The sequence below is a fragment of the Micromonospora nigra genome, assembly GCF_900091585.1.
GTDB classification, from domain to species: Bacteria; Actinomycetota; Actinomycetes; order Mycobacteriales; family Micromonosporaceae; genus Micromonospora; species Micromonospora nigra.
Map to the genome: position 1 here is coordinate 3,116,832 of NZ_FMHT01000003.1, position 113,041 is coordinate 3,229,872.

Sequence of the window (113,041 nt, forward strand, 5' to 3'; positions counted from 1 at the left end):
CCTGCAGGCCGGCGTGCTCAAGGGCGAGGTCAAGGACGTCCTGCTGCTCGACGTGACCCCGCTGAGCCTGGGCATCGAGACCAAGGGCGGCATCTTCACCAAGCTCATCGAGCGCAACACCACGATCCCGACGAAGCGGTCCGAGGTGTTCACGACCGCCGACGACAACCAGCCGTCCGTGCTGATCCAGGTGTTCCAGGGCGAGCGCGAGATCGCCGCGTACAACAAGAAGCTCGGCACCTTCGAGCTGACCGGCCTGCCGCCCGCGCCGCGGGGCGTGCCGCAGATCGAGGTCACCTTCGACATCGACGCCAACGGCATCGTGAACGTCCACGCGAAGGACCTCGGCACCGGCAAGGAACAGAAGATGACGATCACCGGCGGCTCCTCGCTGCCGAAGGACGACATCGAGCGGATGCGCCGTGACGCCGAGGAGCACGCGGAGGAGGACAAGCGCCGCCGCGACGAGGCCGAGACCCGCAACGTGGCCGAGGCCCTGCAGTGGCAGACCGAGAAGTTCCTCGCCGAGAACGGCGACAAGCTGCCGGCGGAGAACCGCGAGAAGCTCAACGAGGCGCTCGGTGAGCTGCGCGGCGCACTCGGCGGCAGCGACATCGAGAAGGTCAAGTCGGCGCACGAGCGGCTGGCGCAGGTCTCCCAGGAGGCCGGTTCCCTGCTGTACGCCCAGCAGGCCGAGCAGGGCCAGCCGGGCGGCGAGGCCGGGCCGGGTGCCGGCGCGACCGGTGGCGCCCAGGCCGGCGGTTCGCAGGCCGGTGGCGACGACGTGGTCGACGCGGAGATCGTGGACGAGGACAAGGACAAGAAGTGACACCCTTGCTCCGCACCCGAACTCACGGCAGAGGGATGAGGTAGCCGCATGACGGAGAAGCCACGAGCCGCCGACCTGGACACCACCGGGACGACGCCGGGTGGCTCCGCGTCCGCCGAGCCGGCCACCGGCGACGGGCCGCGGGTCGTCATCCGCAACAACCGCAAGATCGGCCAGGACGACGAGCCGACGGCGACCGCCGCTGACGCCGGGACCGACGTCCCGGCCGAGGGGCTGGTCGAGGAGGCCGAGGTCGTGGTCGACGAGATCGAGGTCGAGACCACCGCGCTCGACGAACCGGCCCCGGGCGGGCCGCCGGTGGTGGACGCGCCGGCGCAGCCGGCGGACGGCCAGCCGGGCGGCTCGTCGCTGGGCGCCGAGTTGGAGGCGCTGCGGGCCGACCTGGAGGAACGCACCCGGGACCTGCAACGGGTGTCGGCGGAGTACGCCAACTACCGCAAGCGGGTCGACCGCGACCGGGGCCTGGTCACCGAGCAGGCGACCGGTTCGGTGCTCGCCGCGCTGCTGCCGATCCTCGACGATCTCGACCGGGCCCGGGAGCACGGCGACCTGGTCGGCCCGTTCGGCAGCGTCGCCGAACAGCTCACCAGCGCGCTCGGCAAGTTCGGGCTCACCCCGTTCGGTGAGCAGGGCGACCCGTTCGACCCGACCCGGCACGAGGCGGTGGCGCACCAGACGTCCGCCGACGTCAGTGAGCCGACCTGCGTACAGGTGATGCGGCGCGGCTACCAGGTCGGCGAGCGGCTGCTGCGGCCCGCGCTGGTCGCGGTCGCCGACCCCGAGTAGTGCAGGACAGCGGCCGGCCCGTCCCGCCCGTCGGATCACGACGGGCGGGACGGCCGGTTCGGCGCGGTGGGGAGGAGGTGGACAGGTGAGCTCGAAGGACTGGGTCGAGAAGGACTACTACGGGGTCCTGGGCGTGGCGAAGACCGCCACCGCCGAGGAGGTCAAGAAGGCGTACCGGAAGGTGGCCCGGGAATCGCACCCGGACCACAACCCCGGCGACCGGAAGGCCGAGGAGCGCTTCAAGGCGGCCTCCGAGGCGTACGCGGTGCTCGGCGACGACACCAAACGCCGCCAGTACGACGAGATGCGCTCGCTGTTCGGCTCGGGCGCGTTCCGCCGCGGTGCTCGCGGCGCGGGGCAGCCCGGGGGCGTGCCGTTCGACGTCTCCGACCTGTTCGGCGGGGGGACGCCGGGCGGGGCGGGCACCGGTGGCCGGTTCGCCGGTGGTGGTTTCTCGGATCTGTTCAGTTCGATCTTCACGGGCGGGGCGGGCGGTGGCGGGGCACCCCGGGGCCCGGGCCGCGGGCGCGACGTCGAGACCGAGGTCGCCCTCGACTTCGACGACGCCGTCCGGGGCGTGACGCTGCCCCTGACCCTGCGCGCCCCCGGGATGTGCGAGACCTGCCACGGCAACGGCGCGAAGCCGGGCACCCAGCCACGGGCCTGCCCGGTCTGCCAGGGGGCGGGAGTCACCACCCGTAACCAGGGGTCGTTCAGCTTCTCCGAGCCGTGCCGCAGCTGCCAGGGAGTGGGCACGGTGGTCGACGACAAGTGCCCCGAGTGTCACGGTACGGGCGGGGTCACCAAGACCCGGACGCTCAATGTCCGCTTCCCCGCCGGGGTCGCCGACGGCCAGCGGATCCGGCTGGCCGGCCGGGGTGAGCCCGGCGAGCGCGGCGGTCCGGCGGGTGACCTGTTCGTGCACGTCAAGGTGCGGCCCGACGACCTGTTCGGGCGGTCGGGTGACGACCTGACCCTGACCGTGCCGATCACGTTCGCCGAGGCGGTGCTCGGCACCGACCTGCGGGTACCCACGCTCGACGGCGCGGTGACCCTGCGGGTGCCGCCGGGTACGCCCAGCGGACGGATCCTGCGGGCCCGGGGCAAGGGCGTGAGCCGCCGGGACGGGCAGGCGGGCGACCTGCTGGTGACCCTCGACGTGGTGGTGCCCGCGCGGGTGTCCGACGAGGCACGGGCGACGCTGGAGACCTTCGCCGCGCAGACCCCGCCGGCGGCCAGGGAACATCTCGACGCGCGGGTGCGTCGATCCGGTTGATGCGTGGACGGGTGCGGAGGTGAGTGGGATGTCGGACGGGTTCGTCGGCTCGGAGGACGCTGCCTACGAGGCCAAGGTGCTGATGATCTCGGTCGCGGCGCGAATGGCGGGAATGCACCCGCAGACCCTGCGCCAGTACGACCGGCTCGGTCTGGTGCAGGCCGGCCGGGCGGCCGGGGGTGGGCGCCGGTACAGCGTCCGGGACGTGGTGCTGCTGCGCGAGGTGCAGCGGCTCAGTCAGGACGACGGGGTCAACCTCGCCGGCATCAAGCGGATCATCGGCCTGGAGCAGTTGCTGGAGCAGGCGCAGCAACGGGTGGCCCGGCTGGAGGCGGAACTGGATGCCGCGTACCGGCGGATCGCCGAACTGGAGTCGCTGGCCCGCTTTCCGGGCCGCGACCTGGTGCCCACCAACCGCACCTCGACGGCGTTGGTGGTGTGGCGTCCCCGCCGGGGCCCGGAGCAGCGCTGACCGCCTCCTGATCCGCCGTGTCGCGGCCACCTGTTCCGGCCCGGCGGGTGTGGGGTGAGCCGGGGCACGGTGCGTACTCGGCCTTCTCACCTTTCCCGTTCGGAAGCGCGGCACCCGGCCCCTTCGGTAACCTCTGGATCGGGTACATCGGCTCAATCCGGACTTCCGAACTGGCGGGGGGAGCCATGGCGGGATCGGAGCAGGAGGTGGCCCGGCAGACGGAGGACCGGCTCGGGAAGGTGGCTGAGGACGTCCGGGTGAGGTTCGACGAGATCACCGAACGCTTCTCGGGCGCGATCCGGAACGGCGGGTTCGACCGGGTCGATCACGGTGTCGACCGGGAGCGGGCCGGGACCGTGCGCCGCGATCAGGGTGGATCGGATCGCTGACGCTCCGCCGACGTGCGGGCCGGGACCCACGGGGGGTCCCGGCCCGTTCGCGCCCCGCTCCGATGCGTTGATCATGAAGTTGCCGCCCCCGAGCGCGTGAATCCGGTCATCACCTGATCAACCTGGGCCAGGCCGGGGGTGGGTGGGGAGTGGGTCAGGCGATCTTGCGGTTCTCGCGGACCAGGCCGCCCTCGCACCACTCCCGGTAGACGAAGAGTTCCGGGCGGGCTAGCAGGACCCGGCTGTTGTGTGCCCACGTACGCATCAGGGCGTCGCCATCCCGCTCGGCGTGCTCGACCAGCTTGCGGAAACGACGCTTGGGGTGGGCGCGGAAGTTCGTCCGGATGCCGTCGGCGGCGTAGATGTAGAGGCAGTGCAGCGCGAACCGGCGGGCCGGGCAGCTCGGATCCATCGCCAGGTCGAACAGGGTGGTCACCAGCCGGTCCCCGGCGACCAGCAGGTCCCAGTCGGGAGGCATCGACGTCAGGGGCACCGAATCCGGCTGGTAGGCCCACGCCCGCAACTCCGCCGGGGACGGATCGACGGGGTTGGCGAAGCCGTGGAACGTCGACTCCTGCACGCTCACCGGCCAACCTTCCGCTCGCTCTGCTCGCGGTGTCCACCACCCCGCGAGTCCTGGCTGCTGGGGCGACACCGTAACTCGGCATCGGCGAGCGGCGGTAGACCCTGCGAGGAGCAATTCGGTATCCATCGGCCGTGGCGCCCGCACGCTGGGCCCGACCCCACGCCGGCGCGGGGTCGGGCCGGCGCAACGCGGGCCCGGCGCAGGGTCGGCCGGGCCCGCGTTGCTCAGTCCGGCACCGTCGCGGGTCGCGTGCGTTGGACCGCTGCCCGCCGCCGTAGCCACTGCTTGAACCAGCCGAAGTCGGGCAAGCGGGCCACCATCGGGCCGGTGACCACGGTGATCAGCACGTACGCGGTGGCGAGCGCCGCCAGTTGCGGTTCGACGCTGCCGGCGGCGACCGCCAACCCGGCGATGACGATGCTGAACTCCCCGCGGGGCACCAGCGTCAGCCCGGCCCGCCATCGGCCGGGTTCGGCGATGCCGGCCCGGCGGGCGGCCAGGTAACCGGTCAGGGTCTTCGTGCTCATGGTCACGATCGCCAGCGCGAGTGCCGGCAGCAGCACCGGCGGGATGTCCCGAGGGTCGGTGACCAGGCCGAAGAAGACGAAGAACACCGCCGCGAAGAGATCCCGCAGCGGGGTGAGCAGTTGGGTGGCGTGATGCGCCACGGGACCCGACAGGGCGATGCCGACGAGGAACGCGCCGACGGCGGCGGACACCTGGAGCTTCGCGGCGATGCCGGCGACCAGCAGGGTCATCCCGAGTACGCCGAGCAGCAGCGCCTCGGGGTCGTCCGCGGACATCGCCTTGGAGATGCCCCTGCTGTAGCGGATGGCGACCACCAGGACGACCACCACGGTCAGCACCGCCACGCCGAGTGAGACGCCGCCCTTGACCAGCCCGACCCCGGCCAGCAGCGCGGTCACCAGTGGCAGGTAGAACGCCATCGCCAGGTCTTCGATCACCAGGATCGACAGGATCACCGGGGTCTCCCGGTTACCGAGCCGACCAAGGTCGCCCAGCATCTTGGCGATGACACCCGAGGACGAGATCCAGGTGATGCCGCCGAGTACGGCGGCGGCCACCCAGCCCCAGCCGAGCAGCAGTGCGAACGCGGCCCCCGGCAGGGCGTTGAGCAGCGCGTCGATCAGCCCTGCCGGGGCGGAGGCGCGCAGGTTGCCGACGAGCTCGTTGGCCGAGTATTCGAGGCCGAGCATCACCAGCAGCAGGATCACGCCGATCTCGGCGCCGACGGCGAAGAACTCTTCGCTGGCGGTCAGCTCCAGCACGCCGCCGTGCCCGAAGGCGAGGCCGGCGAGGAGGTAGAGCGGGATCGGCGACAGGCCGATGCGGCGGCTGAGCCGTCCGAGCAGGCCGAGGAGGAACAGCAGCGCGCCGACCTCGACGAGCAGGGTCGTGGTTTCGTGCATCCGCGCCTCAGCCGTCCGGGTCGCCGTCGGCGAGGATGGCGGTCACCCCGTCGAGGCCCTGCCGGGTCCCGACGACGACCACCACGTCACCGGCCACGAAACGGAAGGTCGGTTCCGGTGAGACGATCACCTCTCCGGAGCGCAGCACCGCCACGATGGAGGCGCCGGTGCGGGTGCGAGCCCTGGTGTCGCCGAGCCGACGGCCCACGTACGTCGAGCCGGCCGGGATCGCGATCTGCTCGGTGAGCAGCCCGGCGGCCTGTTCCCGCAGCCCGGAGAGCTGACCCAGCATCAGCGACGCGCCGAGGATGTCGGCCAGCGCTTCTGCCTCGTCGTCGGTCAGCGGGATGTCGTGCTGGCAGGAGTCGGGATCGTCCGGGTCGTACAGGACGAGGTCACGGCGACCGTTGCGGTGGGAGACCACCCCCAGGCGGCGGCCGGATTCCGTCATCATGTCGTGACGTACGCCGATTCCCGGTAATGAAGTCTGCTCGACACGTACTCGCACCGGCCCAGGCTACCCCCGGCCCGGCAGGGCATGATCGCGCGTCGGACGGTCGGGGTCTGCCACGGTCCGGGCAGAGGGGTGAGCTGGATCACAGTATTCGAGTTGAGTGGAATAGACTCAACTCTGGTGGTGTCGGTACCAGTGGACACGCCGATTCCGGGGGAGCCCATGAACACGGAACGCCTCACCACCAAGAGCCGCGAGACCATCACCGGTGCCGTCGCCCTGGCGAACCAGCGCGGGCACGCCACCGTCGAGCCCTGGCACCTGCTGCTGGCACTGCTGGACACCGACGGCTCGACCGCCGCCGGCCTGCTGCGCGCCGCCGGAGCCGATCCCGGCGAGCTGCGTCGGGCCGCCCAACGCGCTGTCGACGCGCTGCCCGCCGCCCGCGGCTCCAGCATCGCCGAGCCCACCCTGGCCCGCGAGTTCGTCAACGCCATCGGCGCGGCCGAGCAGATCGCCCGGCCGCTGGGCGACGAGTACACCTCCACCGAGCACCTGCTCGCCGGCCTGGCCCGGGTCGGCGGCGCGGTGTCGAACGCGCTCAAGGCCGCCGGGGCCACCGAGGAGACCCTGGTCGCGGCCTTCCCGACCGTACGCGGCGGTGACCGTCGGGTCACCACCGCCGACCCCGAGCAGACCTACCAGGCCCTGGCGAAGTACGGCGTCGACCTCACCGCCAGCGCCCGGGACGGCAAGATCGACCCGGTGATCGGCCGGGACTCCGAGATCCGCCGGGTGATCCAGGTGCTGTCCCGGCGTACCAAGAACAACCCGGTGTTGATCGGCGAGCCCGGTGTCGGCAAGACCGCCATCGTCGAGGGCCTCGCCCAGCGCATCGTCGCCGGTGACGTACCCGAGTCGCTGCGGGACAAGAAGCTCGTCTCGCTCGACCTCGGCGCGATGGTGGCCGGCGCGTCCTACCGGGGCCAGTTCGAGGAGCGGCTGAAGTCGGTCCTGGAGGAGATCAAGAACTCGGACGGCCAGGTCATCACCTTCCTCGACGAGCTGCACACCGTGGTCGGCGCGGGCAAGGGCGAGGGCTCGATGGACGCCGGCAACATGCTCAAGCCGATGCTGGCCCGCGGCGAGCTGCGGATGGTCGGCGCGACCACGCTGGACGAGTACCGCGAGCACATCGAGAAGGATCCGGCCCTGGAGCGCCGCTTCCAGCCGGTGCTGGTCGGGGAGCCGACCATCGAGGACACCATCGGCATCCTGCGCGGGCTCAAGGAACGCTACGAGGTGCACCACGGCGTGCGGATCACCGACGCCGCGCTGGTGGCGGCCGCCGCCCTGTCCGACCGCTACATCACCGACCGGTTCCTGCCCGACAAGGCCATCGACCTGGTCGACGAGTCCGCGTCCCGGCTCCGGATGGAGATCGACTCGCGTCCGGTCGAGGTGGACGAGATCGAGCGGGCCGTTCGGCGGCTGGAGATCGAGGAGATGGCGCTGGCCAAGGAGCCGGACGCCGCCTCCGCCGAGCGCCTGGAACGGCTGCGCAAGGAGCTGGCCGACAAGCGGGAGCAGCTCACCGCGCTGTCCGAGCGCTGGCAGCTGGAGAAGAGCCACATCACCAGGCTGTCCACCGCCAAGGAGGAACTGGAGCGGCTCGGCGGCGAGGCCGAGCGCGCCGAGCGCGACGGCGAGCTGGAACGGGCCGCCGAGCTGCGCTACGGCCGGATCCCCGCTCTCCAGGCCGACCTGAGGCAGGCCGAGGAGGAACTGGCCGGGCTCCAGGCCGACGGCGCGATGCTGAAGGAGGAGGTCGGCGCGGACGACATCGCCGCCGTCGTCGCCTCCTGGACGGGCATCCCCGCCGGCCGGCTGCTGGAGGGCGAGACCGCCAAGCTGCTGCGGATGGAGGAGTCCCTGCGGGAGCGGGTGGTGGGCCAGGCCGAGGCGGTGGGTGCGGTCTCCGACGCGGTGCGCCGCGCCCGGGCCGGCGTCGCCGACCCGGACCGCCCCACCGGCAGCTTCCTCTTCCTCGGGCCCACCGGAGTGGGTAAGACCGAGCTGGCGAAGGCGCTCGCCGAGTTCCTCTTCGACGACGAACGCGCCATGGTCCGCATCGACATGAGCGAGTACGGGGAGAAGCACTCCGTGGCCCGCCTGGTCGGTGCCCCGCCCGGCTACGTCGGGTACGAGGAGGGCGGCCAGCTCACCGAGGCGGTGCGCCGCCGGCCGTACTCGGTGATCCTGCTCGACGAGGTGGAGAAGGCCCACCCGGACGTCTTCGACATCCTGCTCCAGGTGCTCGACGACGGCCGGCTCACCGACGGTCAGGGCCGGACGGTGGACTTCCGCAACGCCATCCTGATCCTCACCTCGAACCTGGGGTCGTCGGTGATCGGCGATCTGACGCTGGCCGAGGAGCAGCGCCGGGAGGGTGTGCTCGCGGTGGTCCGGTCGCACTTCAAGCCGGAGTTCCTCAACCGCCTCGACGACATCGTGGTCTTCGCGGCCCTGCTGGGCGAGGATCTGCGCGCCATCGTCGACATTCAGCTCGACCGGATGCGCCGGCGGTTGGCGGACCGCCGACTCGGCCTCGAGATCACCGACGAGGCCCGCACCTGGCTGGCCGAGCACGGCTACGACCCGATCTACGGGGCCCGTCCGCTGCGCCGCCTGGTGCAGTCGGCCATCGGCGACCAGCTCGCCAGGGCCCTGCTCGCCGGGCAGATCCGCGACGGCGACACGGTGCGGGTGGACCTCGCGGACACCAAGGAGACCCTGTCGGTGACGCGGGCCTGACCCCTCGCCCCGGACCGGTCGGGAGGTTCGCGCGGCGACCCCGGCGTGAACCTCCCGATCGACTTCGGTGGGGTGGCGGGTTGAGGGGGTAGGAAGAGGGGATGGACGACGTCAGTGCGGACATCCGGGAACTATCGGCGGCCGACACGGTGGCGTTCGGTGGGGTGGGCATCGCCGGCACGCTGCTGCCGGTGACCGAGGCGTACCGCCGGGTGGCGGTCGCCGCCGACCGCGACCCCGCCGGGGTACGCGACCAGCTCGACCGCCTGCTCGCCGCCGGCTCCCCCGCCGGCCGGGTGTACGCGGCCACGCTGCTGGAGCGTCTCGACCCGGCCGCCGGACGATCCGCCTGGGCGGCGCTGCGGGACGACCCGGCAGAGGTCGGCACCTTCACCGGCTGCGTGATGGACCGCACCACGCTGGCCGAGTACGCGGCCCGCCGCCCCGACGACGCCTGACGATCCCTCCGCCCGCCGAGCGCATCCGATCGGGTCTGCCGCCCGTTGCACCGGCCCCGAACCTTCCGAGCCATGACCGCCCCCGCCGACTCCCCCGCGGCTGCCGAATCCTCCACTGCTGTCGACCCGCCGGCGCGCCCACCCCGGCCCGTCACCGTCACCATCGCCTTCTGGTGTCAGGTCGCCGCCGTCGTGGTGCTGCTGGGCCTGTGCGCGCTGCCCCGCCCCGGCCGTCCACCTGCCGGGTGTCCCGAGTGGGCCCGCCCCGGCAGCCTCGGCCGACCCGGTGGCCTCGCCGTCGGCCCCGGCTGAGCCGCCCACCTCCAGTGGGAACTGCGCGTGATCGGGATATGACCGATAGGCATCGAGTTTGCCCAGGTGCGCCGGGTTGTTACCGTCTCCGCCGACGTACCTGGGGAGGTGGTCGGCGTGAACGGACAGGTGGCGTACCTGCTGGCGGCGCTGGGGTGTCTGGTCGGGGTGGCGGGCGTGGTGGTCGCCGTGGTGGCCCTCCGCCGGTCCCGACGCCGGCCGGACCGCCCGGCAGCACCGGCCGATCCGCTGCGTGACCGCGACGCCGACGCCCTGCGGGGCGACCCGCGCCGCCTGAAGCCCGGCGACATCGTCGAGATCCGCCAGGTGTCCTACGCGGTGCGCGGCTCGGTGCGCCTCGTGGAGGGCGGCTGGAGCTGGGCGGAGCACCTGCTCGACGACGCGGGCGGGGTGCGCCGCTGGCTGTCCGTCGAGGAGGACCCGGAGCTGGAGCTGGTGCTCTGGGCGGCCGAGCCCGGGGCGACGGTCACCCCCGGTGCGCCCACGATCGAGTTCGCCGGCCGGCGGTACAACTGGGACGAATCCGGCCAGGCCCGCTACACCGCCACCGGCACCACCGGCCTCGACCCGGCGGGCAGCATGCGCTACCACGACTACCAGGCGCCCGGCGGCGGGCGGCTGTCCTTCGAGGCGTACGGGGAGGCGGGCTGGGAGGTCGCCGTGGGCGAGAAGCTGCTCCGCTCCGAGGTGATGATCTACCCACGGGCGGCGGACGCCTGATGCTGGTCACCCTCGACACCCCGTACGTGGACACGAACGCCGCCGACCTGAGCCTGGCTCTCGACGACGTCGAGCGGCCCGCCCTGCACGTGCTCGACCTGGCCCTGCCCGGCGGGGTCGGGCTGCGGCTGCGCCTGCTCGGTGCGTCGCACCAGGTGGTGCTGCGGGCCCCCGGCCGGGCGCTCACCGAGACGGTGGCCTGCCTGCCCGGCCGTCCGCCCGCGCTGCCCGACGCGCTGCACGACGAGAACGCCGGCTACCGGTTCACCGCCACCGTGCTGCGCCCCGAGGGCAGTGGTCTCACCGACCGGGTCGCCGCGCTGCGGGCCGACCTGACCGACGACCCGTACGCCCTGGTGGGGGTCTTCCCCGGCGACGTCGACGCGGTGACCGCGCTGGCGGTCCGCCCCGACCCACCCGCCGGTGGGCTCGCATGGCGCACCTGGCACGCGTACCCCCAGACCAACGAGCTGGTCCTGACCGAGACGGTGGTGACACTGCGATGACGTACCGACGCTGGTTCGTGGTGGGAGGGGCGTTCGCCGTCATCGGCGCGCTCGTCGCCGCCTTCGCCTTCTCCTACGGCAACTTCTCCCCGCGCGGTTTCGTCGAGGACCGCTACGCCCGTGCCGCGTCCCACGACCTGGGCGGCGACGCGGTGGCCTACACCTCGACACGCTCGCCGAGCCAGGTGGCCGAGGAGGTCACGGACGCCTGGCAGCCGGCCGACCAGTACGTCGACGGCAGCGGCGTCTACCTGCGCTACGACGACGACTCGGTGGTGATCCTGCCCCTCGCCGCAGGTTCGCTGATCCTGCTGGAGCGGATGCAGACCGCCTACCCGCGCTATCACTCCGTGGTGGGCAACCACTGGGGCTGGGGGCGCGGCAACACCGTCCGGGGCGGCGGCCCCGGCAGCGGCAAGTAGACCCCCCACCTCTCCCGTCCGGGAACGAACTCGCTGGAGCACCCTGTGCATAACCTCGTCACCGACCTGCTGGTCACCCTCGCCTACGGGGTGGTCGGCGTGCTGCTGATGGGCATCGGCTACGTCCTGGTGGACGTGGCGACGCCCGGCCGGCTCAACGAGCTGATCTGGAACGAGCGCAACCGCAACGCGGCGCTGCTGCTCGCCTCGAACCTGGCCGGCGTCGGCATCATCGTCGTCGCCGCGATCGTCGCCAGCGAGGACGACTTCGCCATCGGCCTGGTGGGTGCCGGGGCGTACGGCGTGCTCGGGCTGGTCATCATGGCGGCGGCGTTCCTGCTGCTGGACGCGGCCACCCCGGGTCGACTGGGGGAGATCCTGGTCGACCCGCAGCCGCACCCGGCGGTGTGGGTCTCCGCCGTCGTCCACCTCGCCACCGGCGCGATCATCGCCGCCGCGATCAGCTGATGTCGACGGCGAAGCGACCGGCCACGGCCCGGCCGGACAAGCCCGCGAAGGCGACCGGCTGGGTCGTCGGCCTCAGCATCGGCGCGGTCGTCCTGGCCATCCTCATCGGAGTGCTGGCCGGCGACGACAACGACAGCACGTTCGTGCCGCCACCCACCGCCACCGAACGCGCCGACACCGTGCCGATCCTCGCGCGGGCCGCCCAGTCGCAGGGCCTCTGCTACGGCTGGCGGCTCGTCGACCGGGGCGGCCTGGACGCGCTCAGCGTCGGCTCCAACCTCGGTGACGGTGTGCCGGTCACGGACAACCCGGGGTGCCCCCGGTGGATCCAGGTGGTCGCCGAGATCCGCTACACCTCGGAGAGCAGCGAACTCGAAGACAGCGTCCTGGTCGACGTCGAGGGGTCCACCGACATCGACGCCATCGCCCTGATCAGGGTCGAGAACGGGTTGGAACGGTTCGGGCTCACCGAGGAGGCGTTCCTCGACGATCCGGGCTGGGCGATCACCCGCGCGGCCGTCAGCCTGCCGCTGCTGTACGCCGAGACCGGCGCGGTCGAGCCGGCGCCGGCCGTCACCGCCACCCCGACCGCCAGCGTCGCCCCGCTGCCCGACACCTCCTCCGACCTGTGGCGCGACCGCTGGGGCTATCTGGTGGGCGCGGTGGTCCTGCTGCTGATCACCGTGCTGCTGGTCACCGTGGGCCTGGTGCAGCGCCGCCGGCAGCGCGCCGCCGCCGGCACCCGACCGCGGGGGCCGGCCGCCCGCGCCGGCGGGCCGGAGCGTACCCCGGAGCGACGGTGACCACCGACGCGCCGGTCCGGCCGGGCTGGCGGTTGGCCCGCGCGGCCGTCCTCGCGGCCGTGTTCGTCTGCGCGGCCTGCGGGCTGGTCTACGAGCTGGCCCTGGTCGCGCTGGGCAGCTACCTGATCGGTGACACGGTCGGGCAGGCGTCGATCGTGCTCGGCGTGATGGTCTTCGCGATGGGTGTCGGGGCGCTGGCCGCGAAGCCGTTGCAGCGGTGGGCCACCGTCGCGTTCGCGGCCGTCGAACTGCTGCTGGCGCTGCTCGGCGGCCTGTCGGTGCTCCTGCTCTACGCGGCGTTCGCCTGGCTCGACCTGTACGGCCCGTCGCTGGTCGCGATGGCCTTCACCCTGGGGTTGCTGATCGGCGCGGAGATCCCGCTGCTGATGGTGCTGCTGCAACAGATCCGGGAGCAGGCCGCCGGCAGCGCGGTCGCCGACCTGTTCGCCGCCGACTACGTGGGTGCCCTGCTCGGCGGCCTGGCCTTCCCGTTCCTGCTGCTGCCGGCCTTCGGCCAGCTCAAGGGGGCACTGGTGGTGGGGGCGGTGAACGCCGTCGCCGGGGTCGCGCTGGTGTTCACCGTCTTCCGCCGGGAGGTGGGCCGGCGGGCGCGGGTCGGGATCGGTGCCGGCACCGTCGTGGTCGCCCTCTGCCTCGGGTACGCGTGGGTGACCGCCCGCGATTTCGAGCTGACCGCCCGGCAGCAGCTCTACCGCGACCCGGTGGTGCACGCCGAGCGCAGCCGCTACCAGGAGATCGTGCTGACCCGGTCGATGCCCGAGCCGGGGCGTTCCCGCACCGACCTGCGGCTGTTCCTCAACGGCGACCTCCAGTTCAGCTCCGTCGACGAGTACCGCTACCACGAGGCCCTGGTGCATCCGGTGCTGGCCGGTCCACGCCGTGAGGTGCTGGTGCTCGGCGCGGGCGACGGGCTCGCCGTCCGGGAACTGCTGCGCTACCCGGACGTCCGCCGGATCACGGTGGTCGACCTGGACCCGGCGGTGGTCGCGTTGGCGCGCACGGAACCGCAGCTGCGCCGGCTCAACGACGGGGCCTTCGACGATCCCCGGGTGCGGGTGGTGCACGCCGACGCGTTCGGTTGGCTGCGGACGGCCCCGGACCGGTTCGACGCGGTGGTGGCGGACCTGCCCGACCCGGACGAGACGGCCACCGCCAAGCTGTACACGGTCGAGTTCTACGCGCTGGTCCGCTCGGTGCTCGCTCCCGGCGCGCGGCTGGTGGTGCAGGCCGGGTCGCCGTACTTCGCGCCCCGGTCGTTCTGGTCGATCGAGGCGTCGCTGCGGGCGGCCGGGTTCGCCACCACGCCGTACCACGTGGACGTGCCGTCCTTCGGCGACTGGGGTTTCCTGCTCGCCGCGCCCGGTGCCGCCCCGCCGTTGCGGCTGCCGGGGGACGCCCCGGCGCTGCGCTTCCTCGACGCCGCGACGCTCGCCGCGGCCGGCGCCTTCCCCGCCGACCGGCGGCGCGTGGACGTGCCGGCCTCCACTTTGCTGCAACCCCGGGTGCTCGAGTACGCCCGTGAGGAGTGGCGCGGCTATTGAACGTCCAGCGTCATACCCTGCCCGAGTGGCCGGTTGCGGATACGGTGTGTGCGCGATCCACGGAAGGAGAATCGTGACCGAACCGCAGAACCCGCCCGGGCGTACGCGTCCGAGCGTCGTCACCGTTTCCAGCTACCTGCTCATCTTCTACGCCGTCCTCCAGGTGATCAGCCTGATCGTCGGGCTGACCACGCTGGGCGCGATCCAGGACGTCTACCGGGACGCCTACCGGGGCACCGATGCCGAGGGCACGGAGGGCTTCGTCGCCGCCGTGACCATCGGCGCCAGCGTGATCGGCCTGCTCTTCGCGGTCGGCTTCGTCGTCCTCGCCGTGCTCAACAACCGCGGCAAGAACGTCTCCCGGATCATCACGTGGATCGTCGGCGGCATCGCGCTGTGCTGCGGCGGCCTGGGGCTGCTGGGCACCGCGCTGGGCGGCGCCATGAGTGGCCCGACCACCGGCGACATGCCCAGCCAGGAGGAGATCAACCGCCGCCTCGACGAGGCGCTGCCCGGCTGGTACGGCCCGGTGAGCACGATCATCGGGGTGCTGGGGCTGATCGCGCTCGTCACGGCGCTGATCCTGCTGGCGCTGCCGAAGGCGAACGAGTTCTTCCGCAAGCCGCAGCCCGCCTGGGAGCCGCCGCTGCCGGGCGGCTCCTACCCGGCGGCGCCCGGCTATCCGGCGACCCCGGGCTACCCGGCCACCCCCGGCTATCCGCCGTCGGGTCCGGAGGCGACCCCGGGCTACCCGCCGGTCCCCGGCCAGTCCGGCCCGTCGGGCGGCTCGGACCCGCAGACCCCGCCCGCACCGCCCGGTGGCGACTCGGCCGCCGGTGGTCCGGACCGGCCGGGCGAGCAGCCCCCGCCGGCGGACCGGCCCGGTCCGCCGCCACCGCCGGTGAGTTAACGACGCTTGCGACGGTCCCTCCGAGTAGGTTGCAACCCGAACGCCTACCGGAGGGATCCGTCGTGTCGTACCCCGATCAGGCACCGGCCCGCCGCCCCGCCGTGGTCACCGCGGCCACGGTGGTGCTGGTGCTGATGGCCGTCGGCGCGCTGGCGTACGCGGTCACCGGCCTGCTCATCGTGGGCGGCACCGTCCGGGAGTTCCGGGCGGCTGCCGCGTCCACCTCGGCGGGCCCGGCCGAGATCGACGCGGTGGTCCTTCTGCTGTGGCTGGTCGCGGCGTTGTCCGCGGGGCTCAGCGTGGCGGTCGCGCCGCTGCTCGGCGGCCTCGCCCTGGGTCTGCGGCGGGGTCGGCCCGGCGCCCGGGTCGCCACCTGGGTGGTCTGCGGCGTGGGCCTGCTCTGCGGGTGCTGCGGGGTGGGGGCGCTGACCGCCGAGCGGGCCGTGCCGCTGCGGCTGGGTGCCGACGCGCGGACCACCGCCGAGCTGTACGCGTTGATCCCGGACGCGCACCCGGGCTGGTGGTTGCCGCTCAACGCCGGAGTTTCGGTCGCCCAGCTGCTCGGCTACCTTGTGGTGGCCGTGCTACTGGCACTACCGGCGGCCGGTGCCTGGTTCCGCCGCCCCGTCGCCGTGACGCCCCCGCCGCACTCCCCTCCGACACCCGGGGCGCCGCCCCCGCCCGCACCCTGGTGAGGCTCCCGTGACCAGCGACCAGTCGACCGGCGAGCGCCGGGCCCTCATCACCGGCGCCACCGCCGGGATCGGTGCCGCGTTCGCCCGCCGGCTCGCCGCCGACGGGTGGGACCTGATCCTGGTGGCCCGGGACGCGATGCGCCTGACCGGGTTCGCCGAGGAGTTGACCGCCGCCCACGGCCGACGGGTCGAGACCCTTCCCGCCGATCTGTCCACCGACGACGGCTGCGCGACGGTGGAACGGCGGCTCGCCGCCGAACCGGCCGTCGGCCTGCTGGTCAACAACGCCGGCATCAGCCTGAACACGCCCTTCCTGCGGTCCACGGCCGCCGACGAGGCCCGGTTGCTGCGGCTCAACGTGCACGCGGTGATGCGGCTGACCCTCGCGGCCCTGCGTACGATGGTCGAGCGGCACGATGGGGCAGTGATTAATGTCTCTTCGGTTGCAGGTTTCGGCCCGGTCATGCCCGGTTCCACCTACTCGGCCAGCAAGGCGTGGGTGACGAACTTCAGCGAGTCCGTCGGGCTCTCCGCGCGCCCGTTCGGGGTGCGGGTGATGGCGCTGTGCCCCGGCTACACCCGCACCGAGTTCCACCAGCGGGCCGGCATCGACATGTCCAGAACGCCGCGCTGGTTGTGGCTGCGGGCCGAGGATGTGGTCGACGAGGCCCTGCGTGACCTGCGGAAAGACCGGGCCGTCAGTGTTCCGGGATGGAAGTACAAGCTGGCCGTGGCGGCCCTGCGACACTCACCCCGCCGGCTGGTGCGGGTCGTCACCGGCGACACCCGTGGTCGGGTCTCCCGCGACCGCGACTGACCGGCGCGGCCCCGCCAGAGTGTGGCCACCGGTCGCCATCCGGTCCCTTCGATGGGCCCGACGATCGCGCAGCGTAGTCGGACATCGCCACCCATCGGTCGCCCGGAGGGTTGACCAACGGTGGCCCGCACACGCGGTCCACAGACTTGCGCAGTACCCTCTACCCCCATGGGGGACCACGACGACCTGCGAAAATTCATCTCCGACCTGGCGGTGGTCCACGGCCGGGTGGTGCTCTCCTCCGGGCGTGAAGCGGACTGGTACGTCGATCTGCGCCGCGTCACGCTCCATCACCGCGCTGCGCCGTTGGTCGGCCGGGTGCTGCGTGATCTGACCGCCGACTGGGAGTACGACGCGGTGGGCGGGCTGACCCTGGGGGCCGATCCCGTCGCGGGCGCGATGCTGCACGCCGCGGCGGAGTCCGACCGTCCACTGGACGCCTTCGTGGTCCGTAAGGCGGGCAAGGCGCACGGGCTGCAACGCCGGATCGAGGGGCCGGACGTGGCGGGGCGCCGGGTGCTGGCGGTGGAGGACACCTCCACCACCGGCGGAAGTGTACTGACCGCTGTCGAAGCCCTTCGCGAGGCCGGGGCTGAGATCGTGGGAGTTGCGGTTATTGTTGATCGAGGTGCCGGCGACGCGGTGCGAGCCGCCGGACTGCCTTATCGGGCGGCCTATACGTTGGCTGACCTCGGCCTTGTGGCCTAAAAGTCTGCCGATTCGGATCTGCTCATATGCAGGCGGATCGATGCTGCTGGTGGAAGGATGGAAAACGTGGGAACTGCGTTGGCTGAAATGACCATGCCTCAGATCTCGCCGCTTGCCGGCGAGCCGATCGAACGTGCCGACGCCGAGCGGCTTGCGGGGGTCCTCAAGGCCCTCGCGGACCCCGCTCGGCTGCGGCTGCTCAGCCTGATCCAGTCGGCTCCGGAGGGAGAGGCGTGCGTGTGCGACCTGACCGCGCCCCTCGGCCTCTCGCAGCCGACGGTCAGTCACCACCTGCGCATCCTGACCGAAGCCGGTCTGCTGGAGCGCGAGAAGCGTGGTGTCTGGGCGTACTACCGGCTGGTGCCGTCCGCGATCGCGACGATCGCGGATCTGCTCACGCCGCCGCGTAAGCGGGCCACCAAGAAGGCCCGCTGAGCTGAGTCGATCGTCCGGTGCCGCCCCTGACCGGGGCGGCACCGGACGGCCGGTCGGACCGACCGCCGGGCGGCGGCCGGTCCGGAGTCGGGTCAGCGGACCCGGGGCGTCTCGTACGACTCCTCGGTGAGGTCCCGCGCGGCCCGGCGCAGCCGACGCCGCTCAGCGACGATCATCACCGCCACCACGGCGACCCCGAGCAGGAACAACGCGACCACCGGGAGCACGTTGCCGCCCGGGGCGTACATGTCGCGGTCCTCCGACTGCCACGGCCACAACGCCCGCAGGCTGCCCAGGATCACCCCGGCCATCACCGCGAGCGTCATCCGCCGATGCTGCTCGAGCAGCCACTGGAGCAGCTTGACGAACAGCGCCAGGCCGATGACCATGCCCGTCGCGAAGACCGCGAGGTAGCCGAGGTCCCGGTCGTTGACCGCGTTGATCGTCGGCTCGTACAGGCCCAACGTGAGCAGCAGGAACGACCCGGACACCCCGGGCAGCACCAGGGCACAGACCGCGACCGCGGCGGCCACCAGCACCACCAGCGGATGCGGGGTGATCGACGCCTGCGGAAGACCGGTCAGGACGAAGGCTGCCACCCCGGCGACCACCAGGGCGGCCACCTCGGCGCCCCGCCACGGCGTCCCGACCATCGACACCGGCACCAGCACCGAGGCGAGCACCAGGCCGAGGAACAGGCCGCGGGTCTGCTCCGGATAGTCCTCCAGCAGTGGCTCCAGCAGCTTTGCCGCGATCAGCAGACCCGGCAGCATGCCGATCAGCAACGGGACCACCACATCCCAGTGCACCTGGCGCAGCTGTTGCCCGGCCCGCGTCCAGCCCCGTCTGCGTGGGACGTCGGAGACCGCGTACCGCACCGTGTTCACCAGATGGCCGGCGGACGCGATGACCCGCTCGTACACCCCGGTGACCAGCGCGATCGTGCCCCCGCTGACCCCCGGAACCGCCTCGGCCACGCCGATCGCGGCCCCACGGAAGACGTGGCCTACCCGTTCGCCCAATGCCATGAAGAAGTCCCGTTCGTGAATCGCTCGACCTGGCGGCCACTGTGGCGCCCGCCACGGTCAGGCTACCGCCCGTACCGCTGCCGCCGACGAGTCACAGCCGGGGATCGACCGGCTCCGACTCGCAGGCCAGGATCGCGAAGACCAGCTCGTGGCGGCGCCACAGCGGAGCGCCCGCCACCAGCGCGTCCAACGCGGCCAGGCCCAGCGCGTGCTCGCGCAGCGCCAAACCCCGCTTGCGACCCAGCGACCGTCGGCGCAGCGCCGCCAACTGCTCCGGCTCGGTGTACCCCGGACCGTAGATGATCCGCAGGTACTCACGACCCCGGCACTTGACGCCCGGCTGGAGCAGCGAGCCACGCCCGCCGCGTGCGGCCGGCCCCGCGTACGGCTTGACGACCATGCCCTCGCCACCGTCGGCGGTCAGCGCCAGCCACCAGTCCGTGGCGGCCCGCACCGCGTCGGAGTCGGACAGGTCCACCACCCGCCGCCGGGTGGGCGTGAAGAACCCCGGGTCGGCCGCGCAGAGCCGGTCGGCCAGGGCCAGGTGCCAGCCGTGGTCCCGGTCTGCGTAGCCGGCCCGAGCCCCGGCCAGCACCGCGAACGGCGCGAGGGTCACCCCGTCCAGCCCGTCGGTCGGCCGCACGTACGCCCGGTACGCCTCCGTGTACGCGACCACGTCGTCCCGGCGGCGGGCCGTCCGGTCGCGGAGCGCGGCCACGTCCAGCCCACGGGCGGCGGCAGCGTCCAACGCCGCCAGTGCCGCCGGCAGGGCCGCCCGGCCGGCGGCACCCACCCCCGCGTACTGCTCCCGGATCAGCCCTTCCGCCTTCGCCGACCAGGGCAACAGCTCGCAGTCCAGCAGCAGCCAGTCGGTGTCCAGCTCCGCCCAGAGCCCCGCCGTGCCCACGGCGGCACGCACCCGGTCCAGCAGCGCCGTGTCCCGCGGCTCCCCGAAGAAAGGCCGGCCGGTGCGGGTGTGCACCACGCCGCCACCCGGCCCGAACGGCCCGCCGTCGGGCTCCCGGCACACCAGCACCACCGCCCGCGAACCCATGTGCTTCTCCTCGCAGACCACCCGGTCGACCCCGGCGGCCCGGTAGTCGCCGAACGCCTCCGCCGGGTGCTCCAGGTAACCCGGAACGCTCGACGTCGAGCAGGGCGCCATGGTCGGCGGCAGCCACACCAGCCGGCGCGGGTCGACCGCGAACCGGCTCATCACCTCCAGCGCGGCGGCGGCGTTCTCCGCCGGCACGGTCAACGACCCGTACGGGTGTTCCACGTGCCGTCGGCCCGCCACGTCGGTCAGTTCCAGCACCTCGTCCGGACGTGCCGGGGCGGCGGTCAGCGGCCGGACCGGGGCGTACCACTCCCGCTCCGCCGGCACCGCCACCAGCTCCCGCTCCGGGTAGCGCAGCGCGGTGAGCCGGCCGCCGAACACGCAGCCGGTGTCGATGCAGATGGTGTTGTTCACCCACTCGGGATGCGGCGTCGGCGTGTGGCCGTACACGACCATGGCCGACCCCCGGTAGTCCCGTGCCCACGGGTAGCGCACCGGCAGCCCGTACTCGTCGGTCTCGCCGGTGGTCTCCCCCCACAGCGCGAACGAGCGGACCCGGCCGGACGCCCGCCCGTGGTACGCCTCCTTCAGCCCCGCGTGCGCGACCACCAGCCGGCCACCGTCGAGCACGTAGTGGCTGACCAGACCGTCCACGAAGGTCGCCACCCCGGCGGCGAAGCCCTCCGGTTCCGCCGCGAGCTGCTCCATCGTCTCGGCGAGCCCGTGGGTGAGGCGCACGTCCCGGCCGCGCAGCTTGCGCAGCAGCTTCTGCTCGTGGTTGCCGGGCACACAGAGCGCGTGACCGGCCGCCACCATGCCCATCACCAGCCGCAGCACACCGGGGGAGTCCGGGCCGCGGTCCACCAGGTCACCCACGAACACGGCGGTACGCCCCGCCGGGTGGGTCGCGTCCACCGGCCGGCCCGCGTCGTCGCGGCGCAGCTCCCAACCCAGCCGGATCAGCAGTGCTTCCAGCTCGGCGCGGCAGCCGTGCACGTCGCCCACGATGTCGAACGGCCCGGTCAGCTCCCGGCGGTCGTTGAACAGCTTCTCGTAGCGCACCTGCGCGGCGTCGATCTCGTCGACGCCGCGCAGCACGTGCACCTTGCGGAAGCCCTCCCGGGCCAGCAGCCCGTACGCGCGCCGAAGGTCGCGCTGCATGCGGGTGAGCACCGGTCGGCCGAAGGTACGGTCGGGGCGGCCCTGCGTACGCTCCCAGGCCAACGCCTCCGGCACGTCCAGCACCACGGCGACGGGCAGCACGTCGTGCTCGCGGGCGACCCGCACCAGCGCGGCCCGGGCGTGCGGCTGGAGATTCGTGGCGTCCACGACGGTGAGCAGGCCGCGACGCAGCCGGATGGCGGCGACGTGGTGCAGCGCGTCGAAGGCGTCCGACGAGGCCGACTGGTCGTTCTCGTCGTCGGCCACCATGGCGCGGAAGGTGTCCGAGGACAGCACCTGACTGGGCGCGAAGTGCCGGCGGGCGAAGGTGGACTTGCCGGAGCCGGAGACCCCCACCAGCGCCACCAGTGCCAGCTCGGGGATGTCGAGGGCGGTCACCGGCTCTCCTCCTTCCGGGTGAACACGGCGAGCTGGGTCGGCGTACCGACCTCGGGGTCGTCGTCGCCGACGCCCCGCCGCACGACGGTGTAGCCGTACGTCCCGGCGACCCGGGCCGTCCACTCGGCGAACTCGGCGCGGGACCACTCGAAGCGGTGGTCCGGATGCCGGAACCCTCCCGCCGGCAGGCCCTCGTAGCGCACGTTGTACTCCACGTTCGGGGTGGTCACCACGACCGTGACCGGCCGGGCGTGACCGAACACGGCGTCCTCCAACGCCGGTAGGCGCGGCGGGTCGACGTGCTCGACCACCTCCATCAGCACGGCGGCGTCGTAGCCCCGCAGCCGGTCGTCCCGGTAGGTCAGCGCCGACTGCCACAGGCTGATCCGGTCGCGCTGTCGCTGCGGCAGCCGGTCCAGGCGCAGCCGACGGGCCGCGACATCGAGTACGTGAGGTGCCACGTCGGTGCCGACGACCTCGGTGAACCGGCGGTCGCCGACCAGCGTCGCCAGCAGCGCACCCCCACCGCAGCCCAGGTCCAACACCCGGGTGGCCCCCGCCTCCACCAGTGCGGCGTGCACCGCCTCCCGGCGGAGCGCGGCCAGCGGCGGCCGGGGTGCGACCACGTCCCTGTCGTCGACGTTCTCCTCGACGGGCGGCTCGTCGGTGGGCTGCTGGGCGGCCAGGCGGGCCAGCGCGTCGCCCGCCAGGGCACGTCGGTGGGCCAGGTAACGGCGGGCGATCAACCCGCGTTCCGGGTGCTCGGCCAGCCAGCCGGCACCCGCCCGCAGCAGCTTGTCCACCTCGTCGGGAGCCACCCAGTAGTGCTTCGCGTCGTCCAGGACGGGCAGCAGCACGTACAGGTGGTTGAGCGCGTCGGCGACCCGCCGCGTGCCGGTCAGGGTCAGGTCGACGTACCGGCTGTCGCCCCACTCCGGGTAACGCTCGTCGAGCGGGATCGGCGTGGCGGTCACCGCCCAGCCGAGCGGGGTGAACAGCCGGGTCGCCACGTCCGCGCCGCCCCGGCAGCGCAGCACCGGCACCCGTACCTCCAGCGGAACGGCGGTGGCGGCCAGTTCCGGCCGGTCCCGGGACTCGCCGCGCAGCGCCGAGCGGTACACCCGCGACAGCGCCGACGCGAGGAGGCTGGATGCCGCGTAGGGGCGGTCGTTGACGTACCGCCCCAGGGTGAAGCCCTCCGGGGCCGACGCCCGCCCGCCCCGCCCCCGCGCGGCGGCCAGCTTCAGCGGGTCGACGTCCAGCAGCAGGGCGGCGGTGCAGCGCTGCTCGCCGGCCTCCGGGTAGAACACGTGCGCGGTGCCGACCGGCACGTCGAAGGCGTGCACCCGGTCGGGATGCTTGACCAGCAGGTGCCCGAGGTCGGTCGCGGGCTGGTGCGTGGTGGTGAGGGTGAGCAGCACCCGCCCATGGTGGCAGCTCTGTCGATCTTGCGTCGTCCCGTTTTCGGTTGCCCCCGCGGGCCCCGTTGATCAGGATCACCCGCTCGGCCGCCCTCGCCGTGGTGGGTCGTCAGCGGTAGTCGTCCTCGTCGGCGGTGACCACCCGCGCCTGCTCCATCGCGTCCCAGTCGTCGACCTCCAGGCCGCGGTGCGGCTCGACGTCGCCCTCGGCCGGTTCGACCGTCGCGGCCTGCTCGACCGCGTCGGGCGCCGATGCCTCCAGGTCGCGTTCCTCCGGGGCGAGGTGGTCGCTCGGGGTGAAGTCCTCGTCGGGCTGACCCATACCAGTTTCTCCCGGGATCTCGACGGACGTTTCCCCACACACCGTACGGGCTGCCCTCGTTCGCCGCTCGGCACGGGGACAACCCGATCCGGCCGAATCGGCCCACCGGGTCGGACGCCCGGTGCCAGGATGGGGCGGTGGGTGTGGTCGCGGTGCGCACTCCACGGGTCGGTTGTGGCCGGGTGGCCCCGCTGCGGGATACTGCCCGCGGAGGACAGCGCGGTCCGGCGCACCATGGACGACAGCGGCCAGCACGGCCGACAGCGGTAAGTAAGGAGCGCATCACATGCCCATCGCTTCCCCCGAGGTCTACGCGGAGATGCTGGACCGCGCCAAGGCCGGCCGGTTCGCGTACCCCGCGATCAACGTGACGTCCTCGCAGACCCTGAACGCGGCACTGAAGGGCTTCGCCGACGCGGAGAGCGACGGCATCATCCAGGTTTCCACCGGCGGCGCGGAGTACCTCTCGGGCCCCTCCGTGAAGGACATGGTCACCGGTGCGGTGGCGTTCGCCGCCTACGCCCACGAGGTCGCCAAGAAGTACCCGGTCAACATCGCACTGCACACCGACCACTGCCCGAAGGACAAGCTGGACAAGTTCGTCCGGCCCCTGATGCAGATCTCCAAGGAGCGGGTGGCCGCCGGCCAGGAGCCGCTGTTCCAGTCGCACATGTGGGACGGCTCGGCCGTGCCGGTGGCGGAGAACCTGGAGATCGCCGCCGAGCTGCTCGACCGGGCCGCCGAGGCCAAGATCGTCCTGGAGATCGAGGTCGGCGTCGTCGGTGGCGAGGAGGACGGCGTCGAGAACGCCATCAACGACAAGCTCTACACCACCGTCGAGGACGGCCTGGCGATGGTCGAGGCCCTCGGTCTGGGCGAGAAGGGCCGCTACATGGCGGCGCTGACCTTCGGCAACGTGCACGGCGTCTACAAGCCGGGCAACGTCAAGCTGCGTCCGGAGATCCTCAACCAGATCCAGGAGGCGGTGGGCGCCAAGTACGGCAAGGAGAAGCCGCTCAGCCTGGTGTTCCACGGTGGGTCCGGCTCGCTGCTGTCGGAGATCCGCGAGGCGCTCGACTACGGCGTCGTGAAGATGAACATCGACACCGACACCCAGTACACCTTCTCCCGGCCCGTCGCGGACCACATGTTCCGCAACTACGACGGCGTCCTGAAGGTCGACGGCGAGGTCGGCAACAAGAAGATGTACGACCCGCGGGTCTGGGGCAAGGCCGCCGAGGCCGGCATGGCCACCCGGGTCGCCGAGGCCTGCGAGCACCTGCGCTCCAGCGGCACCCGGATGAAGTGACGCGCTGACGCGTACCGCCGACGGCCGGTCCCACACCTCGGGGCCGGCCGTCGGCGTGTGCTAGACCCCGATGAGCAGCCGGGCCGCCTCGTACGCGTCGTCGGTCAGGTGCACGGTGCCCGACAGGTCGCCGAACGGCGAGGCCGCCAGCAACGGGCGCAGCAACGTCTCCACCGGCAGCTCCCGCGTCCAGTACGCGCGATCCAGGAACACGTACGCGCCGCTGGCCCCGTCGGTGCCGTAGTACGTCTTCGTGGCTGCCTGGAACACCTCCTGCACGGTGCCGGCCCGGCCCGGCGCGAACACGATCCCGCCCCGGGCCAGCCGCAGGATGGTGTCCTCCCGGATGGCGTTGGAGAAGTACTTCGCGATCCGGCCGGCGAACAGGTTGGCCGGCTCGTGACCGTAGAGCCAGGTGGGGATCGCCAGCCCACCGCAGCGGGCCCAGTCCAGTTCCCCGACCGCCAGGCTGGCGCTGTCGGCGCGCGACGCCGCAGCCGGGTCCGTGCCGTTCGGCGGTGGCGCGACGGTCGGGCCGCACCGTTCCCGTACCCGCAGCGCCACCGCCGTGTAGCGGTCGTGGTCGGTGAAGTCGGGCGCGGTGCCGAGCAGGTCGATCGCCTCGGACAGTGCCTCGTCCGGCCGCAGCGCCAGGTACGCCCCCAGGTTCGCGGCCTCCATCACGCCGGGACCGCCGCCGGTGACCACCAGCCGGTCGGCCCGCGCCAGCTCCCGGCCCAGCACGGCGGCCATCCGGTACGGCGCGCTGCCGCGCGGCACCGCGTGTCCGCCCATCACGCCCACCACCGACTGCGGCCCGTGGGTGGCCAGCCAGGCCCGGGTGGCGTCGCCCAGGGCGTTGTCCACCCCGTGGTCGTGCAACCGCTGGCCGAGCGCCTCCCGCACCTCCGGCAGCGCCCCGCCGTGGGCGCGGAAGTGCGCGTACACCCGGGTGTCGTACATGCCGGCGAAGCCGCCCTCGGCGAAGCCGGCGGCCAGTTCCTCCGGCGTGTAGAGGTGGGTGGGCTGGGTCGGGTACGGCAGCTCGGAGAAGGGCGGCACCACGTCGGCGCGTCGCCGGACCAGGTCGGCACCGACCTCCCGGGTGGCGAACCGGCAGCCCACGAAGAGCGCGTCGGTCACGTCGACCCCGGTGAGGTCGGGTACGGGGTCGAGATCGAGTCGCAGGCCCTGCACGGTCAGCCCGGCCAGGCTGCCGGTCGCCAGCTGCCGGTCGAAGTCGGCGCGGGTCTCGATCTCGGTGCGGGTGTGCGGCTCGATGATGTCCGCGGGTGGTGGGGTCGGCACCTGGCCATCCTGCCCGGCCAGGTCAACCGCCACACCTCACCCACCCGGCGACTGCACCCGCACCGTGCCACCCGCTCCCTCCCCGCCGACGCGCCAGCCGGCGCGGACGGCACCGGCGGCCGTGGGAGTGACCAACTCCCCAGCCGTTCGGCCAGGCGGCTCGCCGGACCCCCTCGCGTGTCGCCCCGCGAAGCGGGTTGAATGGGACGATGCAGAACCTGTTGCCTGAGCCTCCCGCCACACTCCTACCTGCCCACGACGAAGCCGACGCCGCTCTGGGCGCGGCCGAGCGGGCCGGCAGCGACGAGAAGTTCGCCGACGTGGCGGCCCGCTTCCCGACCTACAGCGCGGGGTGGGCGGCGCTGGCGGCCCGGGCGTTCGCCGCGAGCCAGGTCGTCCCGGCGTACGCGTTCGCCCGCACCGGCTACCACCGGGGCCTCGACCAGCTGCGCCGCAGCGGCTGGAAGGGGCACGGTCCGGTGCCCTGGTCGCACGAGCCGAACCGGGGCTTCCTGCGCTGCCTCTACCTGCTGTCCCGGGCTGCCGACGCCATCGGCGAGGCCGACGAGGCGGCCCGCTGCGCGCAGTTCCTCCGCGACTGTGATCCCGCCGCCGCAGACGCGCTCGCCAGCAACTGACCAGCACACCGGCGTCGGCCGGCACACGGACCGCCCGGGGCGTCGTCGCCGGGCGGTCCGCGTGTCGGGCCCCCGTCCGGTGGCGCAGTCCGTGTCGTCCGCGCCAGGCGGTCCGTGTGCCGTACCCCGGTCCGGGGGTCGTGCAGCCCGTCCCGTCCGCCGGCCCGGTCACCAGGCCGGCGGACGTGCGCCTACAGGCCCTCCGCCACCGAAGCGGCGATCTTCAGCCAGGCGTCCCGGGTCGCGGCGGAGAGCTGGTTGTAGCGAATCGGCTCGCCCGTGTCGATCAGCCGCTCGTAGGGCGCGAGCAGCACCGCCCGGGTGCGGGCCGCGAAGTGCTCCTGGATCGCGGGCAGGTCGATCTCCTTGCGGGACGGTGGCATGGAGACCACGGTGACCGCCTGCCGGACGAGCCGCTGCCGCCCGCTCTGCTCCAGGTGGTCGAGCATCCGGGCGGCCGTCTCGGCGGAGTCGTTACGGGCCGACATGGTGACCACCAGCTGGTCGGTGGCGTCCATCGCGGCCTGCCAGTTCTGCGCCCGGACGTTGTTCCCGGTGTCCACGAAGATGAGCTTGTAGAAGCGGCTGACCACCTCGCGGATCTCGCCGAACGCCGACGCGGTCAACATCTCGCCGCCGGTGGCCGACTCGTCCGAGGCGAGCACGTCGAACATGCCCTCGCCCTGTGAACGTACGTACTGGGACAGGTCGCCGACCCGTCCGTGCGCGCCATGGAACTGCCCCAGGTCGCGCAGCAGATCCCGCACCGTACGCGAGTGGAAGTCCTGCTGGGCCCGCATGCCCAGGGTGCCCTGGGTCTCGTTGTTGTCCCAGGCCAGCACGTACCCGCCGCGCTTCTGCCCGAAGGTCATCGCGAGCAGCAGGATCGCCACCGTCTTGCCGGCCCCGCCCTTCGGGTTGACGACGGTGACCTGGCGCAGCCCGCCGAAGTTGCGGCGTACCGTCTCGATGTCCCGCTTGAGCTCCTGCTCGTGCCGGCCGGGCGCGAGCTTCACCAGCCCGGTCTTGTTGACCATCGCGCGGACGCCCATCGTGGCGACCGGGTCGGCGGGGCGAACCTGCCGGCGGCGGGCGAAGTCCTCGGCCGTCGGCGCCGCGCCGGCGTCCGGGTTCCAGGCCGGCTCCGGGTAGGCGGGTGCGGGTGGCCGGGCCGTCTCGTTCGGCGGGTACCCCGGCGGCGGCGCACCACCCGCCGCCCCCTGCTGCCACGGCATCGGGTGGCCCCAGGCGGGCTGGGGCGGGAACGGACCGGGCGGCGCCGGCGTGGGCTGCTGCCCCGGCACGGACGCGGATCCGTAGGCCGGGCCGGGCGGCGGTGTCGCCGGCGTGCCGGGCTGGCCGGGCGACCCTGCGACGGGCGTGCCGGGCTGGCCGGGCGACGGCGCGACGGGTGTGCCGGACGTTGCGGCGGCGGGCGTGCCCGGCGGTCCGGGCGACGGGGGCAGGGGCGCGCCCGACAGGCCGGACCGGGGCGGGTCGGGTGTGGTCAAGCCGACCTGCGGGTCGGGTGCCGTGGGAAGGTACGTCGCCGGGGCGGCCCACGTCGGGGCTGGCGGGACGTCGGCGCTGCGCGGGGCAGCGGTTTCCGGGGCCGTACGCTGCGGCGGCTGCGCCCACGGCGACTGCGGCGCGCGAGGCGCGGACCCGTCGCCGATCCGATCGTCGTCGTTGCCGGACGGCCCGGCGTCCGGCGATCCGCTGCCGACTCCCGGCACCGTGCTCCCGCCCGCCAGAACAGGGCTGTCGGCCGGGTTCCCGGCGGTCGGCACCGGGTTCCCGGCCGTCGGGCCTGTGGGCCGGGCCGGGGCGGCGGCGTCCCGGTCGGGCTCCGCTTCCGTCGTACCGCCGCTGGCGGCGGCCGGGTCGGTCGCGGAGACGACCTCTCCGGCCGGAGTCAGGGCGGTCGGCTGGTCGAGGGTGAACGGCAGATCGAGGTCGACGGGGGCGGGGGCGGGGGCGGGCGGCACCGGGCCGACCGACGCCGACGGTACCGGCGGACCTCCGTGCACAGCCGTGCCCCCGAAGGGTTGCCCGCCGTGTCGAGCGGCCGGGCTGCCGTAGGGGTACGGGCCGGGCGCGTCCGGGCCTGGCCCGTCGGCCGGTGGCGGCACCGTGCCGCGACCCACGTGTCCGGCGGCCCAGCCGCTGGCCGGCGGCTCGTCCGTCAGCGACGGATAGTCGACGGGGGACGGCGGCACGGCCGGCGGGTGCTGGCCGGTCCCCGGCGGCACGGCGGGCGGTCCGGGCACGCTCGGCGGCGGGGCACCCCAGGCGGGAGCGTCGAAGCCCGGTCCGGCTTCGATCTGGTCGGGCGGCCAGAGTGGTTCGATGTCCCGTTCCGGTACCCCATGCTGGCCGGCCGTGTGGGACCGGTCGGCGTTCTCGTCCACCACGGATCCTCCCCATTCCTCCTGCCGAGGATAGGCCCCCCGGCCGAACCGGTCAGGGCACCGAGCGGCCCCCGCCGGGTCAGCTCGTCCAGACCGCCCAGGCGCCCGGTTCGGTCCACCAGGACCGCTTGCGGGTCAGCTCACCCTCGACCCCGTCGTCCAGGTAGGGCAGCTTCCCGGCGTCCCTGGGCAGCACCGACACGGCCCGACCCCGGGCCCGCCGCACCTCCAGGCGTACCCGCCGCCGGCCCAGCGGCGACCGCGTGACGACCGGCAGGGCCACCGCCACCTCGACCCTGCCGTCGGTCGGGTCGGGATCGGCGAGCAGCGTCACGTCGTCCAGTCGGGCGTACCCCGCGGCGTTGCCGATGGCGCAGGCCAGCAGCGGGTCGTCCCCGTTGGACAGCACGACGTCGTCCACCTCGACCCGGCCCCGCCAGTGCAGAGGCCGGCCGTCGTCGTCGGCCGCGCCGAGCAGCGCCCCGTCGAGGGTCACCGAGCCGCCGTCGTTGCGCAGCAGGTCCAGCCGGCGGGGGGTGCCGTCGAGCACGGCCGCCGCCACCGCCGCCGGGTCACGTGGCAGCCCGAGCTGCGCCGCCAGGTCACGCTGCGTGTCACCACGGGCGGGATCCAGCGGGAGTACGCCCACCGGCGGCAGGTCGGGCACCGTCCGGTTGTCCGCCAGGTCTGCCGGGCGGCGACTCGGCGGTGGGGCGTACCGCCGGACCAGCCGGCGCAGGACGGCGCGCAACTGCGCGTCGGTGGCCACCGCCACCACGAGGCGGGTCTTGGAGTCGGGGTCCGGCCAGGTCAGGCCGTCGGGTCGGGGCGGAGCGTCGAGTCGGGCCAGCACCTCGTCGATCTGGGCGTCGGAACGGGCGGTCACCGTCTTTACCCGCGCCCCCCGGGCGGTCAGCGCGTCCGCGCAGGTCAGCACGGGTACGCGCGGGGTCTCGCAGCGCTCGTCGGCGGCTTGGGTCCCGGGGGCGGTTCCGCCGCAGCAGGCCCCGGCACTGCCGCAACCCCCACCGGGGGCGTCCCGCTCCGAGCCGAGGGTGAGCAGCACCACGTCGTACACGGGTAGGAGCCTCCTGCCTCTCGACGCGACCCCTGCCGGCCACGCCGTTACTACTTGTTAGCCTGACACCCCGGGCTCGCCGACCGGTCGCCACCTGGCACCCGAGCCTTCTGGAGGCGAAGAAGATGCCAGCGATCGTGCTCATCGGCGCTCAGTGGGGCGACGAGGGCAAGGGCAAGGTTACCGACCAGCTCGGTGAGCGGGTCGACTACGTCGTGCGCTACTCCGGCGGCAACAACGCCGGGCACACGGTGATCACGCCGGACGGGCAGAAGTACGCGCTGCACCTGATGCCCTCGGGGGCGCTGTCACCCAGCGCGATGATCGTCATCGGGAACGGTGTGGTCGTCGACCCGAAGGTGCTGCTCGCCGAGATCGACGGGCTCGCCGAGCGGGGCGTGGACGTGTCCCGGCTGCGCATCTCCGGCGACGCGCACCTGATCATGCCGCACCACCGGGCGCTGGACCGGGTGGTCGAGCGGTACCTGGGCAGCGCGCGGATCGGCACCACCGGCCGGGGCATCGGCCCCGCGTACGGCGACAAGGTCGCCCGGATGGGCATCCGGGTGCAGGACCTGCTCGACCCGGGCATCCTGCGCAAGAAGCTGGAACTCGCACTGCGCGAGAAGAACCAGCTGCTGTTCAAGATCTACAACCGTAAGGCGATCGACGTCGACGCCACCATCGAGGAGTACCTGGCGTACGCCGAGCGGCTCAAGCCGTACATCGCCGAGACGCGGGTGATGCTCTGGGACGCGCTCGACCGTGGCGAGACGGTGCTGCTGGAGGGTGCCCAGGCCACCATGCTCGACATGGACCACGGCACGTACCCCTTCGTCACCTCGTCGAACCCGACGGCCGGCGGGGCGTGCGTGGGCGCGGGCATCCCGCCGACCGCGATCAGCAGGGTGATCGCGGTCAGCAAGGCGTACACCACGCGGGTGGGTTCCGGCCCGTTCCCCACGGAGCTGTTCGACGACAACGGCCAGCACCTGCGCAAGATCGGCCACGAGTACGGCACCACCACCGGCCGGGAGCGCCGCTGCGGCTGGTTCGACGCGGTGGTGGCCCGGTACGCCTGCCGCCTCAACGGTGTCACGGACCTGGTGATCACCAAGCTGGACGTGCTGACCGGCCTGCCGAAGGTGCCGATCTGCGTCGGCTACGAGATCAACGGCGAGCGGTTCGACGAGATGCCGATGACGCAGACCGACTTCCACCACGCCACGCCGATCTACGAGGAGCACGACGGCTGGTGGGAGGACATCACGAAGGCCAGGAGCGACGAGGACCTCCCGGACAACGCCCGTCGCTACATCGCCCGCGTCGAGGAACTCTGCGGCACCCGCGTCAGCGTGGTCGGCGTCGGCCCGGGCCGCGAGGAGAACGTCACCCGCCACCCCCTCCTCCCCTGACCCGTCCCACCCGGGGCGCGGTGGGAACGGGTGGAGGGTGGGAGGTCGCGTAGGATGCCGGGTCGTGCGGGTTCTTCTGGTGGGTGGTGGGGGGCGGGAGCATGCGCTCGCGCTCGGGCTGGCTGACGATCCGGGTGTGGAGGCGCTGGTCGCTGCTCCCGGGAACCCTGGCATCGCCGCCGTGGCCGAGCTGCGCGACGTGGACGCCGGTGACCCGGCCGCCGTCGCCGCGTTGGCCGTCGAGGTGCAGGCCGACCTGGTGGTGATCGGGCCGGAGGCGCCGCTGGTCGCGGGTGCCGCCGACGCCGTGCGTGCCAAGGGGATCGCCGCGTTCGGTCCGTCCGCCGAGGCCGCCCGGCTGGAGGGTTCGAAGACGTTCGCCAAGGACGTGATGACCGCCGCCGGGGTGCCCACGGCACGCGCGTACACGTGCACCGACGAGGCGGGCACGGCGAAGGCGCTGGACGAGTTCGGCCCGCCGTACGTGGTGAAGAACGACGGCCTCGCCGCCGGTAAGGGCGTCGTCGTGACCGACGACCGCGCTGCCGCGCTGCGGCACGCCGCCGACTGCGGGCGGGTGGTGGTCGAGGAGTACCTCGCCGGCCCCGAGGTCTCCCTGTTCGTGGTCACCGACGGCGAGGCGGCGCTGCCGCTGCTGCCCGCCCAGGACTTCAAGCGGATCGGCGACGGCGACACCGGCCCGAACACCGGCGGCATGGGGGCGTACGCCCCGCTGCCGTGGGCCCCGCCCGGTCTGGTCGACGACGTCATGCGGGACGTGGTGCACCCGACGTTGGCCGAGATGCGCCGCCGGGGCACCCCGTTCGCCGGCCTGCTCTACGTCGGGCTGGCGATCACCGCCGCCGGGCCCCGGGTGATCGAGTTCAACGCGCGCTTCGGCGACCCGGAAACGCAGGTGGTGCTCGCCCTGCTGGAGACGCCCCTGGCCGGCCTGCTGCACGCCGCCGCCACGGGCACGTTGGCCGACCACCCGCCGCTGCGCTGGCGTACGGGTGCCGCCGTGACCGTCGTGGTGGCCGCCGAGGGTTACCCGGCGACGCCGCGCACCGGCGACGTGATCACCGGCGCCGACCGTCCTGGGGTCGTCCACGCGGGCACCGCTCGCCGGGCCGCCGACGGCGCGTTGCTGTCGGCGGGCGGCCGGGTCCTCTGCGGTACGGCCGCCGGCCCCGACCTGGCCGCCGCGCGTGACGCCGCCTACGAGGTGGTACGCGGCATCGGGCTGGCCGGCTCGCAGCACCGCACCGACATCGCCGCCGCCGCCGTCGACGGACGCGTCTCCCTGCCGAACTGAACCCCCGCGCGGCCCCGTCGAGGCCGCCGCCTGCCCAGCCGGCCGGGACGATCCGACTGCCCCGGCCCACGGGCTACCTGGTGGCGTAGCCGTCATTCGCCGGCTTGCGGCGCGCGCCCGTCGACGTCCGGTCCCCGGGCCGTGAACACCGGCCGAGGGCGGCCGTCGTACGGCGTTGACAGGTCGTGTCACGATCATCGTGCCGCTGGACCGCCACGTCCGGCGATCGGGGGGAGGCACGGTGAGCGGTTTCGTCGGCGCGGCACTCAGCTTCCCCACCGTCCTGTTCGGCTTCCTCCTGGTGGTCGTCGTCGGCTACTGGCTGTTCGTGCTGACCGGTGTCCTGGATCTCGGCGACGACCTCGACGTCGACGGCGTGTCCGGCAACCTGCTCGCCGGGCTCGGACTCGGCGGTGTGCCCGCGGCGGTCGCGTTCTCGCTGCTCGTCGCGGTGGCCTGGTTCGTCAGCCTGGCCGGCGGCGCACTGCTCGACGAGCTGGGGCTGGGGCCGGCCGCCCGGATAGTCGGGTCGGTCGGGCTGCTGGTGGCCGCCGCGCTCGCGGCGTGGGTGGTGACCCGGCTGGTCGCGATTCCGCTGGGTCGCCTGTTCCCGGACGGCTCGGAGGCCAGCCGGCACGGATTCGTGGGCCGGCTCTGCGTGGTCCGCACCGGCACGGTGACCGCCGACTTCGGCCAGGCCGAGGTGACCGCCGACGACGGCTCGTCGGCGGTCGTGCAGGTGCGCCAGCCGGGCGACGAGCGGATGCCCGCCGGCAGTTCCGCACTGATCTACGACTACGACGCCCAGGGCGAGTTCTTCTGGGTCATGCCCGCCGACCCCGCCCTCGATCCGCTCCGAAAACGGTCCGATCCCGGCCGGTAGGGCCGCTCCTCCCCCCGTTCCGTACCTGTGAGGCCGCTCCCGGCCCCCGCCCCCGTAGCCGCGTGGACGCCACCGGCGGCCCACCTCGACACCCGGCTCGGTCGGCCGTTCCTGCCGCCGGCCAGCTTCCCGCTGCCCCGAACTCTCGAGAGGAGGAGCGCGAGCGCCCCGAGCGGCGACCCGCGCGCCCCACCATGGATGTCGTCACCACCGGAATCGGCGTACTGCTCGCCGTCGTCCTCCTCGTACTGCTCGGCGTGGTGTTCCTGGTCAGCCGCCTGTTCCGCAAGGTCGAACAGGGCAAGGCGCTGATCATCTCCAAGGTGCGTCGGGTGGACGTCACCTTCACCGGCGCGGTCGTGCTGCCCGTGCTGCACAAGGCCGAGACCATGGACATCTCGGTGAAGACGATCGACATCGAGCGGACCGGCAACGAGGGTCTGATCTGCCGGGACAACATCCGGGCGGACATCCGGATCACCTTCTTCGTGCGGGTCAACAAGACCACCGAGGACGTCATCAAGGTCGCGCAGGCGATCGGCACGGCGCGGGCCAGCGATCGGGAGACGTTGCAGGAACTGTTCAACGCGAAGTTCTCCGAGGCGCTGAAGACGGTCGGCAAGCAACTCGACTTCGTGGACCTCTACACCAAGCGGGACGAGTTCCGCGACCAGATCATCCGGGTGATCGGCACCGACCTCAACGGCTACAGCCTGGAGGACGCGGCGATCGACTTCCTGGAGCAGACGCCGATGTCGCAGCTGGACGCGGCGAACATCCTCGACGCCCAGGGCATCCGGAAGATCACCGAGCTGACCGCGATCGAGCACGTGCGGACCAACGAGTTCCGGCGCGGCGAGGAGAAGGAGATCACCCGGCAGAACGTCGACGCCCGGGAGGCCATCCTGGAGCTGGAGCGCCGGCAGGCGGACGCGGAGGCCAAGCAGCGCCGCGAGATCGAGACCGTGCGGGCCCGCGAGGAGGCGGAGATCACCCGGGTACGCGCCGAGGAGCGGCTGCGCGCCGAGGCGGCGAACATCCGCACCGACGAGCAGCTCGGCGTGCAGCACGAGAACCGGGCCCGGGAGATCGCGGTCGCCGAGAAGAACCGCGAGCGGGTCATCGCCATCGAGACCGAGCGGATCGAGAAGGACCGTCTGCTGGAGGTCATCGGCCGGGAGCGGGAGACCGAGCTCAGCACGATCGCCAAGGACAAGGAGGTCGAGGCGGAGAAGCGGGCCATCGCCGAGGTGGTCCGGGAGCGGATCGCGGTGGAGAAGACCGTGGCCGAGCAGGAGGAGAACATCAAGCGTCTCCGGGTCGTCGAGGAGGCGGAGCGGACCCGCCAGGCCGTGGTGATCCAGGCCGAGGCCGAAGCGCAGGAAAGCCTTGTCAAGGGCATCAAGGCCGCCGAGGCGGCCGAGGCGGCGGCGAAGTTCAAGGCCCGCGAGGAACTGGTGCTGGCCGAGGCCCGGCAGCAGGCCGCCGAGTTGGACACCCGGGCGAAGATCCGGCTGGCCGAGGGGGTTCAGGCGGAGACGGCTGCCGCCGGCCTGGCCGACGTGCAGGTCCGCGAGCGCAGCGCCGAGGCGATCGAGAAGGTGGGACGCGCGGAGGTCACCGTCGAGCGGGAGAAGGCGCTGCTGGTGGCCGAGGCCGTCCGCGAGAAGCTGAAGGGCGAGGCGGAGGGCCTCACCGAGAAGGCCGCCGCGATGGCCGCGCTGGACGACGCGACGCGGGAGCACGAGGAGTACCGTCTGCGGCTGGAACTGGAGAAGGACGTGCGGCTCGCCGGCCTGGACACCCAGCGGCAGGTCGCCGAGGCGCAGGCGAAGCTGGTCGGCACCGGCCTTGAGAAGGCCAACATCGACATCGTCGGCGGCGACAGCGTCTTCTTCGACCGGCTGCTCAGCTCGATCTCGTTCGGCAAGAGCATCGACGGGTTCGTGGCCCACTCCGACGTGGCGAAGAACCTGGCGCGGCCCTGGCTGGACGGCTCCGCCAGCTTCACCGACGACCTCGCCCGGATGGTCGGTGCGCTGGACAGCGCCGACGTGCAGAACCTGACCCTGTCGGCGTTCCTGGCCCAGCAGATGCGTTCCGGCGGCGCCGACCGGGGCAGGCTCCAGGAGTTGCTGGACGCCGCGAAGCGTCTGGGTGTGGCGGAGACCCCGGTCGCCGCCCTGACCGGCGTCCGGCAGCGTGCCGGTGAGTGAGTTGGCGACCGGCCCCGCCACGGGCGGCGCGACCGGCCCTGCGGGGGCGGTACCGTCCGCGGAACCGGCAGCGGCGGCAGGGGGGATGGACGCGGGCAGCTACGAGGTGCTGCGGGGCCGGCTCGCCGCGCAGGCCGCCGAGCTGGCCCGCCGCGCGGAGGCGCTCAACGCCCGCCGGTTGGAGGTGTTCGGCAGCACCGAGCTGCGTCTGCTCAGCACCGAGCGGATCCGTACGGAACACAACTGCGTCCCCCGGGACGTCGTCTCCGTCGGCGGGCTGATTCTGTTCGGCTACAACGTCTTCATCGGGCTCAAGCCGGAGACGACCATCGACGACGTCTTCTCGCTGCACCGGTTCACCCGGCAGCGCGCCGGTCACGGGAGCGCCGGCCACGGGGACGGCGATCACGGGGACGGCGGCCACCAGCACGGCGGCCACCAGCACGGCGGCGTCAGCGGTGACGTGTTCCGGTTCGACGCCGCCGGCCACGACGAGCTGCCCGGCCTGCTACGCGACCCGCAGTTCGTCCGCGACTTCGCCGAGCTGTACCGCTACTACCGGCAGACCCGGCTGCTGCAACTGCGCCGGGTCGACGGCCGGCTGCTGGCGGTGTTCCAGACCGGGCCGCGCACCGGGGACATCCGGGTGCTGCGGTGGCGGGTCGGGGTCGACGGCATGCCCGAGTACCTGGACAGCCGGGGCGAACGGGACCACGTCTTCCCGCCGACGCACGACTTCGAGTGGACGGAGACCACCCGCGAGGACCACGTCCCCGGTCGACACCCGCACATCTCCGTCGCCGGCGAGGTGTTCGTGGAGACGGTCGGCGGCTCGCTGACCGTCAAGGTGGAGAACAACACCGAGTCCGGGGAGGGCATCTACAGCGAGCCGGTCGACGAGCCGTTGCAGAGCCTCGCCGACGCCGACGTGCACTGGGCCCGCGTCGGCCCGCTGATCCTGATCCGGCTGCGGCCGTACAAGGAGGAGGCCTGGCGGCACCTCGTCTTCAACGCGCTCACCCGGGAGGTCGTACGGCTCGACGGGATCGGGGCGGCCTGCCAGCGGCTCCCCGACGACCACGGCATCATCTTCCCCGGCGGCTACCACCTGGCCACCGGCGTCACCCGCACCTTCGACACCGAGGTCGCCGACCTGGAGTTCGAGCGGGTGGTCCGGTCGCCGAACGGGGAGGACGTGCTGTACGTCTTCCACGCCCGCGCCGAGGGTCGGTCGTTGCTGCTGCCGTACAACGCGATCCGCAAGGAGGTGGCCGCGCCGATCCCGTGCCACGGCTTCTCCCTGTTCGACGACGGCACACTCGTCGTGTTCCGGGCGACGTCGGAGGAGCCCACCCGGGTCCACCCGATGCAGATCTGGCGTACGCCGTTCGTGTCCGACGCGTACGCGGCGGCGCAGCCGGCCGGCACCGGCCCGCTGGAGCGGGTGGGCAACGCCGACCTGGTACGCGGCATCTCGGACTGTCTCTCGGTCGTCCGCACGGTCGACGGCACCACGCCGACGACCGGCGTCTACGAGGCGTTGATCGCCGCCTGTGCCCGCATCGGCGACCACCACCACTGGCTGGGCGAGGCGGAACTGGGTGACCTGCTGGCACCGGTGTCGGAGCTGCGCCGCACGGCCACCGCCGTGCTCGACGAGTACGAGAAGGTGCGCACCCTCACCGAGCAGGCGCGAGCCGCGGTCGACGAGAGCGACGAGCGGATCGCGTCCCTGGCCCGCCGGGCCCGGGGGAGGCGCCGCTGAGCGCCGACGACTGGGTGGCGCAGCTCGCCGGGCTGCGTCAGGCGCGCGGCCACCTGGAGACCCTGCGGGAGCTGCGGTACGTCGACCACGGCCGGATCGACGAGCTGGCCGCGAAGCTGGACGGGGAGCTGGCGGCGGCGGGCCGGCGGGCGGTGGGGTTCCTGGGCCGCGACGACGCGTTCGACGGCTACCGGCAGCAGGTGGACCGGCTCGCCGAGCAGGCCGCCGCGATCGGCACGGTGGCCGAGGCGGCCCCCGTCCGCGATGAGCTGGCCGGCCGGGCGGAGGGCCTGCAGACCATCACCGACGTGGTGGGCGGGTTGGACATCGCCGACGCGACGGTACGCACGGGCATCCTGGGCCGGGTCGGCGAGGTGCTCGGCGCGGTCAACCGGGCGCGGGCCGTGCTGGACAACCGTCGCCGGGAGCTGTTCGCGGCGGAGGGACGGGCCGGCTTCGCCGCCGAGTTCGCCCTGCTGGGCCAGGCGGTGACGGGGGCGCTGGCGGCGGCGGACACCGCCGAGCGCTGCGACGAACAGCTCGGCCGGCTGCTGCTGCGGGTGGAGGACCTGGAATCCCGGTTCGGGGAGTTCGACGACTTCCTCGCCGAGCTGAGCACCCGGCGTACCGACATCTACGAGGCGTTCTCGTCGCGCAAGCAGGCGCTGCTGGACGAGCGGGCCCGCCGGGCCGACCGGCTGGTGTCGTCGGCCGAGCGGATCCTGGCCAGCGTGCAGCGACGGGCCGGCACCCTCGGCTCCCTCGACGAGATCAACACATACTTCGCGGCCGATCCGATGGTGGGCCGGCTCCGGTCGGTCGTCGCGGAGCTGCGTACCCTCGGCGACCCGGTGCGGGCCGAGGAACTGGACGGCCGGGTCCGCGCCGCCCGCCAGGAGGCCGGGCGCGGCCTGCGCGACCGCCTCGACCTGTACGCCGACGGCGGCGAGACGATCCGGTTGGGCCGGCACCGGTTCGCCGTCAACACCCAGCCGCTGGACGTGACGGTGGTGCCGCACGACGGGCTGCTGTCGTTCGCGGTGACCGGCACCGACTACCGTGCCCCGATCCGCGACGAGCGGTTCCAGGGCACCCGCCGGTTCGCAGACCGACACCTCGTCTCCGAGTCGCCGCAGGTGTACCGGGCCGAACACTTGGCCACCTCGATCCTGGCCGCCGCCGAGGCCGGCCGGGACGGGCTCACCCTGGACGCCCTGCACGCCGCCGCGGTGGACGCCGACGGGCTGCGCGAGCTGGTCCGCCGGGTCGCCGAGACGCGCTACGACGAGGGGTACGAGCGGGGCGTGCACGACCACGACGCCGCCGCGATCCTGGGTACGCTGCTGCGCCTGCACGCCGGTGCGGACCTGCTGCGCTACCCGCCGGACGCGCGGGCCGCCGCTCAGCTGTGGTGGCGGTACGGCACCGACGAGCCGGCCAGGACGGGCTGGACGGCACGGGCCGCCTCGCTGGCGCGGGCCCGGGAGCGCTTCGGCCGCCCGGCTCCGGCGCGTACCCCCGGGGAGCCGGGCGGCGACGCGACGCCGGCGGCCGGCGACGGGCCCGGCGGGGACGCGATCGACCGGCTCTGCGCGGAGCTGGCCGGCGCGGTCGGCGGTTTCCTGCGGGACGCCGGCCTGCCGGGGCCGGCCGACTCGGCCGGTGAGTACCTGTTCGAGGAGCTGTCCCGCGCGCCCGTCCGGTTCGTCACCGGGGCCGGGGCGCGGGCTCTGCTGGACCGCTTCCGCCGGGCCCTCGGCGGCGCGCAGTCCCGGTCGGCGCGGGAGTTCGACGACGACCTGCGGGCCCTCGACGGCGACCTGACCAGCCGGTACCAGGTGGTGGAGGCGTGGCTGACCGCGTTCCTGGCCACCGACGACGCCGGCCTGTCCGGGTACGACCTGCCGGAGGCGGTGGCGGTCGAGCTGTGCGGGTCGGAACCGCCCCGGGTGGAGTCGACCGCGACGATGACGGGGACCGTCGGCGACCTGCTGGGCGCGCACCCCCGAATCGACGGGTCGGCGCTGACCCTGCGGCTGGACGAGACGCTGGCCCGCACCCGGCGCTTCCGCACGGTGTGGGTGCCCGCCTACCGCGACTTCCAGCGGCGGCGCAACGCCCTGGTGGACGCCGAACGGGAGCGGCTGCGGCTCGACGAGTACCGCCCGAAGGTGATGAGCGCCTTCGTCCGCAACCGGCTGCTCGACGAGGTGTACCTGCCGCTGATCGGCGACAACCTGGCCCGGCAGCTCGGCGCGACCGGCGACGGCAAGCGGGTCGACCAGTCCGGCCTGCTGCTGCTGATCTCGCCGCCCGGCTACGGCAAGACCACCCTGATGGAGTACGTGGCCAGCCGGCTCGGCCTGGTGTTCGTGAAGGTGAACGGGCCGGCCCTGGGCAGCGGGGTGACTTCGCTGGATCCGGCGGAGGCGCCCGACGCCACGGCCCGGCAGGAGGTCGAGAAGATCTCCTTCGCGTTGGAGCTGGGCAGCAACGTGCTGCTCTACCTCGACGACATCCAGCACACCAACCCGGAGCTGTTGCAGAAGTTCATCTCGCTGTGCGACGGGCAGCGGCGCATGGAGGGCGTGTGGGAGGGCCGCACCCGCACGTACGACCTGCGGGGCAAGCGGTTCGCGGTGTGCATGGCCGGCAACCCGTACACCGAGTCGGGGCAGCGGTTCCGCATCCCCGACATGCTCGCCAACCGGGCCGACGTGTGGAACCTCGGCGACGTGCTGTCCGGGCGGGAGGAGGTGTTCGCGCTGAGCTACCTGGAGAACGCGCTCACCGCGAACCCCGTGCTGGCCCCGCTCGCGGGGCGGGACCGGGCCGATGTGGAGCTGCTGGTGCGGATGGCCCGCGGCGACGACTCCGTACGGGCCGACCAGCTGTCGCACCCGTACTCGCCGGTGGAGCTGGAACAGATCGTCGCGGTGCTGCGCAAGCTGCTGCGGGTGCAGGAGGTGGTGCTGGCCAACAACCAGGCGTACATCGCCTCGGCGGCGCAGTCCGACGACGCGCGTACCGAACCGCCGTTCCAGCTCCAGGGGTCGTACCGGAACATGAACAAGCTGGCCGAGCGGGTCGTCCCGGTGCTCACCGACGACGAGTTGGAAGCGGTGATCGACGACCACTACCTGGGGGAGGCGCAGACCCTGGCGGCGGGCGCGGAGGCGAACCTGCTGAAGCTCGCCGAGCTGCGCGGCCGGCTCACCCCCGACCAGGCCCGCCGCTGGGCCGAGGTGAAGGCGGCCTTCCAGCGCACGCGGGCGCTGGGCGGGGCGTCCGACGACCCGGTGGACCGCGCGGTGGGCGCGCTGGGGCTGCTGGCCGACCGGGTCGGCGGGGTGGAGGCCGCCATCGGCCGCGCCGTCGGTCAGCCGTAGTAGCGGCGCAACTCGCGGGCCAGGACCTTGCCGGTGGCGTTGCGCGGCAGGTACTTCACGAACACGACGTCGCGGGGCACGGAGAAGCGGGCGAGGTAGTGGCGGACGTACTCGCGGACCGCGTCCGGATCGAGCGTCTCACCCGGGTGCAGCGCTAGGAAGGCGGCAAGCCGCTGGCCGTACTGCTCGTCGGGCACCCCGATGACGGCGGCCTCGCGTACCTGGGGGAGCTGGGCGAGGAGCTGTTCCACCTCGGACGGGAAGACGTTCTCTCCGCCGGAGACGATCATGTCGTCGGCACGGCCGTCGACGAACAGCAGCCCGTCGGCGTTGACCCGTCCCAGGTCGCCGGTGTCGAGCAGGCCGTCGTGGCGTTCCCGATCGATCCCGGAGGTGTAACCCTCGAAGAGCATCTCGTTGCCAACGAGGATCCGTCCGACCCGGCCGGCGGGTACGGGCTGGCCGGCGTCATCGAGGATGGCCAGCCGGGTGCCGTGCGGCGGGCGGCCGGCGGTGGTGGGTGCCTGCCGCAGGTCGGCGGGGCAGGCGATCGAGGCCCAGGAGACCTCCGTGGAGCCGTACAGGTTGTAGAGGACGTCGCCGTACGCGTTCATGAAGGCCGGCGCGAGGCCGCCGGGCAGCGCCGAGCCGCTGACCGCGACGACCTTCAGCGCCGGCCGGGGCTGCGGCGGCGGCACCTCCATCAGCCGTTGCACCATCACGGGTACGGCGAACAGCGCGTTGCAGCGGTGCTCGACCAGGGCGGCCAGCGTGGCGGCCGGGTCGAAGCGCCGGTGCAGCACGATGGTGGCGCGCAGGGCGAAACAGACCTGGAGCGCGGCGTAGCCCCAGGTGTGGAAGAGGGGCGCGGCGATCATCACCCGGTCCCGCACGTGCAGGGGGATCCGGTCGATGATGGACACCAGGGGACCGAAGCCGTTGGGGGTGGGCCGGCGGGCCCCCTTCGGTGCCCCGGTGGTGCCGGAGGTGAGCACGATGATCCGGCCGTCCCGGCCGGGCGGTCGCAGGTCGCCGGGCAGGGCGTTGGCCAGCAGCTCCTCCCGGGCCCGCTCGTCGAGGCGGGGTAGGGCACCCGCCAGCCCGAGGGCCATCTCGGCGAACTCGTCGTCGTGCACCAGCACCCGCAGTGCCTGCTCCTCGGCCACGGCGGCCAGTTGGGCGGGGGACAGCCCGGTGTTGACCAGCACCGCGTCCGCGCCGAGCAGGGTGGCGGCGACGATCGTCTCGATCAGCCCGGAGTGGTTGCGGCACAGCATCCCGATCCGGTTGCCGGCCTGTACGCCGTACGCGGTGCGCAGCGCGCGGGCCAACCCTTCGGCCCGCCTGAGCAGCGTGCCGTACGTCAGCTCGGTGCCGTGCTCGTCGACGACAGCAGTCCGGTCCGGGTCGCGGGCGGCGGCCTGGCGCAGCTCACCGGCGAGACTCCAACCCCAGGTGCGCAGCGCGGCGAGCTGGGAGGCGACCCGGATGGGACGGCCGGGGGCGAGCAGCCCACGGCGGGTCAGCGTGGCGACGACGAACGGCAGGTCCATGCCGCAAGGGCCTCCTTCTGCCGGGGTGAGGGCCCCGACCTGTGCCGGCCACGTTCCGTGGTGGCCGAGGTCAGCGGATCTGCATCCCGGAGATCGCCCGGGAGATGACCAGCCGCTGGATCTCGGAGGTGCCCTCGAAGATGGTGTAGATCTTCGCGTCCCGGTACCAACGCTCGACCGGGTGGTCGCGCAGGAAGCCCGCCCCGCCGAGCAGTTGCACCGCCTTCCCGGTGACCGAGACGGCCACCTCACCGGCCTTCAGCTTCGACATCGACCCTTCGCCCGCCGTGAACGGCCGGTTGTTGCGGCCCATCCAGGAGGCCCGCCAGACCAGCAGCCGGGCGGCGTCGATCTCGGTTCGCATGTCGGCGAGGGCGAACGCGACGGCCTGGTTCTCGATGATGGGCCGTCCGAACTGGACGCGACTCTTCGCGTAGTCGAGCGCGTACTCGTAGGCGGCCCGGGCCACGCCGAGCGCCTGGGCGCCGACGGTGGGGCGGGACAGCTCGAAGGTACGCATCGCGGCCTGGCCGGAGGCGCGTTGCCCGGAGCGGGCCCGGTCGAGCCGTTCCCGCAGGGCGTCCCGGCCGCCGAGCAGGCAGTGGCCGGGCACGCGGACGTCGTCGAGGAAGACGTCGGCGGTGTGCGAGGCGCGCAGGCCGAGCTTGCGCAGCTTTCGGGTGGCGGTCAGGCCGGCGGTTCCCGGCGGCACGACGAAGGCCGCCTGCCCCCGCGAGCCGAGGTCGGGCTCGACCGAGGCGGTGACGACGTGCACGCCGGCGATCCCGCCGTTGGTGGCGTACGCCTTCTGGCCGCTCAGCACCCACTCGTCGGTGGCCTCGTCGTAGACGGCGCGGGTGCGCATGGCCCCGACGTCGGAACCGGCCTCGGGTTCGCTGGTGCAGAACGCGGCGACGGCCGGTTCGTCGACCGTGCCGAAGCACTGGGGCACCCACTCGACGAGCTGGTCGGGGGTGCCGGCGCCGTAGATGGCGGCCACCGCGAGGGAGGTGCCGAAGATCGACAGGCCGATGCCTGCGTCACCCCAGAAGAGTTCCTCGCTGGCGATCGGCAGGGACAGGCCGGTGGGGTCGGCCCAGCAGGTGGCGAGGAACTCGAAGCCGTACAGGCCGACCTTCGCCGCCTCCTGGACGATCGGCCAGGGGGTCTCCTCCCGGGCGTCCCACTCGGCCGCGGCCGGGCGCACGACGTCGGCGGCGAAGCCGTGCACCCAGTCGCGCAGATCCCGCTGTTCCTCGTTCAGGTCGAGCGAGAACTCAGCCACGTCAGGCCTTGGGGATGTCGAAAAGGTTGGCGATGTTGGCGGCCAGGCCCAGGTCGCCCTTGGCCTTCAGCTTGCCGGTCATGAACATCATCACGGGGTTGGCGCCACCGGAGACGATCTTCAGGAACTCCACCGGGCCCATGGTGAGGCTCAGCTTGGGGTCGTGCTGCGGGGTCTCGTTGACGGTGCAGGTGCCGTCGGCGATGACCACCTCGTAGGTGTCGGTGCCACCGTCGGGGCGGCCGGTGATGTTCCAGTGGATCACCGCGTTGGTGGAGCCGGCCCGGTCGGCGCGGAACAGCTGCGGCATCCGGCCGAAGACCTCGCTGAGGATCTTGCCGCGCAGGTCGCCGGACATCACCTCGGCGATCTTGTCGTCGGGGGTGGACTTGACCAGCTGGGCGAACTCCTTCGGGCCGACGTTGGCGAAGTTGGCCGGGTCGAAGTCAGTCATGTTGCACCTTCCGCGGGATTGGCTACTCGTGCGTAACCCTACGCACCAGTAGGTATGCTCGCAAGGTGTCCTCCGCCCCCTCGTTCAAGCGCCTCCCCCGCGCCGTACGCGAGCAGCAGATGCTCGACGCGGCGGTCCGGGTCTTCTCCCGCCGCGGGTACCACGCCGCGAGCATGGACGAGATCGCCGAGGACGCGGGCATCTCCAAGCCCATGGTCTACGCGTACCTGGGCCCCAAGGAGGAACTCTTCGTCGCCTGCCTGCATCGTGAGGGCACCCGGATGATGGAGGCCATCGCGGGGGCCGCTGCCCCGGGCCTGCCCGCCGACGAGCGGCTCTGGCGAGGGCTGCGCGCCTTCTTCGGCGTCGTCGGGGCACACCGGGACGGCTGGGCGGTGCTGTACCGGCAGGCCCGGGGCGAGCAGCCGTTCGCGGGGGAACTCGCCGGCATGCGCGCCCGCATCGTCGAGGTGGTCGCCGGCATGCTCGACCACGCCCTGCGCGCCGAGGGGCGCGAGGTGGGCGAGACGGAGCTGGAGGTCGTCGCGTACGCCCTGGTGGGCGCGACCGAGTCGCTGGCCGACTGGCTCGCCGACCACCCCGAGGCCGACCCGGAGAAGACCGCGACCCGGATGATGAACGCGGCCTGGCTCGGTGCCGGCCAACTCCTCCACGGTGCCACCTGGCGCCCCACGACCCCCTGACGGTAGCTGCGACGGACCGGGTGGACCGTCACCTCCCGGCTCCGGGTCAGGGGTCGTGTCAGAGCGACCCACGCGACGCGGTGGGCAACCCACGTGACGGCGCGAGCAGGGGGCCGAGCGTGATCTTGTCGGCGGCCGTCGGGCCGTGGGAGGTGAGCGCCACCGGGGCACCCAGCGCCTCCGCCACCGCCGTCGGCCAGTCGGCCGGGGCCTCGTCGTACACCGGGTGGGCCCGGAGCAGACGGGCGGTCAGCGCCGCCTGCCGGTCCAGATCGCCGGGCGGGCTTGGCTCCAACCGGCCGAAGTCCGCGTAGCGGCGGCAGATGCGCAGGTCGAGCCCTCGGTCGATCAGGTCGAGGTGGGTCAGCGCGAGCCCGTCGACCCCGCCGGCCGCCGCCAGGGCGTACGCGTGGGCCACCGCGTCGAAGTGGCCGAACCGGAACCGGCCCTGCCACGGGTTCGTGGGATTGTGCGGGTCGGCCAGCGGCAGCGTCCCGTCCTCGGTGACCAGCGGCCCCGGCCCGTGTCGCGTGGTGACGGTGCGCAGCACCCCCAACCGGGTCGCCGAACCGGCCTGCCCGGCCTCGGCCAGCAACGACTCCGCGTTGGCGAACGTGGTGGTGCTCCACGTCGTGTACGGGTGGAAGCCGTGCCACTCGTCCAGCAGCACCCCCTGGGCGCCCTCGAAGACGCACGGCCCGGCCCGCAGCGCCCTCGCCAGCCAGGACCGGTCGACGACCGCCACCCGGTCGGCGAAGGCCGCGAACGCCGGCAGGCAGTCCTCGACCGGTGGGGCGTCCAACGGGCCGAGTTCGGCGGTGAGTCGGTCCCGCAGCACGGTCAGCCGCCGGCGCAGCAGCATCGGGCTGCGGCAGTCCGCCACGCGGGGCGCCTCGTCGGGGTGGGCGAGCCCGTACGCGACGGTCTCCCCCACCCCCAGCCCGCAGGAGCCGTGCCGGTCGGCTCCCCGGGCCAGCTCCCGCGCCCGGTTGGCGGCCCGGTGGTACGGGGTGGCCAGCAGCGCCTCCCCGTCCACGGTCAGCCGGTCCAAGGCGTCGGTCACCCCGACGGCGGCGAGGTGGTCGGCCTCGGCGGCCAGCGCCAGCGGGTCCACCACGACGTGCCGGGACAGGTGCGTCCGCACGCCGGGGTGGAAGCTGCCGGCACCGAACTGGGCGAAGGTGTGGTGGCGTCCGTCGCGCAGGACGACGGTGTGTGCCGCCTGCGCGCCCCCGTTGAACCGGACCACCGTGTGCACGGGACGGGTGGCGCAGAGCCAGTCCACGACGGTGCCCTTGCCCGCGTCGCCGTACCCGAGGTCGACCACGACCGTGTGCGGCCCGCGCGGCCCCCTCGCCGCCGGAGCGCACACAGCCTGGCCCGCCGCCGTGCCGGTCACAGCCGCACGACTCCGCTGCCGCCGCTGCCGGTGCGCCCGGCCGGCAGTTCGGCGACCTCGGCCCGATCCGCCCCGCCGAGGCGGGCCAGGGCCTTCGACACCGTGCCGGTGGCCGTCGAGCCGGCACGGTCCAGGTCCCGCAGGCCCGCGTCCAGGTCGATGGCCTGCTCGCCGAGGCCGACGGTGAGCGCGATCGTCTCGCACACCGCGTCGAGGTCGTCCAGCTCCAGGGTGTTCTGGCCGAGCAGGCCGCGCCAGAAGTCCAGCACCTTCCGGTTGCCCGAGTAGTGGCTGCCGGCGGGCAGCAGGTAGTACGTGTCCCAGCGGCGGGTCACTTCGTCGACCACCTGCCGCAGCGGCACGTCCTCGCGCGGACCGTCACCGATCAGCCGGGCCACCTCGGCGGCCTTCACCCGGGGGTAGGCCAGCTCGTCGCCGATGATGAACAGGTAGCCGCGCCGGCCCCGCTTCTCCCAGCTGTCGGTGACCGTACGGCGGGCCATGAAGTACATCGCCAGCTCGTAGGACTCCATCATCTGGCCGCCCCCGCCGCCCTCCAGGACGATCCGGCCGAGGTCCTCGTCCATCCGGTTGTCGGATTCGAACTGGCCCACCTGCAACGGCACCCGGTCGCAGGTGGCGTCGCCGATCGCCCCGAACATGACCTGCGGGTCGCGGGCGTACCCCTGGCGCAGCAGCAGCCCGAGCAGTTGCGGCAGCTTCGCCTGGAGGGTGCGGGGCACGTGCCCCATCGAGCCGGTCACGTCGAACAGCACGGCGACGGGCGTGGACTGCGGGTGCTCGGCGGAGTCCCGGCTCTCCCGCACCGCGCCGCGCGGATCGAGCGCCGGGTGCACGACCCGTGCCCCGCTGTCGCTGTACGAGAAGGCACTGGCCCCGGTCGCCCGGCGGTACCGGTCGGCGGCGTCGTACACGTCGGTGGACCACATTCCGCTGCCCATGGCAGCCTCCTTACGGGTTGAGGGTGAAGGGTCGGAAGGTGCGCGGCCCGTAGAGCCGGTGCAGCACCTCGTCGAGTTCGCGCAGCAGCCGCCAGGCGTCGTCGGGGCGGGCGCGCAGGAACCGTTGCCGGCAGCCCTGGGCGAAGGTGAGCAGTTCGCGCGGGGCGTGGCGGCCCATCAGCCAGGTCATGCACCGGGTGGCCAGGAAGATGTCGGTGCCCGGCCCGCAGGGGTGGCGGTCGGGGACCTCCGGCGGGTACCAGTCCTCGTGACCGGGCACCATCGCCGGGACGAGGCCGCCGGGCTCGGCGGAGAAGCACCAGTCGACCAGTACCACCCCGTGCGCGTCGGGTTCGACCAGCACGTGCGGCGGCAGCACCGCGCCGTGCACCACACCCGCCCGGTGGGCCAGGCCGAGCGCGACCAGCAGTCGCCGCCACATCCACGCCACGTCGCGGGGGTCCAGACCGTCCGGGTACGCGCGCTTCACCTCGACCAGGCTGCGCAGACCGGGCGCGGTGGCGAGCACGGTGATCCGCCGGTGCGCCCCGGTGGTGGTGTCCCGGTGCGCGAAGCTGTCGACCAGTCGGGGCACGTACGGCAGCCAGCGGGGGTCGCCCCGCTCGGCGAGGGTGCGCAGGGCCCGCTCCTCGCGGGCCATCAGGTCGTTGTCGTGCGGGTCGCGGGGCAGCTTGAGCAGGCGGTCCGCGCCGACGTCGTACAGGTCGGCGAGGTCGCCCGAGTACGCGGGCCGGCCGCAGCGGTAGCCGCGCAGCACGGTGATCCCGCGGGACCGCCATCGGGTGGTGACCCGGACGAAGGCGTCGGAGGCATCGGCGCGGGTCTGCGGGTCGGCCCGGCCGAGCCGGTCGGGGTGCAGGGCGGCGACCAGTTCCCGGTAGCGGCGTTCCGGCGCGTCGCCGCCGAACAGTTCGTCGTCGTCGCGGGCGGCGGCGACCAGGCGGACGGCCTCCTCGGTTCTCATCGCGCGGTCTCCTCACGGGCGGGGCGCAGCAGCGCCGGGTGCAGCAGCCGGGCGTCGCCGGCCCGGTAGAGCCGGGCCCGCGGGCCGCCCCGGGCCCCGCCGCGCTCGGTGCTGGTGCCGGTGCCCTCGACGAAGCCCGGCACGGAGAGCACCTTGCGGTGGAAGTTGCCGGCGTGCACCGGGTGGCCCCAGACCGTCTCGTAGACGGCCCGCAGGTCGCCGATGGTGAACTCGGTGGCCAGGAATCGGGTGGCCAGCGGCGTGTATTCCAGCTTGGAGCGGGCCCGCTCCAGGGCGTCGTCGACGATCCGGCCGTGGTCGAAGGCGAGCGGCCGGGCGGTCAGCCCGGCGACGGGCACCCAGGCCGCCTCGGCGGCGTCGGTGCCGGCGGCGGGGTCGGGCAGGTCGGGGGCGAAGGCGAGATGGGCGACGGAGACGACGCGCATCCGGGGGTCGCGGTCCGGAGCGCCGTAGCTGGCCAGCTGCTCCAGGTGGACGCGGCGCAGCCGCTCACCGCCGAGGCCGGTCTCCTCGGCCAGCTCGCGTCGGGCGGCGTCGGTCAGGTCCTCGTCGGGGCGGACGAAGCCGCCGGGCAGCGCCCAGTGGCCCGCGTACGGCTGTTCGGCGCGGCGGATCAGCAGCAGGTGCAGAGAGGCGTCGCGGATGGTCAGGGCGACCACGTCCACGGTGACCGCGACGGCGGGGTAGGCGCGCGGGTCGTAGTCGGCGAGGAAGTCCTGCTCGTTCACGCTCCATCACCCTCACTCTGAGAACATCTCCATCTGAGAACAACCTAGCGCGAAAGAGAGGGCCGGGCAAGTGCCCGGCCCCCGAATCAGCGGACGGTGCCCACCACGTGTGGTCGTCCGCGCAGGTCGTGCAGGGCGAAGTCCCAGTGCGCTCCGTCCGCCGTGGCGCTGAACGCCGCCGTGGTCGGCAGCGGCACCGGCAGCTTGAACGCCACCTCGACCGTGTACGCCTCCGGCAACCGGCTCTCCAGCGCCGCCAGGCAGCGGGCCTTGCTCCACATGCCGTGCGCGATCGGCCGGGGGAAACCCAGCAGGCGGGCACCCAGCCGGGAGGTGTGGATCGGGTTGTGGTCGCCCGACACCCGCGCGTAGTCCGTACCGACGCGGGGGGCGACCCGCCAGTGCGCCGAGGCGGCCGGCGGCCCGGCTCCCTCGCGCGCCTCGCGCCGCCCCCCGTCGCCGGGGGTGCGCTCCCTGCCCAGGTACGTGGACACGCCGCGCCACACCTCCGCACCACCGACCGTGCCGACCAGCACCACGTCGACCTGCCGGCCGCGCTCGTGCGGGCGCAGGTTCTCCGCCCAGGTGGTGAAGGCGACCGTCTCGTCGGCGGTGACCGGCCGACGCACGGTGATCCGGTTGCCCACGTGCACCACGCCGGTCAGCGCGATCGGGAACTCCGGGGCGGTCATCAGCCGCAGCGACAGTGGGAAGCCCACCACGTGCAGGTAGGTGGCCGGTAGCCGGTCGGTCAGGCGGAACCCGCACACCCGGTCGTAGTCGGCCAGGTGCTCCCGGTCCACGGTCACCCCGTCCACGGCCAGCTCGACCGCCGGCACGTCCGCCGCCCGCCGCCCGCCCACCAGCGGCAGCGCGTTCAGCAGGGCACGCCGGTACAGCGGCCCGGCCGCCGGCAGCCGGGGCAGCGCGATCCGGGCCCGGCCGTCCGCGCCACCGCTGGCGTACGCGGACAGGTCGTGGGTCTCCTCCAGCTCCCTGCCGCCGGCACGTGCCGCCGCCAGCAGGTCGGACGACAACACCTCCGTGGGGCCCTCGATCAGCTCGTGGACCGACAGGTCCTCCGTGGGTTCCTCCCGCCGTGCCATCACGCCCCCAGCAGGCTCTGGCCGCAGACCCGGACCACGTTGCCGCTGACCGCGCCGGACGCCGGCCACGCCAGCCAGCCGATGGTCTCGGCCACATCCACCGGCAGGCCGCCCTGGGAGAGGCTGTTCATCCGGCGTCCCGCCTCGCGCAGCACCAGCGGGACCCGGGCGGTCAACCGGGTCTCGATGAAGCCCGGGGCGACCCCGTTCACGCTGATCCCGCGTTCGGCCAGCACCGGCGCCAGGGACTCGACCAGACCGACCACCCCGGCCTTGCTGGTGGCGTAGTTGGTCTGCCCCCGGTTCCCGGCGATCCCGGCGATCGAGGAGACCGTCACGATCCGGCCGCCCGCCGGGATCAGCTCCCGTTCCAGCAGCACGTCGGTGATCCGCTCCTGGCTGGACAGATTGATGTCCAGCACGGAGTCCCAGCGGTCGGCGTCCATCCGGCCGAGGGTCTTGTCCCGGGTGATGCCGGCGTTGTGCACCACCACGTCGACCCGGCCGTGCCGGGCGGCCAGGTGCTCGGCGAGCCGGGTGGGGGCGTCCGGGGCGGTCAGGTCGAGCTGCACGGCGGTGCCGCCGATCTCGTTGGCCACCGCCGCCAGCTCGTCCCCGGCCGACGGGATGTCCAGTGCCACCACCTGCGCGCCGTCACGGGCCAGCACCCGCGCCAGCGCCGCACCGATGCCCCGGGCCGCGCCGGTGACCAGCACCACCTGCCCGTCGAGCGGCCGGTCCCAGTCCGCCGGGGCCGTCGCCTGCCCGGCCCCCACGCGGATCACCTGACCCGAGACGTACGCGGACCGGCCCGACAGCAGGAACCGCAGCGTCGCCTCCAGGCCGGTCAGCGTGCCCGCGTCCCCGGTCTTCGTGACGTACACCAGCTGCGCGGTGATGCCCCGGCCGAACTCCTTGCCGACGCTGCGGACGAAGCCCTCCAGCGCCCGCTGGGCGGTGGCCTCGCGCGGGGTGGCGCACTCGGCGGGCGGGGTGCCGAGCACCACCACCCGCCCGCTGGGCTGCACCGCGCGGGCCTGCGGGTGGAAGAAGTCGTAGAGCTGACGCAGCCCGGCCGAGTCCGTGATGCCGGTAGCGTCGTAGACGAGGGCGGCGCTGGCCGGCGTCCGCCCGGTGGCCGGATCGGCGACGGCGGTGGCCGGGTCGCGCAGCGCGACCCCGGCGGCGGCCAGGATCCTCCCGACCGGCTCGGCGAGGCGGCCACCGTCGGCCGCGCCGGTCAGGACGAGCCCGGGGACGAGTGGATCGCCGGGGGTGTGCCGGCGCAGTCGTGGCGGGTCGGGCAGCCCGAGCCGCTTGACCAGCGCGCGGCCGGCCCCCGATTGGACGAAGCTCGCGTACCTGTCGGTCATGGGCGTAGCCTACTGGCGAGTAAGGTGCGGGCAACACCAGAGGAGGCGGATCGTGCAGAACATTCGGCGGGTCGGGGTCATCGGCGGCAACCGCATTCCCTTCGCCCGGTCCAACTCCCGCTACGCGAACGCCTCCAACGCCGACATGCTGGGCGCGGCGCTCGACGGCCTGGTGGCCCGCTACGGGCTGGCCGGTCAGCGGGTCGGTGAGGTCGTCGCCGGGGCGGTGCTCAAGCACGCGAAGGACTTCAACCTCACCCGCGAGGTGGTGCTCGGCTCGAAGCTCGACCCGCACACAACCGCGTACGACATCCAGCAGGCCTGCGGCACCGGCCTGGAGGCCGCCATCCTCGTCGCCAACAAGATCGCCCTCGGGCAGATCGACGTCGGTATCGCCGGTGGCGTCGACACCACCTCCGACGCCCCGCTCGCCGTCAACGAGGACCTGCGCCGCACCCTGCTCAAGCTCAACTCCGCCCGCACCCTCGGCGAGCGCCTCAGGATCGCCGCGAAGCTGCGCCCCACCCAGCCGTTCAGGCCGGAGGTCCCGCGCAACGCCGAACCGCGCACCGGGCTGTCCATGGGTGAGCACGCCGCCCGCACCGCGCTGCGCTGGAACGTCGACCGGCAGGCCCAGGACGAGCTGGCCCTGCGCTCGCACCAGCGGCTCGCCGCCGCGTACGACAAGGGGTTCTTCGACGACCTGACGACCCCCTACCTGGGGTTGACCCGCGACCAGAACTTGCGCCCCGACACCACCCTGGAGAAGCTCGGTTCGCTGCGGCCCGTCTTCGGTGCCAAGGGCCCCGACGCCGACCGGGCCACCATGACCGCCGGCAACTCCTCCCCGCTGACCGACGGTGCCTCCACGGTGCTGCTCGCCAGCGAGGAGTGGGCGCGCGAACACCACCTGCCCGTGCTGGCCTGGTTCACCTGGTGTGAGACCGCCGCCGTCGACTTCGTGCACGGTGACGAGGGGCTGCTGATGGCCCCCGCGTACGCGGTGCCCCGGATGCTGGCCCGCGCCGGGCTGACGCTCCAGGACTTCGACTACTACGAGATCCACGAGGCGTTCGCCTCGCAGGTGCTCGCCACCCTCGCCGCCTGGGAGTCGCCCGAGTTCTGCAAGGACCGGCTGGGCCTGGACGCCCCGCTCGGCGGCATCGACCGGGAGAAGCTCAACGTCAACGGCTCGTCGCTGGCCGCCGGCCACCCGTTCGCGGCGACCGGCGGGCGGATCGTGGCGACGCTGGCGAAGCTGCTCGCGGAGAAGGGCAGCGGACGCGGGCTGATCTCCATCTGCGCAGCCGGCGGCCAGGGCGTGACCGCGATCCTGGAACGCTGACGTCCCTGCGGTCGGCGACGACCACCAGCGGGGCCGGGCGGCCGGCCGTACCCGCCGTACCCCGCCGGGAGGCTCGACGGCGGTGCCGGACAATGGCGGGGTGACGACGATCCCGAACGTGCTCGCGAACCGCTACGCCTCACCCGAACTGGTCGCCCTCTGGTCGCCGGAGGAGAAGGTCCGCATGGAGCGGCGGCTGTGGCTCGCCGTCCTGCGGGCCCAGCGGGATCTCGGCGTGGCCGTGCCGGACGGCGTGGTCGAGGCGTACGAGCAGGTGCTCGACCAGGTCGACCTGGCCTCGATCGCGCAGCGGGAGCGGGTCACCCGGCACGACGTGAAGGCGCGGATCGAGGAGTTCAGCGCCCTCGCCGGGCACGAGCACGTGCACAAGGGCATGACCTCGCGGGATCTCACCGAGAACGTCGAGCAGCTCCAGGTGCGCCGCTCGCTGGAGCTGATCCGCGACCGGGTGGTGGCCGCGCTGGCCCGGCTGGCCTGGCACGCGCACGAGTACTCGGGCGTGGTGATGACGGGCCGGTCCCACAACGTCGCGGCGCAGGCCACCACGTTGGGCAAGCGCTTCGCGTCGGCCGCCGAGGAACTGCTGATCGCGTACGAGCGGCTGGAGGAGCTGATCGCCTGGTATCCGCTACGGGGGATCAAGGGCCCGGTCGGCACCGCCGCCGACCAGCTCGACCTGTTCGACGGCGACGCCGACCGGGTGGCCGAGCTGGAACGGCGGGTCGCCGGGCATCTCGGGTTCAGCCGGGTGCTGGACAGCGTCGGGCAGGTCTACCCGCGCTCGATCGACCTGGCCGTGATCTCCGCGCTGGCCCAGGTGGCCGCCGCGCCGTCGTCGCTGGCCACCACGATCCGGCTGATGGTCGGCCAGGAGCTGGCGACGGAGGGCTTCAAGCCGGGCCAGGTGGGCTCCAGCGCGATGCCGCACAAGATGAACACCCGCTCGTCGGAGCGGGTCAACGGCTTCGCCGTGATCATCCGGGGTTACCTGTCGATGGTCGGCGAGCTGGCCGGTGACCAGTGGAACGAGGGGGACGTGTCCTGCTCGGTGGTCCGCCGGGTGGCCCTGCCGGACGCGTTCTTCGCCGCCGACGGGCTGTTCCAGACCTTCCTCACCGTGCTCGACGAGTTCGGGGCGTACCCGGCGGTGATCAACCGCGAGCTGGAGCGCTTCCTGCCGTTCCTGGCCACCACCAAGATCCTGGTCGCGGCGGTGCGCCGGGGCGTCGGCCGGGAGGTCGCCCACGAGGTGATCAAGGAGCACGCGGTGGCCGTGGCACTGGCCATGCGTGAGAAGGGCACCCCGGACAACGACCTGTTCGACCGGCTCGCGGCCGACGACCGCCTGGGCCTGTCCCGCGCGGAGATCGACGCCCTGGTCGCCGACCGGGCCGCCTTCGTCGGCGCCGCCCCCGCCCAGATCCAGAGCGTCACCCGCCGCATCACCAGGGTGGTCGAGTCCCACCCCACGGCGGCCACCTACGCCCCACCCCCCATCCTCTGATCCGCCCCCGCCATCGACCCGGTGGGGATCGGTGCGGTGGGGGGGCGAGAGGCGATCAGCCTGACGGGTCGGGGGTGGGGGTCTCGGCGGCCGAGGAGAGGGTGGGGGCGCTGGGGGGTTCGGCGATGCCGCCCGGGGAGTCGGCCAACGCCGCGTCGTGGGCCGTCCCCGCCGCCACCAGGGGCTGGTCGGAGGGCATGACGTCGGGCATCTTGGGCACCACGATCACCGCCGTGCCGTAGGCGCAGATCTCCATCCACATCTCGCCGCAGTCCCGGCTGTCGAAGCGCATCCCCACCACCGCGTTCGCGCCGAGCCGGCGGGCCTCCTCACCGAGCCGGGCCACCGAGTCGGTACGCCAGCGGGTCAGGTTGTCCGGCGCCATTGGGTCGTACGCGCCGCCGCGCAGGTTCTTGACCCCCTCGCGGTACGGGTTGCGGGTCCTGGCCATCGAGGAGACCACCTCGCCGAGGATCTGGCGGATCTCGTAGCCGGGAAGTTGATCCGTCGTCACGACCAGCACGGTTCCGATGCTGTCAGCCGATCCTGCGCCACATCGGGGGGCCTGTTCACCTGATCGGATGCTGCAAAACGGCGCGGCGCGGACGGCGGGCGCATTGCCCACCATCCGCGCCGCCGAGGGCGCTAACCGTCAGACGCCGGCCACGGACCTGATCCAGGCCCGGTTGTACGCGACGCTGCCGTAGTTCTGGATGCTCTGGCCGTCGGCGGTGGAGGCGACACCGACCTGCTGGCCGTTGTAGAACTGCGGGCCGCCCGAGTCGCCCCGCCACGCGTTGCCGTTGATCCGGCTGCTGCGGATGGCCTGGCCGCCGTACGCGTCGCTGACGTTGGTGCTGGTCACCCGCACGGAAGCGGTCTTGAGCTGGGTGGAGGCGGAGCAACCGCTGTAGCAGGTCATGCCCCAGCCGTAGATCGAGTTGGTCGACCCGACCGGCGGGTTGGTGCTGGCGAGGGAGACGTAGGAGGTGCTGACCGGGCTGGACAGGCGCATGAGGGCCAGGTCGTAGCGGCCGTAGGTGGCGCTCACGGTGCGGGTCACGCCGCCGGAGGAGCGGTAGACGCTGCCGATCCGAACCGACATCGAACCGCCGAGGCAGTGCCGCGCGGTGAGGACCCACTGCGACGAGATGACCGAGCCGGAGCAGGTGAACGACCCGTTGCTGAACACCGCCGCCGCCCAGGGGGCGGAGGAGACGGTGCCGCCGCCGATGATGTACGGCGTGGCGGTGGGGGAGGCGACCGCGCCGGAGCTGGCGCCGAGCACGCCGGCCAGCGTGGCCGCGAACACCGCGACCAGGGATCGGATGCGCATCGTGAGGCTCCTTGGGGGCTGGACCCGGGTTCGCCGGGTCGACCTGCGACGGCGGCCTGGGGGTGACCGCCGTTCGCGACGCCATAAATCGACGTCTGACGATGTACCGTAGGGGTCCGTGCGGTGTTTCACAAGAGTTGGATAGAAACAATCCGATGTAACAGTTGGATTTCGCGTGACCCGCCCCGCCGGGTCCGACACTCCGGCCCCGACAACGAACGCGCATCGGGATCGCAACGAACCCGCATCGGTCCCGTCCGCTGCGGACAGGTAACGCCGATCACTGCCCCGACGCCCTCCGGCCGGTGCGTCCCGGGCGGTATCTGCCAGGTAGGCTGGCTGCGCTCGCCCGTTGTGGGTCGGCACCCAACTGCGTACACAGTCAGGAGTGCCCAGTGCCTCGCGTCGTCGTCGACGTCATGCTCAAGCCCGAGATCCTCGATCCTCAGGGCCAGGCCGTCGCAAACGCGCTGCCCCGGCTCGGCGTCAACGACGTCGCCTCGGTACGGATCGGCAGGCGAATCGAGATCGACTTCACCGGTGAACCGGACCTCGACCGGGCCCGGGAGATCGCCGACAAGCTGCTCGCCAACCCGGTCATCGAGGACTTCACCGTCCACCTGGTCGAGGCCGACGAGCCCGCGGACGCCCGGTCGTGACCGCGCGGGTCGGTGTGGTGACGTTCCCCGGCTCGCTCGACGACGGGGACGCGGCCCGGGCCGTCCGGATCGCCGGGGCGGAGCCGGTCCGCCTCTGGCACGGCGACCCCCAGCTGCACGGGGTGGACGCCGTCGTCCTGCCCGGCGGCTTCTCCTACGGCGACTACCTGCGCTGTGGGGCCATCGCCCGGTTCGCCCCGGTGATGGAGACGATCGTCGACGCCGCCCAGGGTGGCCTGCCGGTGCTCGGCATCTGCAACGGCTTCCAGATCCTCTGCGAGGCCCACCTGCTGCCCGGGGCGCTCACCCGCAACCAGCACCTGCACTTCCGCAACCGCGACCAGATCCTGCGCATCGAGTCCACCGGCACCGCCTGGACGAACGCCTTCCAGCCCGGCCAGGAGGTGCTGATCCCGGTCAAGAACGGCGAGGGCTGCTACGTGGCCGACAGCGCGACGCTGGACGCGTTGGAGGCGGAGGGCCGGGTCGTCGCCCGCTACCTCGGCGGCAACCCCAACGGTTCGCAGCGCGACATCGCCGCGATCACCAACCCCGCCGGCAACGTGGTCGGCATCATGCCGCATCCCGAGCACGCGGTGGAGGCGCTCACCGGCCCCTCCCTCGACGGCCTCGGCTTCTTCACCTCGGTGCTCAAGCACCTGGTGGGGGCGCCGGCGTGACCGTGCGCGGCGGGATCATCGGTAGGCTCACCCGCCCGCTGGGCGGCGAGCGCAGCGAGGAGAGTTCATGACCACCCACCCGGACGAGGTACGGGAGACCCCGGGGGCCTTCCCGGCCGCTGGAGTGCAGCCTGCGCAGTCGCGTCCGGCTCCCGTCGCGCCGCACGCCGCCGCCCCGGCCCGGCCCGCCGAGCCGGCGTCCGACTGGGCCGAGGACGTGGACACCGTGCCGCGTGCCGCCGGCACGGCCGGAGAGCTCCAGCCGTACGCCGAGCTGGGCCTGCGCGACGACGAGTACGAGCGGATCCGGCACGTGCTGGGCCGCCGCCCCACCCAGTCCGAGCTGGCCATGTACTCGATCATGTGGAGCGAGCACTGCTCCTACAAGTCGAGCAAGGTGCACCTGCGCCAGTTCAGCGAGAAGGCCCCGCCCAGCGACCGGATGCTGGCCGGCATCGGCGAGAACGCCGGCGTCGTGCAGGTCTCCGACGAACTGGCGGTCACCTTCAAGGTCGAGTCGCACAACCACCCGAGCTTCGTCGAGCCCTACCAGGGCGCGGCGACCGGTGTCGGCGGCATCGTCCGCGACATCCTCGCCATGGGTGCCCGCCCGGTCGCGGTGATGGACCCGCTGCGCTTCGGCGCGGCCGACCACCCCGACACCGCCCGGGTGCTGCCCGGAGTCGTCGCCGGGGTCGGCGGGTACGGCAACTGCCTCGGCCTGCCCAACATCGGCGGCGAGGTCGTCTTCGACCCCTGCTACCAGGGAAACCCGCTGGTCAACGCGCTGTGCCTCGGTGTGCTGCCGGTCGACCGGCTACAGAAGAAGGACGCGACCGGCCCCGGCAACGTCGTGGTGCTGATGGGTGCCAAGACCGGCCGGGACGGCATCGGCGGCGTGTCGGTGCTCGCCAGCGCCACCTTCGACGAGGGCAGCGAACAGCGCCGCCCGTCCGTGCAGGTGGGTGACCCGTTCACCGAGAAGCTGCTGATCGAGGCCTGCCTGGAGCTGTACGACGCCGAACTGGTCGTCGGCATCCAGGATCTGGGCGGTGCCGGGCTGACCTGCGCGCTGACCGAGACCGCGGCCTCGGCCGGCACCGGCATGCGGGTGTGGCTGGAGCGGGTGCCGCTGCGCGAGCCCTCCATGGAGCCGCACGAGATCCTGGCCAGCGAGTCGCAGGAGCGGATGCTGCTGGTGGTCGAGCCGGAGAAGCTCGACGCCGTGTTGAAGACCTGCGAGAAGTGGGGCGTGCTCGCCACCGCGATCGGGGAGGTCACCCCGCCCGCCGAGGACGGCCAGCCGGGCCGACTGACGATCACCTGGCGGGACCACCTGGTCGTCGACGTGCCCCCGGGTTCGCTGGTCGACGACGGCCCGGTCTACGCCCGTCCGATGCGCGAGCCGGCCGACCTCATCCTGCTCCAGGCCGACCGGGCCGAGACGCTGCCCCGGCCCAGCGACCCGGATGCGCTGCGGGAGACCCTGCTGCGCATGATCGCCTCGCCGAACCTCTGCGACAGGGCCTGGGTCACCGAGCAGTACGACCGTTACGTCCTGGGCAACACCGTGCTGGCCCAGCCCGAGGACTCGGGCGTGATCCGGATCGACGAGCGGACCGGGCTCGGCGTGGCGCTGTCCGTGGACGGCAACGGCCGGTACGCCCGGCTCGACCCCTACCAGGGTGCGAAGCTGGCGCTGGCCGAGGCGTACCGGAACGTGGCGGTGACCGGCGCGAAGCCGATCGCCGTCACCAACTGCCTCAACTTCGGCTCGCCGGAGGACCCGGGCGTGATGTGGCAGTTCGCCGAGGCCGTGCGTGGCCTGGCCGACGGCTGCCTGGAACTGGGCATCCCGGTGACCGGCGGCAACGTCAGCTTCTACAACCAGACCGGCGCGGCGGCGATCCACCCGACCCCGGTGGTCGGGGTGCTCGGTCTGCTCGACAACGTGGCCGAGCGGGTGCCGATGGGCTTCGTGCCCCGCGCCAACGGCGACCACGACCAGATCTTCCTGCTCGGCGAGACCCACGTGGAGCTGTCCGGCTCGGAGTGGGCGTGGGTCACCCACGAACACCTCGGCGGTGTACCCCCGCAGGTGGACCTGGACCGCGAGCGTCAGCTGGCGGAGCTGCTGGCCGACGCGGCCCGCGTCGGGCACCTCAGCTCCGCCCACGACCTCTCCGACGGCGGTCTGGCGCAGGGCCTGGTGGAGGCGTGCCTGCGTCGCGGCGTCGGCGCCCGGATCGCCGTGCCCGAGCGCTTCGAGGGCGGCTCCATGCCGTTCGTCTACCTGTTCAGCGAGTCGGCCGGGCGTGCGGTCGTCTCGGTGCCGCGTGGGCACGAGAAGGCGTTCACCGCCCTCTGCACCCAGCACGGCGTGCCGTGGGAGCCGATCGGGGTCACCGACCCGACCGGCGGTGCCCTGGACGTGCACGGCCAGTTCCGGCTCGGGCTGGACGAGCTGAGGGCCGCTCACACGGCCACCCTGCCGGCTCTGTTCGGCGGTGCCGGGCTGGCCGAGGTGCCGGCGCCGGCCGCCGGGGTCGCGGGTGCCGTCGAGGCGGTTCCGCTGCCCGCCGACGCCCCGGCCACCGAGGTCGACCCGGCGATCGGGTCCGAGCCGATCGCCACGGCCGGCCCACAGCCCCGCACCGGTGCGGTCGAGCGGGAGGCCGACGCCGACGTCCCGCCGACGGCTGCCCCGGTGGGCACCGCGCCGGCCGGCGACGCGATTCGGGCCGGTGCGGCACCTGCTGCGTCGACTGTCGACGACGGCCGGTCCGACCCGGCCGGCGACCACGGACCGTCGGGCGCTCCCGGTGACCGTGCCGCGCCGCCGGTGCGCCCCACCGGTCGGCCTGCGCCGTCGACCGACGACACCGCCGGGCACCGGCACCCCGAGCCCGGTGCCACCGAGCACCACTCGGCGCCTGACGAGCGCTGAGGCAATGGCCGAGGCCGTTCACGGCCAACCCGGTGCCGGGGCACGGTTCGACTGGGGACTGGCCGGGGCGGCGGAACTCGGTCGGGTGTGCGCGGCGTTGGTGGTGGTGGACGTACTTTCGTTCACCACCGCCGTCGAGGTGGCGGTGGGGCGCGGCATGCGGGTCCATCCCTTCCCCTGGGGCGGGCAGGCTGCCGCCTACGCCCGGCGGGTCGGCGCGGTCGTCGCGGTCGGTCGCCGTCAGGCCGACACCGGCCATCCGTGGTCGCTGTCACCGGCGGCGCTGGGCACCGCGCCCGTCGCCACCGATCTGGTGCTGCCGTCGCCGAACGGCTCGGCCATCAGCGCCGCCGCCAGCGCCACGGGGCGTCCGGTGGTCGCGGCCAACCTGCGCAACGCTCGCGCCGTCGGGCGCTGGCTGCTCCGCCAGGGGTACGGCTCGACGACCGCCCCGATCGGGGTGGTCGCCGCCGGTGAACGGTGGCCCGACGGGTCGCTGCGCCCCTGCGTGGAGGACCAGCTCGGGGCGGCGTGCGTGCTGGACGCCGTGTCCGACTCACCCGGTGGCCTCTCCGTGGAGGCGGCGGTGGCGCTCGCCGCACTGGCCAGCACGCCGGACGTACCGGCGGCGGTGCGTGGGGGCGTCTCCGGTCGGGAACTGATCGAGGACGGCTTCGCCGGGGACGTCGAGATCGCGGTACGCGTCGGCACCTCCGAAGTGGTGCCGCTGCTGCGCCGGGGCGTGTTCACCCCGGCCTGACGCCGCTCGGCTGGTTGACGCACCGCCCCGGCGACCCACGCCGGCCTGACACCATCCCCGCGGGTTCACGCCGGCGCCTGACGGCGCGATCCGATGCTGGGCGGGGACAGTGGTGCGGGGCCGGGAGACAGGGCGGAGTGCCCGGGAGCTGCCGTGCGGGCCGCCCGAGTCGGGTGGCCCGCACGTGTGGTGCCGGGACGGGGCGGCCCCGTCGGTTGGTCAGTCGTCCAGCCAGTCGAGGCGGCGACCGCCGCGTTCCGGGGGCGGTCCGTCGGGCCGGCCGCGACCGGGCTGCGCCGGGTCGCCGTAGTAGCCGCCCTGGTCGTAGGTGGTGGGTTGGTCGTAGCTGCCGGGCTGCTGGCCGCCGTACCCGCTCTGGCCGTAGCCGCCCTGGTCGTAGCTGTCGTATCCGCCGCGCTGTGCCGGTGGCTGCTGACCGTATCCGCCGGCCTGCGGGCCGTCCTGGCCGTAGCCGCCGTGCTGTGGCTGCTGGCCGTAGCCGGCGGACTGGCCGGTCTGCTGGCCGTAGCCGCCGCCCTGGTCGTATCCGCCCTGGTCGTATCCGCCGGGCTGGGCGGCGTATCCGCGCTGGTCGTATCCGCCGGTCGGCTCGGCACCCCGGCCGTAGCCAGCGGGATCCTGCTGACCGTAGTCCTGGCCCTTGCCGGGCTCGTAGACGCCGGTGGCGTACGGGTCGGCGGGCGGCGGGAAGCGCGTCTCCTCCCCGCTGTACCGGCCGGTCGGCTCGTCGTAGCGGTCGCCGTAGCCGGGACCGCCGGCGGGGACGGGCGGATAGTCGGTGCCGCCGCCCGGCGCGCCGTAGTCCCGGCCGGCGTAGCCGCTGCCCGGGGACGGCGCGGTGCCGTAGCCGCCGGCCGGAGCGGATCCGCTGCCGTAGCCGCCGCCGGACGCGGGGGCCGTGCCGTAGCCACTGCCGGACGCGGGGGCCGTGCCGTAGCCGCTGCCGGAGGAAGGAGCGTTGCCGTAGCCGCTGCCGGAGGAAGGAGCGTTGCCGTAGCCGCTGCCGGAGGAGGGCGCGTTGCCGTAGCCCGGCGTGCCGTACCCGCCCTGGTCCTCGCCGTAGCCGCCCCAGCCCGTACCCCCGGACGCGCCGTAGGGCTGCGGCGGGGCGCCGTACGGGTCGGGCGGCACGTCGTCGATCACGGGGCGGTGCATCATCGTCGGGGCGTTGCTGAGGGCGGCGCCCCCGGCGACCATCGTCGGATCCGGCCCGGCGCCGCCGACCCGGTTCACCACGCGGGTCTGGTCGTCGGCCCCGCGGATCGCTCCCCGGGCGGCCGGCGCGGCACCCGCGCCGGTCGCGGTGGCGTCCGCGTCCTCCTCGTCGGTCTCGCGGCGCTTCATCCACAGCAGAACGATGGTGCCGACGCCGATCGCGACGAAGAGCCCGCCGAGCAGGATCAACAACCAGTTGCCGAAGCCGCCCGAATCCTCGTTGGCGGCCGGTGCCGCCGCGACCTCTGTCGGCTCGACGATCTCGTCGAGGGGCTCCTCGGTCGGCTCGACGGTCGGCACGGCCGACTCGCTGGCCGACGGGGTGGGGCTCGGGGTGGCCTCGGTCTTGATGGCAAGGGAGATCCGCCGGTTGGTGACGCTCTGGCCGGCGCTGGCGTTGAAGCTCACTGCGGCGAGGATGTCGTCCTTGCTCGCGCCGAGGTCGATGCGGCCCGGTGCGATGGGGTTCTCCGTGCTGCCGGTGAACCGGAAGTTGCCGCTGCCGTCGGTGGTGGTGTCGCGCTGCCGGCCGGCGCTGTCCTTCAGTAGGACGTACGCGTTCGGCACGCCCTCGCCCTCCTGGGTGACCACCCGGCCGGAGATCGACTTGACCGTCTGCGCCCGGGTGGGCTCCGGCGCGGCGCGGCCCTTGACGGTCAGCGAGAAGTTGGCGGTGTCGTTGCCAGATTTCGCCTCGACCTGGACGGTGACGTTGGCCGTCGCGTCGCCCGCGTTGTCGTTCGCCCTGATCGTCAGCTCGACCGACTTCGGTTGATCGGAGTCGAAGGTGATCTGACCGCAACCGCCGCAGCTCACGCCGGACGGCAGGCCGCTGAGACTGACCTTCGCGTTCTCGTCGTTGTCACGGGGAGTGACCTGTACGGTCACAGTGGCGTCGCTGCCGGCGTTGACGGTGACCGAGCCGGGCGAGACGGTGACGTCGGCGGCGTGGGCAGGTGTCGCGGGGACGGCGAGCAGGGCGCCGACAACCAGCGCCACGACCACACCGGCCCGCTGCTGCCAGGCACGTCGGTGTGTTGACACGTCCACCGCCTTCCGGACTGACTTCCTCGGCCGGCGGGCGCCGGGCCGGGATCATCACGGTACGAATACGCCGTCGGCAACTATGCCTTGTCGGGCCGGATCGGCGCGACCCAGGGCCAGCGTGATAGGCCGTGTCGGCGGGCCGTATCGTCCCGTCGTGTCCTCTCCGCACATAAAGTCCGCCGCCGTCGCGGCGACGTTGTCGGCGCTCGACGAGGGGCGTACGCCCGAACGGCCGGTGTTCCGGGAGGCGGTCCGTACGTTGTTGGCCGCCCTCGTGGAGCGCGCCCCCGGCCGATCGGTGGAGGTGCGCGTCCCACCCTACGGTGCAGTTCAGTGCGTCGCGGGTCCGCGACACACCCGCGGCACGCCACCGAACGTGATCGAGATGGATCCATCGACCTGGGTGGCGCTGGCCGTCGGTCGCGTCGACTGGGTGGCGGCGGTGACGGAGGGTCGCGTGCGGGTGAGTGGCGCGCGGGCGGACCTGGCGCCGTACCTGCCGCTCTGAGAAGGAGCGACGTGGATCACATCAGCACCGAACGTGGCGAGATGCTCACTATCCGTATAGACCACTGTTCGCGTACACTGTCAGGCGACGACAGCGGTCCCGGTGGACCGGCGCGGAGCAGCTCTCCTGACTCCGCCGGACGGGTCCAGACCAGCAAGAGGGAGCGGCAGGTGCCCCGAGGCGACGGCCGGCTGAGCCACGACCTTGATCCCCAACGACCCGGCCCCCAGGACGCCTGTGGCGTCTTCGGTGTCTGGGCGCCGGGCGAGGAGGTCGCCAACCTGACCTACTTCGGTCTCTACGCGTTGCAGCACCGGGGGCAGGAGGCGGCGGGCATCGCGGTCAGCGATGGCTCGGGAGTGGTCGTCTACAAGGACCTGGGCCTGGTCGCCCAGGTGTTCGACGAGCCGACCCTGGCCAGTCTGCGTGGGCATCTGGCGATCGGGCACGCGCGGTACTCGACCACCGGCGGCTCGACCTGGGAGAACGCCCAGCCGACCATCCGGGCCACGAGTGCCGGCACGACGATCGCGCTGGCCCACAACGGCAACCTGGTCAACACCTCCGAGCTCCAGCGTGAGGTTGCCGAGCGTGGCCTGGTGGCCGACGGCGCGACCAACGACACCTCGCTGGTCACGATGCTGCTGGCCAGCCGCCCCGACCTCTCGGTCGAGGCCGCCGCGCTGGAGGTGCTGCCCCAGTTGCGCGGCGCGTTCAGCTTCGTCTTCATGGACGAGTCGACCCTCTACGCGGCCCGCGACCCGCACGGCGTGCGCCCGCTGGTGCTCGGTCGGCTGGAGCGCGGCTGGGTGGTGGCCAGTGAGACCGCCGCGCTGGACATCGTGGGGGCGAGCGTGGTCCGCGAGGTCGAGCCGGGCGAGCTGATCGCCATCGACTCCGACGGCCTGCGCTCCGCCCGGTTCGCGGCCCCCGAGCCCAAGGGCTGCCTCTTCGAGTACGTCTACATCGCCCGCCCGGACGCCACCATCGCCGGCCGCAACGTGCACTCCGCCCGGGTGCAGATCGGCCGCCAGCTGGCCAAGGAACACCCCGTGGAGGCCGACCTGGTCATCCCGGTGCCCGAGTCCGGCACGCCGGCCGCGATCGGGTACGCCGAGGAGTCCGGCATCACCTACGGCCAGGGCCTGATGAAGAACCCGTACGTCGGGCGCACCTTCATCCAGCCGTCGCAGACCCTGCGTCAGCTCGGCATCCGGCTGAAGCTCAATCCGCTGCGGGAGAACGTCCGCGGCAAGCGTCTCATCGTGGTGGACGACTCGATCGTGCGCGGCAACACCCAGCGGGCGATCGTGCGGATGCTGCGCGAGGCCGGCGCGCTGGAGGTGCACGTACGCATCTCGTCGCCGCCGGTCAACTGGCCCTGCTTCTACGGCATCGACTTCGCCACCCGGGCGGAGCTGCTGGCCAACGGCCTCGACACCGACGGCATCCGCCGCTCGATCGGGGCCGACACCCTGGGCTACGTCTCGTTGCCCGGGCTGATCGCCGCGACGGAGCAGCCGAAGACCCGGTTGTGCCGCGCGTGTTTCGACGGTGAATACCCGATCGAGCTGCCGGCTGGCAACCTGATCGGCAAGCACGTGCTCGAAGGGGTGGGCCGGCGGGTCGCCGCCACCGACACCGCCGAGCAGACCATCCCTCCGCTCGTCGCCACTCCGGGCGGCGCGACCGCGCACCGCCCGTAGCACCGCCCGGAGCCGCCCGGCCCTCCCGGTGCGGTCCCGTGAACCACAAAGGGGAGAACCGTGACGCACGTGTCCGAGCGCAGCGGCGCAGGAAGCAGTCCGTCGGGTGCCGGCGGCGATCGCCAGCCCTGGACAGCCGGCACCGGCCGTACGACGCGCAAACGCTCGGTCTCGTACGCCGACGCCGGGGTGTCGATCGAGGCGGGCGACCGCGCGGTCGAACTGCTCAAGTCCAAGGTGCGGGAGACCCGACGCCCGGAGGTGATGGGCGACCTTGGTGGCTTCGCCGGCCTGTTCCGGCTGGACACGAAGAAGTACAAGAACCCGATCCTGGCCTCGTCCACCGACGGGGTGGGCACCAAGCTGGTGATCGCCCAGCAGATGGACATCCACGACACGGTGGGCATCGACCTGGTCGCGATGGTCGTCGACGACCTGGTGGCCTGCGGCGCGGAGCCACTGTTCCTGCTCGACTACATCGCGACCGGCGAGGTCGTGCCGGACAAGGTCGCCGAGATCGGCGCGGGCATCGCCGACGGCTGCCGGTACGCCGGTTGCGCGCTGCTCGGCGGTGAGACGGCCGAGCACCCGGGCGTGCTGCGTCCGGACGAGTACGACATCTCCGCCACCGGCGTGGGCGTGGTGGAGGAGAGCGACATCCTGAGCCCGGAGCGGGTCGAGGTGGGTGACGTCGTCATCGCGATGCGCTCCTCGGGCCTGCACTCCAACGGCTACTCGCTGGTGCGGCACGTGCTGCTGGGCGCGGGCCGGATGCGGCTGGACGTGGTGATCGACGACTTCGGTCGGCAGCGCACCCTCGGCGAGGAGCTGCTCACCCCGACGAAGATCTACGCGCAGGACTGCCTGAAGCTGATCGCCGAGGCCGAGGTGCGGGCGCTGGCCCACGTGACCGGCGGCGGCATCCCCGGCAACCTGGTGCGGATCCTGCCCGAGCACGTCGACGCGGTGGTCAACCGGTCCACCTGGAAGCCCCAGCCGATCTTCGACCTGATCCAGTCCAAGGGGCGGATCGAGGATCCGGAGATGGAGGCGACGTTCAACATGGGCGTCGGCATGTTCGCGATCGTCTCGGCCGAGGACGCCGACCGCGCCCTGGCCACCCTCACCGGTCGGGGCGTGGAGGCCTGGCAGGCGGGCGAGATCATCGAGGGCACCGGCACCGTGCAGATGGTCGGCCAGCACACCCGCGGATGATCACACTCCGCTGATCATCCGGGCACCTGATCAGGGCTTCACCCGAGTAGCCATCGCGGCCTAGCCTGAAGGGCACCCTCTCACGCTGTCGGATGCCCGCGTCCGGTCAACCCGACAGCCCTTCAGCCGCTGAGGAGGGCGATGGCTGCTCGGGGACGGTCGATGCGCGGGATGCGGGGCCTGGCCACCGTCCCGTCGTACGTCGTCATGCAGCCGACGACCCTCTGCAACCTCGACTGCGCGTACTGCTACCTGCCGTTTCGGGCGGTGGACCGGCGGATGCCGGTGGCGGTGGCAGAGGCGGTGGCCGCCTCGGTGAACCCGTGGGCGGCCGACGGCCGGTTCTCCGTGGTGTGGCACGGCGGGGAGCCGCTCACGGCTGGCCGGGAGCATCTGGCCGCCCTGATGGCACCCTTCGCGCCACAGGTGGAGCACCACGTCCAGACCAACGCGACGTTGATCGACGACGCCTGGTGTGCGTTCTTCGCCAACCGCGGGATGCGGGTGAGCATCAGTGTGGACGGGCCACGGGAGCGGAACGGGGACCGGGTCACCCGGGCCGGGAGGCCGGCGTACGACCGGATCGTGCGGGGGGTGGCGGCCCTGCGCCGGCACGGCCTGCCCTTCTCGGCCCTCGCCGTGGTGGGCGACCCGGCTCCGGGCCGGGCGGTGGAACTGTACGACTACTTCCTCGATCTCGGCTGCGACGTGCTCGGCGTCAACATCGAGGAGACCGAGGGGGTCAACACCCGGGACAACGCCCACGACGCGGCGACGGTGACGGCCTTCTGGGCCGAGCTGGTGGCGGCCTGGCGCCGCAACCCGCGCATCCACCTGCGCGAGGTGGAGTGGTCGCTGCGGTACGCGGCCGCCGTGCTGGACGACACAGCGGATGGGCTGCTTCCGGGCCGGCTGGACCCGATCCCCACGGTTGCCCACGACGGGGCGGTGGTGGTGCTGTCGCCGGAGCTGGCGGGCTTCACCGACCCCCGGTACGGCGACTTCTCCAGCGGGAACGTGCTGGCCACCCCGCTGCGCACGATTCTCGCCGGGGCGGCGGGGACGGGTTGGGTGGGCGAGTTCGTGGCCGGCGTGGAGGCGTGCCGGACGACGTGCCCGTACTTCGGTTTCTGCGGCGGTGGCCACGCGGCCAACCGGTACTTCGAACTGGGGCGCTTCGACGTCACGGAGACCGAGCACTGCCGCAACAGCAAGATCCGCCTACTGGAGGGAGTGTTGGAGCATGCCCGAAACCACCAGGCACCGGGAATGTGAGCGTGCGGGGGCAGCCACCCCGGACGGGGTTGCCGACCGGGTGCGGGAGGCCGCCGTCGGGCTGACCGCCCTGCTCCACGACGCCGAGGCGGCGCGACGGCTGCGAACGGAGGTGACGGATCGCGACGGGCCCGGCGCGGTCTGCGCCTGGAACCACTTCGAGAACATCCCGACGTTCTACAACTGGAACAACCGGCCGCGGTGAGCGGTGGCCGGTTCCGGGCTGCCGCTCTCAGGGCCTGCCGTCACCGCCGGATCGTCCTCCGGTCACGGCAGGCCCTGATCGTCGGGTGGTACGCCGCTGCCGAGTGAGCACATGCGTGAGCACGCGGACTGCCGCGTGCTCAGCTGCGACGGATGGTCAGCGGGTCGGACGAGCCCACGGATCCGGGTCGTCGTCCGCGTGATCCTCATCATCGTCGTCGACATACTCTTTGTAGTCGTCGTCGAAGTTGTGCTCAGACTTACCAGCACCCGCCAGTTCGCGCTGCAAGGCGGTGAGGTCGGTGTTCGGGGAGTGGTACTTCAACTCCCGGGCCACCTTCGTCTGCTTGGCCTTAGCACGGCCGCGCCCCATGGCTCGACCCCCTCGCACAGAATGCGGGGCAGCCCGAAGGCGGGCCCCGATGACGTCAGGCATCTCTCGTGGCTCTTACGGTACATGGGGATGCCACCGTTCGGCACCTCGGGTTACCGACGACCGGCCCTGCGCGTCGCGGTGGTCCGGCCGTCACACAGTGTACCCGGTAAGGGGCGGAGTCGTTGACGCTCATGACACCGGACAAACGACCACGAAAGCGGCTCCAGGGGCCCGGCCGGCCCGACCACGACCCGGGTGTCTGGCGAGGCCGGCACCGGGGGCGGCGCGGACCCGGCCGCCCCCGGTCGTCGCTCAGCGCAGGTGGATCGTGCGGAGCCGGCCGACCTCGGCCATCCGTCGCTCGGCCAACCGGTCGGCCGCGACCGCCGGGGGTACGCCCTCGGCGTCCGCCAGCCGCAGGATCTCCCGCGTGGTGTCGTAGATCCGGGTCGCCCGCAGCTTCGCGCGCTCGAAGTTGAAGCCGTCGATCTCGTCGGCGACCTGGATCACGCCGCCCGCGTTGACCACGTAGTCGGGGGCGTAGAGGATGCCGCGGTCGGCCAGCAGCTTCTCGATGCCCGCGTGCGCGAGCTGGTTGTTCGCGGCCCCCGCCACCACCCTGGCCCGCAGCACCGGCACCGTCTCGTCGTTGAGCGCGCCGCCCAGCGCGCAGGGGGCGTACACGTCGAGGTCGGCGGCGACCAGCGCGGCGGCGTCGTCGACGAGGGTGACCTGCGGGTGGTTGGTGCGGGCCCAGTCCACGGCCCGCTGGCTGACGTCGGCGGCCACCACCTCGGCACCGTCGTCCAGCAGGTGCCCGACCAGGTACTTGCCGACCTTGCCCAGGCCGGCGACGCCGACCCGCCGGCCGGCCAGCGTCGGCGAGCCCCAGACGTGCTCCGCGGCGGCCCGCATGCCCTGGAAGACCCCCCAGGCGGTGAGGATCGAGGAGTCGCCGGCCCCGCCGTGCTCCACGCTGCGGCCGGTCACGAACCGCGTCTCGCGGGCGATCACGTCCATGTCCGCCACGTAGGTGCCGACGTCGCAGGCGGTGTAGTAGCGCCCGCCGAGGGATTCCACGAACCGGCCGTACGCGCGCAGCAGCGCCTCGCTCTTGACCTGCTCCGGGTCGCCCCAGATGACCGCCTTGCCGCCGCCGAGGTCCAGCCCGGCCAGGGCGTTCTTGTACGCCATCCCGCGGGACAGGTCGAGCACGTCGGCGAGGGCGGCCTCCTCGCTGGCGTACGGGTAGAACCGGGTGCCACCGAGCGCGGGCCCGAGCGCGGTGGAGTGGATCCCGATGATCGCCCTGAGGCCGGTCTGCGTGTCCTGGCAGAACACGACCTGCTCGTGACCGGTGGACCCCGGGTCGTCGGTGCTGGCGAATACGCCCATGACTGCTCCTGTGTCGGCAGGCGCCCTTGTGGGGCGCGGACCTGGTGGACGCCGGCGGGGATGCTGCCGGTGTGGCCATGAGCCTAATATCGGGCGGCGTCGTCGCGCCCCTTGCGACAGCGCCGGGGGGCGCTCGGCTTGCGCTTCGTGGGAGGATCGCGCGGTGCCGTCGCTTTTCGCTTCTTACCTGCGCGTCTACGAGCCGCTGACCGCCTTCGACCGCGACCGCCAGTCGTACTGGCGGCGGTACGTGGAGCAGGGGCGGGCCGTGGCACCCGTGGAGGGCCCCGGCCGGCAGCGCACGGCGGTCATCGAGGCGCTCGGCGCGGGCTGGACCCGGCTGCCCGACCTGCCCGACGAGGCGTACGTGCTGGAGACGGACGAGACCCTGCTGGTCTGCCCGTGGAACCTGCGTATCCGGGTCGCCGAGGCGGCGCTGAGCGCCCGCGACGGGGTGCCGCCGGTGCTCGCCGACGCCTTCGTCCCGCCGGTGCTCGCCGGGCAGGCCAGGGCGGTGGTGGACGACTGGCGCAGCGGGGCCCGGGTGCTGGAGCACGGGGTTCCCCGGGTGCACGAGCAGATCGCCACCTGGGGCGTGCCGCTGCGGTGGTTCGTGCTGTTCGACGCCGAGGAACGGCAGCACGTGACAGCACCGCAGCGCCGGTCACTGCGCTTCCAGGCGGAGATCTCGAAGGCGCGTCGACGGTCGTCGCGGGCGCTGTCGGTGTTGCGCAAGTCGGTCGGCGAGGCGCCGATCACCGAGGCCGTCGAGGAGGCCGCCCGCTGGTTGGAGGAGTTCCACCCGCGCTCGGTGGTGGAGCTGGACTACGGCGGTCTGGTGGACCTGCTGTCCGACGAGACGCTCGCCGAGGACGACTCGCCGGAGCTGGTCGCCTCCGGGCTGGCCGGACTGTCCCGGGGCGAGGCCGAGGAGGCGTCTTCGGCGTACGACAAGCTGGTCGCGCGGTGGCGCGCGGTGCAGCTCCTGGAGCGGTGCAACTGATACCGGTTTGTCCCGGGAAAGTGCCCCCAAGGCGAGGGAGCCTCGTAGTTGACTCATCACGAACCGTGATCATGAGTCCGAATAAGGGGCATTCTGGGGTGTAAAAGTCGTATAAATCGGGCATGGTTCATCCGTCCGTCTAGGGACGTTCGGCCGTTCGGCCCATGTCGGACATCGGGGACTAGCCGGACCATGGGAGACGCGTCGGCCGGCGGGACCCCGGCCGATGTCTATACATGTGGAGGAGTGACCGATGGCATCGCGAACGCATGAACCAGAGCCGCTGCTTACACCGGCCGAGGTGGCGTCGATGTTCCGCGTCGACCCGAAGACGGTGACCCGCTGGGCCAAGGCTGGCAAGCTCAGCGCCATCCGCACCCTGGGTGGGCACCGCCGGTACCGCGAGTCTGAGGTCAGAGCCCTGCTACAGGGGCAGATCCCCCAGCAGCGCCAGGGGGACTGACCGGTCGGGCGAGACAAGACAGGATCTCACGAAGGGCGACGGACCTGGTCCGCCGCCCTTCGTCGTGTCTCAGTCGGCGACGGTCACCCGGATGCCGACGGTGCCGCCCTCGCCCCGGCGCAGCCGGCTGGCGAGCAGGCTCAGCCGGCCGATCAGCCGGTACTTCTGCTTGAGCAGGTCACGGATCCGCCGGGTGTGGGCCGGGTCGCACAGGCTCGCGTGCCCCGGCACCGCCGGCCCGTGCGGGCGACCCCGCACGTCGCACGGGGCCACGGTCACCTCACCGCTGCGCCGGATGCGTTTCACCTTGCCGGAGTCCGCCACCGTCCACACCGCCAGCGCGTCACCGTCCCGCACCGCCCACACCGGGGTCGGCACGGCGCGGCCGTCCTTGCGGAACGTGGTGAGCAGGACGTACTTCTCCGCCGCGAGGCGGTCCAGAGTCGTCACGCCGCCAGGATACGGCGGGTGCGACGCGCTGAGCGGGGGGATAGCGTGAGCCCGTGACGGGGCGACCACGGATCGGTGACGTGTACGGGGAACTGCTGCGCGACGCGTTCGCCACGGCCACCGGGATCGGCCCCCGGCCACTCGCGGGCGGCCGGCTGCCGCGCCCGGTCATCGAGATCATCGAGCGCGACGACGGGCTGGTCCACGGGGCTCCCGCCGCGCACTACCTGGACGGGCCGGAACACTGGCAGCCGTACGACCACCGGGCGGTGGACCGGGTGCGGGGCGCCACCCTGGACGTCGGCACCGGGGCCGGGCGCGTCGCGCTGCTGCTCCAGGAGCGGGGCGTACCGGTGACCGGGCTCGACACCTCGGCCGGCGCGCTCGACGTGTGCCGGCGTCGGGGCGTACGGGACCTGGTCTGCGGGACCGTCGACACGCACGCCGCCGACGGGCGGCGGTACGACACCTTCCTGCTGCTCGGCAACAACCTCGGCCTGTTCGAGGGACGGGAACGGGCCCCCGCGTTCCTCGCCGCGCTCGCCGCCCTGGCCCGCCCCGGCGCGCAGGTCATCGCCCAGGGTACGAACCCCTACGGCACCCGGGATCCGCTGCACACCGGCTACCACGAACTCAACCGCCGGCGGGGCCGCCTCGGCGGGCAGTTGCGGCTGCGACTGCGCTACCGCGACCTGGCCACCGGATGGTTCGACTACCTGGTCTGCTCGCCCGACGAACTGGCGGAACTGGTCCGGGGCTCGGCCTGGGAGCTGTCCGACGTGGACGTCGCCGACGCCCCCTACTACCTGGCCACCCTGCGCCTGGCCGGCGGGCCGGCGGCTGCGGTGGCGGACACCCGCTGACCGACACCCCCACGGCGGAGACCCGCTGACCGGCCCTCCCGGCCCGCCCCGGGGCCGCCACGTCGCCGGGGCCGGGCGGGACGATGCGGCCCTCAGACCCGCACGGTCGGGGGGAGTTCCTCGGGCGGCAGGCCGCCGTCACCGTCGACCACCTCGTCGGGCGTGCCGTCCTCGTCGATGTCGACCATCGTGATGTCGACCTTGCCGTCCCCGTCGGTGTCGAACTGGAACAGGTCCGCCTTGCCGTCGCCGTCGGTGTCGACCACCCACACGTCGGTCTTCCCGTCGTTGTTGGTGTCGGCGCGCAGCAGCTCCACGCGCTCGTCGCCGCGGGTCTCCACGGTCTCCTCGGTGCCCACGCCGTCCACGGTCTCCGGTGCCTGGCTCATCTGTCCGTCCTTCCCTCGGTTGCGGCCGTCTGTACCCGCTCCCGCTCGCCCCCACGCATCAGGGCCGGACCGATGCTGCATAGGGTCGCACCATGACTGAGCGGAGCGGACCGACCGGACGGCCCGACGCGGCGGAGACCCCGCGCGTCGCCGACGGCGGCATCAGCGAGCGGTTCGTGGTCGTCGGGGCCGGCACGATGGGCCTCGGCATCGCGTACGTGGCGGCCGGAGCCGGATACGCGGTGGACCTGGTCGAGGTGGACCGGGACCGGGGCGCGGCGGCCCTGGACAGGTTGACCGAACTCGGGCACAAGGCGGTGCGCAGGGGCAACCTGACCGCACAGGAGGCCGCCGCGAACCGGGAGCGGATCACCCTGCGCGGCACGCTGACCGAGGTCGCCGAGGGGCCGGACGTCGTCGTGGAGGCCGTACCGGAGCGGCTGGAGCTGAAGCGGACGGTGCTGCGCGCCGCCGAGGCGCTGCGCCCGGCGCTGCTGGGCAGCAACACCTCCAGCATCGCGATCGGCGAGCTGGCCGCCGGGCTGGACCACCCGCAACGGTTCTGCGGGCTGCACTTCTTCAACCCCGTCTGGACGATGGCGCTGCTGGAGGTGGTGGTCGGCGCGGCCACCGCCCCGGAGACCGCCGACGCCGCCGTGACGCTCGCCGGCCGGCTGGGCAAGGACCCCGTCGTCGTACGCGACATGCCCGGCTTCGCCACCTCACGCCTCGGGGTGACCCTCGGGCTGGAGGCGATCCGGATGGTCGCCGACGGGGTGGCCTCACCGGCCGACATCGACAAGGCCATGACGCTCGGCTACCGGCACCCCGTCGGGCCGCTGGAGCTGACCGACCTCGTCGGCCTGGACGTGCGCCTCGACATCGCCCGCACCCTCCAGGCCGCGTACGGGGACCGGTTCGCGCCGCCCCCGCTGCTGGAGGAGATGGTCGCCGCCGGGCGGCTGGGCCGCAAGACCGGCCACGGCTTCTACCGCTGGGAGAACGGCGTCAAGGTGACGGAGGTGGGTCGGTGAGCGGGGGGCTGCGGGTCGACGACCTGCCCGACCGGCTGGTGGTCACCCTGGACCGGCCGGAGAAGCGCAACGCCATCGACGCCGACCTGATCGGCGCGTTGCACGAGGTGTGTGCCGAACTGGAGGCCCGGCCCCGGCTGCTGCTGCTCACCGGCGGCGTCGAGGGCATCTTCGCCGGCGGGGCGGACATCGCCCAGCTGCGGGAACGCGGGCGACTCGACGCCCTCGCGGCGATCAACCAGGCGGCGTTCGCCCGGATCCGGGCGCTGCCGATGCCGACCGTCGCGGCCGTCGACGGGCCGGCGCTGGGCGGCGGCGCCGAGCTGGCGTACGCGTGTGACCTGCGGGTGTGCACGGCGCGGGCGGTGTTCGGCCAGCCCGAGGTGCGGCTGGGCATCCTGGCCGGGGCCGGCGCGACACACCGGCTGCCGGTGCTGGTCGGTGAGGCCCGCGCCAAGGAGCTGCTGTTCACCGGCCGGCGGGTGGACGCCGAGGAGGCGCTGCGGATCGGCCTGGTCAACCGGGTGGTGGCCGAGCCGGCGGAACTGCTGCCGGTCGCCCACCAGCTGCTCGACGAGATCGCGAAGGGCTCGGCCCTGGCGGTGCGGCTGACCAAACTGGCCGTGGACGCGCCGCCGGCCGCCCACCCGCACCTCGACCTGGTGAGCCAGGCGGTGCTCTTCGAGGACGAGGAGAAGCACCGCCGGATGACCGAGTTCCTGGACCGCCGCCGCGCCCGCTGACGCCACCCGGCCCGCCGGCCCGCCGCCCGACCGCCGCCCGATCGCCGCCCGGCTCGGCGCGGTGGCCGCGTCCGGTGGCCGCGTCCGGCGGCTCGGACGACGACGGCCGCACCGGCGTACCGGTGCGGCCGTCGGGTCGCCGACGTCAGCGCGTCACTGCCGGATCTGCACCCCGGCGTCGGCGAGCGCCCGGATCACCGCGGCGGACTCGCTGAAGCCGATGATCAGAACGGCTTCCGCGCCGAAGTCCTTGATCTGCTTCGCGCCGTCGGTGAAGTTCACCGGGTTGGCCTTGGCGTCCTCCGGCGGGTCGTAGGTCAGCAACTTCACCCGGTCGGCACCGAGGCCGGCCCGCTCCAGTTCGGTGCGGACCGTGTTCTGCAGCCCCTCGCCGTAGGAGTCCCGGCGGGCGACGATCGCGACCTTCTGCGGGCCGTCGCGGAGGATGACGTCGGCCAGCGCCCGGCCCTGGAGGCTGTCCGGCGGGGAGGTACGGAAGTAGAGCCCGTCGTCGTCCAGCTCGGTGAGGCTCGCGTCGGTGTTCGACGGCGAGAACAGGACCAGGCCCGCACTGACCACGTCGGGCAGCACGGCGCGGGAGATGCCCGAGGCGCCGGCGCCGATGATGACGTGGACACCGGCCTGGACGTGTTCCGCCACGGTGGCCTTGGCGACCGCCGGGTTGGTGCCGTCGTCGCCGTCGATCCACTTGACCGGCTCGCCCAGCACGCCGCCGGCCGCGTTGATCTCCTTGATCGCCAACGCCGCCCCGGCACCCAGCGGGGGGTAGGCCAGCGCCAGGTCACCGGTCTTGGGCAGCAACCCGCCCAGGACCAGCGGACCGTCGGCCCCCGCGGCACCGGGCTTCGGCTTCGGTGGGGCCTTGGTGCTGGCCGCCGACTCGTCACCGGCACCCACGAACTCCGTCTTGGCGTCGTTGAGCTGTTGACCGTCGAAGTGCAGGGTGGCGTAGCTGGCGGTGGCCGGTTCGCCGGCGTCGGTGAACCCGGCCCGGGTCATCGAGACGCTGCGGTACTCCACGTCCCGGCCCGAACGGGCCGCCGCCAGGCAGTCCTTCGCGTTCTCACAGCGCACCCCCCGGTTGGTCACGCCGACGATCTGCCGGGCGATGGCCGCCGGGTCGGTGGTGCCGGCCAGCTCGGCGGCGAGCGCGCTGATCAGCACGGCGTCGTACGCCTCGGCGGAGTAGAGGAAGTCGGTCAGCTGCGGGTTCACCGTCCGGAGCCGGTTCTTGAAGGCGTCGGGCAGCGGGGTGAGCGGGGTGGTGCCCTTCATGCCATCGACCAGCCCGGCACGGTCCCCCAGCTCCGCTGGGTACGTGTTGAGCATGTTGCCGTCCGTGCCGTAGAGGCGTACCGGCGTGGTTACCGGCTCCTCTGGCTGGTCCGTTCCGCAAGCGCTGGTGGCGAGCAGGAACGTGGCACAGGCGGCCGTGATGACCGTCCGCGCCCCGCGTGACATGTGCATGGTCGTCCTTCCTCCGGCGAAGGTCCGCTGCGCACATTAGCGTGCCGGCGCGGCCGGCGGGACCGTGGAGCCCGCTTAATCCGCAGGTCGCCCACCTAATCACTCTGAGTGACGGTCGGGTCGGTCCCGTGGACGGCTTGACGGGAGCCCGTACCGTGCGTTGAGTGACCGACTCGCCACAGCAGATGCTCGACGACGCCGCTGACGTGCTCCGCTCGGCGCTGGCCGGCGACGCGGACGCGGTCGTGGGTGCCTTCGACGCGGTGGTGGACCGCGCCGGCCTCAACGGCGCGTACGAGGTGGCGTGGTGCCTGGCGGCGACCATGGTCGGGGACGGGGCTCCCCGGGGGGCGTGCGCACTCGACTTCCCCGACATCGACCTCGCCGGATACGATGCTCGCTGGGTGGCTCGTTTCGTCAGCGCGTACGCCAACGCCGACATCGACACCGGCGAGGCGCTGTTCGGTGCCGCGGCGGCCGACGGGCTGCTGCCGGACTGCCTGCTGACCCTGGCCGGGTCGACCGTGGCCACGCTGCGCCACCGCGCCGGCTGACCGCGCGGCGCCCGTCCGGGGGGCGGGCGCCGCGCGGTCGCTCAGAACGCGTGGTAGGCGACCAGGGGCTCGTACTCGTAGCGGAGCGTCTCGAAGCGGACCCGGAAGTTGACCCCGTCGCGGACGTTGGTCGCCACCGTCATCCAGCCGGAGCGGGCCGGCAGGTAGGTCAGGTAGTTGCACCGGCTGGTCACGTCCGTGAAGATCACGCACGCCTCGACACCGTACGGGCTGGCGTTGCGGACGTTGATGTCCCGACAGCGGCTCGTCGTGCGGTACGGACCGGCGTCCCCGCCCCATCCACCGGTGGCGAAGTAGCTGCGCTTCGCCCCGCCGTAGCAGGTGGCCAGGGTCACGTTCGCGCCCAGGTTGGCCCCGGTGCGGGCGGCTCCGGCGGTGCCCTCGGTGTGGGTTGCTGCGGGGGCGGCCCCGGCGGGAGCGGCCTGGGCGGGAGCACCGAGGGCGAGCACGGTCAGTGCCGCCGTGGCGGCCAACAGGCGAGCGGACACGCGTACCTCCAACATCAGCTGACCGTCCGTCAGGGACGGTGCGCGAATCGTGATGATGATACGCATCAATGAAAAGTGTCGGCTTCCGGGGCGGACCGGACGGCGTGCCAGGCTTGGCGACATGTCCGAGGCGATGCTCAGCAAGGTGCGCAAGCTCCTGGCCAAGGCCGAGGACCCGGCCTGCACCCCCGAGGAGTCGGCGGCGTTCACCGCCAAGGCCACCGAGCTGATCGCCCGCTACGGCGTGGACCGGGCGCTGCTGGCCGCCCGCGACCCCGCCAGCGACCCGGTCACCGACCGCATCGTCGACATCCGCGCCCCGTACGCCCGGGACAAGGCCGGCCTGCTCGCCGCAGTCGCGGACCCGCTGCGCTGTCGGTGTGTACGCCGTCGGCACGGGGACGGTTTCGCGATGCACCTGTTCGGCTTCGCCAGCGACCTGGACCGGGTCGACCTGCTCTGGACCTCGCTGCTGGTTCAGGCCGCGCACGGGCTCGCCGGTGCGCGGGTGCCGCCGGGCGAGCACCCGGCTGCCTTCCGGCGATCCTGGCTGGCCGGATTCGCGCAGGTCGTCGGCTCCCGGGTGCGGGCCGCCGAGGAGACCGCCGTCGCCGAGTCCGGTGCGCCCGCCATGGCCCTGGTGCTCGTCGACCGCTCCGACCGGGTGCAACACCGGCTCGCCGAGACGTATCCGACGGTGCGGACGGCACCGCGCCGCCGGCTCGCCGGCGGTGGCTTCGCCTCCGGGGCGGCGGCGGGACACCGGGCCGACCTGGGTGGGCGTGCCGGCGTACCCGGGCCCGGTGGTCCCGCTCTGCCCCGGTGACCCCCTCGGATCAGCGCGGCGGAGCCAGCGGGCCGTGCACGACCGCGGCGGCGTAACGGGAGAGCAGTTCGTGCCAGCCCGCGGTCAGCGCCTCGCGGTAGCCCTCGGCGGCGGCCCCGTGCCGGTCGAAGTGGCGGTGGGCGACCTCCACCCGGGTGCCTGAGCCCTCCGGACCGAACAACACCTCGACCTCGCTGGCTCGGGCCGGGTCGGGCACCGGCACGCGGTCCGGCCCGATCTGCCAGGTGAAGACCAGTCGCCGGGGCGGATCCCAGGTGAGCACGCGACCCCAGTCGGCGCGGAAGCCGTGCGGGCCGATCTCGTAGAGCATCCCCCCGGCCCGTGGCTCCATCCCCAGCTCGGCGAGCAGGTTCGGCCCGGACCACGTGTATTCCGTCACCCACCAGTCGGTCAACTCCCCGGTGAACACCGAGAACGCCCGGTCCGTGGGGACGGGAACCAGGAACGTGCTGCGGAGGGCGAACCGATCGAGATCCTGTCGGATGTCGATCGGATCGGCCATGCCCTGTCCCATAGGCCCGGACCATACCGGCTGGTGCCCCGGTGCGCAGCTTCCCCGGGTGCTCCACCCGTCCCGCCCTGTCCGGTCCGGCCCGTCCTGTCCCGGCCCGCGCCCGCCATGGCCGAGGGTCCGACGCCGGCCTGCCCCGGCCCGCCCGGCCCCGCGCCCGCCCTGTCCCGGCCCGGCCTGTCTCCTTCGCGTCGGCCCGGTCCGGTGGATGGTCCGCCCCGGAGCGGGTAAGCGCGCCGGACGGTCCCGGGGCCGACCGGGCGGCGGATCATGGAGCGGAGCCGATGAGCGAGAACCCACGCCAGGAGCCGGATCACGAGCCGGATCACGAGCCGGATCGGACGGCGGTCGCTCCGGCGGAACCGGACGTCCTGCTGGATATCCCGGACGTCTCGGTCGACTCGATCCGCCTGGCGGTGGATGGTCTGGACGCCGACGTCTCGCTGCGGGCGCGGCTGGCGAACCTGCTCCAGCTCGACGCCGGCATCCGCGTCCATCTGCAGGGGGTCGAGCTGGACGTCGCGGGGGTGCATGCCGAGGCGCTGTTGAAGGTGCGGCTGGAGAAGCTGGTGACGATCCTGGACCGCGCCCTGACCACCCTCGACCGTAACCCGCAGATCATCGATGCCCTCGCCGGTACGGCGACCGCCGCCACCGACGACGTCAACCGCGCGGCCGGGCAGGTCGTGGCCGAAGGCCGCCCCGTACGCCGGTCGGCGCGTCGGCCCGAGATGGTCGACGTGCGGGTGACGGCGGCGACCGGCGAGCCACTCGGCACTCAACCGGGCGGGGCCGGCGGTCCGCGCGGAGCCGGCGGTCCGCGCGGCGGCAGTGGCCCGGCCCGCAGTGGTCCGGGCGGCAGTGGCCCGGCCGGCAGTGGTCAGGCCGGCGGCGGTCGTGGTGGCGGCAGTGTTCAGGGTGGCGAACCAGGGGTGCGGGGTGGCGGGTCCGGAGGGCCGGTGGGGTCGGGTGACGGGGGTGGCGGTGCCACCGACGACCTCGGCCAGCAGGTGGGCGCGATCGGTGCGGTGGCCGACCGCCCACGGCCTGAGCGTGACGCCGGCCACCGGACCGAGCCGGAGGGGGCGGGGGAGCCGGCGGCGGTCCCACCACCGGCGGGGGCCCGGTCCGGGGCGGCGAGCGCCGTGCATCTGGCCGAACAGGCGGGGGAGACGCTGCGGCAGGCCGGACGCAGCGTGTGGGAGGCCATCCAGGACGGGGTGGCGGCCCACCGGCCCACCGGCCGGTAGCTCAGCTTCCGGGCGCGCAGGGGCGCGTACAGAGGCGCGTACAGAAAAATCCTCATCCGCGTCTCCGCAGATGAGGATTTCTGTAGCCCGGCGAAAGGCTATGTGGCCAGGGGCGGGGTCGAACCGCCGACCTTCCGATTTTCAGTCGGACGCTCGTACCAACTGAGCTACCTGGCCGTGGTGCTCGGCTCATGCTACCGCACGGGCCGATACGCAGAACGCCGCGCGTTGAGGGCGCGGCGTCAGCGCTTGCGGTCCTGACGGGACTTGAACCCGCGACCTCCGCCTTGACAGGGCGGCGAGCACTCCAACTGCTCCACAGGACCTAGCTGGTGTTGCCTCCGACCGGGGTCGGATCGTGCCCCCAACGGGATTCGAACCCGTGCTACCGCCTTGAAAGGGCGACGTCCTGGGCCGCTAGACGATGAGGGCGGCCCCGCCATCATTGCACACTCGCAACTTCAAGCGGACTTGCTCCCATCCGGCCCCGCCGGAGGCTTGGAAAGCATACGTGATGGCCCGCTGGTCGGCCAAACCGGGATGGCCCGAGCCGCAGCCTGCGAAGAAGACCCAGGTCAGCCCGGTCAGCGAAGCTGGGCGACGCCGTAGCGCCCCGACAGGTCGGCGATCAGCCGGCGGCAGGCGGCGAGCGTGGCGGCCCGGTTGCCGCCGCCGTCGTGCAGCAGCACGATGGCCCCCGGGCGGGCCGCCCTGTGCACCCGCTTCTCGATCGCGGGAGCGGTGGGCCTGGCCCAGTCCCGGGGGTCGACGGTCCAGTGCAGCGAGCGCATGCCGAGCTGTTTGGCCACGGCGACCACCTCCGGAGTCCAGCGACCACCCGGCTGGCGGTAGAACGGCACCTTCGCGTCGGGCACGGCCGCCCGGATCGCCCGGTCGGTGCGGACGAGGTCGGCCCGGATCTGCGCGGCCGGCCGACGGGCGAGGTCCAGATCGTGGTTCCAACTGTGGTTGCACAACTGGTGGCCCTCCCGGACGATCCGCCGGACCAGTTCGGGGTGGCGGCGAACCTGGGTGCCCACCACGCAGAAGGTGGCCGACACCTTGGCCGCCCGCAGCCGGTCCAGCACCTTGGGGGTCCACGCCGGGTCGGGTCCGTCGTCGAAGGTCAGCGCCACCGCGCGTACCCCGGTGGTGCGTTTGAGACCCGCCGGCAGCTTCGCGGGCAGCGCCCGCAGCGGGGGTTTGGGCCGGACGACGCGGGTCGGCTTCGGAGCCGGGGGCGGCGGCGCGGGCGACAACGTGGCCGACGGGGCGGGGGCGACCGTGGTGTCGGGTCGGCCACCGCCGCAGCCGGTCACGACGAGCAGCAGACCGAGTAGGTGGGCGAGCAGGGCGCGAGAACGCATCGTTCGCTCCCGAGAGGGGTATCGGGGCAGGCGGACGGCCTGACGCTAGCTCACCGACCGGCGACCGGTCAGTCCGGCGTCGCCTGGTCCAGCGAGTCGCGGACGGCGACCGCGAGCGACACCGCCTCGGCCAGGTCGACCGGGCGCACCACTCCGGCGGGCAGCAGGTCGGCCCGCCAACCCGGCCCGGCGGCGAGCACCAGCAGGGGCCGGCGGGGTGCGGCGAACAGGGCGGTGAGCTGCGCCGGGTCGGCGGTGGCCCGGGTGTGTGACCACACCACGACGGCGGCCGGCCCGGTCCGGCGGATCGCCTCGATCAGGGCCGCCACGGGCACCCGGGCACCGAGCATCCGGTAGGCGACCCCGGCCTCGGCGAGCGCGGCGGCCAGCGCCTCCAGGGGCAGGCTGTGCTGCTCCTCGTCGGCGCAGGAGAGCAGGATCCGCGGTGACCCCGTGGCCGGGTGGCTCCGGGCGACGGTCGCGAACGCCTCCGAGACGCAGCGGGACACCAGGTGCTCGACCTCGATCAGCCCGGCGGTGGCGGCGTGCCGTTCACCGATGCCGGCGAGCACGGGGCGCAGCAGCCCGTCCCATGTCGTGACGACCCCGTCGGCGGCCAGGGCGCGGGCGATGGCGTCGCTGATCGCCACCGAGTCGAGCCGCATCGCGGCGCGGGCCAACCCCCGCGCCGCCGGCCCGGCCCGGCCCACCGGGATGGTCGTGCCCCCGCCGTCGCGGGCCGCGGCGACGCGCGTCCGGGCGGTCGACGCGGCCTCCACCGGCACCGCGTCGGGTGCCTGCCGGGCCCACCGCGCAGCCTCCGCGGGGCTGACCCCCTCGGCGGTGAGCCGCCGCATGATCTCCAGGCGGGCCAGGTCGGCCGGGGTGTAGCGCCGGTGGTGACCGGGGACATGTTCGCTCGGACCGAGCCCGTACCGCTGGTGCCAGGTGCGCAGCGTCGTCACGGCGACGCCCAGCCGCCGGGCCACGACGCCCGCGCTCAGCGCCTCATCGGCCACCTGGCCGCTCCGACGCGTCATCGGCCGGCAGCCCGGACGGGTTCACGGCCGGTTCGAGGCGGCCGGCCGGTGGCCCCGAGGGGCGCAGCAGCCGGTTCACCACCCCGCCCAGCCAGGGCGCGTACGCGCAGGGCTCGGCGTCGAGGTCGGCTTCGAGGACCGTCGGGTCCACCCAGCGCAGCTCGGCCACCTCGTCCGGGTCCGGGCGCAGTGCCGCGTCCGGCCGGAAGTCGCCCCGCAGGACGTGGTCGTACTCGAACTCGACCCGGCCGGTGGTCGGGTCCTCGGCGTAGTAGATGTACACCCCGATCTCGGTCAGCTCGACCGGCCCGGCCCCCAGTTCCTCGCCCAGGCGACGGTTGGCGGCCTCGGTCAGGGACTCCCCGGGCAGCGGATGCCCGCAGCACGAGTTGGCCCAGCGCAGCGGGAAGCGGGTCTTGGTGGCTGCCCGGCGTTGCAGCAGCACCCGGCCGGCCTGGTCGACCAGGAGCACCGAGAACGCGCGGTGCAGTTGACCGGGTGGTTGGTGTGCGGCGGCGACGGTCGCCTCGCCGTGGGCCCGGCCGGTGTCGTCGACCAGCTCGACCAGGTGCCCTTCCCGGGTGGTCACCTGCCGTCTCCCGTGATCCGGTTCGCCGCCAGCCTGCCCGAGATGAGCACCATCGGGACGCCGACGCCGGGCTGGGTGCCCGAGCCGACGAAGACCACGTTCGACAGGGAACGGTGCAGATTCGACGGGCGGAACGGGCCGGTCTGGAAGAGGCTGTGCGCGGACGCGAAGGGGGTGCCCGCCGCCATGCCCTGCTCGGCCCACTCGGCGGGGGTGACGGCACGCAGCACCTCGACGCCCGCGCCGAACCCGACGTAGCCGCGCTCCTCCAGGGTCGCGATGAGTTGGTCGCCATAGCGGGCGGTGAGGTCGCCTCGCCACTCGAACGGCGCGCGTTCGAGGTTCGGCACCGGGGCGAGCACGTAGTAGGTGTGCTTGCCGGCCGGTGCCACCGACGGGTCGGTCCGGCTGGGGTTGGTCACCAGCAGCGACGGGTCGGTCATCAGCTCACCGCGCCGGATGACCTCATCGAACGTCCCCTTCCACGACCGTCCGAAGTGGATGTTGTGGTGCGCGATCCTGCCATATCCCTGCGACGACCCGACGTGCAGGACCACGCAGGACGGCGAGTAGGTCAGCCTGCGCTGGCGGGACGGGGGCAGCAGGTCGCGGTAGGCGACCGGTAGGTCCGGGTTGAGCACCACCACGTCCGCCGGGACGAACTCGCCGTCGGCGGTCACCACGCCGGTGGCCCGTCCGCCCGACGTCTCGACCCGGTCGACGGTGGTGCCGTACCGGATCTGCACGCCGTGCTTCTCGGCCGCGCCGGCCATGCCCCGGGAGACGGCGTGGATGCCGCCGCGCGGGAAGTACACCCCGGCCACCGAGTCGAGGTACGCGATGACCGCGTAGATGGCCAGCGCGTCGTGCGGGGCGAGGCCGGCGTACATGGCCTGGAAGGAGAAGATCCGCTGGGTACGCGGATCACGGAAGAACTGGTTGATCTTGGTTTGCAGTCGGCGGAAGGCGCCGTTGGCCAGCAACTTGAGCAGGTTGCCGGTGAGCAGGTCGGTCGGCGCGTCCAGGTTGCGTTCGATGAAGTCGGCCCGTTCCAGCTGCCACAGATTGCGGGCGAAGTCGACGAACCGCAGGTAGCCGTCGGCCTCCCGGGGGCCGCAGACGCGCGAGATCTCCGCCGCCATCCGGGTGGTGTCGGTGAACACGTCCAGCGTCGAGCCGTCCGGGTAGTAGGCCCGGTAGGCCGGGTCGAGGGGGGTCAGGTCCAGCCAGTCGTGCAGTTCCTCGCCGACCGCGCCCAACGCCTCGGCGATGAGGTCGGGCATGGTGAGCACGGTCGGGCCGGTGTCGAACTCGTACCCGTCCACGCCGAGCCGGCCGGCCCGGCCGCCCGGCACGGGTTCGCGCTCCAGCACCGTCACCTGCCGGCCGCTGCCGGCCAGGTGCAGCGCGCAGGCGAGCCCGCCCAGCCCGGCCCCGACGACGACCACCCGGTCGGTACGCCCGTCAACGGTCCGCACGGCGACCACCTTCCTTCACAGAGTTGCCCATCATGAACGCCGGTGGGTGGCGGCGGTCGCGAGCCCCGTCAGCGCGGTGCGCGCGGTCTCGTCGATGGCGGCCGAGTCGAGGGCGGTCAGCGCCTCGGCCACCCGCTCGTCGATCATGCGTTCCACCCGGGCGACCGCCCCGGTGTCGGCCACCAGCTCGGCCAGCCGGGTGATCTCCCGGTCACCGACGTCCGCGCCGGCGCGGTCCAGCGCCCGTCGCTGCCCGGGGCGGGCCAGCTGCCGGGCCAGCATGAGCAGGGCGGTGGGCTTGCCCGTACGCAGGTCGTCGCCGGCCGGTTTGCCGGTGGTCGCCGGGTCGCCGTAGACGCCGAGCAGGTCGTCGCAGAGCTGGAACGCCTCGCCGACGGCCAGGCCGTAGCGGGTGTACGCGGCGATCAGCGGCGCGTCGGCGGCGACGCCGGCCAGGCAGGCCCCGAAAAGCAGCGGACGCTGCACGGTGTAGCTGGCCGTCTTGTAGCGGGCCACCCGCAGCGCCCGGTCGACGGACCAGGTGGCCGGATCGTTCTCGCCGAGCACGTCCAGGTACTGCCCGGCGACGGTCTCGACCCGCATCTGGTCGTAGCAGCGTCGCACGTCGAGCAGTCGGGCCGGGGGCACGGCGGCGTGCGCGAGCAGCCGGTCGGCCCAGACCATGCACAGGTCGCCGATGAGCACGGCGACGGTCTCGCCGAACCGGCCGGAGTCGCCGCGGTGGCCGGCGGCGGCGTGCTGGGCGGCCACCGCCACGTGGGCGGTGGGCCTGCCCCGCCGGGTGGCGGAGGCGTCCATCACGTCGTCGTGCACGAGCGCGAAGGTGTGCAGCAGTTCCAGGGCGGCCAGCGCCGGCAGCACGGGGGTGACCGGTTCGGCCCTGCCGACGACCCCGTGCCAGCCCCAGTAGGCGAACGTTGGCCGTACCCGTTTGCCGCCCGCCAGGACGCAGTCGCGTGCCGTCGCGGCGAATCCGCCCATGGCTGCGTCGATCTCGGTCATCGAGTCGACCTCGCTGGCGAGGAAGCCCGCCAGGGTGTCGTCGACCGCCGTGACCAGATCCTTCGTGTACGCGGCCAGGACCGCGCGGACCGGATCGTCGCCTTCGGCCGGCCCCGCCGATGCCACCCGGAGCGCATCACCCGCAACTGCGTCGTTGGCCATGCGGCCGAGCGTACCCTAGGGTTACGAGTTGCGTCGATTGGTGCGTCGATTAACCGAGGAGGGCCGGGTGGACACAGATCTCACCGCTGCCTACGACCGTTGCCGTGAGCTGCACAGACGCCACGGCCGCACCTACTATCTCGCCACCCGCCTCCTGCCCGCATGGAAACGGCGGCATGTGCACGCTTTGTATGGCTTCACCCGGTACGCCGACGAGATCGTCGACCGCACCGAGGAGCTGCCGCCCGCCGAGCGCGCAGCGCGGCTCGACGACTGGGGCGGCCGCTTCGTCGCCGGCCTGCACGGTGCTCCGGTCGACGACCCGCTGCTGCCGGCCGTGCTGCACACCATCGCCGTCTTCGACCTCGACCGGGACGACTTCGCGTCGTTCCTGAAGAGCATGGCGATGGACCTGACGGTCACGTCGTACCGCTCCTACGATCACCTGCTCGACTACATGGAGGGCTCGGCGGCCGTCATCGGCACGATGATGCTGCCCATCCTTGGCAGCTCCGACCCCGCCGCCGCCCGCGAACCGGCCCGCCAGCTCGGTTTCGCCTTCCAACTCACCAACTTCATCCGCGACGTGGCCGAGGACCTCGACCGGGGGCGGACGTACCTGCCGGACGAGGACCTGGCCCGGTTCGGGGTCACCCGCGACGACCTGCTCGCCGCCCGCGCCGCCGGACGCACCACCGAACCGATCCGTGACCTGATCCGGTACGAGGTGACCCGCGCCCAGGAGCACTACCTGGCCGCCGCCCCCGGCATCACGCTGCTCGCCCCCGCCTCCCAGGCGTGCATGCGTACCGCCTACGCGCTGTACGGCGGCATCCTCGACGAGGTGGCCGCGCAGGACTACGACGTCTTCGTCGACCGGGCGCTGGTGCCGCAGCGCCGCCGGATGGCGGTTGCCGCCCGCGCCCTGCTCACCCCCGCCGGCACGCCGGTGACCCTGCCCGGGCCTTCGGTGCCTCCGCCCGGGCCGTCGGTGCGGTGACCGCCCGTACCGCGATCGTGCTGTTCACCCGCGACCTGCGGGTGCACGACCACCCGGCGCTGGCGACCAGCTGCGCCGCCTTCGACCGGGTGGTGCCCCTGTACGTGCTGGATCCCGCGCTGGCCGGGCTGTCGCCCAACCGCACCCGGTTCCTGCACCAGAGCCTCGCCGCGCTCCGCGACGCCCTGCGCGGGCGCGGCGGCGACCTCGTCGTCCGGCACGGCGACCCGGTGGCCGAGACGATCCGGCTCGCCGCCGAGGTGCACGCCACCGGGGTCGCCCTGTCCGCCGACGTCAGCCGGTACGCGCGCCGCCGCGAACAGCGGCTGCGCGACGAGTGCGCCCGACACCGGCTGCACCTGCGGACGTTCCCCGGGCTGACCGTGGTCGAGCCGGGGGCGCTCAAGCCCGGTGGCGGGGACCACTACCGGGTGTTCAGCCCCTACCACCGGGCCTGGGCGCGGCAGGCGTGGCGCGACGAACTGGCCCCGCCGTGCCGGGTCACCCTGCCGACCGGGGTGGTTGCCGGCCGGCTGCCCGCCCTGCCGCCGGGAGAGTCGCCCGACGCCGTCCCCGGCGGTGAGGACCAGGCGCGGCGGCGGCTCACCGCCTGGCTGCCGGCGCAGCCGCGCTACGCCGACCGGCACGACGACATGGCCGGTGACGAGACCTCCCGGCTCAGCCCGTACCTGCGGTTCGGCTGCCTGTCCCCGCTGAGCGTGGCGAACCGCGTCGACGACCGGGCCTCGCCCTTCGTCCGGCAGCTCTGCTGGCGGGACTTCTACTACCAGGTCACCGACGCCTTCCCCGGGATCTCCACCGACGCGTACCGGCGCGGGGCCACCGAGAACTGGCGGTACGACGAGGACGCCCTCGCCGCCTGGGCGCAGGGGCGCACCGGGGTGCCCGTCGTGGACGCCGGCATGCGGCAGCTACGCCACCAGGGCTGGATGCACAACCGGGCCAGACTGATCACCGCCGGCCACCTGACCAAGTCGCTCGGGCTCGACTGGCGGGCCGGGGTGCGGGTGTTCTCCCACTGGCTGCTGGACGGGGACGTGGCGAACAACTCCGGCAACTGGCAGTGGGTGGCCGGCACCGGCAACGACACGAAGCCGTACCGGGGCTTCAACCCCGTACGCCAGGCGGAACGCTACGACCCCGACGGCGCTTACGTCCGCCGCTGGGTGCCGGAGCTGGCCGCGATCGCCGGCCCGGCCGTCCACCAGCCCTGGCGGCTGCCCACCCCGCCCGACGGCTACCCGCCGCCGCTGGAACCGCCCGGCCCCACGCCCACCTGGCTGCGCTGACACCGACCGGGTGCCTGGCTGCGCTGACCCGGACCGGGCGGCGGGTCGTCGGGCGGCCCCTGGGCGATCGTGGCCCGGTGCCGGGAGCGACAGGGCGGAGCCGTGCCCGGTTCAGTCAGCGGGGGCCCCGTGCCGGCCGGCACCCGCCGCGAAGCGGGCCGCGCCGGGCATCGCGTCCGTGGCGAGGGCGACCAGGCCGAACTCCAGTTCGACGGCCATCGCCTGCGGCTCCGGCAGGCCGGCCGTGGCGCGCACCGCCGCCCGGTCGGTGCGCAGGCAGGTCTGCGGGTGCCGGGCGATCTCGGCGGCGAGCCGCTCGGCCGCCGTCCTCGCCCCACCCGGCGCGACCAACCGGTTGACCAGCCCCATCGCGTACGCCTCGTCGGCCGCCACGGGCCGGCCGGTGAGGATCAGGTCCATCGCCCGGCTCTCCCCGATCAGCCGGGGCAGCCGGACGGTGCCCCCGTCGATCAGCGGCACCCCCCAGCGTCGACAGAACACTCCGAGCGTGGCGTCGGACTCGGCCACCCGCAGGTCGCACCAGAGCGCCAGTTCGAGCCCGCCGGCCACCGCGTGACCGGAGATGGCCGCGACCACCGGCTTGCCGAGGGCCATCCGGGTGGGGCCCATCGGCCCGTCCCCCTCGGTCTCCACCCGGTTGCCGCTGGGTGTGCCGATGGCCTTCAGGTCGGCACCGGAACAGAACGTGCCGCCAGCCCCCCAGAGCACGGCCACCGCCGCGTCGGGGTCGGCGTCGAAGGCGCGGAACGCGTCCGCGAGGGCGCGTGCGGTGGGACCGTCGACGGCGTTGCGCGCCGCCGGCCGGTCCAGGATGACGGTGGTCACCGGCCCGTCGCGTTCCACCCGTACGCCCACCCGCCCAGCATGCCGCACGTCCCGCCCGGCAGCCAGCGACGAGCGGGCCGGCGCTAGCATCGCCGACGGCACATCATGTGAGGTGCCCCGCGCGAGCGGGGAGAATCGGGAAGCCGGTGCGAATCCGGCACGGGCCCGCCGCGGTGACCGGGGAGCCACCGTCCACGCGCGCAGCGCAGCCACTGGCCCAGCGGCCGGGAAGGCGGACGGCCAGGCGTCGATCCGGGAGTCCGAAGACCGGCCTCGCGTCAGGTGCCCACGCCTGCGGCGTGGGCCGAGCGCAGCGGGAGCCTGCCATGGACCTGTACGACGCCATCCACACCCGCCGGGACGTACGCGCCCAGTTCACCGGTGCGCCGGTGCCCGAGGAGACCCTGCACCGGATCCTGGCGGCGGCACACGCCGCGCCGAGCGTCGGCCACTCCCAGCCGTGGGACTTCGTGGTCGTCCGGGACCCGGAGACCCGGCGGCGGTTCCACGAGCACGTGCACACCGAGCGGGACGTCTTCGCGGCCACCCTGGACGGCGAGGCCGCCGACCGGTTCACCCGCATCAAGATCGACGGGGTGCTGGAGTCGACCCTGTCGGTCGTGGTCACCTACGACGCCGCGCGCGGCGGACCCGCCGTGCTCGGCCGGCACGCCATCGCCGACGCCGGGCTCTACTCGGCCTGCCTCGCCATCCAGAACCTGTGGCTGGCCGCCACCGCCGAGGGACTCGGCGTCGGCTGGGTGTCCTTCTACCGCGAGGCCTGGCTCGCCGGGCTGCTCGGGATCCCCGCCGGCATCCGCCCGGTGGCCTGGCTCTGCCTCGGCCCGGTCAGCCACCTGGAAGCCGTGCCCGACCTCGTCCGGCACGGCTGGCGGCGCACCCGCCCACTCGCCGAGGCCATCCACGAAGGTCGCTGGCAGTCTGGTCGCTGACCGTCCCGGAGCGCAATTCATCCTCCGCGACCGGTTTGTGACCTGGAACGTCGGGAAGTCGGTACGGGTGCGAGCACTGATGAGGAAGATCGAGCAGGCATCCGGGCTGGACCGGTTCGGTGACCGGTTGCAGAAGGTCGTGCAGGGCACGCTGCGGGGGCAGCGGGTCCGCGACCTGCTGCACGGCGTGTGGTTGGGGCACCCCCTGCACCCGGCGATGGTGCAGGTGCCCGCGGGCGCGTGGATCAGCACCGCCGTGCTGGACCTGTTGCCCGGCCAGCGGCGGGCGGCCACCACGCTCACCGCGGTCGGCACCCTGAGCGCCCTGCCCACGGCGGTGGCCGGCCTCAACGACTGGGCCGCCCTATCCCGTGAGCAGCGCCGGATCGGCCTGGTGCACGCCGCCTCCAACACGGTCGGGCTGGCCCTCTACGCGGGCTCGCTGGCCGCCCGGCTCTCCGGTCGGCACAACCTCGGCCGTACCCTCGGCTGGTTCGGCCTCGGCGCGGCCGGCGCGGGCGCCTACCTGGGCGGCCACCTGGCCTACAAGCAGGGCGCGCAGGTCAACGTGAGTGTCTCCGAGCTGCACCGGATCAGCGACGGCTGGCACTCCGTGGTCGACGTGATCGACCTGCCGCAGCGGGAACTGATCACCCGCAGGGTCGACGACGTCTCGCTGATCCTCTACCGCCAGGGCGACGAGGTGACCGCGATGCTGGAGCGCTGCCCGCACCAGAGTGGACCACTGGGCCAGGGCGAGGTACGCGAGATCGACGGCCACGCCTGCGTGGTCTGCCCCTGGCACGGCAGCGCGTTCCGGCTCGCCGACGGCGAGGTCGTGCACGGCCCGTCCCCGAACGACCAGCAGATCCTGCCCACCCGGATCATCGGTGGTGTCGTGGAGGCCCGCCTGCCCTGACCGCGGGCTCGGGGGCCTCAGTCGCGGCGGTGCCTGCCCGCGGGCAGCTCGCGGTGCTGCTGTGCCCGCACCTGCGTGGTCGGGGCCACCGCCGCCGTGGGTCGCCGACGCAGGCCCAGCACCGCGCCGATCTGCGCGCCGACGATGCTGGCCACCGCGAGGACGGCGGAGACCGCCAGCGGCCGGTTCACCCGGTCCGGCTCTCCGGCCCGGGCCGCCCCGACCGTCACCAGCGGGTGATCCCCGGCCGGACGCTGCGCCGGAGGCTCGTCGGGGTGGGGGGCGGACTCTCCCGGTCGCACCTCGGTCGGCGCTTCCTGCGCGCCGTCGTGGTTCTCCGGCACGTCGCGGGTCGCGTCGTCCCGCGGGGTGGCCTGCTCGGGCGCCGGCCGGGGTTCGGCCCGGGTGACCAGGCGACCGGTGGCGTGCCGGCGGGCACCCTGGTCGTCGGCCTCGGCGGGCAGCGCGAGCAGCTGGCCGGGTCGGATCCGGTCGGGGTCGTCGAGGCGGTTCATCGCGGCCAACTGCCGGTAGTCGTCGAAGTCGTCGAGGTAGCGGTCGGCGATCTCGCCCAGGTAGTCGCCCCGGGCCACCCGGTAGACGGGGGCGTCGGAGGCCGGCGGCGTGGCTGCCATCGCCACCGCCGGTCCGGCAGTCAGCGGTCCGGCAGCAACCGGTCCGACCGCCGCCGGGGGCGCGGCCATCGCCGGTCCGGCCACCGCCGGGGGCGCGGCCATCGCCGGGGCGTACCCCGGGGTGGTGGCCAGTGTCGCGGCGCTCGCCGCGACCGGGCTCGCCGCCAGGATCAGCGCCACCGACCCGACCAGCGCGGCGGCGGCCCGCTGCTGGCGGCCCATCCCCGGCAACCGGGGCGCGGGACGGCGCACCACCTGTGCACCCAGCTCGACCAGCACGGACAGCGCGAAGGTGGCCCAACCGAACCAGCCCGCCAACGCCAGCGCGCGGAGGAACAACTGCCCGTCGTCCCGGCTGGTGAGGGTGGAACCGGCCTCGGCGAGGGTGGGCACATGGTCGGGCAGCGGGTTCCCGGCCAGGGCGAGAAGGGCCACCGGCCCGCCGACGAGCAGGGCGGCGAGCACGACGAGCGCGCCCAGCCCGGTGAGGACGTGTCCGGTCCGGCGTAGCGGGGACCGACCCGAAGCGGCCATGGCTACCTTCCCTCCCTAGGGTGCCCCGGTCAGCGGCCGCGCGGTCGCCTCCCCGGAGACGGTGACGGTGTCGTCGAAGCCGAACAGGCCGAGCACGGCCCGGTGGTAGGTGACGGTCACCCGCACCTGGATCAGGGTTTCGCCGTCCACCACGGGGAAGCTCACCGAGTGGCCGGTGGCCCCGGCGGCGGCGAGATACCCGGCGACGGCGCGGCGGGCCTGGGCCTGGTCGATGCGCGTGGGTCCGCCCTCGATGGCCGTGGCCCGGTCGATGGCCTGCCCGCCGGCACGGGCCGCCTCGGCGGCCAGGTTGTCGGCCCGCTGGAGCGAACGCAGCTGGCCCGCGCCGTCGAACGACATGCCGATCACCGCGAGGACGCCGAACAGCGCCACGGCGAGGAAGATGCTCACCCGCCCTCCGTCGCCGGCCGGCGGAGTCGGCGGGTGCGGCAGGCACGGCCGTGCCCGCCCCCCGTAGCCGGCCGGCGGGGACGGCGTGGCGGCCGGGGCACTCCGGCGATAGGTGGTCACCCTCTGCTCCGGTAGCGGTCCAGGGGCGAGGTGAAGCTCGCCGTGATCCGGTTCCCGGTGGGCATTCCCGGCACCGCCGACAGCCGCAGGTCCCGGAAGGACACGGTGCAGGTGATCCGTACGGTGACCGAGGCGTCCTGCCCGACGGGGCTGCGGAACGCCTCACCGAGGGAGGTTGCCCGTCCGGCCACCGTGCCGCTGAACCTCACCTGGGGCTGGTTGGTGCAGGCCAGTCCCCGCCAGTCGAGCTGCCGGCGGGCCGCGTCCCGGGCGTCGACCTGCGCGGTGCGGGCGTCCCGGGAGATCGACGCCGCGCGGGCCGCGTCGTGCGCGGCGGCCTCGATCGCCTCGGTGGCCACGGCCGTACGGCCGGCGATGCCCGCCAGCACCATCATCGCCACGAAGGCGGGCGCCAGCACGGCCACCTCGATCGACACGGAGCCCCGGCTCACGGCGTGGTCCACCGTTCCACCGTCCCGTGCGCCGTCTGCCGCACCGGGAAGCTGACCCCGGGAACGACCGACAGGGACCGGCCGGTGACCGTGCAGGTCACCTCGGTCGCCTCGGCCGCGGTGCTCGTGCAGCTCGGCCCCGGATTGTCCCAACCCACCAGCCAGTCGCCGGCCGCACGCAGGAACTGGTCGGCGCGGGCCGCGCCGGCCCCCTCCGGCGCCTGGTGCAGACGTTGGGCGTTCACCGCGCTCTGCGCGGCGTTCAGCGCCGTGGACCGGGCGACGAACCACGCCGCGACCTGGATCGAGCCGAACAGCAGCACCAGGATCGCGGGCAGCGTCACCGCCAGCTCGACCGGGTTGCCGCCCCGATCCCCGCGCCACGCGGCGAGCCGGGTGCCACGCGGGGCGGCGGATCGGGTGCCACGCGGGGCTGTGGATCGGGTGCCACGCGGCGCGGTGGGCAGGGTGCGACGCCGGACGGCCTCGACCGTCCGGCGTCGCGCGGTAGCTGCCCGGCGCACGGATCAGGGCGCCGTCGGGTCTTGGTGCGTCGGGATGTTGCCCATCCAGTCGTTGGCCGCGCCGAGGGCGGCGGCGGTGACCGCCATCGCCACGGCCACCAGACCGAAGATGATCACCGCCGTGGGTACGGGGCTGTCGCCACGGTCGCCGTGCGTACGCAGCTCCGCCAAGCGCGCACGTGCGGCGACGTGCAGGTAGGTGAGGACGGACATGGCTTCTCCTTCACATCGGGGGTCGGTCACAGTCGGGCCAGGAACGGATAGATCGCGAAGCCGAGCAGGACGAAGACCAGCAGCGCCCCCGGGATGTCGAGGCGGCTGGTCACCCCCTCGGCCCGGGCCAGGTTGTCGGTGCGGATCTGGTCGCGCAGCGAGTCGGCGCGGCTGCGCAGGCTCTCGTGCACCTGCGCGCCCTCGCTGCCGGAGGACCGCATGATCGCGCCCACGTCGCCCAGTTCGGGGATGCCGATGCGGTCCGACAGGTCGCGCAGCTCGTCCCACGGCGAGTGCATCTGCATCTGGGCGATCCGCAGCGCCTCGGAGATGCGGTCGAAGACCCAGCCGTCGCAGATCGCCGCCGCCCGTTCCAGCGACTGCACCGGCCCGTGCGCGGCGGACATCTGCAACGCCACCAGGTCCAGGTAGGTGCAGACGGCCTGGCGGAACTCGTCGCGCGCCGCGTCCGCCCGGGTCAGCACCGCCCGGTGCGCCACCAGCGCGCAGAGCAGCGCCAGCCCGAGGCTGCCGAGCACGGGCACGACCAGCGGCAGGGAGACACCGACCGCGAACAGGGTGACGCCGAGCAGCGTCGGCGCGGCGAGGCCGACCAGCGCGGACAGCAGCAGCGACAGCGCGTACTGCTCGGGGGTCCGGTCGAGGAGGGCGAGCTGCCGGTGCGGTGGGCGCAGCCAGCGGGCCAGCCCGGCCAGCCAGTCCAACCGGCGGTCGGCGGGGGCGATCCGGGCGGTGCCGGCAGGCTGGTGCAGCCGGCGCAGCGCCGGCCCGAGCGCGGGGGTGGCCGGCACCAGCTCCCGGACGATCAGGAACACGCCCCACCCGACGGCGGCGCCGCCGCACACGGCGAGGGTCAGCTGCCAGTTCACGCCACCACCTCCCGAGGGTCGGGCGACGGCAGGAACCGGGCCGGGCGGGGCGGCTGGCTCATCGAGCGCACCCAGGCCAGCAGGCCCACGAACGCGGCACCGAGCACCGCCATCACGACCTGCCCGAACGGTGTGTCGTACGGGCGGACGTACTCGGTGTTCAGCAGCCCGTACGCGATGGTGGCCAGGGTCATCCCGGTCAGGAACCGGACGGCGAAGCGGGGCTGGGTGCGCTTGGCCTCGATCTCCCGCCGGGTCGCCACCTCGGCCGCCGCCGCCGAGGCGATGGAGCCGAGCACGTCGCCGAGGCGTTCGCCCCGGTCGGTCAGGTGCAGGATCAGCGCGGCCACCACCTGGTCGCAGACCGGGTCGCCGATCTCGTCGGCGAAGGCCAGCAGGGCGGAGCGGGCCAGCCAGCCGGCCTGGAGGCGGGCGGCGAGCAGGCGTACCTCCTCCTGGATCTCCTCCGGGGCGGTGGTGACCGTGCCGGTGATCGCCTGCTGGAGACCCTGCCCGGTCGCGGAGACGTCCTTGAGCCGGCGGGTCCACTCGCCGACGGCCTCGATCCGGGCGATGGCCCGCTGCTCGGCCCGGCCCACGGAGAACAACCACGGGGTGCCGGGCACCGCCACCGCCACCAGCAGGCCCACCACCGGCAGGCCGGTGACCAGGAAGGCCAGCGCGCCGGCGACCAGCGCGCCGACCAGCAGCGTCTGGTGGGCGCGCTGCTCGCGGGGCGTGGTGCCGGACCCGAGCCACAGCCGGCGTACGCCGATCCCGCCGCCGGGCGCGGGCCCGGCGGGCCGGGTGGTGCCGACCAGCGCGACGACCGCCAGCACCAGGCCGGCCACGCAGGCCGCGCCGGACACCACGGCGATCAGTTCGATGTCGTCGCGCACGCCGTCACCGCCGGCCCAGCCGGGTGTGCCGGGGCCGCCGCCAGGCACCCTGGCCGGCTTCGATCCACCGGCTGAGCAGGCGGGCGTCGTAGCCGACGCGCAGCAGCTGGTCGCGGATCCGTTCCGGCAGGTGCCGGGGTACGGCGCGGCCGTCCGGCCCCGGCCCGAACACGCGGGTGGTGGTGATCCGGTTGCCGTCGCCGACGCCGATGACCTCCTCGACGTGCGAGACGAAGCGGTGCTTGCGGCCTCCGATCGCGGTCTCGTCCTCGACGGTCACGTAGACGATGAGGTCGAGTGCGTTGCCGGCCATCCGGCGGGCCTGGTCGACGGTCATCTCCCGGCCGTGGGCCAGCGCCAGCTCGACGATCCGTTCACCGACCCCGGCCGAGGTACGCGCGTGGATGGTGCACATCGAGCCCCGGCTGGTGGTCATGGCCTGGAGCATCGGCACGATCTCGCGGGACCGGACCTCACCCACGATGATCCGCAGCACGCCCATCCGCAGGGACACGGGGATCAGGTCGGCGATGCTCACCTCACCGGCGGGCCGGCCGTCGGGCCCCCGCTCGCCGTGCCCCTCCCGGGCCTCGAAGCTCATCACCGCCCGGTGCCGTTCGCTGCGGCGGGCGGGCAGCAGCTCCCGGCTCTCCTCGAGCAGCACGTACGGCTCGTCGGGCGGGATCTCGCTCATCAGCGCCCGGATCACGGTCGTCTTCCCCGCACCGGCCAGCCCGGCGACCATGATGTTGAGGCCGGCCCGCATGGCGGCGCGCAGGAAGTCGCGCAGCAGCGGGTCGATCATCTCGTCCAGGTCGCCCCGGGTGCCGGCCAGGTCGTCGAGGGTGACGTCGAGGGTGTTGTGCTTGCGGATGACCGCGTACGGGCGGTGACTGACCAGGAACACGGCGGCCAGCCGGCTGCCGTCGGGCAGTTGCAGGTCGAGGGTGGGCTTGGAGGTCGACAGGGACCGTTCGGTGGCCCCCGCCCGACGTGCCGCCGCCTGGAGGATCTCCACCAGTTCGTCGTCGCTGTCGGCGATCGGTTCGACCCAGTCGACGCCGCCGCCGTGCCGGGTGATGCGCACCTGGTCGCAGCCGAGGATGTGCACCTCCTCGATGGTGCCGTCGACGAGCAGGGTCTGGAGTCGGCCGAGGCCCGCCAGTTCGGCGGTCACCTGGTCGAGCAGCAGCCGTTCCTCACCGGCCGCCATCGGGGTGCCGGCCCGGCGGACCGCGTCGGCGTACTCGGCGACCAGGGTCACCGCGAGCCGGGCCCGCTCGGTGTCCTCCTCGTCGACGGTGAACTCCCGGCCGCGCTGCCACAGGGTGAGCCGTTCGGTCAGCGCGCGGCGCAGCTCGCGGACCACCTGGAAGTCGACCCGGGGGCGGGGCGGCGGCTGCTGCGGCGGCGGCGCGATGGCCGGTGACCCGGTGGTGGGTGACCCCGTGGCGGGTGGGGTGAGGGCTGGTGGCGCGGACACGGGGTGGTGGTGCCGCCCGTTGACCGGGACCAGCGGGGGAACCGTCGAGGTGGCGGCCTGGCGGCGGGGGTCGGAGGAGACGGGTTCAAAGCGCATCCGGCACCCCCTGCGTGACCGGCCAGGCCAGCCGGGCCCGCCGCCGGTCGAGCAGCGCCCCGACGGGCACCTCCAACCCCTGGGCCGCGCGCATCAGTGGCCGTCCGGTGCGGACGGTCCCGCCCAGGCCGAGCACCCCGGCGGTACGCGGGTCGTGCGGTAGCCGGGCGATCACCGGCAACCCCAGCGCCTTGCTGATCTCGCTCTTGCCGTGGCCGTCGCCGACCAGCAGCAGGCGCAGCGTGCCCGGCGGCACCCGGTGCTCGGCGAAGTCCCGTTCGATGGCCCGGACCATCGCCCGGGTGCCGGACAGGTCGGGCAGGTTGGCCCGGGTCACCAGCAGCACCACCGACGCGGCGCGCAGGATCGGCCAGGGCGGGCCGACGACGTGCAGCCGGCCGCAGTCGACGAGCACGTCGTACGCGGGCTCGCCCCGTTCCAGCCCGGTGAAGAAGTCGGCGAAGCGCTGCCACAGCGGAATGACGCTGCCGGCCTGGGCGGGGTCGACCACGCCGGGCAGCAGCAGCCGTTCCCGGCGGGGCGCGTCGAGGTCGACGAGCTGCGACCAGAACGCCGTCTCCAGGTTGCCGTCCCGCAACTCGCCCACGGCCAGTTCGCCGATGCCCCGGGGGCCGTCCAGCGCGCCGCCGAGGTAACCGGCGAGGATCGACCCGCCGGCCGGGTCACACTCGGCGAGCACCACCCGGCGGTGCCAGCTCAGCGCGCAGGCCAGCGCCGAGGTGGTGACGCCGGGGGAACCCTTGGCCGAGACCAGCGCGATGATCGCCATCGTCAGGCCGTCCGGGTCAGCACGACCGCGAGCCGGTCCTGTGCGGACAGTGCGACCACGGCTGGCACGTCCCGTACGGCCAGGGCCAGGTAGACCACCACCTCGTCGTTGCTGCCGGGGGTGGCGGTGTCGATGACGGTGGCCTCGAACCGGGTGGCGGTCGAGGCGCGTGCCGAGTCGTCGTCGGGGGTGCTGACCAGCAGCACCCGGTCGCCGGGGCGCAGCACCCGGGCCGGCACCTCCGCCGGCTTGAGGCCCAGCGCGAACTGCTGTTGCCCGGGGCCGAGCAGCGGATCCTCGGTGAGCTGCTCCATGGTCAGCAGGGTGCCGGGGGTGAGCGCCACGGCGGCCCGCAGGCCGACCACCTCGTCCAGGTTCCCGGACGGCACGGGGGACAGCCCCCGACCGCCGGCCACCTGTACGGAGATCAGGTCGTCGGCGCTGAGCACGGTGCCCACCTCGACGGGGCGGGCGATCGCGAGGTAGCTGCCGGTGGCCCGCACGGAGGTGACCGCGAACGCCGCTCCCAGGCCGCCGAGGGCGATCAGCAGCACGGCCAGGCCGAGGAGCCCGGGTCGGGTGCGGCGCTGCCGCACGACCTTGGGCGGGGCGACCGGAGCGTCCACCGGCCCGGTCCCGGGACGTGTCGCCAGGCTCATCGGTTCACCACCTGAAGTTCGTTGATCTGGATCTCGACCGTTCCGGTGGTGCGGGTCAGCGGGATCTGGCCGGTCTGGCCGCCGCCCCACCAGTGCACGGTCCAGTACGTGGTGGCCCACACCGAATAGCGGCGGGGCAGCTGGTAGCCGCGGTCGTAGCCGCAGGTCGGGGAGCGCTTACCGGCGTGTGGCCCGGTGGCCCGGTAGGGAGTGCCGGCCCGGCCCGCGCCGGTGCAGGTGACCTTCTGGCCGTCGCCCATGTCCCAGACGATCCGGTCGAAGTCGGGTCGGATGGTGACGGTCAGGCCGCGGTCGGTGTCGGACTTCGCCGGGATCGGGCCGAAGGTGGCCGGCCGGTTGTCGCCCCACATCCACACGGGCAGGCCGACCAGGCCGGGGCCCTTGCTGCGGCGGGGGGCGACCTTGATCCGGGGTGCCTCGATGGTGATGGTGGCCAGCACGCGGCGGGCGATCTCCTCCGGGTCGGGCGGGGTGCCGAAGCCGGGTGGCGGGGCGTCGAGTGGCACCGACGTCTGGTCGCCGAGACCGGCGTTGCAGGTGCGGGTGTACCACTGCTGGCCGTCGGGGGCCTCGGGCTGCGGCTCGGCGAGCTTGTAGTAGCAGCCGTCGCCGTTGTTGAACCAGCCGAGCACGTCGTGGTAGCAGGGCACGGTGCGGCCGTTCCACTGGCACTTGCCGCTGCCGCTGCCGCCGCCGGAGTTCCCGCCGTCGTCGCCGCCGTCGCCGCCACCGCCGGGGATGCCCGGGTCGTCGTCCCAGACGCTGCAGTTGGGCTGCGCGGGCGGGCATTCGGCGCCGGGATCGGCGGCGAGCGCGGGCACGGCCCCGGCAGCCAGCAGCAGGGTCAGGCCGGCGGCGAGCAGCGCGGCGCGGCGGGCGGGGGCGAGCACTGACGCGCGGCGGGCGGGGGCGAGCAGCGACGCGCGGCGGGCGGGAGCGCCGGCCGACCGGCGGGTCAGCACGGCTGGTCCTGGTGGGCGGCCCCGGTGCTGATCAGCCAGCGTCCGTCGGGGTAGCGGGTGGCGACGGCGGTGGCCAGGTGCCGGCTTCCGTCGCTGCCGGGAACGGTGCGCTTGTTGCGGGTGAAGACCAGCCGGTAGCCGGTGGCGTCGAGGCAGTCCTGGATCTCCACGGTGGGCGGATCGGCCTCCAGGTCGACGGTGGTGACGGTCGGGTCGGAGCGCAGCGTGCCGGTGCCGACCGCGCCGTTCTCGCGGGCCCGGTGCAGGGCCAGCCGCACCTTGGTCAGCAGCGGGTCGGCCACGTAGCGGGCCAGCTCGGGGTGTCGCGGGTCGCTGTGCCGCCCGGCGGCGCGCGAGGCGTCGAGATATCCGGCGTACGCGGCGAGGGCCGCCTCGGCCGCCGCCCGTTGCGCGGCGTCGCGGTCGGCGGGGGCGGCGGCCCGGCGGTCGGACGCCGTCCGGGTGGTCGCCTCTGGTTCGGCCGCGCACGCGGCGGCGGGGCCGACCGCCAGGGTCGCGAGCAGTCCGGCCGCCCAGCATCGCTGTCGTCGCACCGTCGTCCTCCTCGGTGTCCACCACCCGGTGGCCACCCTCGTGAGCCGGCCATCCGGGCAGGCGGCAGCGCGACCGATTGCGTCCGGCTGCTCGGTCGAACTACCCGCCACATTTACCGATACGGATCTTTAGGAATGCATGTGTCCCAGGTCGTCGGTTTCGTCCACGGTGGGTTGCGTCACACCCAAGGGGCGAGCATAGGCTGACGCCCGCCGATGCAACAGAGGCAATTCGTTCGAACACTTTGAGTGATGACAGGTGGTGGGTGCTGGTGGTTGCCGGCAGGTTGCGGGCGTCCGTCGGGCTGGGGTGGGGCGTGGGCGTCCGGACCCGGCACGCCCGGGGATCGACCCCTCGAGGGCCGGCCCACTGCCGTTTCACACCGGGTGGTGGGCGGGCTTTCTGGTCCGATCCGTCCCGCACTGCCCCGACTCAACGAAAGGGCGAATTGCAATCCGTGGGAATCTCACATGAGTGCGGGAAACGATTGGTGGGTGACACCCGTCATGCTCCGGGCGTCATCGGCTGTCACACGTCCACATCGGCGACGCTACGGTCGGTCACCGGTGTCGGGGGGAGCGGGAAGCAGCCGTGACCCTCACCGAGACCCCGTCGGGCGTACGCCGCCACGGCCCCCGCGTCGCGGCCCTGCTGACCCTCACCCCGCTGCTGCGGCTGGCCGTCGTGCGGCACGCCGTACCCCCGGAATCTCCCCACCGGGCGGCGTGTGACGCCTGCGGCACGCCGATCCGCCTCGACCGGCCCTGGCCGGTGCTCGGCCCCACCGCCCGGTGCGGCGGGTGCGGCACCCGGGTCGGCCCACCGCCCGCGACCGTGGAACTGGCGACGCTGGCGGCGGTCGCCGTGCTGGTGCTGCTGGGGCCGCCCGTCGCCGTGCTCGTCGCCACCGCCTGGTGGCTGGCCTTCGCGGTGCCGCTGGTTCTCGTGGACGTGGCGGTGCACCGGCTGCCCGACCGGCTGACCTGGCCCGCCGCCGCCGGCACCTGGCTGGGGCTCGGCGTGGCCGCCCTGACCGGGCCGGGCCCCGGGCCCTGGCTGCGGGCCACCGCCGCCGGGCTCGGCCTGGCGGTGTTCTTCGCCGCCAGCACCCTCGCCTTCGGTGCGCGCGGCTTCGGCCTCGGCGACGCCAAACTGGCGGTGAGCGTCGGCCTGCTGCTCGGCTGGTACGGCTGGGCGCTGCCGGTCACCGGGCTGCTGCTGGCCCTGACCCTGTCCGCGCTGGGGGCCCTGGTGCTGCTGGCCACCCGCCGGGCCCGCTGGACGAGCCACCTGCCCTTCGGGCCCTACCTGGTGCTCGGTGCGGTCGGCGCGCTGCTGCTGGTGCGTTGACCGGCCGCGTCGGCGTCCGTGACCGGCCACACCGGGCGACCACGTGTGCCCGGCGCGCTCACGGGGAACTGTCAGCCGGGCCTGGTTGGCTGACCGACGTCGGAGAGTTCCTGGAGGCCCAGTGCAGCGCACCCCCACCGCCGACCGCCCCCCGATCCGCCCCGAGGTCGACAGCGACGAGCGTTGGCGGATCCGGCGCACCGCCGACGACTTCGACCGGATCGCCGAGACCGAGTCCATCTTCGCCCTGTCCAACGGCTGGGTCGGATGGCGCGGCACCCTCGACGAGGGCGTCCCGTGCGGCATGCCGGGCACCTACCTCAACGGGTTCCACGAGCGCCGCGAGGTGTCCTACCCCGAGGGTGGTTACGCGTTTCCGCTGCTCAGCGACACCGTGGTCAGCGCGCCCAACGCCTGCCTGGTGCGGCTGTGGGTCGACGACGAGCCGCTGGACGTACGCACCGGCACGCTGCGTGCCCACGAGCGGGTGCTCGACCTGCGCGCCGGGGTGGTCGAGCGGTACACCGACTGGGTGTCGCAGGGCGGGCGGGCCGTCCGGATCCGCAGCACCCGGCTGGTGTCGCTGCCGCACCGCCGGGTCGGCGTGGTCGACTGGAGCGTGGAGGCGCTCGACGAGTCGGTCGAGATCCGGATCTCCTCCGACCTGCTGGCCAACGAGCGGGTGCCCGACCGGGCCGGCGACCCCCGGGCCGCGTCGGTCATCGACGATCCCCTGACCGCCGAGCGGCAGCGCTCCGCCGGCACCGACGGGGTGCTCGTGCACCGCACCGACCGCAGTGCGCAGCGGGTGGCGGTGGCCGTCGCCCACCACGTCGACGCCCCCGACGAGGTCGCCACCACCGTGGACTGCTCACCCGACCGGTTCCGGCTGACCCTGACCGGCACCCTTCCCGCCGGGCGGCGGATCGCGCTGACCAAGTTCGCCGCGTACGACTGCGCCCCGGTCGACGGTGCCGGCCCCGACGCCCTGGCCGACGAGGTGGTGGCCGCTGCCGACGCGGCGCGCGCGGAGGGCTTCGACGCCCTGCTCGCCGGCCAGCGGGAGGCGCTGGACGCCGCCTGGCTCACCGCCGACGTGGAACTCGACAGTGACGTCGAGTTGCAGCAGGCGATCCGGTTCGGGCTGTTCCACCTGCTTCAGGCGGGCCGACCGGACGGCGACCGGACCATCCCCGCGAAGGGGCTCACCGGCAACGGCTACGACGGCCACGTGCTGTGGGACACCGAGGGCTACGTGTTGCCGGTGCTGACGTACGTGGCGCCGGGGGTGGCCCGGTCGGCGCTGCGCTGGCGGCACCACCACCTGCCGCAGGCCCGGGACCGCGCGGCGGAGCTGCGGCTGACCGGGGCGACGTTCCCGTGGCGCACCATCGGCGGCGAGGAGTGCTCCGGCTACTGGCCCGCCGGCACCGCCGGCCTGCACGTCAACGCCGACATCGCCGACGCCGTGCTGCGCTACGTCGGGGCCACCGGCGACGAGGAGTTCCTCGCCGAGGCCGGCCTGGAACTGCTGGTGGAGACCGCCCGGCTGTGGCACGGCTTCGGGCACGTCGCCGACGACGGCGCCTTCCACATCCAGGGCGTCACCGGCCCCGACGAGTACGCCGCCCTGGTCGACGACAACGTGTTCACCAACCTGATGGCCCGGCGCAACCTGCGGGGGGCCGCCGACGCCGTGGAGCGGCTGCCCGAGGTGGCCGCCCGACTCGGCGTCGACCCCGCCGAGGTGGCTGGCTGGCGGGCCGCCGCCGACGCCGTCTTCGTCCCGTACGACGACAAGCGCGGCGTGCACGAGCAGGCCGCCGGGTTCACCGGCCAGGCCGAGTGGGACTTCGCCAACACGTCCGAGGACGACTACCCTCTGCTGCTGCACTTCCCGTACCTGGAGTTGTACCGCAAGCAGGTGGTCAAGCAGGCCGACCTGGTGTTGGCGATGCAGCGCTGCCCGGGGGAGTTCACCGCCGAGCAGAAGGCCCGCAACGTCGCCTACTACGAGGCGCGTACCGTCCGCGACTCGTCGCTGTCGGCGTCCCCACAGGCGGTGCTCGCCGCCGAGGTCGGCCACCTCGACCTGGCGTACGACCTGTTCGCCGAGTCGGTCATGCAGGATCTGGCGGATCTGGGCGACAAGACCGGCGACGGTCTGCACCTGGCGTCGCTCGGCGGGGCGTGGCTCGCGCTGGTGCAGGGCTTCGGCGGCATGCGCGACGACCGGGAGCTGCTCAGCTTCGATCCCCGGCTGCCGGCGTGCATCGACCGACTGGCGTTCAACCTGCGCTGGCACGGCCACCGGCTGCGGGTCACCCTCACCGGTGCCGAGGCCCGCTACGAGCTGCCCGACGCCGACGGCGGCACCGCGATCGAGCTGTGGCACCACGGGGAGCGGCTGCGGGTCGCCGCCGGGGAGCCGGCCGTCCGACCGATGCCGCCGGTGCCCGACGCCGGCCCGGAGCCGTCGTGCCCGCCGGGCCGCCGCCCCACCCGCCGCTCGGCAGGCGAACGCTGAACCCGACGCGTAAGCCGGTCGATCCGGTGCGGTGGGGCTCCGTTGTTCGGTGGGGCTCCGTTGGTCGGCCTGCGGCTGAGGCCGTCGGCGTGCCGGGCTCAGGTGGTCGGCGTGGCGGTGCGGTTCCGCCGGACCAGCCAGGTCACCAGGCTGACCGCCGTGCTGCCGGCGGCCATCCCGATCAGCACGAGGACGGCACCCACCACCCACAGGCCGCTGTCGTCGGAGCGGGCCGCGTGCCACGACCAGGGCACGGTGAAGGCGAGGGTCATCACGGGCGCCACCACCCAGGGCGGCAGCCGCCAGCCGGCGACGACCGCGATCGCCGCCAGGGTGACGACGCACCCGGCCACCTGCCACACCGAGTACGGCCCGCTGGTGGCCTCGGTCTCCGGGTCGACGGTGTAGCCGGTCTCCCAGCTCAGCCAGGCGACCCAGCACAGCACCGTCGCCGCCGCGAGGATCAGGACGCCGAGGAACGGGCGGTTCTGCTTCGTCATGCTCACGTCCACGATCCTGACGGAACAGACATCGCCGGGCGTGAGTACCCGTACCCACGATTCAGGCGGTCATCCGGCCTGCCGGGGTTCGTCGTGGTCGGGTGCCGCCGGATCGGTTGCCGCCTGCTGCTGCACCGGATCGCCCCAGCGCATCCGCCTGGTCGCTTCGAGGACGTTGCGGGCGGCGGTGGCCACCGCGCAGTCCGCCGTGTGGCAGATCGGGCAGCGACCGCACGGGGTGGGCTGGTGGTCGCGCAGGATCCAGCGGGCGGTGAGGGCCAGCCGGTTGAGGATCTGGGCCAGGGACAGGAACGGCGCGGTCACTCAGCACACCCCGAGGGCGGCGGCCAACGGAACGATCGTCGCCGGGGCGTCCGGATGCCGGGCCACCCGGGCGAGCACCTCGCGGGCCGCCGGTCGGTGGCGTACCTCGGCGGGAGCGGTCCGGTCGGCGTCCAGCACCATCCGGGCGGCGCCGGCCGGGTCGTCGGCCTGGAGGTGGGCGCGGGCGGCGTCGAGCAGGTGGGCGGCGCGGTGTTCGGCGGGCAGCCACCGCCAGCCGTCCCGCCCGACCGCCTTCTCGTGCCAGGCCACCGCGTCGCCCGCGTCGCCCAGTTCCACCGCCGCGACCGTGCGGGCCGCCGCGACAGCGGTGGGTCCGAACGCGGTCCGGTGGTGGTCGTGGCCGTCGCCCACCCGGGCAGCCAGGTCGGCGGCCTCGTCCATCAGGTCGGCCGTGCCGTGGTCGTCTCCGCTGCGGGCCGCCGCGAGGGCGGCCTGCACCAGCAGGGTGCCGCACAGCGACAGCTCCGACGGCGGGCCGCCGTCGAGGTCCGGCGGGGCGATCCGGTACGCGGCGGCCCGCATCGTCGACACCGCCGAGCGCGCCCGGCCGGTGGCGCGCAGCACCTGCCCGAGCTGCACGGCCGCCGCTGCCACCAGCACCCGGTCACCGGTGGCGACGGCCATCGCCCGGTCGGCGGCCAACCAGGCCAGCTCGGCCTCACCGAGTTTCACCAGCAGCGACGCGGCCACCCGGTAGGTCTCCACCAGCGGCACCCGCCCCGACCCCGGCTCGCGGGCGAAGCAGCGCTGCGCCCCGATCACCAGATCCGGCAGCACGCCCATCAACTGCGGGTACCGGGCGTGCTGGTAGGTCGTCCACGCATGCCCCACGCTGCGGGCCACCTGACCCACGGACGGCACGTCACTGCTGGGCACCCGCCGGCCAAGAGCCGTCTCGTACGTCGACAGGGCCGCCCGGACGCGGTCCACGCCCTCGGCCCGTCCGTCCACGAGGGCGGGTTGGGCGTCGCGGCCCAGCAGCACCGCCCGGTCGATCCGCAGGACAGCGGCGATGTCCTGGAGGGTCGAGACCTTGTCCAGTGACCGGGCACCCCGCTCAACCTTGTCGACCCAGCTCTTGGACTTACCCAGCCGGTCGGCGAACACCTGCTGCGACATCCTGCGTCGACCCCGCCAGTACGCCACCCGCCGACCGATCGGCAACAACTCACTACCCACGACACCACCTCAAGCCGGTACGGCAACTCCCCTAAAGTCGCTGCCGCATCACGCTAGGTAGTGCCTTCGTGGTGGTGGGGTACACGGCGTACCCGGTGACGGGGTGTACCTACAGGTCAGTGGCACCGATTCGGCGGGCGAGGTCGACCGCTTCGGCGCGGATCGCCGCCGGTGCTTCGCGGCACAGCCGGGTGACCATGTCCTGCGCGACCGGTGAGTAGCGGACCGTCTCCGGCGACGTCGCCTCGGCTCGCCCAAGTAGATGCAGTGTCGCCTCCCGCGCACCCTCCAGATCGGCCGAACGGGCCAACTCCACGAAGTGCCGGCCCCGGCGCTCCGTCGACGGGATCGACGCCGGGTCCAGGGCATGAGCACGGCGCTGTGCCTCGTCCGGATCGCCCAGGTCCACCGCGCACATCACCGCGTACACGTCGACCAGGGGCCGGGAAACCCGGGTCCGCAGACCAACGAAGCCGTCGGGCAACGCCCGGTCGACAACCGTACGGGCGGCATCCCAATCCGACCATGCACCCTGGTCGCCGGTCCGGGCGCGGGTGAGCGCCGCACAGAGATGCAGGTCAGCCAGCATCTCCGCCCACTCGGTGCCGCCATCCGCGACCCGCGGCTCGATCAGTCCGCGCGCCTGCCGAAGCCGATCCAACGCCTCGTCACCACGGCCGACAGCACGCAACAGGTGTGCTGCGTACCAACTCGCCTGCGCGATGGCCAGCGGATCGTCCGCGTCCAGGGCGGCGGTCATCCCGCGATCGACGGTGAGCCACACCATCTCCCGGTCGCCATGCCAGGCCAGGTAAGCCTGTGCGAGGTGGTATGCCTGGGCGAGCAGGGTGAGGCTCGCCCGTCGATCGTCGCCGTTGTGCAGCCGAGTCGCGCGCTGGGTGGCGTCGAGCAGGCCCGGAAGGATCTCGCCCGCCGCCGTCCGCTGGTGTCGGGACGTGTGCCACGTCTGCCAGGCCGAATCGACCGCGCCACGTAGGTAGTCGGTGCTTTCCGGTTCGCCGTCGATAGTGATGTGCCAGGCGGTCAGCGCCCGGCGGACGTCGTTGACGGCGGGATGGCTGGCCCGACCGTCAAGGGACAGCGCGACTTCTGGACCGAACAGATCACCGAGATCTCGCACCCCGAGGTGTGGAGCCAACTGCTGCGCCGCGCGCAGCGTCAACGATCGGCGACCGTTCTCGATGAACTTCACCGTGGTCGGCGAGAGCCCGCACAATCCGGCGAGCCGCTCACGGGAGAGGCCAGCGGCACGCCGGAGCCGCTCGACACGCTGACCTGGGGTGGGCTGCTGTTCGCTGGTCACGGAAGACACCTCGCCCGAGTGGGGTACATCGTGTACCCCACCGTACGCGCCGGTGTTGGGGTGTGGGAAGGAATGCAGGACCGGCTTCTACGCCCTGACGACATGCTCGGATCAGAGAACCAAGGTCAACCGTCCTGGCTACGGACGGGTTGGTGGCCTTGCCCGTTGCCAGCCTGTTCGCGTTGGTCCGGCCTTCGCGTAGACGCACTCCATACCTCGTACACGTTGCGTAGCGCCGACGCTTCCGCCGCGCCGGTCAGCTCGACCCGCCGGAGCACCTCACGCGCCCGCCACCAGCTCGACGACACGACGCGCCCGGACCGGACAGCGTCGGCGGCCACGACGCTGGCCTCGTCGGGTTGACCGGCGGCCACCAGTGCCATGGCGAGATCAAGACGGGCGGACGCGGAGCGCCGTGGTCGGTCGCCGCCGTCACCGCGCGGATCCAGCTCCGCCAGGGCTGCCCGAGCGACCTGCTCGGCCGCCGGGTCTCCCGCCCAGGACAGCGTCGTCGCCGTGTAGGCCAACGCCTTCGTCGGGTCGTACCGATAGTGGTGTTCGGCCTGGTCCGGCACGGGCAGGTTCGCGGTCAACCGTTCCAGGCGATCCAGCGCATCACGCGTCCGCCGCACATCACTCAGGCGCGCCCACACCCGCGCCTCCTGGGCGGTCGCCTGGATGTGCGCCGAACTGCCTCGGGGAGCCACCCGTTGGGCCTGCTGCGAGAGGTCGACGGCCTGCCGGTAGTTGCCACGGGTGAGCCAGTCCCATGCCTGAGTCTCCAGGCACCATGCCTGAATCTCCGGGTGCTCACCGTCCTCAGCGAGTGACGTGGCGGCGGCCAGGTGCGCGCCGGCTGCTGATCGTTGCAGAAGGTCGATGTGTACGGTCGCGCGCAGCACCGCCAACCAGCCGCCAGCGACGATGAGGCGTCGACGCTGTGCCAACGTGCCGCGACCGTCGAGCAGTCGGCCCACGTAGGCCAGTTGCCGCCGCACCATCGGCAGCAGGTCAACCGGTCGGGTGGTCGCGTAGGCGCTCGCCAGATCGTCCACATTCGCCTCGATCCGGGCGAGCGTGTCGGCGCTGACGTCAGTGGCCCGTACCCGCGCCAGCAGTTCGCCCGCCTCGGCGTCGTGATCGACAGGTTGGTCGACGAGACGAGCGAGCGTCCCGCCGGCATTCAGCACTTGGTCAAGATGCTGTGCCGTCTCAGGCGTGGGAGCCTTTGATCCCGTCTCCAGGTCGTGCAGGTGGCTCTTGCCCCGGTGGGCGAGCTGCCCGAGCGCCCGCAGGGACAGACCCTGGTTCGTGCGCAGTGCGAGAAGTTGGGCACCGAAGCGCGGATCGACGTGCGACACGACGACGCTCCCAGGTAGCGGGTTGGCGGAGTCAGACCGGTCGGCGGCTCACTGCTACGGACAGTACATCGGACTCGTCGATGCGTGACGGCCGGAGCCGCGCTGTTGCTGCCCTACGTGCCTCGGCGTCGGGGTACATCGAGGGTCATAGGGTTCTCACCCGTACCTACGATCACGACTATGGAAGGTTTCTTTGGCTTCGGCGCGCTGCTCTGCTGCGGTTTCGTTTGCCTGATGCTGCTCTGTGCGGTCGTTGCGCTGTCGGCGGCCTGGTGGCCCGCGAAGCGGACGTGACGGCTGTCGTAGTAGATCCCCGGTCAGCCAGACCAGAACCCCTGTGCCGGTCGCGGCCGGTCCTGCTGACAGACGAAGGTGCGGCCTCTCCCCGACGGGGAGAGGCCGCACCCTGCTGCCGGGTGGTGGTAGGTCAGGCCGCTGGCAGGCTGGTGAACACCAGTGGCCCGGACGGTGCCGGAACTCCGCTGTTGGGGTAGCCCCAGGACGCTCTGTTGCCCGCCGAGGTGCTGAGCGAGAAGCCCACCGTGTACGTGCCCGGCGGCAGATCGCGGAAGTGGACCGGCAGCGAGACGTGCCCGTCGGGCCCGACACTGATCCCGCCGCCCGCGCCGCCCACCGAGTGGCCGAGGGAGTTGTAGATGGTGGTCGAGAACCCGGTCACCGGAGCGAGCGTGACATCGTCGATGGTGACGTCGACGGTGATGCCGTTGAACAGGTCGCCCGGAGCAGCTTCGGTGCGGCTGAGCGCTGCCGCGGTCGCCACCGGCCGGGTCGTGTCGGGCACCCGGGTGGCCTGCAGGTCCAGCCCCGGCCCGCCGTAGTGGGTGCCGTACACCGAGACCGAACCGGCCGCGTCGGTGAGCAGGATGCCGTCGATGGTGCAGGAAGGGGCCAGCGAACTCATCACCACCGGAAGTGAGTACGTGCCCGCCGGCCCTTCGGTCAGCACCTGGTTCCAGGTCGAGCAGCCCCGGGTCTCGACAGTGGCGGTCAGCGCGCCCTGTACTCCGCTCGCGGTGAACGTCAGCGTGGTCGACGCCGACTCGCGCCAGTTGTTCACCTGCGTCGGGTTCAGCGCGAACCCGGTCGCGTTGATCACCTCATTACGAGTGACCCGCACCGTGGGCGTGTCGAGGTCGGTGAAGCGCCTGGTGTTGCCAGCCCGGTCGGTCAGGCTGACCGACCTGATCGCCCACTCGCCGGTGGGGCTGCCCACGGGCAGGGTCACCGGCAGGTTGCACTCCAGGAACCAGATGTCCCAGACCTGGCTGTCGCCACAGAGCTGATATCCCTGGCCGCTGTCGACCAGCGTGAACGGCGACACGATCGTGGCGGTGCCGGGACCGTCCAGCACCAGGCGGCCCTTCCAGAAGCCCGCGCCCGGTTCGTCCTGGACATACAGTCCATACCGCAGGGTCGCGCCAGAGCCGCTGTCGTACACGTAGGGCCTGGTGGGCGAGGCGAGCCAGACACCCTCGGTCGCCGGCGGTGCGGTGTCGGGAGTCTGGGTGGCGGTCAGTACGGCCGCTGGGCTGATCTTGTCGCCGGACATGGTTCGCGTGGTGCCCTGGTCGTCGGTCGCGGTGATCTTCGTGACGCGGTACGTCACCGGCGCGGCCGGGCCGTACTCGGACACGAGGACGTCGTACGCGTACGACGAACTGGCGATCCCACCGGTGTGCGGCCCGACGACGGGCCAGCCGCCGTTCAGACCGAAGCGGATCTGCTCGACGGGCCCGACCGCCGTGGTGCCGCTGAAACGCCGCACATAGATGCTGCCGTTGAGGTCGCGGGCCGTGGTCGACGTGTCGGTGACCGTCCAGTTCAGGGTGACGGTCGTGCCCCCGGTGGTCGTGTCGACATGGTCCGTCGAGAACCCGATGCCCGAGAAGGCGATCTTCGGCTTCGCCGCCGCGACGGCCGGCGCGACCGCCGCCGTGAGCAGTACCGTGGTCGCGGTGACGGTGGCCAGGATGCGTGTGACTGCGCGAAGGCAGGCAGCTGCCATGTGTCCTCCCCGTTGATGGCGACCGGACCGCGACGGTCCGGTCTGCGCGGGCCGCCGAACCGGGGACCGCGCGCGCAGCGTATTCGATGCGCACCAGGGCGGGAAGCGCCGGTCACCCCGGGGCGGGCGGGCAGCGCAGCCCAGCCCGCCCGCCCCGGGATGACCGGCGTACCTGGCTCCCGGTCAGCGGATCGCGGCGATGACGCGGTCGTCGAACTCCTGCCAAACCACCTCGACGGCGCCGAAGCCGGCGTCGGACAGGGCGGCCAGGTGCAGCGCCAGGATCGGCTCCGCGTGGCTACGGTCCAGGTCGGCGAAGCGTCGGTTCCGTTCGGCCGAGACGGCGGCCAGGGCCGGTTCCGCTTCGGCGGCTTCCCAGAACGCCCGCCAACCGCTGACCATGTCGGCACCGAAGGCCGCCACGGCGTGCCGGGCCCGCCGGGCCTCGGCCATCTCCTGGAACCTGCCCCGTTCCCGGCCGAACGGGATGTTGTCCGCGTTCAGCAGGATCCCGCCGGGACGGAGCAGGGTGCCCATCCGGCCGTAGAGGGCGACCAGGGCGTGCGGCGGCAGCCAGTGCAGCGCGGTGCTGCTGAGCACCGCGTCGACCTGGTCCAGACCGAGCAGGTCGAGCAGGTCCGGCCGGCTGATGTCGGCGTCGACGAAGCGCAACCGGTCGCCGAGGTCGGTGGAGCTCTGCCGACCGATCTCCAGCAGCACCGGGTCGAAGTCCACCGACACGCAGGTCGCCGCGGGGAACCGGGCCAGCAGCCGGCGGCCCAGCGAACCCGGGCCACCGGCCAGGTCCAGTGCGACGAAGTCCTCCGGCAGCACCTCCGCCAGGACGTCGAACATCGCCTCGAAGCGGGCCTCCCGGTGTGGCAGGTAACCGGTCTGCTGGTCGTCCCAGCGGCGTTGCCACTCCGTCCAGTCCACCCTGGTCCGCTCGTCGCTCACCACTGCGTTCTCCGGCATCACGCCGCCTCCTCCATCGATCGGGTTCGGTCCGGTGCCGCCGAGGAGGCCCGCAGCCACCCCCGGAGGCCGTCGTGGTCCAGGTCGCCCAGGCCGAGCCGTTCCAGGGTGCGCCCGGTGCGGCGGTGGTCCGCACCCGACAGCGTCGCGGCCAGGCTGATCATGGCGCTGACCATCGGGGTGGGCACGCCGGCGCGCTGGCCGAGCTGCTCCAGCGGAACCAGCGTGTTGACCACGTCCTCCTGGAGGAGCCGGTCGTCCACGCTGGTCGGCGCGGTGACCCCCCGGTAGACCCAGGTCGAGCGCATCGCGCTCAGCAGGTTGGTGGTGTCCACCCCGCCGTAGTAGCGGTCCAGCAGTTCCGGGGTGGGCACCAGCGTCGCGTCGTAGGCCTCGGCGACCGCCCGGAACTCCCGTTCGACGGCCTCCAGCAGGCACACCGTACGTTCGGAGAGGCCCTCCTCGTAGAAGAGCACCCGCTCGGCGCGATCGATCTTCCCGAGATTGGCGTACGAGATGACCACGTGCGCCATCGCACCGAAGTCGTTCACCCCGCGGTGCACGAGGTTGGTCGCCGCCGCCAGGCCGGGAAAGACCCGGGCGAGGAAGGGGAGGTGCTCGTCGACGGCCGGCCGCCGGGGCGACGAGAGGAGGTTCCAGCCCTTGCGGGCCATCGCCACCCTGCCGTCCGGCAGCACCCGGGCGGCCAGGATGCAGTCGGTCTCCAGCACTTCCACCGACTCGGGCGCGCCACGTTCGTACAGGTCACGGGAGACCACGACGCTGCCGAAGAGCTTGCTGGAGAACAGGACGACCACCTGGCCGGGACGCAGTACGGGTGCCAGGGTGGCGGCGACGTCGGAGTAGGCGGTGGTGACCGTCGCGATGAAGATCACGGGACAGGTCTGCGCGAATCGGGCCAGGTCGTCGGTGACCTCCGCGATCGGGAAGGTGCCCTCCAACATGCCCGTCGTGCTGATCGAGCCGCTGGTGGCCACCGCTGCGAGTTTCTCCGGACGTCGGGCGTAGATGCTGACCTCGTGGCCGTGCCCGGCCAGGTGCGCCGCGAGCGCCTGGCCGATGTTGCCGGAACCCACCACGCCCACACGTTGCGTGTCGATGGCTGCCTCCCCTGTTCACGCCGATGCCATGGATCGCTGTCGATCATCGACGTTTGGTCGGGCCGGCGACACACCCGAACGAGGTGGCTCGGACCGTCGCCCGAGGCCCCCGGTCGAGCCCACCGGTCGAGCCCACCGAACGGGTACGCGCCGGAGGGCACCGATCACCGGAACCCGGTCGGGGTGGCCACGAAGGTGCACGTCGGTGCCCGGCCGGTCGGAGCCGGCCGTCCCCGGTTGTGCACGCCGTTCGAGGACGTGGGTACCGGCCGCTTCCACTCAGGTCGGCCGGCTCGAAGGCATCAGATTCCGTCGCGCAGGTCCACGACGGGACGACTCCCGCCCGAGCCGTTCCAGGTCACGCCGAAACCATGTGCGCGGAAGGTGCGGACGATCAGGTCACCCACCCGCTCCATGTCGCCCGGCCCGCCTTCCGGAGCGCCCCAGAACGCCAGCGGGAGGCGGCTGGTGCGCTTGGCCCGGTTCGTGTCCTGCCGCGTGTAGT

109 protein-coding genes, 3 tRNA genes and 1 riboswitch (2 of these 113 only partly in view) are annotated in these 113,041 nt (G+C 73.3%); of the genes, 53 read left to right on the forward strand and 59 right to left on the reverse strand.

Features of this window, described 5'->3' with window-relative positions; genetic code table 11:
• The 5 genes from dnaK to GA0070616_RS29150 all read left to right on the forward strand — a co-directional run.
• A protein-coding gene (gene dnaK / locus GA0070616_RS13210; protein ID WP_091081549.1) for a molecular chaperone DnaK crosses the window boundary here: on the forward strand, nt 1-829 show its 3' end. Its footprint begins 1,043 nt before the window's first position; only the last 829 of its 1,872 coding nucleotides appear in the window; the start codon falls outside the window, past its left edge; it ends in the stop codon at nt 827-829.
• Nucleotides 830-877: 48 nt separating this feature from the next.
• Complete coding sequence (grpE, locus tag GA0070616_RS13215) at nt 878-1,636, forward strand: nucleotide exchange factor GrpE (protein ID WP_091081552.1); 759 nt, start codon at nt 878-880, stop codon at nt 1,634-1,636.
• A gap of 85 nt (nt 1,637-1,721) precedes the next feature.
• Nucleotides 1,722-2,912 carry a molecular chaperone DnaJ gene (dnaJ, locus tag GA0070616_RS13220; protein ID WP_091081555.1) on the forward strand — a complete coding sequence of 397 codons (1,191 nt, stop codon included), beginning with the start codon at nt 1,722-1,724 and terminating at the stop codon, nt 2,910-2,912.
• A 28-nt stretch (nt 2,913-2,940) separates the two neighbouring features.
• Nucleotides 2,941-3,384 carry a heat shock protein transcriptional repressor HspR gene (locus GA0070616_RS13225; RefSeq protein ID WP_091081558.1) on the forward strand — a complete coding sequence of 148 codons (444 nt, stop codon included), beginning with the start codon at nt 2,941-2,943 and terminating at the stop codon, nt 3,382-3,384.
• Nucleotides 3,385-3,641: 257 nt separating this feature from the next.
• Nucleotides 3,642-3,773 (forward strand): hypothetical protein, encoded by a 132-nt coding sequence (locus GA0070616_RS29150; RefSeq protein WP_281188022.1) that lies wholly within the window; start codon nt 3,642-3,644, stop codon nt 3,771-3,773.
• A 154-nt stretch (nt 3,774-3,927) separates the two neighbouring features.
• On the opposite strand, the gene GA0070616_RS13235 is transcribed toward GA0070616_RS29150, so the two are convergent.
• The 3 genes from GA0070616_RS13235 to GA0070616_RS13245 all read right to left on the reverse strand — a co-directional run bounded on the left by GA0070616_RS13235 (nt 3,928) and on the right by GA0070616_RS13245 (nt 6,297).
• The gene (locus GA0070616_RS13235; protein WP_091081563.1) at nt 3,928-4,359 is read right to left on the reverse strand and encodes a hypothetical protein; all 432 of its coding nucleotides are present in this window, start codon (nt 4,357-4,359) and stop codon (nt 3,928-3,930) included.
• Between the two features lie 224 nt (nt 4,360-4,583).
• Nucleotides 4,584-5,789: a cation:proton antiporter gene (locus GA0070616_RS13240; RefSeq protein WP_091081566.1), complete on the reverse strand. Its 1,206-nt coding sequence runs from the start codon at nt 5,787-5,789 to the stop codon at nt 4,584-4,586.
• A gap of 7 nt (nt 5,790-5,796) precedes the next feature.
• The gene (locus GA0070616_RS13245; RefSeq protein ID WP_091081569.1) at nt 5,797-6,297 is read right to left on the reverse strand and encodes a cation:proton antiporter regulatory subunit; all 501 of its coding nucleotides are present in this window, start codon (nt 6,295-6,297) and stop codon (nt 5,797-5,799) included.
• 168 nt (nt 6,298-6,465) lie between these two features.
• On the opposite strand from GA0070616_RS13245, the gene clpB reads away from it, so the two are divergent.
• The 14 genes from clpB to GA0070616_RS13315 all read left to right on the forward strand — a co-directional run bounded on the left by clpB (nt 6,466) and on the right by GA0070616_RS13315 (nt 17,894).
• A complete protein-coding gene (gene clpB, locus GA0070616_RS13250) occupies nt 6,466-9,057 on the forward strand; it encodes an ATP-dependent chaperone ClpB (RefSeq protein ID WP_091081572.1) in 2,592 nt (863 codons plus the stop codon).
• A gap of 101 nt (nt 9,058-9,158) precedes the next feature.
• The gene (locus GA0070616_RS13255; protein ID WP_091081574.1) at nt 9,159-9,515 is read left to right on the forward strand and encodes a hypothetical protein; all 357 of its coding nucleotides are present in this window, start codon (nt 9,159-9,161) and stop codon (nt 9,513-9,515) included.
• A gap of 72 nt (nt 9,516-9,587) precedes the next feature.
• Complete coding sequence (locus GA0070616_RS13260) at nt 9,588-9,827, forward strand: hypothetical protein (protein ID WP_091081577.1); 240 nt, start codon at nt 9,588-9,590, stop codon at nt 9,825-9,827.
• A 117-nt stretch (nt 9,828-9,944) separates the two neighbouring features.
• Nucleotides 9,945-10,568, forward strand: a complete 624-nt coding sequence (locus tag GA0070616_RS13265) for a DUF4178 domain-containing protein (RefSeq protein ID WP_091090661.1) — start codon at nt 9,945-9,947, stop codon at nt 10,566-10,568.
• Complete coding sequence (locus tag GA0070616_RS13270; protein WP_091081580.1) at nt 10,568-11,074, forward strand: DUF2617 family protein; 507 nt, start codon at nt 10,568-10,570, stop codon at nt 11,072-11,074. The genes GA0070616_RS13265 and GA0070616_RS13270 overlap by 1 nt, the downstream gene beginning before the upstream one ends.
• Nucleotides 11,071-11,496, forward strand: a complete 426-nt coding sequence (locus GA0070616_RS13275; RefSeq protein WP_091081583.1) for a DUF4247 domain-containing protein — start codon at nt 11,071-11,073, stop codon at nt 11,494-11,496. The genes GA0070616_RS13270 and GA0070616_RS13275 overlap by 4 nt, the downstream gene beginning before the upstream one ends.
• Before the next feature lie 45 nt (nt 11,497-11,541).
• Nucleotides 11,542-11,964: a DUF350 domain-containing protein gene (locus tag GA0070616_RS13280; RefSeq protein ID WP_091081585.1), complete on the forward strand. Its 423-nt coding sequence runs from the start codon at nt 11,542-11,544 to the stop codon at nt 11,962-11,964.
• Complete coding sequence (locus tag GA0070616_RS13285) at nt 11,964-12,767, forward strand: hypothetical protein (protein WP_091081588.1); 804 nt, start codon at nt 11,964-11,966, stop codon at nt 12,765-12,767. Before GA0070616_RS13280 ends, GA0070616_RS13285 begins: the two co-directional genes overlap by 1 nt.
• A complete protein-coding gene (locus tag GA0070616_RS13290) occupies nt 12,764-14,329 on the forward strand; it encodes a polyamine aminopropyltransferase (protein WP_091081591.1) in 1,566 nt (521 codons plus the stop codon). Before GA0070616_RS13285 ends, GA0070616_RS13290 begins: the two co-directional genes overlap by 4 nt.
• A 73-nt stretch (nt 14,330-14,402) precedes the next feature.
• Nucleotides 14,403-15,239, forward strand: a complete 837-nt coding sequence (locus tag GA0070616_RS13295) for a hypothetical protein (RefSeq protein WP_175440070.1) — start codon at nt 14,403-14,405, stop codon at nt 15,237-15,239.
• A 62-nt stretch (nt 15,240-15,301) separates the two neighbouring features.
• A complete protein-coding gene (locus tag GA0070616_RS13300) occupies nt 15,302-15,934 on the forward strand; it encodes a hypothetical protein (RefSeq protein ID WP_091081595.1) in 633 nt (210 codons plus the stop codon).
• 7 nt (nt 15,935-15,941) lie between these two features.
• Entirely contained in the window at nt 15,942-16,751 is an 810-nt protein-coding gene (locus GA0070616_RS13305) for an SDR family NAD(P)-dependent oxidoreductase (protein WP_091081597.1), read from the forward strand.
• Nucleotides 16,752-16,919: 168 nt separating this feature from the next.
• A complete protein-coding gene (gene pyrE, locus GA0070616_RS13310; RefSeq protein ID WP_091081599.1) occupies nt 16,920-17,459 on the forward strand; it encodes an orotate phosphoribosyltransferase in 540 nt (179 codons plus the stop codon).
• Nucleotides 17,460-17,516: 57 nt separating this feature from the next.
• The gene (locus GA0070616_RS13315; RefSeq protein ID WP_091081602.1) at nt 17,517-17,894 is read left to right on the forward strand and encodes an ArsR/SmtB family transcription factor; all 378 of its coding nucleotides are present in this window, start codon (nt 17,517-17,519) and stop codon (nt 17,892-17,894) included.
• 92 nt (nt 17,895-17,986) lie between these two features.
• On the opposite strand, the gene GA0070616_RS13320 is transcribed toward GA0070616_RS13315, so the two are convergent.
• The 4 genes from GA0070616_RS13320 to GA0070616_RS13335 form a co-directional block, all read right to left on the reverse strand.
• Nucleotides 17,987-18,922: a DUF368 domain-containing protein gene (locus GA0070616_RS13320; protein WP_091081603.1), complete on the reverse strand. Its 936-nt coding sequence runs from the start codon at nt 18,920-18,922 to the stop codon at nt 17,987-17,989.
• 91 nt (nt 18,923-19,013) lie between these two features.
• Nucleotides 19,014-21,539: a polynucleotide kinase-phosphatase gene (locus GA0070616_RS13325; protein ID WP_091081606.1), complete on the reverse strand. Its 2,526-nt coding sequence runs from the start codon at nt 21,537-21,539 to the stop codon at nt 19,014-19,016.
• Entirely contained in the window at nt 21,536-22,960 is a 1,425-nt protein-coding gene (locus tag GA0070616_RS13330) for a 3' terminal RNA ribose 2'-O-methyltransferase Hen1 (RefSeq protein WP_091081609.1), read from the reverse strand. Before GA0070616_RS13330 ends, GA0070616_RS13325 begins: the two co-directional genes overlap by 4 nt.
• A gap of 109 nt (nt 22,961-23,069) precedes the next feature.
• Nucleotides 23,070-23,282, reverse strand: a complete 213-nt coding sequence (locus GA0070616_RS13335) for a hypothetical protein (protein WP_091081612.1) — start codon at nt 23,280-23,282, stop codon at nt 23,070-23,072.
• 286 nt (nt 23,283-23,568) lie between these two features.
• Here GA0070616_RS13335 and fbaA point away from each other — a divergent pair, with 286 nt between their 5' ends.
• Nucleotides 23,569-24,591: a class II fructose-bisphosphate aldolase gene (gene fbaA / locus GA0070616_RS13340; RefSeq protein ID WP_091081615.1), complete on the forward strand. Its 1,023-nt coding sequence runs from the start codon at nt 23,569-23,571 to the stop codon at nt 24,589-24,591.
• Nucleotides 24,592-24,651: 60 nt separating this feature from the next.
• Here fbaA and GA0070616_RS13345 read toward each other — a convergent pair whose 3' ends face one another.
• Complete coding sequence (locus GA0070616_RS13345; protein ID WP_175440071.1) at nt 24,652-25,899, reverse strand: LOG family protein; 1,248 nt, start codon at nt 25,897-25,899, stop codon at nt 24,652-24,654.
• A 209-nt stretch (nt 25,900-26,108) separates the two neighbouring features.
• Between GA0070616_RS13345 and GA0070616_RS13350 the strand changes: the two genes are divergently transcribed.
• Nucleotides 26,109-26,537 carry a DUF3151 domain-containing protein gene (locus GA0070616_RS13350; RefSeq protein ID WP_091081618.1) on the forward strand — a complete coding sequence of 143 codons (429 nt, stop codon included), beginning with the start codon at nt 26,109-26,111 and terminating at the stop codon, nt 26,535-26,537.
• A gap of 191 nt (nt 26,538-26,728) precedes the next feature.
• On the opposite strand, the gene GA0070616_RS13355 is transcribed toward GA0070616_RS13350, so the two are convergent.
• Nucleotides 26,729-28,951 carry a MinD/ParA family ATP-binding protein gene (locus GA0070616_RS13355; RefSeq protein ID WP_091081620.1) on the reverse strand — a complete coding sequence of 741 codons (2,223 nt, stop codon included), beginning with the start codon at nt 28,949-28,951 and terminating at the stop codon, nt 26,729-26,731.
• Between the two features lie 76 nt (nt 28,952-29,027).
• Entirely contained in the window at nt 29,028-30,026 is a 999-nt protein-coding gene (locus GA0070616_RS13360; protein ID WP_091081622.1) for a diacylglycerol kinase family protein, read from the reverse strand.
• A gap of 125 nt (nt 30,027-30,151) precedes the next feature.
• Between GA0070616_RS13360 and GA0070616_RS13365 the strand changes: the two genes are divergently transcribed.
• From GA0070616_RS13365 to GA0070616_RS29155, 6 genes are all read left to right on the forward strand, one after another.
• Nucleotides 30,152-31,441 carry an adenylosuccinate synthase gene (locus tag GA0070616_RS13365; RefSeq protein WP_091081625.1) on the forward strand — a complete coding sequence of 430 codons (1,290 nt, stop codon included), beginning with the start codon at nt 30,152-30,154 and terminating at the stop codon, nt 31,439-31,441.
• 64 nt (nt 31,442-31,505) lie between these two features.
• Nucleotides 31,506-32,756: a phosphoribosylamine--glycine ligase gene (gene purD, locus GA0070616_RS13370; protein ID WP_091081628.1), complete on the forward strand. Its 1,251-nt coding sequence runs from the start codon at nt 31,506-31,508 to the stop codon at nt 32,754-32,756.
• Nucleotides 32,757-32,997: 241 nt separating this feature from the next.
• Nucleotides 32,998-33,639 (forward strand): hypothetical protein, encoded by a 642-nt coding sequence (locus GA0070616_RS13375; RefSeq protein WP_091090664.1) that lies wholly within the window; start codon nt 32,998-33,000, stop codon nt 33,637-33,639.
• 194 nt (nt 33,640-33,833) lie between these two features.
• Nucleotides 33,834-35,855 (forward strand): flotillin family protein, encoded by a 2,022-nt coding sequence (locus GA0070616_RS13380; RefSeq protein WP_091081630.1) that lies wholly within the window; start codon nt 33,834-33,836, stop codon nt 35,853-35,855.
• An 85-nt stretch (nt 35,856-35,940) separates the two neighbouring features.
• The gene (locus GA0070616_RS28785) at nt 35,941-37,620 is read left to right on the forward strand and encodes a DNA repair ATPase (protein WP_245712756.1); all 1,680 of its coding nucleotides are present in this window, start codon (nt 35,941-35,943) and stop codon (nt 37,618-37,620) included.
• Between the two features lie 14 nt (nt 37,621-37,634).
• Nucleotides 37,635-41,009: a DUF7902 domain-containing protein gene (locus tag GA0070616_RS29155; protein ID WP_281188024.1), complete on the forward strand. Its 3,375-nt coding sequence runs from the start codon at nt 37,635-37,637 to the stop codon at nt 41,007-41,009.
• On the opposite strand, the gene GA0070616_RS13390 is transcribed toward GA0070616_RS29155, so the two are convergent.
• From GA0070616_RS13390 to GA0070616_RS13400, 3 genes are all read right to left on the reverse strand, one after another.
• A complete protein-coding gene (locus GA0070616_RS13390) occupies nt 41,000-42,562 on the reverse strand; it encodes an AMP-binding protein (protein WP_091081633.1) in 1,563 nt (520 codons plus the stop codon). The genes GA0070616_RS29155 and GA0070616_RS13390 overlap by 10 nt on opposite strands.
• Nucleotides 42,563-42,632: 70 nt before the next feature.
• Nucleotides 42,633-43,847, reverse strand: a complete 1,215-nt coding sequence (locus GA0070616_RS13395) for an acyl-CoA dehydrogenase family protein (RefSeq protein ID WP_091081636.1) — start codon at nt 43,845-43,847, stop codon at nt 42,633-42,635.
• A 1-nt stretch (nt 43,848) separates the two neighbouring features.
• The gene (locus tag GA0070616_RS13400) at nt 43,849-44,301 is read right to left on the reverse strand and encodes an SCP2 sterol-binding domain-containing protein (RefSeq protein WP_091081639.1); all 453 of its coding nucleotides are present in this window, start codon (nt 44,299-44,301) and stop codon (nt 43,849-43,851) included.
• 65 nt (nt 44,302-44,366) lie between these two features.
• On the opposite strand from GA0070616_RS13400, the gene GA0070616_RS13405 reads away from it, so the two are divergent.
• Nucleotides 44,367-45,005 (forward strand): TetR/AcrR family transcriptional regulator, encoded by a 639-nt coding sequence (locus GA0070616_RS13405; RefSeq protein ID WP_091081641.1) that lies wholly within the window; start codon nt 44,367-44,369, stop codon nt 45,003-45,005.
• Nucleotides 45,006-45,063: 58 nt separating this feature from the next.
• Here the strand turns inward: GA0070616_RS13405 and GA0070616_RS13410 are convergent, their stop codons facing one another.
• The 6 genes from GA0070616_RS13410 to GA0070616_RS13435 form a co-directional block, all read right to left on the reverse strand.
• Nucleotides 45,064-46,332, reverse strand: a complete 1,269-nt coding sequence (locus GA0070616_RS13410) for an adenylosuccinate synthetase (protein ID WP_091081644.1) — start codon at nt 46,330-46,332, stop codon at nt 45,064-45,066.
• Between the two features lie 68 nt (nt 46,333-46,400).
• On the reverse strand, nt 46,401-47,366 hold the full coding sequence (locus GA0070616_RS13415) for a hypothetical protein (RefSeq protein WP_091081647.1): 966 nt from the start codon (nt 47,364-47,366) through the stop codon (nt 46,401-46,403).
• 10 nt (nt 47,367-47,376) lie between these two features.
• Entirely contained in the window at nt 47,377-48,351 is a 975-nt protein-coding gene (locus GA0070616_RS13420; protein ID WP_091081650.1) for a protein kinase family protein, read from the reverse strand.
• Nucleotides 48,348-49,100, reverse strand: a complete 753-nt coding sequence (locus GA0070616_RS13425) for an NUDIX hydrolase (protein ID WP_091081653.1) — start codon at nt 49,098-49,100, stop codon at nt 48,348-48,350. The genes GA0070616_RS13420 and GA0070616_RS13425 overlap by 4 nt, the downstream gene beginning before the upstream one ends.
• Nucleotides 49,101-49,186: 86 nt before the next feature.
• Entirely contained in the window at nt 49,187-50,206 is a 1,020-nt protein-coding gene (locus tag GA0070616_RS13430) for a MaoC/PaaZ C-terminal domain-containing protein (protein ID WP_091090667.1), read from the reverse strand.
• A complete protein-coding gene (locus tag GA0070616_RS13435; protein ID WP_091081655.1) occupies nt 50,206-51,579 on the reverse strand; it encodes a 3-oxoacyl-ACP reductase in 1,374 nt (457 codons plus the stop codon). Before GA0070616_RS13435 ends, GA0070616_RS13430 begins: the two co-directional genes overlap by 1 nt.
• 52 nt (nt 51,580-51,631) lie before the next feature.
• Between GA0070616_RS13435 and GA0070616_RS13440 the strand changes: the two genes are divergently transcribed.
• Both GA0070616_RS13440 and purB read left to right on the forward strand, forming a co-directional pair.
• Nucleotides 51,632-52,924, forward strand: a complete 1,293-nt coding sequence (locus tag GA0070616_RS13440; protein WP_091081657.1) for an acetyl-CoA C-acetyltransferase — start codon at nt 51,632-51,634, stop codon at nt 52,922-52,924.
• A 100-nt stretch (nt 52,925-53,024) separates the two neighbouring features.
• Nucleotides 53,025-54,449, forward strand: a complete 1,425-nt coding sequence (purB, locus tag GA0070616_RS13445) for an adenylosuccinate lyase (protein ID WP_091081660.1) — start codon at nt 53,025-53,027, stop codon at nt 54,447-54,449.
• A gap of 55 nt (nt 54,450-54,504) precedes the next feature.
• Here the strand turns inward: purB and GA0070616_RS13450 are convergent, their stop codons facing one another.
• Together GA0070616_RS13450 and GA0070616_RS13455 are read right to left on the reverse strand one after the other, a co-directional pair.
• On the reverse strand, nt 54,505-55,077 hold the full coding sequence (locus GA0070616_RS13450) for a YbjQ family protein (RefSeq protein WP_091081662.1): 573 nt from the start codon (nt 55,075-55,077) through the stop codon (nt 54,505-54,507).
• A 24-nt stretch (nt 55,078-55,101) separates the two neighbouring features.
• Complete coding sequence (locus GA0070616_RS13455) at nt 55,102-55,785, reverse strand: S1 family peptidase (protein WP_091081664.1); 684 nt, start codon at nt 55,783-55,785, stop codon at nt 55,102-55,104.
• A gap of 395 nt (nt 55,786-56,180) precedes the next feature.
• Between GA0070616_RS13455 and purS the strand changes: the two genes are divergently transcribed.
• The 4 genes from purS (at nt 56,181) to GA0070616_RS13475 (ending at nt 60,831) form a co-directional block, all read left to right on the forward strand.
• A complete protein-coding gene (purS, locus tag GA0070616_RS13460; RefSeq protein ID WP_091081666.1) occupies nt 56,181-56,444 on the forward strand; it encodes a phosphoribosylformylglycinamidine synthase subunit PurS in 264 nt (87 codons plus the stop codon).
• Nucleotides 56,441-57,124: a phosphoribosylformylglycinamidine synthase subunit PurQ gene (purQ, locus tag GA0070616_RS13465; protein WP_091081669.1), complete on the forward strand. Its 684-nt coding sequence runs from the start codon at nt 56,441-56,443 to the stop codon at nt 57,122-57,124. Before purS ends, purQ begins: the two co-directional genes overlap by 4 nt.
• A 67-nt stretch (nt 57,125-57,191) precedes the next feature.
• Nucleotides 57,192-60,071 (forward strand): phosphoribosylformylglycinamidine synthase subunit PurL, encoded by a 2,880-nt coding sequence (gene purL, locus GA0070616_RS13470; RefSeq protein WP_245712757.1) that lies wholly within the window; start codon nt 57,192-57,194, stop codon nt 60,069-60,071.
• 4 nt (nt 60,072-60,075) lie between these two features.
• On the forward strand, nt 60,076-60,831 hold the full coding sequence (locus tag GA0070616_RS13475) for a 2-phosphosulfolactate phosphatase (protein WP_091081672.1): 756 nt from the start codon (nt 60,076-60,078) through the stop codon (nt 60,829-60,831).
• Between the two features lie 219 nt (nt 60,832-61,050).
• Here the strand turns inward: GA0070616_RS13475 and GA0070616_RS13480 are convergent, their stop codons facing one another.
• On the reverse strand, nt 61,051-63,111 hold the full coding sequence (locus GA0070616_RS13480) for a carboxypeptidase-like regulatory domain-containing protein (RefSeq protein ID WP_245712758.1): 2,061 nt from the start codon (nt 63,109-63,111) through the stop codon (nt 61,051-61,053).
• Nucleotides 63,112-63,268: 157 nt separating this feature from the next.
• On the opposite strand from GA0070616_RS13480, the gene GA0070616_RS13485 reads away from it, so the two are divergent.
• The 5 genes from GA0070616_RS13485 to amcA all read left to right on the forward strand — a co-directional run bounded on the left by GA0070616_RS13485 (nt 63,269) and on the right by amcA (nt 68,023).
• On the forward strand, nt 63,269-63,622 hold the full coding sequence (locus GA0070616_RS13485; protein ID WP_091081675.1) for a sterol carrier family protein: 354 nt from the start codon (nt 63,269-63,271) through the stop codon (nt 63,620-63,622).
• Between the two features lie 170 nt (nt 63,623-63,792).
• Entirely contained in the window at nt 63,793-65,328 is a 1,536-nt protein-coding gene (gene purF / locus GA0070616_RS13490) for an amidophosphoribosyltransferase (protein ID WP_091081678.1), read from the forward strand.
• A 60-nt stretch (nt 65,329-65,388) separates the two neighbouring features.
• Nucleotides 65,389-66,543: a phosphoribosylformylglycinamidine cyclo-ligase gene (purM, locus tag GA0070616_RS13495; protein ID WP_091081681.1), complete on the forward strand. Its 1,155-nt coding sequence runs from the start codon at nt 65,389-65,391 to the stop codon at nt 66,541-66,543.
• Between the two features lie 171 nt (nt 66,544-66,714).
• Nucleotides 66,715-67,818: a cyclophane-forming radical SAM peptide maturase AmcB gene (amcB, locus tag GA0070616_RS13500; RefSeq protein WP_342672301.1), complete on the forward strand. Its 1,104-nt coding sequence runs from the start codon at nt 66,715-66,717 to the stop codon at nt 67,816-67,818.
• Nucleotides 67,787-68,023, forward strand: a complete 237-nt coding sequence (gene amcA / locus GA0070616_RS13505; RefSeq protein ID WP_091081687.1) for a multiple cyclophane-containing RiPP AmcA — start codon at nt 67,787-67,789, stop codon at nt 68,021-68,023. Before amcB ends, amcA begins: the two co-directional genes overlap by 32 nt.
• A 156-nt stretch (nt 68,024-68,179) precedes the next feature.
• Here amcA and GA0070616_RS13510 read toward each other — a convergent pair whose 3' ends face one another.
• Both GA0070616_RS13510 and GA0070616_RS13515 read right to left on the reverse strand, forming a co-directional pair.
• Nucleotides 68,180-68,395 (reverse strand): DUF3073 domain-containing protein, encoded by a 216-nt coding sequence (locus tag GA0070616_RS13510; RefSeq protein WP_091081690.1) that lies wholly within the window; start codon nt 68,393-68,395, stop codon nt 68,180-68,182.
• 315 nt (nt 68,396-68,710) lie between these two features.
• Nucleotides 68,711-69,793 (reverse strand): Glu/Leu/Phe/Val family dehydrogenase, encoded by a 1,083-nt coding sequence (locus GA0070616_RS13515; RefSeq protein ID WP_091081692.1) that lies wholly within the window; start codon nt 69,791-69,793, stop codon nt 68,711-68,713.
• Nucleotides 69,794-69,956: 163 nt separating this feature from the next.
• Here GA0070616_RS13515 and GA0070616_RS13520 point away from each other — a divergent pair, with 163 nt between their 5' ends.
• Both GA0070616_RS13520 and GA0070616_RS13525 read left to right on the forward strand, forming a co-directional pair.
• A complete protein-coding gene (locus GA0070616_RS13520) occupies nt 69,957-70,796 on the forward strand; it encodes a DUF8083 family protein (RefSeq protein WP_091081694.1) in 840 nt (279 codons plus the stop codon).
• 253 nt (nt 70,797-71,049) lie between these two features.
• Entirely contained in the window at nt 71,050-71,259 is a 210-nt protein-coding gene (locus GA0070616_RS13525) for a BldC family transcriptional regulator (RefSeq protein WP_007073996.1), read from the forward strand.
• A gap of 69 nt (nt 71,260-71,328) precedes the next feature.
• Here GA0070616_RS13525 and GA0070616_RS13530 read toward each other — a convergent pair whose 3' ends face one another.
• Complete coding sequence (locus GA0070616_RS13530; protein ID WP_091081696.1) at nt 71,329-71,709, reverse strand: PPOX class F420-dependent oxidoreductase; 381 nt, start codon at nt 71,707-71,709, stop codon at nt 71,329-71,331.
• A 53-nt stretch (nt 71,710-71,762) separates the two neighbouring features.
• On the opposite strand from GA0070616_RS13530, the gene GA0070616_RS13535 reads away from it, so the two are divergent.
• A complete protein-coding gene (locus GA0070616_RS13535) occupies nt 71,763-72,572 on the forward strand; it encodes a class I SAM-dependent methyltransferase (protein ID WP_091081699.1) in 810 nt (269 codons plus the stop codon).
• A 92-nt stretch (nt 72,573-72,664) separates the two neighbouring features.
• Here GA0070616_RS13535 and GA0070616_RS13540 read toward each other — a convergent pair whose 3' ends face one another.
• Complete coding sequence (locus GA0070616_RS13540) at nt 72,665-72,961, reverse strand: hypothetical protein (RefSeq protein WP_091081702.1); 297 nt, start codon at nt 72,959-72,961, stop codon at nt 72,665-72,667.
• Nucleotides 72,962-73,122: 161 nt separating this feature from the next.
• Here GA0070616_RS13540 and GA0070616_RS13545 point away from each other — a divergent pair, with 161 nt between their 5' ends.
• On the forward strand, nt 73,123-73,995 hold the full coding sequence (locus tag GA0070616_RS13545) for a 3-hydroxyacyl-CoA dehydrogenase family protein (protein ID WP_091090669.1): 873 nt from the start codon (nt 73,123-73,125) through the stop codon (nt 73,993-73,995).
• The gene (locus GA0070616_RS13550; protein ID WP_091081706.1) at nt 73,992-74,738 is read left to right on the forward strand and encodes an enoyl-CoA hydratase/isomerase family protein; all 747 of its coding nucleotides are present in this window, start codon (nt 73,992-73,994) and stop codon (nt 74,736-74,738) included. The genes GA0070616_RS13545 and GA0070616_RS13550 overlap by 4 nt, the downstream gene beginning before the upstream one ends.
• A 153-nt stretch (nt 74,739-74,891) precedes the next feature.
• Here the strand turns inward: GA0070616_RS13550 and GA0070616_RS13555 are convergent, their stop codons facing one another.
• Nucleotides 74,892-76,226 carry an ABC transporter substrate-binding protein gene (locus GA0070616_RS13555; protein ID WP_091081708.1) on the reverse strand — a complete coding sequence of 445 codons (1,335 nt, stop codon included), beginning with the start codon at nt 76,224-76,226 and terminating at the stop codon, nt 74,892-74,894.
• A gap of 164 nt (nt 76,227-76,390) precedes the next feature.
• Between GA0070616_RS13555 and GA0070616_RS13560 the strand changes: the two genes are divergently transcribed.
• Complete coding sequence (locus GA0070616_RS13560) at nt 76,391-76,780, forward strand: hypothetical protein (protein ID WP_091081711.1); 390 nt, start codon at nt 76,391-76,393, stop codon at nt 76,778-76,780.
• A gap of 41 nt (nt 76,781-76,821) precedes the next feature.
• Here the strand turns inward: GA0070616_RS13560 and GA0070616_RS13565 are convergent, their stop codons facing one another.
• Complete coding sequence (locus GA0070616_RS13565; RefSeq protein WP_091081714.1) at nt 76,822-77,355, reverse strand: hypothetical protein; 534 nt, start codon at nt 77,353-77,355, stop codon at nt 76,822-76,824.
• Between the two features lie 55 nt (nt 77,356-77,410).
• Here GA0070616_RS13565 and GA0070616_RS13570 point away from each other — a divergent pair, with 55 nt between their 5' ends.
• The gene (locus GA0070616_RS13570) at nt 77,411-78,115 is read left to right on the forward strand and encodes a DUF2786 domain-containing protein (RefSeq protein WP_091081716.1); all 705 of its coding nucleotides are present in this window, start codon (nt 77,411-77,413) and stop codon (nt 78,113-78,115) included.
• A gap of 10 nt (nt 78,116-78,125) precedes the next feature.
• Here the strand turns inward: GA0070616_RS13570 and GA0070616_RS13575 are convergent, their stop codons facing one another.
• On the reverse strand, nt 78,126-78,650 hold the full coding sequence (locus tag GA0070616_RS13575) for an SRPBCC family protein (protein WP_091081718.1): 525 nt from the start codon (nt 78,648-78,650) through the stop codon (nt 78,126-78,128).
• A 281-nt stretch (nt 78,651-78,931) separates the two neighbouring features.
• On the opposite strand from GA0070616_RS13575, the gene GA0070616_RS13580 reads away from it, so the two are divergent.
• Nucleotides 78,932-79,897: a hypothetical protein gene (locus tag GA0070616_RS13580; protein WP_091081721.1), complete on the forward strand. Its 966-nt coding sequence runs from the start codon at nt 78,932-78,934 to the stop codon at nt 79,895-79,897.
• A 103-nt stretch (nt 79,898-80,000) separates the two neighbouring features.
• Here GA0070616_RS13580 and GA0070616_RS13585 read toward each other — a convergent pair.
• From GA0070616_RS13585 to GA0070616_RS13620, 8 genes are all read right to left on the reverse strand, one after another.
• Nucleotides 80,001-80,074: transfer RNA gene (locus GA0070616_RS13585), tRNA-Phe, on the reverse strand.
• Between the two features lie 75 nt (nt 80,075-80,149).
• Nucleotides 80,150-80,223 (reverse strand) — tRNA-Asp (locus GA0070616_RS13590).
• A 33-nt stretch (nt 80,224-80,256) separates the two neighbouring features.
• Nucleotides 80,257-80,329 (reverse strand) — tRNA-Glu (locus GA0070616_RS13595).
• A gap of 152 nt (nt 80,330-80,481) precedes the next feature.
• Nucleotides 80,482-81,264, reverse strand: coding sequence for a polysaccharide deacetylase family protein (locus GA0070616_RS13600; RefSeq protein ID WP_091081724.1), 783 nt, complete (start codon nt 81,262-81,264; stop codon nt 80,482-80,484).
• 68 nt (nt 81,265-81,332) lie between these two features.
• Nucleotides 81,333-82,283: a MerR family transcriptional regulator gene (locus GA0070616_RS13605; RefSeq protein ID WP_091081726.1), complete on the reverse strand. Its 951-nt coding sequence runs from the start codon at nt 82,281-82,283 to the stop codon at nt 81,333-81,335.
• Nucleotides 82,273-82,893 carry an isopentenyl-diphosphate Delta-isomerase gene (gene idi, locus GA0070616_RS13610; protein ID WP_091081729.1) on the reverse strand — a complete coding sequence of 207 codons (621 nt, stop codon included), beginning with the start codon at nt 82,891-82,893 and terminating at the stop codon, nt 82,273-82,275. Before idi ends, GA0070616_RS13605 begins: the two co-directional genes overlap by 11 nt.
• On the reverse strand, nt 82,890-84,371 hold the full coding sequence (crtI, locus tag GA0070616_RS13615) for a phytoene desaturase family protein (protein ID WP_091090672.1): 1,482 nt from the start codon (nt 84,369-84,371) through the stop codon (nt 82,890-82,892). The genes idi and crtI overlap by 4 nt, the downstream gene beginning before the upstream one ends.
• Nucleotides 84,372-84,401: 30 nt before the next feature.
• Entirely contained in the window at nt 84,402-85,556 is a 1,155-nt protein-coding gene (locus tag GA0070616_RS13620; protein ID WP_091081732.1) for a polyprenyl synthetase family protein, read from the reverse strand.
• Nucleotides 85,557-85,623: 67 nt separating this feature from the next.
• Between GA0070616_RS13620 and GA0070616_RS13625 the strand changes: the two genes are divergently transcribed.
• Nucleotides 85,624-86,556: a phytoene/squalene synthase family protein gene (locus GA0070616_RS13625; RefSeq protein WP_091081735.1), complete on the forward strand. Its 933-nt coding sequence runs from the start codon at nt 85,624-85,626 to the stop codon at nt 86,554-86,556.
• Complete coding sequence (locus tag GA0070616_RS13630) at nt 86,553-87,866, forward strand: cryptochrome/photolyase family protein (RefSeq protein ID WP_091081738.1); 1,314 nt, start codon at nt 86,553-86,555, stop codon at nt 87,864-87,866. Before GA0070616_RS13625 ends, GA0070616_RS13630 begins: the two co-directional genes overlap by 4 nt.
• 111 nt (nt 87,867-87,977) lie before the next feature.
• Here the strand turns inward: GA0070616_RS13630 and GA0070616_RS13635 are convergent, their stop codons facing one another.
• Nucleotides 87,978-88,742: a crotonase/enoyl-CoA hydratase family protein gene (locus tag GA0070616_RS13635; protein WP_091081741.1), complete on the reverse strand. Its 765-nt coding sequence runs from the start codon at nt 88,740-88,742 to the stop codon at nt 87,978-87,980.
• A 63-nt stretch (nt 88,743-88,805) separates the two neighbouring features.
• A riboswitch (cobalamin riboswitch) is annotated at nt 88,806-89,002 on the forward strand.
• A gap of 36 nt (nt 89,003-89,038) precedes the next feature.
• Here GA0070616_RS13635 and bluB point away from each other — a divergent pair.
• Nucleotides 89,039-89,665, forward strand: coding sequence for a 5,6-dimethylbenzimidazole synthase (bluB, locus tag GA0070616_RS13640; protein ID WP_091081744.1), 627 nt, complete (start codon nt 89,039-89,041; stop codon nt 89,663-89,665).
• A 79-nt stretch (nt 89,666-89,744) separates the two neighbouring features.
• The gene (locus GA0070616_RS13645; RefSeq protein ID WP_245712759.1) at nt 89,745-90,584 is read left to right on the forward strand and encodes a Rieske (2Fe-2S) protein; all 840 of its coding nucleotides are present in this window, start codon (nt 89,745-89,747) and stop codon (nt 90,582-90,584) included.
• A 17-nt stretch (nt 90,585-90,601) separates the two neighbouring features.
• Here the strand turns inward: GA0070616_RS13645 and GA0070616_RS13650 are convergent, their stop codons facing one another.
• The 12 genes from GA0070616_RS13650 to GA0070616_RS13705 form a co-directional block, all read right to left on the reverse strand.
• Nucleotides 90,602-91,753 (reverse strand): LysM peptidoglycan-binding domain-containing protein, encoded by a 1,152-nt coding sequence (locus GA0070616_RS13650; RefSeq protein ID WP_091081747.1) that lies wholly within the window; start codon nt 91,751-91,753, stop codon nt 90,602-90,604.
• Nucleotides 91,754-91,768: 15 nt separating this feature from the next.
• Complete coding sequence (locus tag GA0070616_RS13655; protein WP_091090681.1) at nt 91,769-92,206, reverse strand: hypothetical protein; 438 nt, start codon at nt 92,204-92,206, stop codon at nt 91,769-91,771.
• 74 nt (nt 92,207-92,280) lie between these two features.
• On the reverse strand, nt 92,281-92,748 hold the full coding sequence (locus GA0070616_RS13660; RefSeq protein WP_091081750.1) for a TadE/TadG family type IV pilus assembly protein: 468 nt from the start codon (nt 92,746-92,748) through the stop codon (nt 92,281-92,283).
• Entirely contained in the window at nt 92,733-93,260 is a 528-nt protein-coding gene (locus GA0070616_RS13665; RefSeq protein ID WP_245712760.1) for a TadE/TadG family type IV pilus assembly protein, read from the reverse strand. The genes GA0070616_RS13660 and GA0070616_RS13665 overlap by 16 nt, the downstream gene beginning before the upstream one ends.
• A 3-nt stretch (nt 93,261-93,263) precedes the next feature.
• Nucleotides 93,264-93,473, reverse strand: a complete 210-nt coding sequence (locus GA0070616_RS13670; RefSeq protein WP_091081752.1) for a hypothetical protein — start codon at nt 93,471-93,473, stop codon at nt 93,264-93,266.
• 26 nt (nt 93,474-93,499) lie between these two features.
• Complete coding sequence (locus GA0070616_RS13675) at nt 93,500-94,363, reverse strand: type II secretion system F family protein (RefSeq protein WP_091081755.1); 864 nt, start codon at nt 94,361-94,363, stop codon at nt 93,500-93,502.
• Nucleotides 94,360-95,262 (reverse strand): type II secretion system F family protein, encoded by a 903-nt coding sequence (locus tag GA0070616_RS13680; RefSeq protein ID WP_139128892.1) that lies wholly within the window; start codon nt 95,260-95,262, stop codon nt 94,360-94,362. Before GA0070616_RS13680 ends, GA0070616_RS13675 begins: the two co-directional genes overlap by 4 nt.
• Nucleotides 95,263-95,266: 4 nt before the next feature.
• Nucleotides 95,267-96,841 carry a TadA family conjugal transfer-associated ATPase gene (locus GA0070616_RS13685; RefSeq protein ID WP_091081758.1) on the reverse strand — a complete coding sequence of 525 codons (1,575 nt, stop codon included), beginning with the start codon at nt 96,839-96,841 and terminating at the stop codon, nt 95,267-95,269.
• Nucleotides 96,831-97,631 (reverse strand): CpaE/TadZ family protein, encoded by an 801-nt coding sequence (locus GA0070616_RS13690; protein ID WP_091081761.1) that lies wholly within the window; start codon nt 97,629-97,631, stop codon nt 96,831-96,833. Before GA0070616_RS13690 ends, GA0070616_RS13685 begins: the two co-directional genes overlap by 11 nt.
• A 2-nt stretch (nt 97,632-97,633) precedes the next feature.
• Nucleotides 97,634-98,290, reverse strand: coding sequence for an SAF domain-containing protein (locus GA0070616_RS13695; RefSeq protein WP_091081764.1), 657 nt, complete (start codon nt 98,288-98,290; stop codon nt 97,634-97,636).
• Nucleotides 98,287-99,228 carry a hypothetical protein gene (locus GA0070616_RS13700; RefSeq protein WP_425412996.1) on the reverse strand — a complete coding sequence of 314 codons (942 nt, stop codon included), beginning with the start codon at nt 99,226-99,228 and terminating at the stop codon, nt 98,287-98,289. The genes GA0070616_RS13695 and GA0070616_RS13700 overlap by 4 nt, the downstream gene beginning before the upstream one ends.
• Nucleotides 99,229-99,266: 38 nt before the next feature.
• A complete protein-coding gene (locus GA0070616_RS13705; protein WP_091081766.1) occupies nt 99,267-99,827 on the reverse strand; it encodes a hypothetical protein in 561 nt (186 codons plus the stop codon).
• Between the two features lie 592 nt (nt 99,828-100,419).
• Between GA0070616_RS13705 and GA0070616_RS13710 the strand changes: the two genes are divergently transcribed.
• On the forward strand, nt 100,420-101,178 hold the full coding sequence (locus GA0070616_RS13710) for a prepilin peptidase (RefSeq protein ID WP_091081769.1): 759 nt from the start codon (nt 100,420-100,422) through the stop codon (nt 101,176-101,178).
• Nucleotides 101,179-101,299: 121 nt separating this feature from the next.
• Complete coding sequence (locus GA0070616_RS13715) at nt 101,300-103,705, forward strand: glycoside hydrolase family 65 protein (protein ID WP_245712761.1); 2,406 nt, start codon at nt 101,300-101,302, stop codon at nt 103,703-103,705.
• 98 nt (nt 103,706-103,803) lie between these two features.
• Here the strand turns inward: GA0070616_RS13715 and GA0070616_RS13720 are convergent, their stop codons facing one another.
• From GA0070616_RS13720 to GA0070616_RS13760, 9 genes are all read right to left on the reverse strand, one after another.
• The gene (locus GA0070616_RS13720; protein ID WP_091090698.1) at nt 103,804-104,205 is read right to left on the reverse strand and encodes a hypothetical protein; all 402 of its coding nucleotides are present in this window, start codon (nt 104,203-104,205) and stop codon (nt 103,804-103,806) included.
• Between the two features lie 69 nt (nt 104,206-104,274).
• Entirely contained in the window at nt 104,275-104,529 is a 255-nt protein-coding gene (locus tag GA0070616_RS13725) for a hypothetical protein (RefSeq protein ID WP_091081771.1), read from the reverse strand.
• Nucleotides 104,530-105,729, reverse strand: a complete 1,200-nt coding sequence (locus GA0070616_RS13730) for a helix-turn-helix domain-containing protein (protein ID WP_245712762.1) — start codon at nt 105,727-105,729, stop codon at nt 104,530-104,532.
• A gap of 109 nt (nt 105,730-105,838) precedes the next feature.
• Nucleotides 105,839-107,053, reverse strand: coding sequence for a helix-turn-helix transcriptional regulator (locus GA0070616_RS13735; RefSeq protein ID WP_091081777.1), 1,215 nt, complete (start codon nt 107,051-107,053; stop codon nt 105,839-105,841).
• 125 nt (nt 107,054-107,178) lie between these two features.
• Entirely contained in the window at nt 107,179-108,414 is a 1,236-nt protein-coding gene (locus GA0070616_RS13740) for a helix-turn-helix domain-containing protein (RefSeq protein WP_091081779.1), read from the reverse strand.
• Nucleotides 108,415-108,841: 427 nt separating this feature from the next.
• Nucleotides 108,842-110,440: a hypothetical protein gene (locus GA0070616_RS13745; RefSeq protein ID WP_091081782.1), complete on the reverse strand. Its 1,599-nt coding sequence runs from the start codon at nt 110,438-110,440 to the stop codon at nt 108,842-108,844.
• A gap of 183 nt (nt 110,441-110,623) precedes the next feature.
• Nucleotides 110,624-111,415 (reverse strand): class I SAM-dependent methyltransferase, encoded by a 792-nt coding sequence (locus GA0070616_RS13750; RefSeq protein WP_139128893.1) that lies wholly within the window; start codon nt 111,413-111,415, stop codon nt 110,624-110,626.
• Complete coding sequence (locus tag GA0070616_RS13755) at nt 111,415-112,515, reverse strand: NAD/NADP octopine/nopaline dehydrogenase family protein (protein WP_217628194.1); 1,101 nt, start codon at nt 112,513-112,515, stop codon at nt 111,415-111,417. Before GA0070616_RS13755 ends, GA0070616_RS13750 begins: the two co-directional genes overlap by 1 nt.
• A 323-nt stretch (nt 112,516-112,838) precedes the next feature.
• Nucleotides 112,839-113,041: the end of an ankyrin repeat domain-containing protein gene (locus GA0070616_RS13760; RefSeq protein WP_091081789.1), read on the reverse strand. 628 nt of this gene lie beyond the right edge of the window; 203 of the gene's 831 nt are visible here — the last part of the coding sequence; its start codon lies beyond the right edge, outside the window — the gene reads right to left on this strand; the stop codon is at nt 112,839-112,841.

What these genes read in the sequence shown, in the direction of transcription:
- purL (WP_245712757.1), top strand. Translation starts at nt 57,192, where the DNA reads ATGACCACCCACCCGGACGAGGTACGGGAGACCCCGGGGGCCTTCCCG.
- GA0070616_RS13745 (WP_091081782.1), bottom strand. Translation starts at nt 110,440, where the DNA reads ATGGCAGCTGCCTGCCTTCGCGCAGTCACACGCATCCTGGCCACCGTC.
- GA0070616_RS13285 (WP_091081588.1), top strand. Translation starts at nt 11,964, where the DNA reads ATGTCGACGGCGAAGCGACCGGCCACGGCCCGGCCGGACAAGCCCGCG.
- GA0070616_RS13380 (WP_091081630.1), top strand. Translation starts at nt 33,834, where the DNA reads ATGGATGTCGTCACCACCGGAATCGGCGTACTGCTCGCCGTCGTCCTC.
- GA0070616_RS13685 (WP_091081758.1), bottom strand. Translation starts at nt 96,841, where the DNA reads ATGCGCTTTGAACCCGTCTCCTCCGACCCCCGCCGCCAGGCCGCCACC.
- amcA (WP_091081687.1), top strand. Translation starts at nt 67,787, where the DNA reads ATGCCCGAAACCACCAGGCACCGGGAATGTGAGCGTGCGGGGGCAGCC.
- GA0070616_RS13670 (WP_091081752.1), bottom strand. Translation starts at nt 93,473, where the DNA reads ATGTCCGTCCTCACCTACCTGCACGTCGCCGCACGTGCGCGCTTGGCG.
- GA0070616_RS13580 (WP_091081721.1), top strand. Translation starts at nt 78,932, where the DNA reads ATGAGCGAGAACCCACGCCAGGAGCCGGATCACGAGCCGGATCACGAG.
- GA0070616_RS13430 (WP_091090667.1), bottom strand. Translation starts at nt 50,206, where the DNA reads ATGGCACGGCGGGAGGAACCCACGGAGGACCTGTCGGTCCACGAGCTG.
- GA0070616_RS13570 (WP_091081716.1), top strand. Translation starts at nt 77,411, where the DNA reads ATGTCCGAGGCGATGCTCAGCAAGGTGCGCAAGCTCCTGGCCAAGGCC.
- GA0070616_RS13720 (WP_091090698.1), bottom strand. Translation starts at nt 104,205, where the DNA reads ATGACGAAGCAGAACCGCCCGTTCCTCGGCGTCCTGATCCTCGCGGCG.
- GA0070616_RS13435 (WP_091081655.1), bottom strand. Translation starts at nt 51,579, where the DNA reads ATGACCGACAGGTACGCGAGCTTCGTCCAATCGGGGGCCGGCCGCGCG.
- GA0070616_RS13320 (WP_091081603.1), bottom strand. Translation starts at nt 18,922, where the DNA reads ATGGCATTGGGCGAACGGGTAGGCCACGTCTTCCGTGGGGCCGCGATC.
- GA0070616_RS13620 (WP_091081732.1), bottom strand. Translation starts at nt 85,556, where the DNA reads ATGGCCAACGACGCAGTTGCGGGTGATGCGCTCCGGGTGGCATCGGCG.
- GA0070616_RS13565 (WP_091081714.1), bottom strand. Translation starts at nt 77,355, where the DNA reads ATGCGTATCATCATCACGATTCGCGCACCGTCCCTGACGGACGGTCAG.
- GA0070616_RS13255 (WP_091081574.1), top strand. Translation starts at nt 9,159, where the DNA reads ATGGACGACGTCAGTGCGGACATCCGGGAACTATCGGCGGCCGACACG.
- GA0070616_RS13475 (WP_091081672.1), top strand. Translation starts at nt 60,076, where the DNA reads ATGGCCGAGGCCGTTCACGGCCAACCCGGTGCCGGGGCACGGTTCGAC.
- GA0070616_RS13690 (WP_091081761.1), bottom strand. Translation starts at nt 97,631, where the DNA reads ATGGCGATCATCGCGCTGGTCTCGGCCAAGGGTTCCCCCGGCGTCACC.
- fbaA (WP_091081615.1), top strand. Translation starts at nt 23,569, where the DNA reads ATGCCCATCGCTTCCCCCGAGGTCTACGCGGAGATGCTGGACCGCGCC.
- pyrE (WP_091081599.1), top strand. Translation starts at nt 16,920, where the DNA reads ATGGGGGACCACGACGACCTGCGAAAATTCATCTCCGACCTGGCGGTG.
- GA0070616_RS28785 (WP_245712756.1), top strand. Translation starts at nt 35,941, where the DNA reads ATGGACGCGGGCAGCTACGAGGTGCTGCGGGGCCGGCTCGCCGCGCAG.
- GA0070616_RS13260 (WP_091081577.1), top strand. Translation starts at nt 9,588, where the DNA reads ATGACCGCCCCCGCCGACTCCCCCGCGGCTGCCGAATCCTCCACTGCT.
- GA0070616_RS13390 (WP_091081633.1), bottom strand. Translation starts at nt 42,562, where the DNA reads ATGGACCTGCCGTTCGTCGTCGCCACGCTGACCCGCCGTGGGCTGCTC.
- GA0070616_RS13400 (WP_091081639.1), bottom strand. Translation starts at nt 44,301, where the DNA reads ATGACTGACTTCGACCCGGCCAACTTCGCCAACGTCGGCCCGAAGGAG.
- GA0070616_RS13515 (WP_091081692.1), bottom strand. Translation starts at nt 69,793, where the DNA reads ATGGGCGTATTCGCCAGCACCGACGACCCGGGGTCCACCGGTCACGAG.
- GA0070616_RS13540 (WP_091081702.1), bottom strand. Translation starts at nt 72,961, where the DNA reads ATGAGCCAGGCACCGGAGACCGTGGACGGCGTGGGCACCGAGGAGACC.
- GA0070616_RS13555 (WP_091081708.1), bottom strand. Translation starts at nt 76,226, where the DNA reads ATGCACATGTCACGCGGGGCGCGGACGGTCATCACGGCCGCCTGTGCC.
- GA0070616_RS13365 (WP_091081625.1), top strand. Translation starts at nt 30,152, where the DNA reads ATGCCAGCGATCGTGCTCATCGGCGCTCAGTGGGGCGACGAGGGCAAG.
- GA0070616_RS13510 (WP_091081690.1), bottom strand. Translation starts at nt 68,395, where the DNA reads ATGGGGCGCGGCCGTGCTAAGGCCAAGCAGACGAAGGTGGCCCGGGAG.
- GA0070616_RS13275 (WP_091081583.1), top strand. Translation starts at nt 11,071, where the DNA reads ATGACGTACCGACGCTGGTTCGTGGTGGGAGGGGCGTTCGCCGTCATC.
- GA0070616_RS13315 (WP_091081602.1), top strand. Translation starts at nt 17,517, where the DNA reads ATGGAAAACGTGGGAACTGCGTTGGCTGAAATGACCATGCCTCAGATC.
- GA0070616_RS13270 (WP_091081580.1), top strand. Translation starts at nt 10,568, where the DNA reads ATGCTGGTCACCCTCGACACCCCGTACGTGGACACGAACGCCGCCGAC.
- GA0070616_RS13645 (WP_245712759.1), top strand. Translation starts at nt 89,745, where the DNA reads ATGAGGAAGATCGAGCAGGCATCCGGGCTGGACCGGTTCGGTGACCGG.
- GA0070616_RS13335 (WP_091081612.1), bottom strand. Translation starts at nt 23,282, where the DNA reads ATGGGTCAGCCCGACGAGGACTTCACCCCGAGCGACCACCTCGCCCCG.
- amcB (WP_342672301.1), top strand. Translation starts at nt 66,715, where the DNA reads ATGCGGGGCCTGGCCACCGTCCCGTCGTACGTCGTCATGCAGCCGACG.
- GA0070616_RS13525 (WP_007073996.1), top strand. Translation starts at nt 71,050, where the DNA reads ATGGCATCGCGAACGCATGAACCAGAGCCGCTGCTTACACCGGCCGAG.
- GA0070616_RS13750 (WP_139128893.1), bottom strand. Translation starts at nt 111,415, where the DNA reads ATGCCGGAGAACGCAGTGGTGAGCGACGAGCGGACCAGGGTGGACTGG.
- GA0070616_RS13420 (WP_091081650.1), bottom strand. Translation starts at nt 48,351, where the DNA reads ATGAGAACCGAGGAGGCCGTCCGCCTGGTCGCCGCCGCCCGCGACGAC.
- GA0070616_RS13650 (WP_091081747.1), bottom strand. Translation starts at nt 91,753, where the DNA reads ATGGCCGCTTCGGGTCGGTCCCCGCTACGCCGGACCGGACACGTCCTC.
- GA0070616_RS13455 (WP_091081664.1), bottom strand. Translation starts at nt 55,785, where the DNA reads ATGCGCATCCGATCCCTGGTCGCGGTGTTCGCGGCCACGCTGGCCGGC.
- grpE (WP_091081552.1), top strand. Translation starts at nt 878, where the DNA reads ATGACGGAGAAGCCACGAGCCGCCGACCTGGACACCACCGGGACGACG.
- GA0070616_RS13225 (WP_091081558.1), top strand. Translation starts at nt 2,941, where the DNA reads ATGTCGGACGGGTTCGTCGGCTCGGAGGACGCTGCCTACGAGGCCAAG.
- GA0070616_RS13350 (WP_091081618.1), top strand. Translation starts at nt 26,109, where the DNA reads ATGCAGAACCTGTTGCCTGAGCCTCCCGCCACACTCCTACCTGCCCAC.
- bluB (WP_091081744.1), top strand. Translation starts at nt 89,039, where the DNA reads ATGGACCTGTACGACGCCATCCACACCCGCCGGGACGTACGCGCCCAG.
- GA0070616_RS13450 (WP_091081662.1), bottom strand. Translation starts at nt 55,077, where the DNA reads ATGGTGGGCAATGCGCCCGCCGTCCGCGCCGCGCCGTTTTGCAGCATC.
- GA0070616_RS13600 (WP_091081724.1), bottom strand. Translation starts at nt 81,264, where the DNA reads ATGCGTTCTCGCGCCCTGCTCGCCCACCTACTCGGTCTGCTGCTCGTC.
- GA0070616_RS13575 (WP_091081718.1), bottom strand. Translation starts at nt 78,650, where the DNA reads ATGGGACAGGGCATGGCCGATCCGATCGACATCCGACAGGATCTCGAT.
- GA0070616_RS13695 (WP_091081764.1), bottom strand. Translation starts at nt 98,290, where the DNA reads ATGAGCCTGGCGACACGTCCCGGGACCGGGCCGGTGGACGCTCCGGTC.
- GA0070616_RS13240 (WP_091081566.1), bottom strand. Translation starts at nt 5,789, where the DNA reads ATGCACGAAACCACGACCCTGCTCGTCGAGGTCGGCGCGCTGCTGTTC.
- GA0070616_RS13415 (WP_091081647.1), bottom strand. Translation starts at nt 47,366, where the DNA reads ATGGGCAGCGGAATGTGGTCCACCGACGTGTACGACGCCGCCGACCGG.
- clpB (WP_091081572.1), top strand. Translation starts at nt 6,466, where the DNA reads ATGAACACGGAACGCCTCACCACCAAGAGCCGCGAGACCATCACCGGT.